This window comes from Jejuia pallidilutea (assembly GCF_002973595.1).
In the GTDB taxonomy this organism is placed as follows: domain Bacteria; phylum Bacteroidota; class Bacteroidia; order Flavobacteriales; family Flavobacteriaceae; genus Jejuia; species Jejuia pallidilutea.
Genome location: NZ_PVEO01000005.1, coordinates 288,357 through 387,031 on the forward strand (window position 1 = coordinate 288,357; position 98,675 = coordinate 387,031).

Genomic DNA, 98,675 nt, shown 5'->3' on the forward strand with positions numbered 1-98,675 from the left:
TAGGAACAGGAAGTTTATCAGTAATAGCATCTTATCTTGAAGCAAATGCATTTTCGGGCGGAAGCATAACTATAGATAATGAAGCATATATTAATTTAAGTGCTATTTCCCCTTTACAAAATAATGTAATCATTAACTTTACATCTGGCATTGGTTGGGTAAGAACCTTAAATAAAAAAGGAAGCGCTATAATTAACGATAATATATCTCAAATTCAAGTTAATGGAGCTGTAGCAGCTTATCAATCCAACCTTCGCTTAGATAATTATTATCTAAACGGCACCGTAATTAGAAGTAACGATATATCAACCAGTCCTTTAACTCTATATGACGATGTGAATTTACAAGGTGTTTCGGCAAATTTAAGTTTAGATATTATTCATAGCGGATCTACAATTCCCAACGGTTTGGATAATAAGGCAGAGTCCTTCATTCTAAAAAAAGGATTCATGGCAACTCTAGCAATTACTGAAGATGGTACTAGTAAAAGTAAAAATTACATTGCTTCGGAAGCAGATTTAATTGTTAATGAACTTCCAGAATATTTACTAAATGATGTTTCTTTTATTAGAGTTGTTCCATGGAATTGGGTCACAAAAAAAGGTATAGGAGGAAATACTTCTGGTTTAAACACCGAATGGTTTTACAGATGGAATAATACTGGGGCTTCATCAATAGATATTGAATATGCGCCTATGTCTTGGGGTTTTGGAGGCGCTAATGACGATGGAGATATTGCATTATACAAATCTAAATACAAAGCAACGCATGTATTGGCGTTTAATGAATCTGATAACTGTAATGATCAATCAGGGCAGTACAATAATTTGTGTGATACAGATGTTGCCGTAAGCACTTATAAAAATTTAATGAAAACAGGCTTACGCCTAGTATCACCTAGTGGTAGGGAAAATGCGCCTTTTGGTTGGCTAAAAGAATTTCACGACAAAGCCAATGCCCAAGATATTAGAATAGATGTTATTGGTGTACATTGGTACGATTGGGCATCAAACCCTGCTAATAGCCCAAATGCAAATCCTAGTGCAGTTTTTAACAGGTTTAAGAATTACCTACAAAGAGTTTACGATTTATATGGATTACCCATTTGGATTACCGAATTTAATGCTAACCCTAATCGGTCTAATGCTACAAATTATGGGTTTATGCAATTGGCACTACCCTATTTAGAAACTTTAGATTATGTTGAGCGCTACGCTTGGTTTGAGCCTTTTTCAAATACGGCAGATTATTACGACCCAACAGGAACCAGTTTAACAAATGTGGGGGCTTTTTATAAAAATCAAGTTTCTACTCCTGCTGTACCAGAATCTACTATCTCAGCCAATAGCAATTTAGATTTTTATTATACCTTAGGTGTTAATAATTTAGACACTAGTAACGCATTACTATACCCAAACCCTACCAACGGTATAATAACTTTAAGAGCAATAGAAGGAATCGCTTCATACAATATTTATAATGTTCAGGGACAAAGAATCAAGTCAAGAAAAAATATAAACGCAACGGAAATAAAAATAAATCTATCTAAAGAGAATAAGGGAATTTATATTTTAAGAATTATTGATAATAATGGTAATCCATCTTCAAAAAAAATAATTTTAGATTAAAATATATAAATGGATGAACTTTAAACAAAAGTGGTTTTTTACAATATTAGTTTTAGGTTTTTTAACAGTAACAGCCTTTTGTAATAAAACTAAAAAAGTTTTAATTATTGGCGATTCTATTTCAATAGGATACACGCCATTTGTAAAAGAATATTTCTTAAACAATGCAATAATTTATCATAACGAAGGAAATGCGCAACATACAGGTACAGGACTATTAAAAATTGAAGATTGGCTAAAAGACAAAGATTGGGATATTATTCAGTTTAATTGGGGTTTGTGGGATTTATGCTATCGTCATCCCGATTCCAAAGAATATGGAAATAGGGATAAAATAAATGGGAAACCTGAATTTACTGTTGAACAATATGCATCAAATCTTAACGCAATAGTATCTATTATAAAGAAAACATCGAACGCAAAATTAATTTTTGTAACAACTACCTACGTACCTAAAAACGAACCTGGGAGACATAAAAATGATGTTAGTAAGTACAACGAAGCCGCAAAACTAATTATGAAAAAACATAACGTAATTGTAAATGATGTTTATGAACAATCTGTTGATATTCACAGTAAACACGGAAAGGGCGATAACGATGTACATTACACCACAAAAGGTTACAAAAAACTTAGCGAACCCATTATAAAATTTCTAGAATCTAATATTTAAATAATGAATATAAAACACCTTGTTATAGTAATAATTACTATTCTGTCAACATCCTGCGCTGAAAGCAAAAAAGATAAAATGAACAAAAAACCAAACATCATCTATATTCTAGCGGATGATTTAGGTTATGGCGATTTAAGCTGTTACGGACAAACAAAATTCACCACACCAAATATAGATGCTTTAGCTGAAGAAGGCATGCTTTTTATGCAACACTATTCTGGATCAACAGTTTGCGCTCCATCACGATCAACCTTATTAACCGGACTGCATACAGGGCACACACCCATTCGAGGCAATAAAGAAGTAAGACCAGAAGGCCAATGGCCATTACCAGATTCAACCTATACAATTGCAGAACTTTTAAAAAACCAAGGCTATGCTACAGGTGCTTTTGGGAAATGGGGCTTGGGATATCCTGGTTCAGAAGGCGACCCATTAAAACAAGGTTTTGATACATTTTACGGGTACAATTGTCAGCGACTAGGACATCATTATTACCCATACTATTTATGGAACAACGACAAAAAAGTAATGCTAGATGGGAATTCGGGTACTAAAACAGAACAGTATGCCCCAGACTTAATTCATCAAGAGGCTCTAAATTTCATAGAAAAAAATAAGGAAAAGTCATTTTTTTTATATTACCCAAGTATTATTCCGCACGCAGAATTAGTAGCTCCTAAAAACTATATGGATAAATATATTGGAAAATATAATCCTGAAAAAGAATTTAAGGGAACTGATGGCGGCAAAGGTTACAAAGACGGCAAGTACGGCTCCCAAAAGAATGCACATGCTGCATTTGCGGCTATGATTAATGTATTAGATGATCAGGTTGGTGAAATTGTTAGGAAAGTTAGGGACTTAGGCTTAGAAGAAAACACCATATTTATTTTCACCTCAGATAACGGTCCGCACCAAGAAGCTGGGGCAGATCCAGATTATTTTAACAGTAACGGTATTTTAAAAGGGTATAAACGCGATTTATTTGAAGGCGGTATACGCGTACCAATGATTGCTAAATGGAAAGGCAAGATTAAAGAAGGGCGTAGCACCAACCATGTATCGGCTTTTTGGGATGTTATGCCAACATTTGCCGATATTTTAAATGTTAATATTACATCTAAAACAGACGGAATTTCCTTTTTGCCAACCTTAGTTGAAACTAACAATCAGCAACATCATGATTACCTATATTGGGAGTTTCATGAAAGAGGTGGACGACAGGCCATAAGAAAGGATAATTGGAAATTGGTAAAATACAACGTAAAAAATACCCCCAAATATTATCTGTTCAATTTAGATACAGATCCTAGTGAAACACAAAATCTCTCAGAAACATATCCTAAAATATTAGAAGATCTTACGGCTATATTGGAAAATTCTAGAAGCGAATCTGAAATTTTTAAATTTTAAGAAACAAGCATAATGCTAATTAAAATAAACGTAAAAGGTTGTCTATTTACTATCGGAATTCTATTTTTTTACGGATGTAAATCTCAGGAAAAAATAAATTTTGACCTAGAGACAACAGATTACAATATTTTATGGATTATTGCCGACGATTTAGGAACAGATTTAAGTTGCTATGGTAACGATTTGGTATACACGCCCCATTTAGACAAGCTGGCTTCTGAATCTGTTCTACACAAAAAACTATTTACGGTTTCAGCAGTTTGTTCTCCTAGTAGATCTAGTTTTATTACAGGCATGTACCCCGTTACTCTCGGCGTTCATCAACACAGAACACGCTTAAAAAAAGAGTTACCTAATAATATCAAACCCATCACGCAATATTTTAAAAATGCTGGATATTTTGTTACTAATGGCCATGTAAATAAAATTGATGCAAAAGGTAAAATGGATTATAATTTTAAGGCAGAATTTAATGACCTATATCAAGGAACGCATTGGAGGCAAAGAGGTAAAGGGCAAAAATTCTTTTCTCAAATACAAGTATTTTATCCTCACAGACCCTTCCATTTAGATTCATTGCATCCTATTAATCCCGATTTAGTAAAATTACCTCCCTATTATCCAGATCATCCATTAGCCAGAAAAGACTGGGCTTTATATTTAGAAACTGTACAATTAGTTGACGTGAATGTAGGCAAGGTATTAAAACAATTAGAAGAAGATGGCCTTTTAGACAAAACCATCATTTTTTTCTTTGGAGACCAAGGGCGCCCTCATGTTCGTGCCAAACAATTTTTGTATGATTCGGGAATCAACACACCATTAATGGTAAGATATCCAAATGGACATAAAGCAGGAAGCGTTTCAAATAAGTTGATAAGCAATATAGATATTCCAGCGGCCACATTAGCTTTAGCAGGAATAGAAAAACCTTTGTATATGCAAGGTCAGGATTTTTTATCGAAAGCCTTTAAAAGAACTTATGTGTTCTCAATGAGAGATCGCCGCGACGAAACAGTAGACAGAATAAGGTCTGTTCGTTCTAAAAAATTTAAGTACATCAAAAATTATTATATCAATAAACCATACACACAATATAACACCTACAAGGAAATGCATTATCCCATGTTACCATTAATGCACGTTATGTTTGAAGAAGGTAAATTAAATGATGTCCAAAAACCGTTTATGGGGTTGTACAGACCAACCGAAGAACTCTATGATTTAGAAAAAGACCCATTTGAAATTAACAACTTAGCAGAAAACATAAATTACAGTACAGAACTAAAAAAATTACGAGCTGAATTAAATAAATGGGTTAAAAAAAATGATTTAGGCACTTATCCAGAAGATAAAAACGAGATTGTAACAGCGCAAGACGAAGCTTCTAAAAGGCTTAAAATAATTTTAAAACAAAGAAAATTATCTGAAAACGCCACGAACAAAGAGCTTGTTGAATATTGGGAAAAGGAATTATTAAATAAATAAGATATAAAATTAAATCAATCCTAAATTCACTATTACAGTACCGATTGATTAACCTAACTGTTAAATAAACAAAATAACACAACTATTCAACATTGGAAAAACGCATAAGAAGCTGAAACATCAAACAAACCAAAATTAAAACCTTGAGAATAATAACGAAACATGTTACAATCTAACCAGTTTAAAAAATTTATTTTATTCAATATCGAAAAAAAATGAAATTATCAACTTTTTAATCGCATAGTAAAAACTGATAATACGAACGTTCCACGAACACTTGAAAAACAATAAAAAATTAACTCATGAAATATTACAACTTACTAATTTTAACAGCCATTACGCTTGTTAGCTCATGCCAGCAACAAACTATTAAAAAACCAATATATACTGCTGAAAAATGGGAAAATCCTGAATGGGAAAATCCAGAGATTTTTCAAATTAACAGAGAACAACCTACTGCTGCTTTTTATAAATATCCTGATGCGGCATCTGCACTAAAAAATGAAAGTTGGGAAAACTCAACATTTTATAAATCATTAAATGGCACTTGGAATTTTTATTATGCCGATAGTGTTTCAGCTAGACCTACAGATTTTTATAAAAATGATTTTGATTTAAGCGGTTGGGACACCATAAGTGTACCTTCAAACTGGGAAATGAAGGGGTTTGGTATTCCTGTTTATACAAATATTAAATACATGTTTCCTGCTAATCCACCATTTATACCTCACAATATAAACAACAACGGTAGTTATAAACGCGAGTTTGAAATTCCACAGGAATGGGCAGATAAAACCCATTATTTACATTTTGCAGGCGTTAGTGGTGCTATGTATGTTTGGGTTAACGGTAATTTTGTAGGCTATAACGAGGGTAGTAAAACTGCTGCAGAATTTAACATTTCTACATATACAAAACCGGGTAAAAATTTGGTTGCAGTACAAGTATTACGATGGTCTGACGCCAGTTACATGGAAGATCAAGATTTTTGGCGCCTTTCTGGAATAGAACGCGATGTATATGTTTATGCTTCGAATAAAGTAACCTTGCGAGATTTTAGAATTATTTCAGATTTAAAAAACAATTATAAAGACGGCGTACTTAATGCAACCCTTAACATAGATAATAACACTGATACTTCTATAGAAAAAACCATAGATATTAAACTTTTAGATGGTGAAAACAAAGTGTATTCAGAAACCAAATCAGTTAATTTAAAAACTGGAGAAAATAGTGTTGTGTTTACTAAAACGATTCCTAATGTAAAGTCTTGGAATGCGGAACAGCCCAACCTATACACTTTACTTATAACAGTGAATGGTGAATCTACAGCCATTAAGGTTGGTTTTAGAAATATTAAAATTGAAGGTAGTCAGTTTTTGGTGAATGGCAAACCCGTTTTACTTAAAGGTGTTAACCTCCATGATCATGATGATAAAACTGGGCATGTTGTTTCTGAAGAACTTACCAAAAAAGATATGGAATTAATGAAACAAAACAACATTAACGCCATTAGATGTAGTCATTATCCTAAAAACCCTCATTTCTATAGACTAGCGGACAGTTATGGTTTTTATGTAATTGATGAAGCCAATATTGAATCGCACGGTATGGGTGCTACTAATCAAGGATTAGATAAAAACAAAGAAAAGCAAGCCAAACACCCTGCATATTTACCATCTTGGAAAGCAGCGCATTTAGACCGTACCATACGCATGTTTGAACGCGATAAAAACCACCCTAGTATTGTAACATGGTCTTTAGGTAATGAGGCAGGAAATGGCGGTAATTTCTATGCAACTTACAAGTGGTTAAAAGAGCACGATAGTACAAGACCCACACAGTACGAAGGCGCAACTGGTTATGAAAATACCGATATCCAAGCACCTATGTATTGGTCTATAGAAAAAATGATTGCATATGTTGAAAAAGGAGGCACACGCCCATTAATACAATGCGAATATGCACATGCCATGGGCAATAGTTTAGGTAACTTTCAGGATTATTGGGATGTAATAGAACAATATCCTACCATGCAAGGTGGCTTTATTTGGGATTGGGTAGACCAAGGTATTTTAACACAAACCGAAACAGGCGAAAATTATTGGGCATATGGCGGCGATCTTGGAGGCGCACATTTACAAAACGATAACAATTTTTGTTTAAATGGTATTGTTAATCCAGATAGAACAGCACAACCTTTATTATTTGAAACTAAAAAAGTATACCAAAATATAAAGATTAAACATATAAACACTTCTGATCCTGGGGCAATTGAAATTAAAAATATGTTTGATTTCACCAATTTAAATACTTTAAATTTTTCTTGGCAATTGTTAGAAAACGGTATTGAAATAGCTTCAGGAAATCTACCCAAACTAAATGTTGAGCCCTACAAGGCCACAAAACAGCGTATAGATTTACCTAAACTTAAAAACAGTTTTAGCGACTACCATCTAAATATTTATGCAAAAGCATCTGCGGCTAGTGCACTAATTCCCAAAGACCATGTTGTTGCTTACGAACAACTAGAACTTCAAACAGGAGATTTTTTGTCTAAATCATCCCCCTCAAATAGTAAAATAGAAACTTTAAAAACCGAAACAGGTTTAACACTAAGCAATAAAAACTTTAAGATAGAATTCAATACAAAAACAGGTTTATTAAAAACTATTAATTACGGTAATGGCAATATTATAAAAAAAGGCATTACAGCTAACTTTTGGAGAGCAACTACAGATAATGATTTTGGTTTTAAAATGCCAAAAAAATTAGGTGCTTGGAAAGATGCTACCAAAACGCAGGATTTAATTGGATTTAACGAAGTTAAAAGAGGCAATAGCGTTATAGTAAATGTTGCTTATAATTTACCTGCAGTAAAAGACGCCAAAGTTAAAATGAATTACACTATTACAGGCGACGGAGCGATAAACGTAAAAACTGAAATTACCAATGTTGATAATAAACTCCCTGTTTTACCAAGGTTTGGTACAAACTTCATCATCAATGAAGAATTTATTACTGTAAAATGGTTGGGGCGTGGTCCTCACGAAAACTATCAAGACAGAAAAACATCTGCACTAGTTGGGCTTTACGAAGCATCTGTTTCAGAGTTATACTTTCCATACATTCGTCCTCAAGAAAACGGTTACAAAACAGAAACAAGGTGGGTTTCATTTTATAATAATGAAGGCAAAGGCTTAAAAATCTCAGCACCTAAACATTTTGGTTTTAGTGCACACCATCAATACAATGACGATTTTGATGCTGGTGATACCAAACAACAACGCCATACAACAGATATTATAAAAAGAGATTTTGTAAACATAAATATCGATATGCAACAAATGGGCGTTGGTGGCGACAACAGCTGGGGCGCTATGCCACATAAAGAATATCGTATTCAACCTAAAAATTTAAGCTTTATGTACACAATTTCGAAAATATCTGGTAATGAAAAGTAAGCAGATTTTAGTCATTTTTGTTTTTGGCTTATTTTTTCTGAGTATTTTTTCTCAGAACGATAGTTCAAAACCAAATGTACTTTTTATTGTCTGCGATGACTTAAATGATTATCTAGGTGTATTTGGGGGACATCCTCAGGCAAAAACTCCAAATATTGATAAACTTGCGGCAATGGGAATACAGTTTGTTAATGCGCAAACAAATGTTCCAGTTTGCTCACCTTCTAGAAACAGTTTTATTACTGGCGTCTATCCTCACGTTTCTAAAGATTATGGTTGGACAGATCTGAAAAAACAACCAGTTTTAAAGAATAATAAAACTATTATGCGGCTTTTTAAAGAAAATGGGTATATAACTTTAGGAACTGGAAAAATATCCCATTGGAATAACGACACAGACTGGGATGAGTGGGGAATGTCTTTAAAAAATAATTATGGGCCTTTTTATTTTGATGGGGAAAAGAAAATAGCATTGCCAACGGTACCTTCTCCTTATAATGAAATAGGTGCCGTGGACGGGTCTTATGGTCGGTTATCAGATGCGGGGATTTCACTGGGGAAAAATGGAGAGAAGGGCTGGGTCTATGGCTGGAGCGATGAACCTATGCGATACTTGAATGATGATGACAGAGATTTGATGCAAGATGAATTGCACGCAAAATGGATTGTCGAAAAAATTGGTGAACTTGAGGAAAAGGAAAAACAAAAACCGTTTTTCATGGGAGTTGGTTTTGTAAGACCACATACACCACTGCATGCACCTGACAAATATTTCGATATGTTTCCAATAGATGATCTAAAATTGGAGTATTGGCAAGCTGAAGATTCAAATGATACCTTCTGGGATAATAATTTTGACACTGAACTTAAAGGACCACGATATAATCGTACACTTTTAGAATCTTATAATGGAGATAGAGAATTAGCTATAAAACACTTTTTACAAGCTTATTTAGCTTGCGTAGCATTTGTTGATGAACAAGTTGGCAAGGTAATCAACGCTTTAAACGAAAGTAAATTTAAGGACAATACAATAGTAATTTTTACAAGTGATCATGGTTGGCAAATGGGTGAAAAGAATTATTTGTTTAAAAACTCACCTTGGGAGGAAAGTGCAAGAATACCTTTAATTATTAAAGCACCTAATTTTAAGCAAGAATTAAGAGTTGAACAACCCGTTGGTCTCATCGACTTATATCCTACTTTAATTGATTTATGTAATTTAAAGGGCGACAACAAAATCAATGATAAAGGTGGTGATTTAGGTGGGTACAGTTTACAACCTTTACTTAAAAAAGATTTCAAAAACTGGGAAGGGCCTAACGGAGCGTTAACCGTTGTTGGCAACTATGGGGTTAAAACATCCACCGAAAGACAAAATTTCTCTTATCGAACTAAAGACTGGCGGTACATAATATATAGTAATGGTCAAGAAGAGTTATATAATCATAACAATGATTCTTACGAATTGAATAACCTTGCAGAGCTAAAACAATACCAATCTGTAAAAAGAAAACTTAAAAGCGAAGTACTTGCGATTTTAAATAAATAAAAATCGATAAAAAGAACCTTTAATTCATTAGTAATATTAGGTTTATTGTCTTACAAATAAGACAATGTACAGACCAATTCTTTCAATCCAGGAAAATTATGGCTAGATACTAATGTACAACATATTAATTCGCACGGTGGCTGATCATTATATTACAATAACTCCTGTGTATTAGTATAGAGAACATAAAACAGCTGGAAATAATGATAATGAAGCTATGGTAGGTGTTTAATGTATCTAAATACCCAAAAGGAAGATATATATTGATAATTAAGGGAAAAACGAAAATGCATATTTGTTGTACCTGCATAAAAAAAGCCTTTACAAGAAATCTTGTAAAGGCTTTGTACTGAAGGCGGGACTTGAACCCGCACGGACTAAATGTCCATTGGATTTTAAGTCCAACGTGTCTACCAATTCCACCACTTCAGCATAGTTAGAGTACACTAGGCACATCAACTAATTGGTATGTTTTAAAGTATCAGAGCGAAAGACGGGATTTGAACCCGCGACCCTCACCTTGGCAAGGTGATGCTCTACCCCTGAGCTACTTTCGCAGTTTTTAAATGAACGTGCAATGTTGCTATTGCGGATGCAAATTTAAAATATTTCTAGGAAATGCAAAGCCTTTTACCGAAATAAATAAAAATAATTTTAAGCCTGCTTTTTCTTTACCAGCATACGCTTAATTTCATTGAGTTTCATAAGCGCTTCTACTGGTGTAAGTGTTTCAATATCAACATATAAATTTTTTAGCTTTAGAAGCTTAAGAGTTAAACATTGTGAGGTAGGACATTATGTTTTTATCTCTTTTTATTTTTTTATCCGCTACAATTATTCCTACATCCTTTAAAACTATGGTTTTGTTTCATCTTCCCATTTGTTTTTTGTATATTTTAGGAAGCTTATCATTAAGTTGATAAATAAATTACTAACAATGGATAAGGCTAAATTTAACATATCAAAAGTTTTAAGTGAAAGCGAGTTTTCTGATATAATTGATAAAAACACCAAAATTTCTATTTTGGGGTTAGATGGCCATTTTATTTATGTTAGTGAGGCGCTCTCTTCTTTCCTTGATTACAAAACATCAGATTTAATAAGGAAGCCTTTTAGTATTTTAAACCCAGATCAGTACAAATCAGAATCATTTAATAAATGGTTAACATCTATTAAAGAGAACGAATATTGGACAGACATTATAGAAATTAAAACAAAGAAAAAGCAACCATTACAATCAAGGTGTACTATATCTCATATTAATAACTCCAACAACGAGATTAAATGCTTTTTTATTCTATTAGAAAACGCAACCAATTATAAAAACATAGACGAATATATTAATAACGACAAAAGCTATAAATGGTTTTTTTGCAAAAGCCCTTTGCCAAAATCTTTAATAGCACTATCAACTTTAACGTATATTGATGTTAACAAATCGTGGCAAAATTATACAGGCTACTCTAAAGAAGAGGCTATTGGAGTTTCGCCAAACGATTTAAAATTACACAATTTACTAGACCAAAAACTTCTTGAAAAGATTCGTATTACCAAAAAAACATCGTTTAAAACAAACGAAACAACTCTTATAAATAAAGAAGGTGATAAAAAATTTGCCATTGTATCATTCGAATTAATCTACATTAACAAAAAAGCGTATTTACTAAAAGTTATAAAAGATATTACGCATTGTATTATGTTCCAAAAAGAGTTGGCTAAAAAAGCTATTCAAAAAAAAGATGCACTACTTAAGTTAACAGAAATAATTGGTGGAAACTTTGATAAAACACTAGAAAAAATTACTTCTATTTCTGCAAAAATGCTTAATGTTGAACGCGTAAGTATTTGGAATTTCAACAAAGATGCCTCAAGCATGGTGTGTCTAAACGCGTACAACCTTTCCACTGGCATCTACTCTAATACGTTGAAATTTAAAGCCGATAATTATCCTAATTATTTTGAGGCCCTAAAAAGAAATAAAATAATAAAAGTTAATAACGTTTTAGAACACGAGGCCACAAAAAAACTTGCAGACACCTATTTTAATCCACTTGGAATAACTTCTACCTTAGATATTTTAATACCGTACAATAACGGAAATTATGGTATTATATGTTTTGAGCATATTGGAACTGCTCGAAAATGGACATTTGAAGAAGAAGAATTTGCTGCTGCTATCGCAAATATTGTTGCTTTGGCCATAGAAAATAGAGAAAGACGTATTGTAGAAACACAATTATTAGAAGTTAACGACAAACTTGTAAATGCCAACAACGAATTACGCGATTTAAAAAAAGACCTAGAGAAACAAAACTCTTATCTAAGAGAAGAAATAGATTTAGTTTTTAATTATGAAGAAATGGTATATGGTAGTGCTGCCTTTAGTAAAATTCTAACAGATGCCGAAAGTGTTGCCGAAACCAATGCCACCGTACTACTTCTTGGAGAATCTGGTACCGGTAAGGAACTTTTGGCTAGAGCTATTCACAATATAAGCAACAGAAAGGACAAACCACTTATAAAAGTTAATTGTGCCGCTATTCCCAGAGAATTAATTGAGAGCGAATTGTTTGGGCATAAAAAAGGATCGTTTACAGGAGCCTTTAGTGATAAAGAAGGTAAATTTAAACTGGCAGATGGGGGCACTTTATTCTTAGACGAAATTGGTGAGCTACCCTTAGATTTACAACCTAAATTATTAAGAGCTATACAAGAATCTGAAATTGAACAAATAGGTGGCACTCAGGTTCAGAAGGTAGATATTAGAATTATTGCTGCTACAAATAGAAATCTTGAACAAGAAGTACAAAACAAAAATTTTAGGGAAGATCTTTATTTTAGAATAAATGTATTCCCCATACTTATACCCCCTTTAAGAGACAGACCAGAAGACATACCCATACTAATAGAACATTTTGTTGACAAATTCTGCAAAAAATATAACAAGTCTATAAAGCTCATCTCTAAAGACACAAAAAATAAATTACAAAATTACAAATGGCCAGGTAACATAAGAGAACTTGAAAATTTAATTGAAAGATCTGTAATATTATCTAACAATGAAACTCTTTTTGTTCCCGGTTTTAAATCTGCATCAAAGGAACTACCAATATCATCTACAGTTCTTACGCTAGAAGAAGCTCAGAGAATACATATAAAACAAGTACTTAAACAATGTAATTGGAAAATAAGCGGTCCTAGAAGTGCATCAGAATTACTAGATGTTAAACCTAGTACACTAAGAGATAAGATAAAAAAACTTCATATAGAAAAATCTTAAAAATCGGTATGCCGCTAAATTCAAATTTTTAAAATATTTAATCACGATATACCGTGGTTAAAAATCTCACTCCTTCCACTAAATATTATTATAAGTAACTGAAAAACAAATTCTTAAAATATATTTTTAAGTTTTTTTGCATTTGGCATATTAGTTGGCATAGCCATTTACAAGTATTAACAAAAAGCTTTAAAAAATGGAAAGCTCGCTAACACATGATTTTGAATCAGTTAAATTTTGGACCAATAATGGTATTTTATTTTGCCAATTTACTGGCAATAATACCAACTGTACCCTTAACGAAAAAAACGCTGCTAAATACATAGATGCCGTAAAAGAAGTAACTCAAGGAAAGCCTATGCCATTTTTAGTAGATATTAGAAATTCTGTTGGGAATTTTTCAATTCCAGCAGCAAAATTAATAGCTAGTAGCCCCATTTTAAAAAAGATTAGAATTAGCGAAGCTTTTATTGTTAATAGTATAAACGGGAAAATTTTAATTTTTTCGTACAAGAGAATATTTGAACCAAAAACACCATCTAGAGTTTTTAATAACATGAAAGATGCCTTACAATTTTGTGAGGATACAAAAAAAGATTTTTTATGCAAGCCCCAATAACCAAAGAAGAACTTTTTAAGATAGAAAAAAGTAAATTATTAACAGCATTAGACCAAAACTTAACCATTTCCATCACCGATAAATTCGGACGTATTACTTATGCAAACGATAGTTTTTGTAAATTAATAGGTGTTAAAGCGCAAAATATTGTTGGAGAAACCAACCATCTACTAAAATCTAGACTCCACAAAGATGAGTTGTATAAAAATTTGTGGCAAACTATTCTTAAAAGTCAGCCATGGAAAGGTGTACTTTACCACAAGCTTTCAGCCAACAAAGTATTATGGCTACATACAACCATAACTCCTTTTAAAGATGAAAACGGAGCGGAAACCAAATACCTAGCCGTATACAATAACATTACAGATTATTGTAATATTAAGTTTTCAGACAATGTTAAAGAAGTTAAACAAAAAGCCCTATTAAAAAAAATATCTGGCTCTATTCTACCCATTAACGATAGAGGAAAGATAATAAATGCAACGGATGAATTTTATGAGGACGAACATCATTTAATTTCAGGGGCTTATATATTCGATTTTATTGATACAGAATACCATGCGGGTATAAAATCTGTTATTAAAAAAGTTTTTGCCAAAGGCAAACCGAGCCAATACCAGTTCAAAACTCATTTTAAAAATGAAAATAAGGCCTTATATATTTTAGAAATTTATCCAGTTTTTAATGCCTCCAATAATGTGGTTTTCGCAAATGTTTCAATTCAAAAACAAGCAGTAGACCTAGAGATTATTAGCGAATTAAAAGGTATTGAAACCAAGTATAGTAGCATTTTTCAGTCTATTAACGTTGGAATTATTGTAGTTACAGACAGTAAGGGCAATATAATTGAATGGAACAAAGGTGCGGAAGCAGCGTTTTGTTATTCTGAATCTGAGGTTTTAGGAAAATCGTTAACCATACTCATGTCTGAAAAGCGAACAAAACACAGCGTTAAAAAGTTATTGCGCGTAAAAGATAAGTTGCACCAAACAAACGAAGGAGAAACCATTGAGATGATTGGGCTGAAGAAAAACGGAGAGGAGTTTCCTGTACAATTTGCAGTAAGCAGCTGGTATTGCGAAAAGGAAAGATACTATTGCGCCATTATGCTGGACATTTCGAAGCGCAAGCATCTAGAAAATAAATTAAAACAAAAAACAAAAGACTTAGAATTGTTTTTGTACCGATCTTCTCACGATTTAAAAGCGCCATTAACTTCTGCCGAAGGCTTGCTAAATCTTATCAAAGAAGAAAAAAATGAAGAACGCATTATGTTTTTAATAGACATGCTTAGCTCTAGTTTAAAAACAGGAAAACTATTACTGGATGGTTTAGCCTTTACCTCTTCTATTTCTAAAAAGAAAAGACAGGTTTCTAAAATAGATTTTAAAACTAAAATAGATAAGATTATAGATACTTTAAGAGGTTTAGAAAACTTTAATGCCATTAATTTCGACATTAAAACACAACAAAACACTCCTTTTTATTCCAATAAAGAGCTGTTGCAGTCTGTGTTTCAAAATCTCATTCAAAATGCCATTAACTACAGTAAGCCAAAATCTGAAAATTTTATCCCTACTATAAAAATACATGTGGCACAACAACCAAATGAAGTTCATATTTCAGTTTCTGATAATGGATTTGGCATAAGCAAACTATATTTAAATAAAATTTTTGAGCTTTATTACAGATCGCCCAATCAAGATGTTCAAGGCACTGGTTTAGGGCTTTACATTGTTAAGAGTATTGTTGAGGATTTAAATGGCAAAATTACCGTGAGCAGTAAATTACACCACGGTACTACTTTTAACGTAATAATCCCAAATACACCAAAACCCTAAGGAATGATTTCTAATATTATGATTATTGACGACAGTAAAATAGATCTGTTTGTGCATCAAAGAATTATTGAAAAATTTAACCCTAAAATTAAGGTTAACAGCTATAGCAACCCCTTATCTGCTTTACATTTTATAGAAGTAGCAAGTACAGATAACAACCTTAAAACTAAATCTTTACCAGATATTATCCTGTTAGATGTTAATATGCCCGAAATGAATGGTTTTGAATTTATAGCACATTTAAAAAAAATGGGAGTTAATTTTACAAAGCAAATAGAGGTTTTTATGCTTTCCTCATCACGTTATTTCAAAGACATTCATAAAGCAAAAAAAAATAGTTGTTGCTCTGGTTACATTTCTAAACCACTAACAATAGAAAAACTAAAAGGAATTGAAAAGCAAGCTCTTTATAAAAACAGTAATGCAGTAACCCAATTTTTTTTAAGTCTGGTTTAAGTCTAAAACCTTAAAATTTAGGATATAACATTTACAGAAACCAGTGCCTTAATATTTCCAGCAATGCAATTTCTAGAACTGTAGAATTGGCTCCTAAAGATTTATATTGAAATTTGGTAACAACGCTTAAAGGGTACAGGAACAACTTGTATTATAGTGTTTTCGCTTAACTTAAATATAAAAATAACTATTAGTTACCAAAACATAATGGATAAACCAACCAATAAAAAAATTGTATTAAATGTATGTTAGTAACATTCATGATAATTCAATTGTTTCGTGTTAATTATTAAAGGGCTTCAACATTGTTGAGGCTCTTTTTTTTATCAAAACCCATAGTTAAAAAAAATAATTTTAAGCCTGCTTTTTCTTTATCAGCATACGCTTAATTTCATTGAGTTTCATGAGCGCTTCTACTGGTGTAAGTGTATCAATATCAGTGTGTAAAATTTCATCTTTAATATTTTCCAAAAGTGGGTCGTCTAAATTAAAGAAGCTCAATTGTAAATCGTTATCTATAGTTTTTACCTTATCGGTGAGTTCTTCGCTAGAATGCGATTTTTCTAATTTTTCTAAAATTTTATTAGCTCTACGCAATACTTGTTGTGGCATGCCGGCCATTTTAGCCACATGGATGCCAAAACTATGTGCGCTTCCACCTTCAACCAGTTTTCTTAAAAACAACACATTATCCTTTAACTCTTTTACCGATACGTTAAAGTTTTTAATACGCTTAAAAGTTTCACTCATTTCATTGAGCTCATGGTAATGTGTTGCAAACAACGTTTTTGGTTTTGCAGGGTGTTCATGCAAATATTCGCTAATGGCCCAAGCAATGGAAATACCATCATAGGTACTGGTACCCCTTCCTATTTCATCAAGCAATACTAAACTTCTATCGGAAATATTATTTAAAATAGAAGCCGTTTCGTTCATTTCTACCATAAACGTAGATTCGCCCATAGATATATTATCGCTCGCGCCTACCCTTGTGAAAATTTTATCTACCAAACCTATTCGTGCAGATTCGGCAGGCACAAAACTACCTATTTGAGCCAACAGTACAATTAAAGCTGTTTGACGCAAAATTGCCGATTTACCAGACATATTTGGGCCGGTAATCATAATAATTTGCTGGGTTTCCCTATCTAAAAACACATCGTTGGCAATATAGGCTTCCCCTAAAGGTAATTGTTTTTCGATAACGGGATGACGCCCATTTTTTATTTCTAAATCAAAAGAATCATCAAGCTTTGGGTAAATATAGTTATTGTCTTTTGCCAGTTGCGCAAAACCGCACAAGCAATCTAATTGCCCAATTAAATACGCGTTTTGTTGTACTGCTTTAATATACTGGTTCATCCAACCTACCAATTCTGAAAACAGTTGCTGTTCAATACTTAAAATACGTTCTTCAGCACCCAATATTTTAGCTTCGTACTCTTTAAGCTCTTCAGTAATATAACGTTCCGCACTTACCAAAGTTTGCTTACGAATCCACGCTTCGGGCACTTTATCTTTATGGGTATTGCGCACTTCAATATAATACCCAAACACATTGTTGGAAGCTATTTTAAGCGATGTAATGCCGGTACGCTCGCTTTCGCGTTCCAACATATTATCTAAATAATCTTTTCCAGATTTTGAAAGGTTTCTAAGCTCATCCAATTCCGAAGAAAACCCTGCAGCAATAGTATTGCCTTTTAATACATTAACTGGTGCATCTTCATTTAAGGTCTGCTTAATTTTTTCGCGAAGCACCTCGCAACTTTGTAAATTATCGCCAATAATTCTCAGTGATTCATTTTTAGAATTTGACGCTAAACTTTTTATGGGCACAATAGCTTCCAAAGAGTTTTTAAGTTGAATAACCTCTCGCGGATTTACCTTGCCTGTAGCGGTTTTAGAAATTAAGCGCTCTAAATCGCCAATATGTTTTATATGATTTTGAATTTTTTGAAGGACTGTACTTTCTTCTGTTAAAAAATGCACTACTTCGTGTCGTTGCTTAATTTTTTCAACGTTTTTTAAAGGTAATGCCAACCAACGTTTGAGCAATCTGCCACCCATGGGCGAAATGGTTTTGTCAATAACATTTAAAAGCGTTACCGCATTGTTGTTTGTAGAATGGTAAAGCTCTAAATTTCTGATGGTAAACTTATCCATCCACACATAATCGTCTTCTGCTATTCTAGAAATAGAAGTAATGTGTTGTAATTTGTGGTGCTGGGTTTCGCCCAAATAATGTAAAATTGAACCTGAAGCTATAATACCTTCATATAAATCTTCAACACCAAAGCCCTTTAAAGTTTTTGTATTAAAGTGCTTAATTAGGGTTTCGTAGGCATAATCGGTTTGATATACCCAATTTTCTAAATAAAACGTATGGAAATCGTTGCCAAAAGTCTCGTTAAAGAGCGTTCGCTTTTGTTTAGAGACCAATACTTCACTAGGGCTAAAATTTTGGAGCAACTTATCAATATATTCTGCATTGCCTTGAGAGGTTAAAAACTCGCCCGTAGAAATATCTAAAAAAGAGATCCCAATATATTTTTTATCGAAATATACCGAACACAAAAAATTGTTGGATTTAGAGACCAAGACCTCATCATTCAAGGCTACTCCTGGAGTTACCAATTCGGTTACGCCACGTTTTACAATGGTTTTGGTTTGTTTGGGATCTTCCAATTGGTCGCAAATAGCAACACGCTCGCCTGCTTTTACCAGCTTTGGCAAATAGGTGTTTAAGGAATGGTGCGGAAATCCAGCCAGTTCGGTTTCACTCTCGCTACCCGCTCCACGTTTGGTTAAAATAATACCCAAAATGCCTGCAGCCTTTACAGCATCACTCCCAAAAGTTTCGTAAAAATCGCCCACACGAAACAGCAATAAAGCATCGGGATACTTTGCCTTAATAGCATTGTACTGTTTCATTAACGGGGTTTCTTTTTTTGCTTTTTTAGCCAAGGGTAATGTGATTTATAAATGTTATTTTTGCTCCCGAAAGCTTTCGGGATAGCATGCAATGTACTATTAATTTCATGTTTTTTGAAGTTGATATTTTAGAAGTTATCTACAATAAACCAAAGATTTCAACAATAACTTGTCATTCAAAACGAGGTGAAGCATCCAAATACCAAAAGATGTTTCCTTTACGCCCAGCATGACATTAGAGCTTAAAAAAGTGAGAAAATTAAAAAATAGTGAATTAAACAGGCTAAATGTTGAGGCGTTTAAAGCTGCCAAAAAAACACCTATTATTATTATTCTTGATAACATTAGAAGTTTAAACAACATAGGCTCGGTATTTAGAACGAGTGATGCCTTTTTAGTCGAAAAAATTTACCTCTGTGGCATAACGGCTACACCACCGCATAAAGACATCCATAAAACCGCTTTGGGAAGTACCGATACCGTAGCTTGGGAATATGTAAAAAACACATTAGACTTAGTTGAGAAATTAAAAACCGAAAACATTAAAATATGTGCCATAGAGCAAGCCGAAAATGCCACCATGCTTAACGACTTTGCACCCAAACCACAAACCACCTACGCCCTAGTTTTTGGCAATGAGGTAAAAGGTGTGTCGCAAAATGTTGTTAACGCTAGTGATGAAGTTATAGAAATTCCACAATTTGGAACAAAACATTCTTTGAATATCTCGGTAAGTTGCGGGGTAGTAGTATGGGATTTATTCAGTAAATTAGAGCCTTAAAGTATATTAAAATATGAAACTTAAATTTATTTTTTCGCTACTTACAATTTCACTATTGCTATTGGGCTGTAAGGATAAGCAATATATTCCTATTGAGTACCTCTCAATGGAATTATCACCAAACAAGCAAGAGCAGCAACTTACTATTTTAAACAATGAAATTAAAGGCGTTACCAGCGAGCATATTGCCATTACTAGCAACATTACTAAAAAGGTAGAGCTTAAAGAAGGTTACAAAACTATTTATTTATTTATAAAAGGATATGGCAACCTAACCTCGGGAGATAGTATTTATAGTATCGTCCCCGAAACCATTATGCTCCCTAATACCGTTGAAGATATTTCGTTTAAACCTGTTGAAAACGATACGCTCCATTATTTAAAAATATCTGTTTTACAAACCGAACTGGATAAAGAAGACATAAAAACGTTTCCTACAGAAAACACCAATAGTATTTACTTTAAAAAATTCACCGATTGCAAACCGTATACTGAACCTATTAAAAGTCCGCAAACAACAAGTAGAACTATTCTACCCAACAAATACATCCCAAGAGTGGCTATGGGCACCGTTAAAACTATTGGTCCAGATGCTGTAGGCGCCCACGAACATGCTATGTTAGAGCAATTGTTTTTAGGACTCGCCAACAACCAAACCATAGTATACGCAGACGATGCACAGGTAAATTTCCCAGAATATTCGCTGCTTCACATTCCAAGAGGTTCAAGTCATTCTGTAAGCGTAAATGCCGATAATGAAATGTATTATGTTTGGATGGATTTTTTCGTAGATAAAGATGGTGAAGAATGGCTAAAAACCCATAACACAGTAGACGAGTAGCACATCTTTTTTTGGCAGGCAAAACAAAACATAAGAAACCTTGGCCTACAAAAGCTGTGATGGATCAAATTTACGAACAACACCTCTGGGGTGGCGTAGCGTTTGATTTTTATTCTGGTTTTGGCTCACATAACCCTGAAATTACAGCCCCGTATTTAGAGGCTGTAACCAGCTTTTTAAAAGCTTTCCAAAAGCCCTTGGCCGTATGCGATTTAGGCTGTGGCGATTTTAATATTGGTAAACACCTTGCAATACATACAGACACCTATGTTGCTATTGATATAGTTGAAAAGCTCATTACAAGAAATAAAAAACTATTTAATATTGAAGGGTTAGAGTTTTGCTGTTTAGATATAGCAAAAGACGAACTTCCGGCTGCCGATTGTGCAATACTAAGGCAAGTGTTACAGCACCTTTCTAATGCGGAAATTAAACAGGTGGTAAAAAAACTAGTAAAATACAAATACCTTATTGTAACAGAACACATACCACTGGGCAATTTTACACCAAATAAAGACATTATTTCCGGACAAGGCATTCGGTTAAAACAAAATAGCGGTGTAAATATTCTAGAAGCGCCTTTTAATTTGAAAATTAAAGAAAAAAAAACACTCAACGCATATGTTTTGCAACATAATAAAGGGCGTATTGTAACTACATTGTACAGATTTTAAACAAGCAATTTAACTTGATTATAAATCTAGCAACATATAAATCCCCTTATTTACTGAATATGAAATATTAAAATAACTTTTCGTTATATTGATAACCCCAGCCTATAATCACTCTCCACAAATCTCCCCCAAAACCCATAAATAATCACTTCTGTTTTCCACAAAATCCCTATCGGAAACATCAATAATTTTTACATTAAAATCTTTTTGGGTTTTTAAAAACTCTAAATAGCCGGTATTTATTTTTTCCAGATAATCATCGGCGATATTTTGCTCATAATCGCGTCCGCGTTTTTTAATATTTTGTTGCAAACGCTCAGTGTTTTGGTATAAGTAAATATACAATTCTGGTTTTGCAATGTCCTTGTACATTAAATAGAAGAGTTTGCGGTAGAGGTTAAACTCATCTTCGTGTAAGGTAATTTTCGAAAAAATAAGCGATTTAAAAATATCGTAATCACTTACAATAAAATCCTTAAACAAATCGAGTTGCGATAAATCGTCTGAAATTTGCTGGTACCTATCTGCCAAAAAACTCATTTCTAATGTAAATGCATACCTGTTGGCATCTTGATAAAATTTTGGTAAAAACGGGTTGTCTGCAAAACGCTCTAAAATAAGTTTTGCATTAAAATCGTGGGATAATTTAGTAGCTAAACTTGTTTTTCCTGCACCAATATTACCTTCTATGGCAATATAGTTGTATTTTGAGAAATCGTAGGTTCTACTTGGATTTTTTAACCAAATATTAATAGGCTCTAAAACCGAATTATCTTTACATTCGCTCAATAAAGTAGCCACATTTTTATGTAATTCTGGGTGTATGCTTTTAGATGCTATGTCGCTTAAAGGCTTTAAAACAAACTTTCGTTTTTGCATTTCTGGGTGCGGTACTTGTAGTGTTTGGGTATTAATAACGGCATTCTCGGCAAAAATAATATCCAAATCTATAGTTCTGGATTCGTAACCTTGATTTTGGGTACGGGTTCGCCCTAAATCCGCTTCAATGTTCAATAAGGTTTTTAAAACGTGTTGTGGTTGCAAACAACTTTCTAAAACCAAGCAACAATTTAAAAAATCGTCTGCCGATGCTTCAGGGTTAAAACCAAATGCAGGAGTTTTATACACTTTAGAAATTAGCTTTACAGCACCTATATGTTGGTAAATTGCATTAACAGCCTGTTGTAAGTTTTTAAACTTATCGCCTTTATTACTGCCTAAAGCTATATGGTAGGTTGTTGGTTTTATCATGAGAGAGCAAATTAATAAAAAGTAAATGGATTGGTTTATATTTATAATGATGATTTTTTTAGAATTGTTCCCGGTGTCCCGCAGTTTCTAAAATCTTAAGGTGGCAAGAACTTAAACTGACACCTAAAAGATTAAATTTATCCTTAAATATTTATTACAAGTACTTTCTCGTATAGCAACAGATAAAATTTGTAGCAAGATGCACGTACCTTACCAAACCCAACCTTTTTGTTCTTATATTTGAAAAAAAGGTTCTCGTTACGCTACTTATACCTCGTAGCATTCGAAATAACAAAAAACTATACATGACTTTAAAAAACAAACTAGCTGCCCAACGTATTTACATACTTTTAGGTGGTTTATTCATTACATCGTTGGTAGTTTCAAACCTAATTTTTCAAAAGTTTTTTTATTGGTACCCGTTTAATGTTGAAGTTTTTGGCAGTAAACTGTTTGAGATTTCCGTTGGTATACTACCCTATCCTATCACTTTTTTAATTACCGATTTAATAAGTGAAATTTATGGTAAAAAACGCGCTAACGATGTGGTGGTGGTTGGTATTTTTGCATCTTTATTTTCTCTTTTAATAATCTATACCGCAGCCAATGTTCCGGCCACATCTTGGTCTTACATTAACGATAATTTGTTTCGCAAAGTTTTTGGCAATTCGGCAATAGCCGTATTTGCAAGTATGCTCACCTACCTATTTGCACAGTTTGTAGACATTCAAATTTACCATTTCTGGAAACGCCTTACTAAGGGCAAACACCTTTGGCTTAGAAATAATTTCTCTACTTGGTTTTCGCAATTTGTAGACACATTTACCATAGTGTTTTTATTATGCGCTTTTGGAATTATAGATTGGGCCAATTTTAAAGGCCTATTGGTTAGCGGCTTTCTCTTTAAGGTTTTTGTGGCTATTTTAGATACGCCTTTACTCTATTTGGGTGTTTACCTTTTTAAAAAACGTTTTAACTTAAAAGTTAACGAAGAAATAGATTTACTATAAGAACCTATTTTAACCTTTAGCATTTTACTGGAAATAGAGTGCGTTTAAATAAACTTTAAACCAAATGTGTTAATCTTTCTGCGACCTAGGGTAAATTTTTACTAAACTTTTTAGTTTATTAATCCACAAATACAAACACTCACGTATATTTATAAAAACACTTTTTTATGCGCAAAGCTTTAAAAATTATAGGAATTACATTACTCATCATTTTAGCACTTCTAGTGGCTATTCCATTTGCTTTTCAAGGGCAAATACAAAATATTGTAAAACGCTATATAAACCAAAACCTTAATGCAAAAGTTGCCTTTAGTAACGTAAGCTTAAGTTTTATTAGAAGCTTCCCGCAAGCCCATGTAAGCGTTAACGACTTGGTAATTACTAATTTTGAACCATTTAAGGACGAAACTTTTGCCACTGCAAAAGATATTTCGTTTACCATGAGTATTAACGAATTATTTAAAACCGCAAGCGAGGAACCCATTGTAGTAAATTCCATTACTGTAGATGAAGCGCTGCTAACCTTAAAAACCGATAAGTTTGGTAATAACAATTACGATATTACCAAAGCAACAGAAGCAGAAACAACTACTGAAGAAAGTACAGGTTTTACATTTGATATTAAAGATTATAATATAAAAAACAGTGCTTTTATGTATGTAGATGAAGGCGCTAATATCACAATAAATGTTACCGAACTAAACCACGAAGGTCACGGTACATTTTCTGCTGAAACTTCGGAATTAGATACTAAAAGTATAGCCAACGTAAGCATTACTTTAGACAGTACAAACTACTTAAATAACAACCCCATAAAACTAGATGCCCTAATTGGTTTAAATTTAGAAACCCAAACATATACATTTAAGGAAAATAAAGGGTTTATTAACGACTTACCTTTAGAATTTGAAGGGTTTGTGCAACTTGTAGAAAACGGACAGTTAATTGATATTACTTTTGAAAATCCAGAATCTGATTTTAAAAATTTTCTTGCCGTAATACCAAAAACTTACTCAAAAAACATTGAAAACGTAGAAACTTCGGGCGATTTTAAGGTAAAAGGCATCATAAAAGGGTTAAGTTCTGAGGAAACCATTCCTAATTTAGACATTAGTATTACATCAAACAACGCAGCTTTTAAATATCCAGATTTACCAAAACGCGTTAGTAACATTGCTATAGATACGCGTATTAAAAATGAAACTGGAAATATAGACGATACATACATAGCTATTAAAGCCCTAAACTTTAAAATTGATGAAGATGTTTTTAAATCATCAGCTACTTTAAAAAACCTTACAAAAAACATGTTGGTAAATGCTAATATTGACGGTGTTTTAAATTTAGCAAACATTACAAAAGTATATCCAGTAGAATTAGAAAACACACTCTCAGGTATTTTAAAAGGCAAGTTAACAACGTCTTTTGATATGAACGCTTTAGAAACCAATGCCTACGAGCGCATAAAAAACAATGGTTTTGTTAGTATTACAGACGTTGTATTCTCTTCGGAAGATATTGTGAACCCAATACACATTTCTACTGCTAACGTGAGTTTTAACCCTGGCACCGTTTCGCTAGAAACCCTTAAAGCCAAAACAGGCGAAAGTGATTTTAGCGCTACCGGAACCATTAATAATCTTCTTGGTTTTTTACTAAGCAACAATACCTTAAAGGGTAATTTTAACGTAAACTCCAACCTTTTTAAGGTAAGCGATTTTATGACCGCAGAGCAAACCGCAACAGAAAACAAAACCACCAACGATACAGAGTCGTTAAAAATCCCTTCCTTTTTAGATTGTACCCTAAATGCCAATGCGCAAACTGTGGCTTACGATAATTTAAACCTAAAGAATGTTACGGGAACACTTTTTATTAAAGACCAAACCGCAATGCTTAAAAATATGACGTCTACTATTTTTAATGGGGTATTAAATGTTTCTGGCAATGTGTCTACCAAAGAAAATACACCCGTGTTTAATTTAAGTTTAAATGCCAATGGTTTTGATATTGCGCAATCGTTTAAAGATTTAGAGTTATTTCAAAATTTAGCACCTATAGCAAAACTGCTTCAAGGGAAATTGAATACTAGTTTGAGTTTTTCTGGGGCTTTAGACAAAGAGTTTTCTCCAATTATGAATTCTATTTCTGGAGATGCCATTGCAGAATTATTAGCAACCAGAATTGGCAGCAACCAAAGTGAGCTAATGAACAAACTCGAAGCATCATTAGATTTTCTTGATTTTGACAAACTAGACTTAAAAGATGTAAAAACGAAACTAGAGTTTGCCGACGGAAAAGTTGCCGTAAAACCATTCAATTTTAAGTATAAGGATATTGAAGTTGAAGTATCTGGCGCCCACGGCTTTGACAAAACACTTAATTACAATGCCGTTTTTAATGTTCCTGCCAAATATTTAGGAAGCGAAGTAAATAGACTTATCGGCAAAATTAACGATGCTGAGGTAAACACGCTTACTATTCCCGTAACTGCTAATATTTCTGGCGTTTTTACAAGCCCTACGGTAAAAACCGATTTAACCAGTGGTGTAAAAAATTTAACAAACCAGCTCTTAGAAATTCAAAAGCAAAAGCTACTTAACCAAGGCAAGGATAAGGTGAAGGATTTAATTGGTGATGTTATTGGCAGCAACAAAACAAAAACCGATTCTATAAAACAACAACAAGATAACACTGTAAAGAATGTGCTTAACGACATTATAAAGTCTAAAAAAACACAAGATTCTACAACAACCGACGGTACCAAATCTACCGAAAAAGTTATAAAAAATGTATTGGGCGGTTTATTAGGCAAGAACAAAAAAGAAAAGGATACTGTTAAGTAAGGCTAGATTTTAATAAAGTAAGGTATTTTACAAAAAGTCCTAAATTTTTGGAAGACCATAGTGTTTTGCAAACATGCCCGCGTTAGCGATTGCAGTGGTTAGCTTTTGCCGTGAGGCTAGAGTTGTGGGAAGGCAAAACTATGAACGTAAAGCGCGACCCGCAGGGGAACGCCCAACTAAAAACACTTTTTTATAAAAATTACTTAAAAACGTTAAAAAATGAGCGTTTTTCGTTAAAATGTGAGCGTTTTTGAATAAAAATGAGTGTTTTTGTTGGATTTCCCGATTTTTCCATTAGGTTGTAGCTATGTATAATCCTAAAATAGAGTTTTAAAACTTATGAGGCAATTAAAGATTACAAAGCAAATTACCAACAGAGCATCTAAATCGCTAGATAAATACCTACAAGATATTAGTAAGATATCGATGATTACCGCTGATGAAGAGGTAGATTTGGCACAACGCATTAAACAAGGCGACCAAAAAGCGTTAGATAAACTGGTTAAGGCTAATTTAAGATTTGTAGTTTCGGTAGCTAAACAATACCAAAATCAAGGATTATCATTATCTGACCTTATTAACGAAGGCAATGCAGGACTGGTGAAAGCGGCAAAACGTTTTGATGAAACTAGAGGCTTTAAGTTTATTTCTTATGCGGTTTGGTGGATTCGTCAATCTATTCTTCAAGCTTTGGCTCAACAATCTCGAATAGTAAGATTGCCTTTAAACAAAATTGGCTCTATTAGTAAAATTAACAAAGCGTATTCGTACTTAGAGCAAACGCACGAGAGGGCTCCAAGCGCGCACGAAATTGCAAATAATTTAGATTTGTCGGTTTCCAATGTTAAGCAATCCATGAAGGTATCGACGAAGTCGGTCTCAATGGACGCACCTTTTAGAGAAGGAGAAACCTCTAATTTATATGATGTTATAAAATCTGAAGAATCACCAAGACCCGATGCCGATTTAATTAAAAACTCTCTTACCCTAGAAGTAAATAGAGCTTTAGAAACCCTATCGGACAAGGAAGAGCAAGTTATTCGCCATTTTTATGGCATTAGCGTAAAGCACCCCAAAAGCCTTCAAGAAATTGGCGATGCTTTTGGCTTAACACGAGAGCGCGTAAGACAAATTAGAGAAAAAGGTATACGCAAATTGCGCCATACCTCTAAAAATAAAGTATTAAAAACGTATTTAGGATAACCAAAAAAACTAAGGCTTTAATAATTAGGTTTTAATAATTAAAAGCCTCAACTTTGCAATCCTTTTTTTAGGAAATCCTTAGAAAAATAACTTAAAATATATATATGTTAAAGATTATTGTAAAAGATGGCGAAAACATAGAACGCGCCTTAAAACGTTACAAACGTAAGCACAGAAATATTAAAGTGATGCAGAACTTGAGAGAGAATCAGTATTTCACAAAACCTTCTGTTAAAAGACGTCGTGAAATACAAAAAGCGGCTTACATCCAGAATTTAAGAGATCAAGAAGATATTTAATCTTCATAATAAAAACATATACAAAATCCCATTTACTTTTTAGTAAACGGGATTTTTTTTGTGCTTTTCCCTAAAACTATTTACGGTAGTTTATTGGTCTATCCTCGTAGTAGTTTTCAAAAGTTTTATCGGTGGTGTATTTATCTTTTAAAACTTTATATACCATAACCAAAACAAACGCTTGCCCTAAACACATGGTATAAAACACCCATGTAAAGGCCATGTTTAAAGATACCATTACTGTTAGCATTACTAATAGAAACGTGGTAAGTGCCACGTAAAACATTACTGGAATTTTCATAACTTTTTATTTACAAGATACTAAACAGCAGCCTCTTATACCGTTATAGTCTTGTTAAAAAAAGTATAAAACTAAAAAACCGAAATAGCCACTACCAATCCTTCGTTAGCTCTAATATTAAAAACGGTGTCGTCTTCAAAAATAAGATACTGCCCTTTTACACCAACAAGAGTACCTTGGTAAGATTGAACTTTTTCTATATTTAAGCTTTTGGGCTTTTTGGGATATTTGTGTACCGGAAACTCTATATTAGTTTCTGTATTGCTTTCAATAAAATAATTCTTGGCTTCTTCTGGAATATAAGATTTTAACCGTTCTCTCCATTCCACAAGATTTTCGTCTTTAATATCGTTTTTTAGCATGGTACGCCAATTGGTTTTGTCGCCCACGTGGTCTTTTAAAGCTACTTCTGTAATACCAGCCAAGTAACGATTAGGCACCTCTACAATTTCTATGGCCTCGTGTGCTCCTTGGTCTATCCAACGTGTTGGTACTTGGCTTTTTCGAGTTACACCAACTTTTACATTGCTAGAATTTGCTAAATACACAATATGCGGTTGCAACTGTACTTTTTTTTCGTATTCTAAATCGCGATCTTCTTTATCTAAATGTGCGGTACTTAGTTCTGGACGCATTATCCAATCTGCAGCTTGCGGAATATCAAAAAAACAACTCTTACAAAAGCCTTGTCTATAAATAGGTTTATCTAAACCGCAACTCAAACACTGATGTTTAACAAACTGTATATCAATACTTTTATCCAGTAGTTGATTCATATTAATAAAATCGTTTTCAAACACTAAATAGTATTGTATCGGATTTGAAAATTCAGTTTCCATTTTCCTTAAAACACCTTGGTAGGTCATAAAAAAAAGTATTATTTTTAAAAAATTAAAGATAGCATAAATATGCCAATTCCCTTAGTTAATTCTATTGCATCCTGGTTTCTAAAGAAACGATTTCATCAAATTGAATTGTTTTTAAAATACCCTAACGAAGTACAAAACGAACTGCTGTTAAACTTAATAGATGTTGCAAAAAACACCGAAATAGGTAGAACTTACGATTTTAATTCCATTAAAAATTACGACACCTTTGCTGAACGTGTACCCATTAAAAATTATGATGGTTGGCAAGATGTTATAGAGCGTTCTCGTAGAGGAGAAAATAATATTTTTTGGCCTACACCTATAAAATGGTTTGCAAAATCTAGTGGCACTACCAGGGCAAAAAGCAAATTTATTCCAGTAAGTGAGGAATCTTTAGAGGATTGCCACTATGCCGCAAGCAAAGATTTGTTATGCATGTATTTAAATAACAATGAAGATTCGCAGCTATTTACTGGAAAAAGTTTAAGGCTAGGTGGCAGCAAAGAACTATACAAAGAAAACGGCACTGTTTTTGGGGATTTATCGGCAATTTTAATTGACAATATGCCGTTTTGGGCAGAATTTAGCAGCACCCCAAGCAACAAGGTATCATTAATGAGCGATTGGGAGCATAAAATGCAAGCTATTGTAAACGAAACCATTAACGAAAACGTTACAAGTTTAGCTGGCGTACCCTCTTGGATGTTGGTACTTTTAAACAATGTGTTAGAAACAACTGGTAAAGAAAGTTTGTTTGACATTTGGCCAAATCTTGAGGTGTATTTTCATGGAGGTGTAAGCTTTGTGCCTTACAAAGACCAGTATAAAAGCATACTGCCTAAATCAAATTTTAGGTATTATGAAATTTATAATGCTTCGGAAGGCTTTTTTGCTATTCAAGATCAAAACAATTCTGATGAATTGCTGCTAATGCTAGATTATGGGATTTTTTACGAATTTATTCCAATGCATATCTATGCAACACCAAAAGAAAAAGCTATTCCTTTGAGTGAGGTAGAACTCAATAAAAACTATGCTGTTATTATTACCACTAATGCTGGTTTATGGCGCTATAAAATTGGAGACACCGTTAGGTTTACATCCTTAAATCCTTATCGAATTAAAATTTCTGGTAGAACCAAACATCATATAAATGTATTTGGGGAAGAGTTAATTATAGAAAATGCCGAGGCTGCCTTAAAAAAAGTTTGTAAACGCACCAAAGCCGAAATTGTAGACTTTACAGCTGCACCAATTTTTATGGATGGTAAAGAAAAAGGTGCACACGAGTGGCTTATAGAGTTTAAAACGCCACCCAAAGATATTAATTACTTTAATGAGCTGTTTGATAATGCTTTAAAGTCTTTAAATTCTGATTACGAGGCTAAACGCTACAATAACATTACCTTAAATAAACCAACTATAAACATAGCTAGACCACAACTATTTCACGATTGGCTAAAACAAAATAATAAATTAGGCGGACAGCACAAAGTACCAAGACTCTCAAACTCTAGAGATTACTTGGATGATTTATTGAAATTGAATAACTAATTATTATATCCCCTTTTTTTTTAATTACTACTAAATAACAGCAGCGACGCTGTGTAAATTTTAGTAATCTTTTCTTTATTACTACTCATCTGCATTATACTACTATTTAACTTCAGTTAAACGTTTTCTGTCTAATTTTTAATTTTAGAAAAAAACATTACCTTAGTTTAGCTAAGTATCTGTATTGCAGGTAGTTAAAAAGCAAAAAACATCGACAAAAAGAAATTACATGCAAAAAACATCGATGAAAAGTATTAATTAAATCTAATCCATTATGAAAAAAACTATTCTTTACTGTTTTTATTTTTTTTCTTCACTAATTTTTTCACAGGCGACAGCAAATTTGGCTTTTGTTAATAGCTTAGACGAGGTAAATGATATTATAAAGGAAAGAAAACCGTCAAATTTTGAATTTAAAAACAATAGCGGTTATAATTTTGAGATTTTAGATGCAGGTATAAATTCAAAATACTCTGAAATATGTTCTGGTGCTTTTAGAAATAAAATCATTATGGTTTCATCAAAGAAATTAGGTGCTTTTGCAAAAATCGACCCCTACACTGGTGAAGGTTACAAAGACTTATATTGTGTGGATGTCAGCAAAAATGGTCAACTAAGAACACCTTTGTTGTTTTCCAGAATACTTAACACCAAATACAACGAAGGTCAATTATCTTTTACACCCGATCAAAAAACTGTTTACTATACAAGAAGCACAAAAGATATCTCCTATGAATACAAACTTTATAAAGCTGTTCTTGAAGAAGATTCTCATGGCAACTGGGTTAACGAAACTTTACTTAGCGTTAACAAAGAAAATGTATCTATAGAAAACCCTTATGTTAACAGTACTGGCGACAAATTATACTTTTCTGCAAACATGCCAAATTCATATGGTGGTTTCGATTTATATGTTTGTGATATAAAATCTGATGGCGAATTATCCGTACCTGTAAATTTAGGCAGTAACATAAATACTTCAGAAGATGAAAAATATCCTTCTCTTTCTAAAGATTCTAAATACCTATATTTTTCTTCTAGGGGTCATCTAAATTTTGGTGGTTACGATGTATTCGAAAGTAAAATTTTAAAGACTGGTTATACTAAACCAAGAAATATGGGGAATACATTGAACACTAAATACGATGAAATTGCTTTTGTATTAATTGTTAAAAACAAAGGCTATGTGTCATCTAATAGGCGATATGGTAGTGGTTACAACCTTTACACAGCAATAAACGATGAAGTAGAACAAAAGATAAAAGGAAGAATTATTGACTCAAACTCTCAAGCTATTTTAGCTGGATCTGTAATAACCTTATTAGATGAAGAAGGAACGGAAATATCTAGAGACACAACTGGAATTGATGCCAATTATAGTTTTAAAGTTAGGCCTTTTGAGAGTTATAAAATTTCAGTATCGAAAGAAGGCTTTAAATCTATAGACTTAGACTTTCTGGCTAATAGAGGTAATGAGACCACCTATCTTAGAAATATTGAATTAATTCCTGATGTATCTAAAGAATATGACGTAGAAAGAGAATTAAGACTACTAGCAGATAATATATTCTTCGACTCAAATAAATCTAACATAAAAAGAGAATTACATCGTGTGCTAAATAAAGTTATATATATCTTAAACGAACACCCCAAAATGCAGTTAGCTATCGATGCTCATACCGATAACGTTGGTAGCGACTCTTTTAACCTAAGCTTATCTGAAGACCGTGCTGCTTCTGTATTGAATTACTTAATTGAAAATGGAATACCAAAAGACAGATTACGCTCTAAAGGTTATGGTGAAACCAAACCTATAATAAACTGTAAAGACAATTGTTCTGAAGAAGATTTACAAACAAACAGACGTGTTGAACTGGTTATCATAAACAAAAGAAAACTTTAAAAGGGAACGTAATACTATAATGTATTCACTAAAATAGACGTATTGAGTTTATCATTTTAGATTAATATGTTTCACTAAAATCCGATGAATAGATAAACTGCAAGTACATTTAAGAGTTTAACGAATAATTTATCCAGATTATCTAAAACAGCAAATAACTACTTGCTGAGAACCTTACATAGGTCTATTTTTGATTCGCTTTAAAAAAGATAATTAACAAGACATTATATATTAATTAGTATCCATTATAAATATCCACGCCCAAAGGCGTGGTTTTTTTTTCTTAAAATCAACTATATTTACTAAAAAATTTAATGTTATGAAATCTAAAATTATTGGTATTTTACTTTTAACATTTTTAGCGTGTAGTTTTAGTGGAAACACGCAAGAAAACCAAAACCAATTTTGGAAAAACGTACGTTACGGCGGCGGTTTAGGGTTAAATTTTGGCAATGGCTTTTTTGGAGCTACCATTGCGCCAAGTGCTATTTATCAATTTAACAATCATATTGCATTAGGTGTTGGTTTAAATGCTACCTTTAATAATCAAAAAGATGTTTACAAAACCACAGTCTTAGGCGGAAGTATTATAGGTTTGTACAATATTATACCAGAAATTCAACTGTCGGGAGAATTCGAGCAACTTAATGTAAGCCGTAGATACGATATTAGACTTAATACAGCAGATGACAACTACTGGTCGCCTGCATTGTTTCTAGGTGCAGGATTCAGAAGTGGAAATATAATTTTTGGTGTAAGGTACAATGTACTACACGACAGCAACAAAAGTATTTACTTAGATCCCTGGGCGCCTTTTGTTAGGTTTTTCTTTTAGCATAAAAAATTACTGTATTATAACGGTAAAAAAGAGTTGCCTTTTTTAACATCTTCAGATAATTCCTTTATAGTTTTCTTTCTTAAATTTTCTAAAATCGTAGTTCTAGAGGTACTTAAAATATTATGTAAGGGGCATGGTTTTTTCTCATTGCACATATCTAAACTTAACATACAACTCGTAAGCCTTTTTTCACCATCTATTACTTTCAAAATATTAATAATAGGTTGTGCTTTGTTTGTTTCGCTTAAATAAAAACCTCCTTTGGGACCACGAGTTGATGAGATAATATTTGCTCTGGATAATTCTTGTAATAATTTTGCTATGTAAGCTTGAGGTACATTAATAGGTTCAGAAATATCCTTAACCATAATTTTACAATCTTCGTTAGAATGTAAGGCCAAAAACAATACGGCTTTTACCGCATACTTAGAGGAATTAGATAGCATAATCAAAAGTAAATAAAAACAAACAAATATAAAAAAGATATTTTTGTCTTAAATATGATTTTTATCATATTATTATCTTCAATGATGCTATAGTTTTGTATAAAATTAAATTCTAATTAATATGAAAACAACGCTAAAAATATTCATGGTAATATGTGTATCGCTACTTGTAGGTTGTGGTGGTAAGGAAGAAAAAAAGAAAGAAAAAATTAAACTACCAACAAAGACTGAAAAAAAAGTAGAGAAAAAGGTTGAAAATGTCCCAGCCTCTAAAACAATAGACCTAACCAATAAAGGTATTGGGCCAATTAACTCTGTAACGTTAGGTACTCAAATAGATAAAAAAATGGTTGCTCATGGTGAAGATGTATTTAAAAAAATGTGTACTGCTTGCCACAGAACCGATAAAAAATTTATTGGTCCAGCCCCTAAAAACATTTTGGACCGTAGAACTCCAGAATGGGTAATGAACATGATTTTAAACCCAGAAGAAATGACCCAAAAAGATCCTTTGGCTAAAGCACTATTGATTGAATTTAATGGATCGCCAATGGCAAATCAAGGTCTATCGGAAGAAGATGCTAGAGCTGTACTAGAATATTTTAGAACTTTAAAATAAGTATCACTACTAAAAAAACCAACAACCAATGAAAACTATTAAACTAATGTTTCTTGTTTTTGCTATAGCAGTATTTGTAAGCTCCTGCAAAAACGAAACCAAGGATGCCTCAACGACCTCTACAGTTACAACAACTGAAAACAAACCAGCAGAAAGAACTGGACAAGCTTTTATTGAAGATGATGAGAGTAAACCAACTGTATTAAATATTGCCATGGGTTCTAAAGACCATACAACTTTAGTAGCCGCAGTACAAGCTGCCCAACTAGAAAATGCTTTAGTTAACGCTGGTCCTTTAATGGTTTTTGCACCTACGAACAATGCCTTTGCAGCATTACCAGATGGCACTGTTGAAGACTTGTTAAAACCAGAAAACAAGGATGCCCTAGCTAATATTTTAAAGTATCATGTTACTCCCGGAAACTACTCTAAAGACTTTTTAAAGAAATTTAAAAAATTAGGGCAAGCAAATAATCAATACGTTAAGGTTGAAGTTATTGATGGCGAACCAATAATTGGTGGTGCAAAAATTCTAGCAAGTATAAAAGCTGGGAATGGTATTGTACATGTTGTAGACAAAGTATTACTACCACCAACTGAATAATAAAACGCTAACTAAATTTATATAAAATGAAAAATTTATTAAAATCAACCCTAGCAATTTTAGGTGCTCTTGTAGCATTTACAAGTTGTAATAATTCGGCCAATTCAGGTGGTAAATCTGGAGCCTTAGCAAGTAATATTGCAGAAAAAGTATATGTAGCTCCTGGAGAGCACGATGAGTTTTATGCCTTTATATCTGGAGGTTACAGTGGCAATTTAACCGTTTACGGTTTGCCCTCTGGAAGAATGTTTAAGGAAATACCTGTATTTTCTCAATTCCCAACCTCTGGTTATGGCTATTCTGAAGAAACTAAACCAATGCTTAATACCTCTCATGGTTTTATTCCTTGGGGAGATTCTCACCATCCAGATATTTCTCAAACCAATGGCGAAATAGATGGTAGATTTATTTTTATTAACGAAAACAATACACCAAGAATTGCAAAAATAGATCTAACAACTTTTGAAACTACAGAGATTATAGAAGTACCAAACAGTGCAGGAAACCACAGTTCGTCTTTTGTAACAGAAAACACAGAATATGTTGTTGCAGGAACACGTTTTTCTGTACCAGTACCACAGCGCGATATGCCAATTAGCGAGTACAAAGGTAATTTTCAAGGCGCGCTCTCTTTTATTAGTGTAGAGCCAGAACATGGCCATATGGATATAAAATTCCAATTATTAATGCCTGGTTTTAACTACGATTTATCACATCCTGGACGCGGAAAATCCCATGGCTGGTTTTTCTTTACAACGTATAATACAGAGGAAGCAAACACACTGTTAGAAGTTAATGCTTCACAAAACGATAAAGATTTTATTGCAGCTATAAACTGGAAAAAAATTGAAGAATATGTAAATAATGGTGGAGGCACCATGATGCCCGCAGAATATGCACACAATGTATATGATGAAGTAACCCATACCGCAACCTCTACTATGAAAAAAGAAGTACGCGTAGTTAACCCATCTGATGTGCCTGGAGCTGTATATTTCTTACCTACACCAAAATCTCCACACGGTTGTGATGTAGATCCTTCTGGTGAATATATTGTTGGTAATGGTAAACTTTCGGCAAACTTAACAGTACACTCATTTACAAAAATGCTAGATGCAATTGAAAATAAAAAGTTTGATGGAGAAGCCTATGGTATTCCAATTTTAAAATTTGAAGATGTTTTAGCTGGTTCTGTAGAACAGCCAGGTTTAGGGCCTTTACACACAGAGTTTGATGGAGAAGGAAACGCTTATACCACATTCTTTATTTCTTCTGAAGTTGTAAAATGGAAATTAGGCACTTGGGAAGTTATTGATAGAAAACCAACATATTACTCGGTTGGCCACTTAACAATTCCTGGAGGTAACTCTAGAAAACCACAAGGCAAATACATGTTTGCCATGAATAAAATTACTAAAGACCGTTATTTACCAACTGGCCCAGAACTTGAACACTCTGCGCAATTATATGATATTTCTGGAGACAAAATGGAACTGCTTTTAGATTTTCCAACACATGGCGAGCCACATTATGCTGCTGCAATGCGCGCCGATATTATTAAAGAACGCTCTAAAAAAATCTACAGTTTAGCAGAAAACAACCATGATTATGCTGCCAAGTCTGATGCTGACACCAAAGTAGTGAGAAAAGGGAACGAGGTGCATATTTACATGACCACAATTAGAAGCCACTTCTCACCAGACAATATTGAAGGTATTAAAGTTGGAGATAAAGTATATTTTCATGTTACCAACTTAGAACAAGATTTTGATGTACCTCATGGATTTGCAGTACTAGGGCAAAACACCTCAGAGCTTTTAATTATGCCAGGGCAAACAAAATCATCTGTTTGGGAACCTACAAAAGTTGGCGTATGGCCATTTTATTGTACAGATTTCTGTTCTGCATTGCACCAAGAAATGCAAGGATACATTAGAGTATCTCCAGCAAATAGCAATGTACCGTTAAAATGGTCTATGGGAGAAAATATTGAATAGCAAGAATTAGGGAAATTTTGTTTTTAGTGTTTATTTCTCTAAATAAGGCGAGAGTTGATTTTTCGCTCTCGCCTTTCTTTTTAAAACCACTAAAACCTGTTTAGGCATAAATATCGTAACATATCAATATCTTATTAAAATGAAAAAGGCTGGTATTATAATGATTATAGGTTCATTACTGTTATTGGGGCTTTTTAAATTCCCGTTATGGAACATCATGCTTGGTGCGCCTCAATATCCGGAACCTTTAGGTATGAATATTTATATTGATGGCATTAAAGGTGTATCAGAGTTCGATTTACAAAATATTGATGGACTAAACCACTACATAGGCATGAAAACCATTCCTAAACCTAACGAAATGTGGGAGTTCTCAGTATTCCCAAAAGTTATTTTAGGTATGGCTTTATTAGGGGCTATTATAGGCTTACTAGGTATTTTTAACAAAATAAGTTACAAATTTTTCTTAGGCTGGTTTATATTAATGTCTGTATTAGGCGTTTTAGGCATGTACGATTTTAATAACTGGCTAATAGATTATGGGAGTAATCTAGATCCGCATGCTATAATAAAAGTAACCAACCCCGATGGCACACCTATGTCCTACAAACCACCTTTATTAGGCTTTCAAAAACTATTAAATTTTGATGTAACATCTTTACCACATACAGGCGGTTACCTAATGTTTGTTGGAATGTCTTTAACTCTTGTTGCCTTTTGGTTTGGCAGAAAAGCGAGCTTAAAGAAAACAACGCAGTAATACTGCCTCTTTAAAACACTAAAAAAATGAAAACACTAAAATACTATTTTATAATCGCTTTACTACTCATACTCGTTAGTTGCGATGCTTCACCAAAGCAAATAAATTACGGAACCGATGGCTGCCATTTTTGTAAAATGACCATTGTAGACAAAGTGCATGCCGCTGAAATTGTTACCAAAAAAGGTAAAGTCTATATGTTTGATGCCACAGAATGTATGATAAATTTTATGGAGGAGTTTGACACCTCTCAAATTAAACTCTATTTGTCTAACAACTATGCAGAACCCGAAGTTTTAGTAGATGCTACAAAAGCTACTTTTTTAATAAGCGAAAACATCCCTAGCCCTATGGGCGCATTTCTATCGGCTTTTAAAAACAGAACTGATGCCGAAAAAATACAGGCAGAAAAAGGCGGTAAACTATACACCTGGAAAGAGTTACTAGCAAAATTTAAAGACTAGTTACATGAAACATCTAACCGTTTTTTTTATCGCCATTTTAATGGCTGGTAACGCTATTGCGCAAACTATAGAGGTGTGTACCTCGTGCCCAATTTCAACATTAAAAAGTGCAATTGAAAAAGCCAAGGATTTCGATACTATTTTAGTAAAAAAGGGCAACTACAAGGAACATGGTATTATAGTGAATAAACCACTAACAATTGTTGGCAAAAACTATCCCGTAATTGATGGCCAATCAAAAGGCGAAATCATCACAATTACTGCCGATAATGTTACGGTTGATGGGCTATTTATTATAAACGTAGGCACAAGCTACACCGAAGATTACGCTGCAATTAGAGTAAAAAACAGTAAAAACTTTACCATTCAAAATTTAGTTTTAGAAAAATTGTTTTTTGGGATTTATATTGAAAAATCAAGAGACGGTAAGGTATTTCACAACAAGATAATTGGTGATGCCGTAGAGGAATATAACTCGGGGAATGGCATACAACTATGGCATAGTAAAAATGTAGAAATTGAGCACAATTTTGTGCAACATGTTAGAGATGGTATTTATTTAGAATTTTCTACTTTCTGCACTATAAAAAACAATGTAAGCTCACTAAATATTCGATACGGCTTACACTTTATGTTTTCTAATGATGACACCTACCAAGATAATACGTTTGAAAACAATGGTGCTGGGGTTGCCGTTATGTTTTCTAAAAGAATTAAAATGTATAACAATATTTTTAAGGAAAATTGGGGAACGGCGTCTTATGGTATGCTTTTAAAAGAAATAAATGATGCCGAAATTATTGGTAATATTTTCGAAGATAATACTATTGGCATTAATATAGAAGGCTCAAACCGTATAACCTACAAGCACAACGATTTTAAAAACAACGGTTGGGCTATTAAGGTTAGAGGTGCGTGCTATACCAACCATTTTTTTGAAAATAATTTTTTATACAATTCTTTTGATATTGCTTACAATAGCAAAGTAAACGATAATGTTTTTAACAGAAACTATTGGAGCAATTACACAGGTTACGATCTTGATAAAAATGGAGTTGGCGATGTGCCTTACAGACCAGTTAAACTGTTTTCTTATATAGTAAACAGAACCCCCGAAACCATTATTTTACTAAGAAGTATGTTTATAGATATTATTGATTTTTCTGAAAAAGTATCTCCTGTTTTTACACCAGACAATCTATTAGACAAAAACCCACTAACAAAGCAAATAACATGGTAACTATTGAAAATTTACATAAAAAATTTGGTAAGCACCAAGTACTTAGTGGTTTAAATTTAACCATAACCGAAGGTGGGATTTTTGCAGTTCTAGGACCAAATGGCTCTGGAAAAACCACTCTAATTAAATCTATTTTAGGCATGGTTATTCCTAATAAAGGTAACATCTCTGTACTTGGTGAAGATGTAAAGAAAAATCCAGATTACAGACATAAAATTGATTACTTACCACAAATTGCCAACTTCCCCAGTAATTTAAAAGTTAAGGAATTAATTAAAATGATTAAGGACTTGCGTAAATATACTAATGAAGACGAACGCTTAATTAAACTTTTTAAACTAGAGCCTTTTTTAGATAAAAAACTTGGTAATCTTTCGGGTGGCACAAAACAAAAAGTAAATCTTGTGTTAACGTTTATGTTTGATAGCCCGTTAATTATTTTAGACGAGCCAACAACTGGTCTAGATCCTATTTCGCTTATAAGGTTAAAGGATTTAATACAAACTGAAAAAGCAAAAGGAAAAACCATTTTAATAACCTCGCATATTATGGGTTTTGTAGAAGAGGTTTCAGATGAAATTGTGTTTTTGTTAGAAGGAAAAATATACTTTAAGGGTACTATTTCTAAATTAAAAACACAAACCAACCAACCAGATTTCGAACATGCAATAGCATCAATACTCACAGATAACCATGCTTAAAATATTAAAATATAGTTTTTTCGATTTAATGCGTAGTCGTTGGAGTTACGTGTATTTTGCATTCTATTTACTACTAGGTATTGTGCTTTTGTTTTTAAACAACGACCTCTCAAAAGCAGTAATTACCTTAATGAATGTTATTATTGTTCTTGTACCCTTAATAGGTACTATTTTTGGTGTTATGTACTACTATAATTCCAAGGAATTTACCGAGCTTTTATTGGCGCAACCCCTAAAACGGTCGTCTATATTTTTGGGCCAATATTTAGGCGTTGCCTTATCACTTTCTATGAGTTTAATTTTAGGTTTAGGCATTCCGTTTGTGTTTTATGGCTTGTTTAAAAGTAATGCCATATGGGATTTTTCTTTACTCTTAATTACCGGAACATTTTTAACCTTAATTTTCACCGCACTAGCTTTTAATATAGCATTATCAAACGAAAATAAAATTAAAGGATTTGGTTATGCCATTCTACTTTGGTTATTACTTGCCATAATTTACGATGGTGCTTTTTTAATGACGCTAATTATGTTTGAAGATTATCCTTTAGACAAATTATCGTTAGTTGGCACCATGCTAAATCCTATAGATTTGTCTAGAACACTTATACTTTTAAAGTTAGATATTTCTGCACTATTAGGATACACAGGGGCTGTTTTTAAAGAGTTTTTTGGTACTAACTTCGGATTAATTATATCCTTTATAATGTTGACTGTTTGGGTAATTTTACCTGTTTTAAGGATTGTATTTAAATCTAAAAAGAAAGATTTTTAAAAAATGAAAAAAAAATGAAAACAAAATCTATACTATTCATACTCATTTGTTTAGTTTTTTCCAATTGCAAAAATGAAACTAAATCCAAAGAAACTTCAGTAGATGATAATTTAGAATTGATACTAAATAACAATGAAAAATGGCTGGTAAACCCAGAGACTCATAAGGGCATTAAAATTATGGATTCCATCATTTCAGTTTTCAAAAAGAAAAAAGACAAGGACTATAAAACTTTAGGTGAAAATCTTTCCAAACAAACCAGCTACATCATTAAAAACTGTTCTATGAAAGGGGAACCTCACGACCAACTACATGTGGTTTTAGTGCCTATGCTGGATGAAATAGGAACATTAAAAGAATCTAATAACAACACAAAATCCAAAAAAGCTTTAACACAACTCGAAACCTTAATTCAGTTATATTTTAGTCATTTTAAATTATAAAATAGTGTTGCGGCTATTTACCCTTAATAATTTTTTCTCATTTTTTTGCTTGTAATTATATTATATAATATCAGGCCAATACCTAAAGGCAAAAATATGCTAGAAATAAAAAGTAACAAGTAATAATTTGGCAAGAGACCTATACCAAAATAAAACCTGACGCCTTGTATTATTAGCAATATCTCGGTTAAAATAAAACCTGTTAAAAAACTTATCACACCAAAATAGAGCGCGCGTGTAAAACGCGCCAACACACTGTTTACAATAAATGCAAACAAAAAACCTGTAATGAGCCCAAGCATTAACAAATGAATAAACCCAACTACCAAATTACGATGTGTGTAAACTACCTGAGAGAACTCTGGTAAGAGTGATAAAAGTTGTAAAATTATTTTTAAAACAAAACATATAACAGCAAACCCATAGAGATAAGCAACAAGTTTTGGTTGCTGTTTTAAAACCTGGGTATAGTTAGGTTTTACAAGTCTTAAAAACAGGTATAGCACAATTAACTGAAGCAATACGCCAATACCATTTAAATAAACTAGCACATTATGAGGTGCAAACCAATGTACTGGTAATGCTAAGGTAAGCAGGGTTGATAGTATTAATAATTTATAAAAATACCTGAATAGCTTTGAATTCTCAACCTTAAACAAATAAAAAAATACAGCAACAACAGCTATTAAAAACCAACCATTAAACTGAAAATGCAAAAAGAATTGTATCGCAATTTGATAAAAAGCTGAAGCCTGTCCTAACATAGAAACTGCAGGCCCTAAACACCAAACTCCAAAAGTAGACAGTACCATAAATATTAGTGCTGTTTTAAGTAGATACTTAGGCACTAAACTTTGTTTATTATGGTATCTCCACACTAAATACACAAAATAATAGCTGCAAAAAATATGTAAGGTTGAAAACGAAATAGAAATAGCGGCATAACCTTGAAATGGAAAACTAAACATCATACCTATTACTGCTATTTGTGTAACCCAAAACAATTTTATGAAAACGGTTTGCCTTTTTGGAATAAAATAGTGTACTATAAGCACATACAACATTAAATATACCCAACCCAACATGGCAACATGCGAATGGGCATGTGTTAAAAAACGGTAATTAAAACCAATGTTCCCTATAAACGAATACCGTAATGCCAAACCCATTACAGCTGAAATAAAAAAATTAATTAAACAAATTACTATAAGTTTTTTGGGCATTGCAATACTTTTACGGTGTTAAATATACCAACCTTTATAAAAGTTTATAACTAAAAATTCCAGAAAAGGAACCCTTTCTGGAATTTTAGTTCATAAAACTAGAGGTGCTATTAACTAAATTGTTGCTCTAGCTTTATAGCCTTAGGGAATAAAATATTGTTTTCTAAATGAATATGTAGATGCAAATCTTTTTCAAACTCCTCTAACATAGCAAATGTTACCCTATAGGTGTTACAGGCATCTGCTGGCGGGTTGTAATTATCTGTAAGTTCAGCAATTTGTCTAAAGCGTTCACCCTCGTTATCATGCTCTTGCATCATCATTTCTATTGGGTTTTCAACAGTTTTAAAATGTGGTGCTTCTACAGTACCTGTGTGTAATGTTGCCGAAACCATTTTCTTCACAAAGGGAAAAAGCACCAACTCTTCTTTCTTCATATGTGCAGCCAACTCGCCTGCCGATGCTGTAAAGAGTTCGTTTATTTTTAATAATTCTGGATGACGCTCGCCATGTACACGACATAATTTATCTAAAAACTGACGCAATACTGGAATTTTTTCCTCTACATAGCGGTGGTGCTTTTTTTCAATATAATCAATTAGTAAATCTAACGGCCACGATTTATAATCTATAGTTTGTTCGCCCTTAATATTTAAAACTTCTTGCAACTCATTTAATAATACGTTGCTATCTATTCCTTTTTTTTCGCAAGCTTCATTAATTGTTCTGTTACCATTGCAGCAAAAATCTATTTTATATTTAGAAAAAACTGCTGCCGTTCTATAATCTTCGGCTACAAACTGCCCTATTTGTTTTTCTGAATCTTTTTGTATTGTTACCATAACTTTTGTTTATTTCGGATATTTTTATCCTATTTATTTTTAAATTTTTTTTGAGTAAAACTCGATTATTAGATTAAGATAATATGCTAAATTTATTTGGTTTATTAAACTTTTAAAAATGATATACCCGACTTAATATTTAATGCCAGTTCTTGTAAACTTGTATTTTCCAGCATAAACTTTAGCTCATCCCTTATACTTTTAAACTTATCGTGAACAGGACACGGGTGCGCTTCATTACATTCATGTAACCCCAAACCACAGCCGTTATAAATAGAATCGCCATCTATAGCATTAACTATATGGTGAAGTTTGATAGCAGCTGTTTTGTCTTTATCAATTTCAAAACCACCGTAAGCACCTTTTACAGAATTTACAATATTATGTTTTACTAAGGCTTGTAAAATTTTGGCTGTAAATGCTTGTGGAGAATCTATTTCCTTTGCAATTTCTTTAGGACTAACTCGCTTACCTTCAAAAGAATTGATAGCAATAAAAATAGACGCTTTTATACCATATTCGCAAGCTTTAGAAAACATATTGTGGTTTTAATATGATACAAATATACAGCTTCATTTTAATTAAGACAAATTTATCTTAATTAAAATTTATTCTTGTACCAAACTTTTTGCCACTCGCGTTTAAGTATTAATAACGATACATCTTCGGCCAATTTAATGGTATCGTTTCCTTGTAGTGCTTTAACTTGCTTTTCGGGGACATCAATGATGTAAAGTAAATTTAAATACTCGGCAAATTTTTCTTGTATAAGTTTGTAAACCGTTTCGTGTAGTACCAATTTTAAACTAGACGGTAGCGTATCTTCATGAAAATCTAAATCGATATTCGCTAAATGAAAATCTTTATTCAATTGAAAAATTAGTTTTTTATATAATTCTAATTGATTAGCTTCCTCAATTAAATCGTTAAACGTAGCTGGGAATTGCATTATACAGTCCTATTCATTAAACCAATACCAAAGTTTTTTAGAAGCATTTTTTTAGTATCAGAAATATTTAAAGACTCTAAAACCAAAAATGCTTTATTTGTATAATCTGCAATAGCAGTTTTTGTAGCTTCGGCAGAACCAGAGGTTGTGAAAATGTGTTTTACTAGGTTTACTTTATTATTTGATGTATTGGTATTACTAAACAGCTCTTGCAATTGCGACTTATCGGTTTCGTTAGAAAACTCTAGTGCTTTAAGGTATAAATACGTCTTTTTGTTTTCAATAATATCGCCGCCAACTTGTTTTCCAAAGGTTTTAGGATCCCCAAAAGCATCTAAATAATCGTCTTGTAATTGAAATGCAATACCTAAATTTTTTCCAAACTCATAAATACTATCCTGGTCTGCTACAGAGGCACCTGCTACAATGGCGCCCATTTTCATAGCAGCACCAACTAAAACAGCAGTTTTATACTCAATCATTTTTAAGTACTCTGGTATGGTAACGTTATTTCTAGTTTCAAAATCTACATCATACTGTTGGCCTTCACAAACTTCTAAGGCTGTTTTGCTAAACAATTTAGCCAAAGCCTGAAATGTGTTAGCCTCGTAATTCTCAAAGAGTTGGTAAGCCATAATTAACATAGCATCGCCAGAGAGAATGCCAGTATTAACATCCCATTTTTCGTGTACGGTTTTTTGCCCCCGTCGCAGAGGCGCATCATCCATAATATCATCGTGTACTAAGGAGAAATTGTGGAACACTTCTATACTTAGTGCCGCATTTAAGGCTTCTTTAAAATTACCATTAAAAACATCGGCAGACATTAAAGTTAAAACAGGCCTAAGACGTTTACCTCCTAAACCCAAAATGTAGGCTACAGGCTCGTACAAACTTACAGGTTCCTTTACTGTAGAATACGCTTGTAAGTAAGTTATAAATTCTTCTTGATATTTTTCTATTGAAAGCATTAGGCAAAAATAATGTAAATCATATTATGTATACGCTTACAAATAAACTATATGTTAAAAAAATTTTAAAACTTTGGAAACTTTTATTGTTTCTAAAGTTTCCTTATGTATATTTGCCCGCAATTATGAAAGAAAAAATATTAACAGGCGCTACAGATTTGTTTTTAAACTATGGGTTTAAAAGTGTTACCATGGATGATATTGCCAATAAATTGGGCATGTCTAAAAAAACAATTTATCAGCATTTTGACAATAAAACAAAGTTAGTACAGGCCTCCACAATGCATTTATTTACATTTATATCAAACGGTATAGATTGTATTTGTAATTTAAACAAAAACCCAATAGAAGAAATTTATGGTATTAAGGAGTTTGTTATGGAACATCTTAAAGATGAAAAATCCTCACCTCAATACCAGCTTCAAAAATACTATCCTAGAATATTTAAAACCTTAAAGGAAAAGCAGTTTTCTGTAATGCAAAATTGTGTTGTCAATAATTTAAACCGTGGTGTAAAAGAAGGGCTTTACAGAGAAGATATTAATGTTGATTTTATTTCGAGAATATATTTTAACACCATGATGATTATTAAAGACAACGATTTATTTCCCAGAGAAAAATTCTCGGTGTTCATGATTATGAATAATTATTTAGAATACCATTTACGTGGCATTTGTACCCCTAAAGGCCTCGATATATTAAACAGTTACATTAAAACCAATCAATCACAAAAATGAAAAACTACCTTATAATACTAATTAGTTTTTTATGGGCTACAGCTATGTTTTCCCAAGATACAAATCTAAATTTATCGTTACAGGAAGCTATAGATTATGCTTTAGAACATAATAGAACCGCTTTAAATGCATCTCGAGATATTGAAGCTGCAAAAAAACAAAAATGGGAAACAACAGCAACTGGCTTACCACAAATTAGTGCTAGTGCAGATTATCAAAATTTCTTAAAACAACAAGTATCTGTAATTCCTGCCGAATTTTTGGGCGGAAACCCAGGAGAATTTACCGAAGTTATTTTTGGCACCCAACAAAATGCCAATGCTACAGCTACCTTAAGTCAGCTAATTTTTGACGGCTCTTATCTTGTTGGCCTGCAATCTGCCAAGGTGTTTTTAGAAATCTCTAAAAATGCTAAAGAAAAGACAGATTTAGAAGTGCGCAAAGCAGTTATAGATGCTTATGGCAATGTACTACTTGCCGAAGAAAGCATTAAAATCTTAGAACGTAACATTAGCGTATTGAAGAAAAATTTGAATGAAACTACAAAAATTTACCAAAATGGTTTAGGTGATGAAGAAAGTGTAGAGCAACTGCAAATTACTTTATCGGGCGTAGAAAGTAGTTTAAACAACACCACACGTTTAAAAGTTTTGGCATACCAAATGCTAAATATAACCTTAGGTGCAGAGATAAATACAAATACTACCTTAACTGATAATTTAGAAACTTTAACTTCTGAAAATATTAAACTAGAACTTTTAAATGCCGAACAAAACATTGAAAACACTATAGATTTTAAAATCGCTGAAAACGATAAGCGTTCTAAAGAATTACTTTTAAAACTAGAAAAAAGTAAAGCATTGCCAACACTTAGCGGGTATTTAAACGGTGGTTATTTAGGCTTTAGTAATGAGTTTTCGTTTTTAGATAGCGACCAAAACTGGTCTGGTTTTTCATCATTTGGCATAAGCCTAAATTTGCCAATCTTTAGTTCTGGTATGCGAAGTGCAGCCACTCAACGCGCTAGAATAAATTTAGAAAAAGCGAAAGACGCACTTACTGAAACCGAGCAACAATTAAAACTCCAAATAGCATCTGCTAAGAGCGATTACCAATTTGCAATTGAAGATTACGAAAACAAAAAGCAAAACTTAAATCTTGCCGAACGTATCGAGAAAAAAAATCAGATTAAATTCTCAGAAGGTATCGCATCGAGTTTTGAGCTAAGACAAGCACAAACCCAACTTTATACGGCACAGCAAGAATTTTTACAGTCTATGCTAGATGTTATCAACAAAAAAGCAACGCTAGAAACCGTTTTAAATACAATTAACAACTAAAAAAATCAATCATAACATGAAATATATAACCTTAACAATCATAAGTGCTATTATATTAACCTCTTGTGGTGGCAACAAAAACAAATCTGTTGAAGATATAATCGCGTCTCAAGATTTAGAACAAATAAGACAAAAGAAAACAGAGTTGGATGCGGCAGCACAAGAACTATCAGCAAAACTTAAACTGTTAGAAAAAGAAATAAAAGCACTAGATCCTCAGGAAAAAATCCCTCTAATTACAACCTTTATAGCTAAAGAAGAAGTTTTTAATCACTTTGTAGAGTTACAAGGTGATGTAGATACGAAGCAAAATTTAGTTATTTACCCAGAATTTTCAGGTGTATTAAGTCAGGTTTATGTTAAAGAAGGACAACGAGTTAACAAGGGGCAAATACTAGCTAAAATTGACGATGGAGGTTTAAGCCAGCAATTGGCACAATTAAAAATTCAAGCAGAGTTAGCAAAAACCACTTTTGAGCGTCAAAAACGCCTATGGGATCAAAAAATTGGAAGTGAAATTCAATACCTACAAGCCAAATCTACTTACGAAGCACAACAACAGGCCGTTAACCAACTGGAACAACAAGTTGGCAAAACCAATGTTCGCGCCCCATTTTCAGGAATTATTGATGATGTAATTACAGAACAAGGTAGCGTTGTAGCACCAGGACAATCACAGCTGTTTAGAATTGTGAACTTAGATGATATGTATATTGAAACCGACGTGCCAGAACGTTACATTACAGACATTACAAAAGGAAAAGACGTGAAAGTAAATTTCCCTGTTTTAGGAAAAGAAATGGATGCAAAAATACGTCAGGCAGGAAATTTTATTAATCCAGCAAATCGAACCTTTAAAGTTGAAGTAGCTATCCCTAATAAGGATATGTCTATAAAACCAAATCTTACAGCAAAACTTAAAATTAACGATTACACAAACAATAAAGCAATTTTAATACCTCAAAGTATCATTTCAGAAAACGCCGAGGGACAACAATATATATACACTACAACAGATAAAACCGATAGTTTAGCAAAAGCTAAACGTGTAATTATTAAAACCGGTAAAACACAAGGCGATGTTATCGAAGTACTTTCAGGAATAGAAAACAACGCTGAAATTATTAAAGAAGGTGCACGTAGTGTAAAAGATGGACAAACAGTAAAAGTGATAAATTACTAAACCAAAAACCATGACAAAAAAGAAAAAGAACGTAGACAAGGAGTTTGGTTTATCATCTTGGGCAATAAATAACAAAACCACCATGTACGTGCTTATTGCCGTATTTTTCTACATAGGTGTTACTGCTTTTTTTAGTATGCCAAGAGAAAATTTTCCAGAGGTAAACGAAACCAAAATTTATGTAAGCTCTGTTTTTCCTGGCAATACTGCCGAAGACATAGAAAAACTAATTACAGACCCATTAGAGGATAAACTAAAATCTATAAGTAATGTTGTTGAAATTACCTCAACATCGCAAGAAGATTACTCTATGGTTATTGTAGAGTTTGATGAAAACATTACTGTAGAACAAGCCAAACAAAAAGTAAAAGACGAAGTAGATACAGAAACCTCTAGTGAAGATTGGCCCACATTTAACGAAGCTAAAGTAGAACCCGATGTGTTCGATTTAAGTCTTTCTGAAGAAATGCCTATTCTTAACATAAATATTTCTGGAGATTATCCCGTTGAAAAACTAAAAGAATATGCCGAATATCTTCAAGATGAAATTGAAGACGTACAGGAAATTAAAAAGGCAGATATTCGTGGCGCACAAGATAAGGAAGTAGAGGTAGCTGTAGATATTTATAAAATGATGGCTGCCCAAGTAACATTTAACGATGTTATTAGCGCCATTAAAAGTGGTAACGTTACCATGTCTGCTGGCAATTTAATAGCTAGTGGCCAACGTCGTACCATTCGTATTTTGGGTGAAATAGATACTCCCAGCGAACTAGAAAATTTTGTGGTAAAGTCTGAAAATGGTCATGCCATTTACCTTAAAGACGTTGCAAGTATCGCTTTTAAAGAAGAAGATAAAACTACTTTTGCTCGCGAGTTTGGAGCACCAGTTGTAATGCTCGATGTTAAAAAGAGAGCTGGAAAAAACATGGTTGCTGCAGCAGAACAAATTCAAACTATTGTTAAAGATGCTATTGAAAATGTTTTTCCTCTAGATTTAAAAGTAACCATCACCAACGATCAATCTCCAAAAACTATTGGGCAAGTAGATGATTTGGTAAACAACATTATTTTTGGAATTATTTTGGTTGTTACCGTTTTAATGTTCTTTTTAGGATTTAAAAACGCCTTATTCGTTGGTTTCGCCATTCCTATGTCTATGTTTATGTCGCTTATGATATTAAATCTATTAGGGCATAGTCTAAATACCATGGTACTTTTTGGTTTAATTATGGGCCTTGGAATGCTTGTAGACAACGGTATTGTGGTTGTAGAGAATGTTTACAGGCTTATGGACGAAGAAGGCATGAGCCGTATTGAAGCTGCAAAAAAAGGTATTGGTGAAATTGCATTCCCTATTATTATTTCTACAGCTACTACGGTTGCTGCTTTTATCCCTTTAGGGTTATGGCCTGGAATTATGGGAGATTTTATGATGATTTTACCCATTACCCTATCCATTGTATTAGGCTCCTCGTTATTTGTCGCTATTTTCTTTAACTCAGTATTGGTTTCTAAATTCATGAAAACAGAAGATAAAGACATGCCTTTAAAGAATGCTATAATGACGTCTTCAATTATTGGAGGAATAGGTATACTTATTTTTATTTTTGGAGGCACCAACAGAGCCCTAGGAAGCGTTATGGTATTTTCTGCAATTATGCTTTGGGTGTATCGATTGTTTTTAAGAAAATGGGCTAACAATTTTCAAACCAAAACACTAGTAAAATTAGAAAATTGGTACGAAATTCGTCTGCGAAATGCGCTTTCAGGAAAAATGCCTTATGTGTTAAGTATTGGTACTTTTCTACTATTAATAATATCGTTTGTGGCGTTTGGCATATCGTTAGCGACACAACGTACCAAAGTAGAATTTTTTCCAGATAATAAGCCAAATCAAATTATAGTTTACATTGAATACCCCGAAGGTACCGATATTGAAAAAACCAATGCCATTACAAAAGAAATTGAAAAGCGCGTATTTGATGTACTTAACCAAGATGAATATGTTGATGATGGCTATAACTTTTTGGTAGAAAGTGCTGTATCTCAAGTAGGTGAAGGTGCAGGAAACGCACAAACCGATATGGGTTCTGCAGCAGAAACTCCCCATAAAGCCAAAATTACAGCCTCTATGCGCGAGTACAAATACAGACGTGGTAAGGATAGTGAATTATTGCGCCAAAAAGTTCAAGAAGCCTTGGTTGGTATTTATCCTGGGGTTTTAATTTCAGTAGAAAAAGATGCTAATGGCCCACCTGCCGGTTCCCCTATAAATATTGAAATTGAAGGAGACGATTATAACGAATTGATAGCTACAGCAGAAAACATGCGAGAATTTATCAATACGAAAAATATCCCTGGTATTGATGAACTTAAAATTGATGTAAATAAAGATAAACCCACAATGCGTGTAACTGTTGATAGGGAAAAAGCTGGTGAATTAGGTGTTAGCGCCTCTCAAGTTGGGCAACAGTTACGTAATTCTATTTTTGGTACCAAAGCTGGTATTTACAAAGAAGATGGTGACGATTTTGATATCTATATTCGTTTTAACGAAGATATAAGATACAATACCAGTGCATTATTCAATCAAAATATAACATTTAGGGACAACACAGGGCAAATAAAAAGTGTACCCGTATCGGCCGTCACAAAATTTGAGAACAACTCTGGATTTAGCGCTATTAAACATAAAGAAACAAAGCGTGTGGTTACTGTGTATTCTGCTTTGGCTCCAGGTTTTGTTGATGCTAGCGCCATAATAGCTCAAATTCAAAACGAAATGAAAGGCTATACAGGTTTGCCAGAAAACATAAAGATAGATTATACAGGGCAAATTGAAGAGCAAAACAAACAACAAGCCTTTTTAAATAATGCCTTCTTAACTGGGTTAGCATTAATATTTTTTATTCTAATATTTCAATTTAACTCGGTGTCTAAACCTGGAATTATTATGATAGCTATCTTTCTAAGTTTTATTGGTGTTTTTGGCGGAATTGTAATTACAGGGAGTTCTTTTGTTATTATGATGACTATGGTAGGTATTATATCGCTAGCAGGAATTGTAGTTAATAATGGTGTGGTGCTTTTAGATTATGCACAACTTATTATTGATAGAAAAAAGAACGAATTAGATCTTGATGAGGAAGCCTACATACAAACCGATGATCTTTATGAAGCTATTGTTAAGGCAGGAAAAGCACGTTTACGCCCTGTATTACTAACAGCCATTACTACTATTTTAGGATTAATTCCTTTGGCTATTGGGCTAAACATTAACTTCTTCACATTATTTTCAGATTTCGATCCGAATATATACATGGGTGGAGATAATGTAGTGTTCTGGGGTCCTTTGGCGTGGACAGTAATATACGGATTGCTAATTGCAACATTCTTAACGCTTATTGTAGTGCCCGTTTTATTCTTTTTAGTAACCAAATTTAAAATGTGGTTATTTAAACATAGAATTGCAGAAGTTAGTTTAGCTAAAGACCACCATATTCCCAATGAAAACAGGCTTTAAAACCATTTACAAATAATTTTGATTATAAAATCCAGAGTTTAAAGTTTAAACTCTGGATTTTTTTTTTAGAAAGTTTACTTCCACTCAAAATCTCCATGTTTAACAGACCAATCGTTTCCAAAAAAACCAGCACATTTTACTTTAGAAACACCATCTTCTAAAACAGCATCTTCAAACAATACTACATCAGGAAATGTGGTGCCGTTTACCAAATAATGGTTAGCGTAAGCTGCTTTCATACCCTTTTCACCCGTGGCAGTAACTACACCCACACTAGCTTTGTTTGAATCTGTCCTTGGCACAATAAAATACATCCCCCAATTACTTCCTGTAATGGTTCTTCCATCAAAATCTATAGCATTATTCATCACCTGAATAGGGCTTTCTTTTAAAAGTTTAGTCCACGCACTGTTATTATCCTTATTACCGTATAACACCACATTTCTGTCTGCATATTTTTTTAATGAAAACTCGGTATCAGGTATCATTTCAATATTTCCATTAGCGCGGTACCAAAATTTTTCAGCATCAAAAAGCGCCCTATTATAATACCATTTATTTTCTGCTTCATTTCCTTTGGTTGCGTAAACCAATACCACGTTGTTTGTAAAAGCATCTTTAAATCCGCCATTTCGGTGTGGCCCTTTTTGTTTTAAATCTGGTTTTGAAGCTAACTGCCATTCACCATTTTCCTTCTTAAAAAACATGGTAGATTTACTATCTATCTTTATAGTTTTTCCATCTAAAACCAAACTATTTATAGTATCCTTCAGTTTAGAAAATTCAACCTTTAACACATCCACATTATTAGTAGTAATAGTATAATCTTTGTCTTTTAAAAACTTAAACGAACTCACTTTAAAGGCGTCCTCTTGCTGATATATTGAAATAAAATGCGACTTTGATGACACCCCTGGAGATCCTGTATAAAATTCTAGTTCATCAATATCTTTATCTTCTGTTATACTTCGGTTTTTAAACATATCAAAAATAGGCTCCCAATCCATACTATGGTCGCCATACCAATGTGTGCCATCAGGATATTCATAATAAGTGAAATCTGGATGAAACTTCCCTAAGCGTTCGCGCATATCTCTAGCTATAGCTGTTGGTACCACATTATCCTTTTCACCATGATAAATATAAATACCATGATGCAAATAATTTCGAATAAGTTCTAAAGTTCTACTTGGTGTACCCGCTCTGGTAATCATATTTTCAACTGCCGATGGCACATGCTTTATTTTCATACGCTCTAAAATTTTCGGCGTAATGCCAAAACGTTTCATTCGTTCTTCAGACATTTGTGAAAATCTGCTTAACGAACGATCTCTATACAACAACAAATCGGGATATCCGGCGCATGGTGCTAAAGCCGCAAATTTATCGGGATATGTAGCACCTAAATACCACGTACCATGACCTCCCATAGAATGACCAGTAAGATAAATGCGATTTTCGGCTGGTTTGTAAACGTGTTTGGCTTCGGCTAACACTTCCAAAGCATCTAAGCGTCCCCAATCTTCCCAAGCAAATCCAAACGGACGACGATTTGTAGGCGCAATAACATGCCCCCAGTCTTTTTGTTTATAGGCATTGGCTTGATTTTCGGCTTTTACCGATGCACCGTGAACAGATAAAAACATGGCTAACGAATCTGTATCTTTAGTAGTTGAAGGCGCTATACTATAATACTGCACACTCCCATCTATAGCACTTATAAAAGTGCGTTTGTGTTTTTTGTATTTCGATTTTACTCTAATATTTGTTGTGGTTTTGGTATCTACAATGTGTTGTCCGTCAGATAGATTAAGTGTCATTTCAATTCTTCCCAATTTAGAAGAATCTGCTACATGGGCTATTTTATAAGCTACCTTTTGCACACTTAAAGGTGGTAAATCTTGAATTTGATGTGTTCTTGATTTACCATCAATTTCAGACGTAATTTCATAACCTTTAACCCAATTTTCGGTGGCATTAACAACTCTTACTGCCGCTAAATAATCTTTTGGCTCTTCAATTAAAACATCTGGTAAGGTTAAATCTCTAGTTGTAATTTGTACATGGGTTTTAGGTTCAATTAATCTTGCTCTTATTCTAGGAAATCGTCCTACTTTTAAAACAAAAATATTAGTGCCTTTTTTAAGTTTTATGGGAACTAAACTCCATCCGTAATCGTAATAATCGCCTTCATGTGGATACCCGTTTATTAACGCTAACGTGTGCCCCGATGCTTCAAAAAGCACCACTTTTTCAGAATTAGATGTATAGGTTAAATACACATAGCTCGACCTTAAATTTCGGTTTCTAAAAGAACTTGTAGAATCTACTTTTATGGGCGTCCACTTTAATTCTTCACCTTTAAAATCAACATCAAACACTTTATTTTTTGATGCTCTATACTCTGGATTCATTAAAAACGTATTGAACACTGGGTCTTCTGGAAATGTTGATGAATTAACGCCACTATTTTGAAGTTTCAATGTTAAACCTGTTTTAAAAACATGCAGTAATTTGCCTTCTTCAATCTCGTTAACTTTTTCTTTTCCGAAATACTCAACAATATTTCCTGTTCTTTGCTGCGCATTTAATGCAAAACAAAGAGAACAAAGACAGAATAAAACACTTAAGATTTTGTTACCGGTAAAATTTATCATGATGAAATTTATTTTCTTTAAAATTACTTTTTTAAATCCTTTTAAAAATATTTTTCGACTAGTAACAAATATGCATCAATGAATAACTTTGTAAACCTTTAAAAAAGCAATATAAAATGGTTAATCTATAGACTAATTCTTTAAATTTGCACATCAAAATTTCACTATGTACAGAAGTCATAATTGCGGCGAATTAAGAGCCTCAAATATTAATGAAGAAGTAACCCTTGCTGGATGGGTGCAAAAATCTAGAGATAAAGGATTTATCGTTTGGGTAGACCTAAGAGACCGCTACGGTATTACGCAGTTGGTTTTTGATGAAGAACGCACCTCTAAACAGCTTATAGAACAAGCACAAAAATTGGGTCGCGAATTTGTAATTCAGGTGAAGGGAACCGTTATAGAACGTGCCTCTAAAAACCCAAATATAGCAACGGGCGACATAGAAATATTGGTTTCAGAATTAAACATACTTAACCAAGCTATTTTACCACCGTTTACTATTGAAGACAAAACCGATGGTGGTGAGGATTTAAGAATGAAATATCGCTATTTAGATATTCGTAGAAATCCTGTAAAAAACAGTTTAATTTTTAGACATAAAGTAACCCAAGAAGTTCGTAATTATTTATCGAACGAAGGATTTATTGAGGTAGAAACACCTTATTTAATTAAGTCTACTCCCGAAGGTGCTCGCGATTTTGTAGTACCAAGTAGAATGAACCAAGGTGAGTTTTACGCCTTACCGCAATCGCCACAAACCTTTAAGCAATTGCTTATGGTTGGCGGAATGGATAAATATTTCCAGATTGTAAAATGTTTTAGAGACGAAGATTTACGTGCCGATAGACAGCCAGAATTCACACAAATAGACTGTGAAATGGCCTTTATTGAGCAAGAAGATATTTTAAATGCTTTTGAAGGATTAACACGCCATTTATTAAAAGAAGTAAAAGGTGTTGAAGTTGAAAAATTCCCAAGATTGCTGTACGATGATGCTATGCGATTATATGGTAACGACAAACCAGATATTCGCTTTGGGATGGAATTTGGAGAATTAAACGACGTTGCGCAACACAAAGATTTCAACGTATTTAACAATGCCGAATTAGTAGTTGGTATTGCGGTTCCAGGTGGAAACGCTTATACCCGTAAAGAAATAGACAAACTTATAGACTGGGTAAAGCGTCCGCAAATAGGCGCTTTAGGTATGGTGTATTGTCGTTGTAATGACGATGGCACGTTTAAATCGTCTGTAGATAAGTTTTACGACCAAGACGATTTAGCAAAATGGGCAGAAGTAACAGGCGCTAAACCAGGCGATTTAATTTGTGTACTTTCTGGAGACACTCACAAAGTGCGCACGCAACTAAGTGCTTTACGTATGGAATTAGCAGAACGTTTAGGTTTACGTAAACCCGATGAGTTTGCACCGCTTTGGGTTATGGATTTTCCATTATTGGAATGGGATGAAGAAACAGAACGTTATCACGCGATGCATCATCCATTTACATCACCAAAACCAGGACAATTAGAATTACTTAAAACTGATCCGGGTGCAGTAAAAGCTAATGCTTACGATTTAGTACTCAATGGCAACGAAATTGGTGGGGGTTCAATAAGAATTCATGATAAAGAAACGCAATCTTTAATGTTTGATTATTTAGGATTTACTGAAGAAGAAGCCAAAGCACAGTTTGGATTCTTAATGGATGCCTTTCAATATGGTGCGCCACCACACGGTGGACTCGCGTTTGGATTAGACAGGTTGGTAGCTATTTTAGGCGGACAAGAAACTATACGAGATTTCATTGCGTTCCCTAAAAACAATTCAGGGCGTGATGTAATGATAGACGCACCTGCCCCAATTGATGATGAACAATTAGAGGAGTTAAGTTTAAAACTTAATTTAAAATTATAATACTTAGAAATCCTGCTCTTAGCGGGATTTTTTATTAATTTTATAATATGCCCACTAAAGGTAAAAGTCTTTTAAGAAAGTTTTTAATCTGGAAATACAAACATATTTCTGAACGCCAATTCATTTATATGCTTAGTATTTTAGTTGGTTTTTTGGCTGGAATGGGTACCGTTGTACTAAAAAACCTTACGCATTACATTAGGCATTTCTTTAACCTTTATATCTTTAAAGACTACCAAAGTACACTTTACTTTATACTTCCTATAATTGGCCTTTTATTGGTTTATATTATAAAACAAACGTGGCTAAAAAAACATATTGGCCATGGTATATCCACTACATTGCATGCTATATCCAAACTTAACGGTATTATACCAAGATATAATATTTATGCAGGATTAATAACAGCACCTTTAACTGTAGGCTTTGGTGGTTCGGTAGGGCTACAGGGACCAGCTGTAAGCGTAGGTGCCGCACTAGGCTCTAATGCAGCCCGTTTATTTCACATGAATACCAAAACACGTTTACTACTTATAGCGTGTGCTGCTGCTGGCGCCATGGCATCTATGTTTAAAGCCCCAATTGCAGCAATTATTTTCGCCATAGAAATTTTTAGTTTAGATATCGCATTTACATCGCTTGTTCCTCTGCTATTAGCTTCGGTTTCAGCTGTGGTTACTTCTTATTTTTTCCTAGGAACTGATGTGTTATTGCGTTTTGAACTCACTGATAAATTTCAAATTAACGACATTGGCTTTTACGCTATTTTAGGTGTTGTTACAGGATTAATGTCTGTGTATTACTCTAAAGTATTTTTTGGTATTACCAACTTTTTTAAACAGTTTGACAGTCGAGCGAAACGCTTAATCATAGGTGGTCTAGCCATTGGTACGATGCTGTATGTTATCCCTCCACTTTATGGTGAAGGTTACGGCGTAATGAACAACCTTTTAAAGGGCGACCATATTGCTGCTATTGGCAATACCCCTTTCAACCTAGATTTAGAAAATATCTGGATAGTTATAGCCTTACTTTTAGGGATAGCCATTTTTAAAGCCATAGCTATGACCACTACTTTTGGAGCTGGAGGTGTTGGCGGCGTATTTATTCCCACCTTAGTTATGGGAAGTGCTTTAGGTAACGCTTTTGCCAAAATAATTAACAATCTAGGGCTAGATTTTCATGTATCTGAATCTAATTTTACACTAATAGGAATGACAGGGTTAATGGCCGGTGTATTACACGCCCCTTTAACCGCTATATTCTTAATTGCAGAAATAACTGGAGGTTACGAGTTGTTCGTACCCCTAATGCTGGTTGCTGCGATTTCTTTTGCTATTACTAAATATTACATTTCACATTCTATTTACACCTTAAAATTAGCACAACGTGGAGAGTTAATTACTCACGATAAGGATAAAAACGTATTGATGATGTTAGAAATAGACAAGGTAGTTGAAACCAATTTCATTATCTTAAAACCAGAAATGAAATTACGTGAAGTACTTGAAAATGCAGTTGCAAAATCTTCGAGAAATCATTTTCCTGTGGTGAATAAAAATGATGAATTCTTAGGTGTTATCAGGTTAGATGATATTAGACATATGATGTTTAATACAGAACTCTACGACAAAGTAGATGTACAAAGCTTAATGCACGCCGATGCAGGTATTATAAATTATGAAGAAGATACTATGAATAGCATCATGGAAAAATTTAAAACTAGTGGCGCATGGAATTTGCCTGTAATTAAACATGGGAAATATTATGGTTATATTTCCAAATCTAAACTATTAACAGCATACAGGCGCCAGTTAATTAACGTAACGCATTAATAAAAATGAAATACCTCATCATTATCCTTACTTTAGTTTCAGCAGGTTTAATAATTTCTGGGTTTGCTTTTAAGTTAGAAAACTCACAAAAACTTATTGGATCTGGGGTTGCAGTTCTATTTTTTTTAGTATTCCCTTTATTCTCTTATTACCGTTGGAAAGATCGTGATGTAAAAGAATATATGTTAACTAAAGAAAACTTAGATAAAATGAGAGAAAGCCAAAAAGAAAAAAAATACTAATTTAAATTGCGCTTCACTATAAAAAAACGTTTTAACAGGGCGCTAGCTTCATCCTCCAAAATTCCACCTTCAATTTTTGTCTTTGGATGTAATTTTGTTTTTAAATTAATACAACCGCGGTCTTTGTCTCTAGCACCAAAAACAATTTTATCAATTTGACTCCAATACAATGCGCCAGCACACATTTGGCAAGGTTCTAATGTTACGAACAACGTACAACCCTTAAGATATTTACCGCCTAAAAAATTAGCAGCCGCTGTTATGGCTTGCATTTCGGCATGAGCAGTTACATCAGTTAAAGTTTCTGTTAAGTTATGTCCACGAGCAATAATTCTATTATCAATTACAATTACAGCACCTACAGGAATCTCTCCCTTTTCAAAAGCTATTTCAGCTTCTTGAAGGGCTTTTTTCATAAAATAAGTGTCATCAAAAGGTTCTATCATAATAGCTAAAATACAATTTCAAATTATTCTCATAGCGTAATATAAATAAAAAAACGCGCACTTCTCAAAGTATAACTAAAGGAGAAGCTACGCGCTTTTAAAAATAATTACCTCGATTTCTTCCTGCTCAACAAGGCCTAAACTAATAACTATTTTTATAGTTAGCCATACCTATTGCGTTTAAAGCAGAATAGTTTTACGTTTTATTCTTTTATAATTTTATGATTTGTACTATTGTACTCTCCTACTATTTTTAAAACATATAATCCTGATTGTAATCCACTAATATCTAAGTCTACATTACGTGACAATGTAGTAGATTTTGTTAATACCATTCTACCATTTATATCTACCAATTGTAATTTAACATCACCTAAATTTCTATTTGATGTTATAGTAATTGTATTGGTAGCAGGGTTAGGATATATCTTATAATCTGATGTATTAAACGTATCTGCACTTAATGTTGTACAATTAGCTAAACTTGGGTCTGAAGCATCGGGCACAGTAAAATCTTCTACTTGATCATTAAACACAGCCAAATCTCCTCTAGATGCGGCTACCCCCAAACCTCTTTTTGCAAACACTTCCCAAATTAAGCATTGGTCTGCGCCTCCCGTAAGTGCTATGTCGGCCGCTAAAAGCCCATCTCTACCATCTATAAAATCTGGGTTACAACCTTGTAATTTCAACCCTTCTATTACCAGGCGCATCACTTTATTATTTCCACCAGTGCCTTTATAAAGGTCTGGATCGAAACCATATTTGTCAACATAAGCCCAAGTTAAATCCCAAAGCATAGTAGCCCAAATTGTTCCATTGTAATGTACTATTTCATTAAGCCTTATATCTTCCCCTGTATCTGCATCTTGACCAACGACTCTATCATCGTTAGTCTCATTGAAAGTGTATTCGTTTACTCCAAAATCTGTACTGTATTTTCTTGTTCTTATACCTTGTCCATCAATTTCTTCACCACTAGCAAAAGTACCAATACCCCTTCCATCTGTTCCTAAATCTGAAGCCTTCATAGTAAGCATTAACGTAAACCAATCTGACCAGCCTTCGCCCATTTGAAAATTGTTATTTAAACAGCCAGAGTTATTAGCTCCACCCGTTAATCGCGTTGAGATACCATGTCCGTACTCATGTATAACAATGCCATTATCAAAACTAGAATCCTTGAAAAATGGACCATTATCAACAATAGTTGCAGTTATTCTTTCTCTTCGCCTTATTGCACTTATAATAGTTTGCCCATCATCATAATTAACAAATATTGAAGGAATTGTAAATTCTGGATCTGTTACACCGTACATATTAACGTATGGCACATAATCTGGATCGCTGGTTGGGTTATTATGGTTAGCAACTATAACAGCTATTGCACCAGCATCCTGAGCATTTTGAATTTTTTCAGTAAACGCACAAGACCCTCTCCGGATTACAGCTATTTTACCTGCTACGTTTGCCGAATTAACTAAAGGACTACACCCTTCTTCTGGAATTACACCACCATCATCCACAATCACTAAAGCCCCTGTAACAGGTGTTGAAGAAGGCCCCGTTATGTTTCCAGTTCCGTCGGCTCCATTACCTCTAGAGGGTTTAACAGACCCATAATTACCGGCTATGGTTCCTCCTGAAATGGTTAAATTATCTGTAGCAATACCTGCAGGAGACCATAAAAACATTTGCATTCTAGGAGCACTACCGTCTGGTGGTGTAGCAAAATTTGCATTGTTTGTGCCAGAGCCATCCTGTGCTTGCGCAACTACACCATCTCCATCATCACCTTCATTACCGTAGTTATTCTCTTGGAAGTTACCACTAGCTTCATCAAATCCGTAATAATACCATATATCGTGCATTACGTTATTATGATAAAATAAATTTATAGTGGCTGCATCTAAATAATTAGCAGCATCTTGGTCTAGGGTAGTTATAGGAAAATTAAAGTTTAAACTTGCTGTACCATCTGGCGAACCACCGTTGGTGAGATTTATCCCATCTATGTCGTCTTGAGCCCAAACATTGTTTCCTCGGGTAATAGTAAATTCAGCGCCAGCAATACCATCGGTATCATGCCATCCAAACGGAGAGGCTTCAGGGTCGGCTGGATTTGTAATTACTTGAAACGATCCGTGGTTAGGGCTCTCTATGGGCAAAGGCAATACGTTATATTGAGAGCCGTCAACAAAAAACATACTTTTTTTAAATACATCAAATGTATGTGTTTGTTTTAATACAGAGGTTATATGTCCATTTTGGTGGGTATGCTCTCCTTCAAAACTACAATTTATCACCCAATCATCTTTATCTAAAACTGCACCATTAATAGCATCAATTCTCACACTCCACCAATGCTTACTATCTTTAGTATAAATACTTAAATCCCAAACTAATTTTAAATTACCGTCTTTATCTTTCAAATACATTAGTTCAACAGGTACATTCTCTTGGGACATACCACCTTTTGAGAAAACCTTTTTTAATGTACTAGAACTAACAACTTCTGGTGAACCCTCAATATTAATTTTAAAATGAGTAGCTGCTTTTTGCATTGCTTCCACTGCTTTTAAGGAAGGCGACAAAACATTAACCTTATCTTTAAGGTTTGGTACAAAATTGTCCTTAAAATAAAATATTTCATTGTTTTTTATGGCTACGTTAGATATAGCATTGTATATCTTAACACCTTTGTAAGATTGATAGAGATATACATGGGTAACTCCAGAAGATTTAGAGTAAGATGTTCTATCTAAGTAAATATCTGCAACATCTGTGCTGGTTAAATGACTTAGCTTTTCATTGTTTTTAATGTAATCTAATATTTGTAAACCTAATTTAGTGTCTGCTAGTTTCTCTTGCGCAAATGCAGAATTAACCAAGCAAAAAACAATTAAAGTAACAAATAACGGTAGTAACTGTTTTTTCATGTTTTAATTTTTCGTCAATATACAAGTAACTATTTTAATTTACAATGGGTTAAATTCAATTTTCGATAAAATTGTAATATTCCATTATAACCTACACCTATTCCGCATAATCATAAATTCTCGTACTTTTGTGCGGTGCAAAATTATATATTACATAAAATTAATTCTCCTGAGGATCTTCGTTTGTTAAAACAAGAAGATCTTAAGGTTTTTGCCAAAGAACTTCGTGAGTTTATTATTAACATTATAGCCACAAAACAAGGGCATCTGGGAGCTAGCTTAGGCGTTGTAGAACTCACTATTGCATTACACTATGTATTTAATACTCCAGAGGATTTATTACTCTGGGATGTAGGTCATCAAGCTTACGGCCATAAAATTTTAACGGGAAGAAAAGATATATTTCACACTAATAGACAATTGGGCGGTATTAGTGGTTTCCCTAAACGAAGCGAAAGTAAGTACGACACTTTTGGTGTTGGGCATTCTTCAACCTCTATATCGGCAGCGTTAGGAATGGCAATTGCATCTCAATTAAAAGGTGAAGACAAACACCATATTGCTGTAATTGGAGATGCATCTATAGCTAGTGGTATGGCTTTTGAAGGCCTTAACCACGCAGGAGTTACCAACGCCAATTTATTGGTGATTTTAAATGATAACGCTATTGGCATAGACCCCAGTGTTGGCGCTTTAAAACAATATTTAACTAACGTTAAAAAAGGCACACAAAAGCGTAATAATATTATTGAAGCCTTAAATTTTGATTATTCTGGCCCTATTGATGGCCACGATTTAAATACCCTTATTTCAGAATTAGAACGATTAAAAACAGTAAAAGGGCCAAAATTATTACATATTATTACTACCAAGGGCAAAGGTCTTAAACAAGCTGAAACCGACCAAGTAAAATACCACGCTCCTGGTAAATTTGATGCCAAAACTGGAAATTTGGCCATTAAACCTAATACCATTCAACCTCCCAAATATCAAGATGTGTTTGGACACACTATCGTTGAACTTGCAAAACATAATAAAAAAATTGTAGGTATAACTCCTGCTATGCCAACCGGAAGCTCCTTAAAATATATGATGGATGAAATTCCAGATCGTGCTTTTGATGTTGGAATCGCCGAACAACATGCAGTAACTTTAGCTGCAGGCATGGCAACACAAGGCTTAATTCCGTTTTGTAATATTTACTCAACATTTTTGCAACGTGCTTACGACCAGATAATACATGATGTTGCGCTACAGAATTTACCTGTTGTGTTTTGCTTAGATCGTTCAGGGCTGGTTGGTGAAGATGGCGCTACACATCATGGTGTTTTTGATATATCATATTTACGTTGCATCCCCAACCTAGTTATTTTTGCTCCACGAAACGAAATAGAGTTGCGTAACATAATGTATACAGCTCAAACAGGCCTAAAACAACCAATAGCGATTCGTTATCCGCGAGGTAGAGGTATAACTTTAAACTGGAAACAACCATTCTCTAACATAGAAATAGGTAAAGGCGAACAACTAAAACAAGGTAAACAATTGGCCATTTTAAGTATTGGTGCTATTGCTAAAAATGTAACTGAAGCTATAAAGGAATTTGATGTATCGCATTACGATATGCGTTTTGCAAAACCTTTAGACAACAATTTACTTCATACTATTTTTAAAACCTACTCTACTATTGTTACCGTTGAAGATAACGCCATTTCGGGTGGTTTTGGAAGTGCCATATTAGAATTTGCAGCAACTCATAATTATAAAAAAACTATTAAACCCTTAGGAATTCCAGATGCTTTTGTGGAACACGGTAGTATTGAGGAACTACAAAACTTAGTTGGATTAGATACTGAAAGTTTAAAGAAAACCTTTAAAGCCCTACTGTAATACACATCAACTCATCCCTATACTTCGATATACTACACTACATTTTTAAAAAAACCTTAAGGCTGTTAAGGTTAAGCAATAAAAAACAGTTTTGTAAGGTGAGTTTAAAACGTAACACCTTCAATTTTCTTAAAATTCTGTATGGCTTTACTATCACTTAGTAGAGATACATAATGACACACCGCCAGTAAGCGTTCGTATAAATTTGGAGCATTAAAATTGATGGTTTCAGGCAATCGTTTAAGGATAAGTTTATCGTAATTTGATGCAGTACCGTTAAAATTATGGTTTACCGCTGCGGTGTATACCGTGAGCAGCTTGTTTATAATTTGATAACCAGCAATTTCTTTATCAACCACTTCTTCTGATTGGTAAATATTTTCAACACTAATTTTAATAATGTCTTTTATTTGGGCCTCAAACTTGCTTTTATCTAGTAAAGCACTACTAAAGGTACCGCTTAAAATAGCATCTTCGTTTTTCATAAAAACATTTACAGCATCTTTAATAAGCGCACCAATAGCCAAAGCACGCAGGTAGCCTATACGGTCTTCCCTAGTGGCTAATGCATAATAATTCTCTGGTTTTATGTTATCGCGAATAACCTTAGAAAGGTATTCTAGAGCAAACTCTTCTGGAATAAGGCCTAGGTTAATACCATCTTCAAAATCGATAATGGTGTAGCATATATCGTCCGCAGCTTCTACTAAATATGCTAACGGGTGACGCGCATAACTAATATGAGTGTCGCTACGTTTTGTAAGTCCAAGTTCGTTAGCTATATCCTTAAAAGCATCTTTTTCAGATTGGAAAACACCGTATTTCTTATCCGCTATGTGTTGTGTTGGTTTTTTTGGCAGCGATTCCTTTGGATATTTGGTAAATGCACCCAGTGTAGCGTAGCTTAAGCGGAGTCCACCCTCACGTCCTGCCCTACTTTGTGTTAGAATTTTAAAACCATTGGCGTTTCCTTCAAAATCGCAAAGGTCTTGGTATTCTTTATCTGTTAATTGATCTTTATATTGTTTACCTAAACCAGACTTGAAAAACTCGCCAATAGATTTTTCACCTGAATGCCCAAACGGAGGATTTCCTATATCGTGAGCTAAAGCGGCAGTGGCCACAATAGCTCCAAAATCGTTAGCTTGGTATCCGTGAACGCTTTGTAAATGTGGGTGTTTGTTTAGCACTTTTTGCCCTACTTGCCGCCCCAAGGAACGCCCCACAACGCTTACTTCTAAACTATGTGTTAAACGCGTATGTACAAAATCGGTTTTTGAAAGTGGAATAACTTGAGTTTTATCTTGTAAACTCCTAAACTCTTGGGAAAAGATAATACGATCGTAATCTACCTCAAAACCTAGCCTAGTTTCATCTTGTTCTTGTCGTAATCGTTTATTAGTATCGCCGTAGCGTTTTAAAGAGAGAAGTTGTTCCCAGTTCATGTGCTTTTTTTAAGAATAGGCAAGATAAATAAATTCAATTATAAATAACACTCAAAATCTGTTAACATTAAGGTAACATTTTAGTCATTTAAGATTAATGCTATGGTAACATCTTAATTACATTAAACCCTTTCTTTTGTACTAATTAAAAGTTAACAATATTTATGAAACAAATTCTATTTACCATGTTCTTTTTGGCCACCGCACTAATTTCGGCGCAAAACGGAACTATTAATGGAAAGATTACCGATGCTGAAGAAGGGAACAGCCCTTTGCTTTTTGCAAAAGTAACCATAAAGGAAACTGGCACTAAAGTAACAACTGATGTAAATGGTACTTTTAAATTTGAAAATATTAATGAGGGAGCCTATACGTTAATTTGCAGCTTTACAGGATACGAAACTAAGGAGATTAAAGTTGAAGTAAACTCTAAAACCCCAAACAACATTACATTAGCTTTAGGTGCAAGTAGTTTATCGCTTGATGATTTAGCTATGGTATATGCATCTTCAGAACAAAAAGACAATACTATAAAAAACAATTAAAACCTTTTTTTATAATTTCATAATAAGCCCTTTTTGCATCTGCAAAAAGGGCTTATTCTTTTTTTTAAATAGGCCTATCTTTTGTAAATGCTATTTCACTCTATGATAGCTTCTTTTTATTCCAATGTTAACTAACCGTAAACTTTTACCAAAAATAATCTGTTTTAGATAATGTTAAGCTAACACTTTTATTACAGTTCTTTAATCGTCAGGTAACACAATATTTACAAAACGGTGGTTTCTTTGCGCCAAGAAATTTAAATAGATCAATGAGAACTCTTATATTATCATTACTACTGCTTACTACGGTTTTATCATATGCCCAAAATACGGGATCGATCGTTGGTAAATTAACTGATAAAGAATATAACAACGAACCTTTAGCCTTTGCTAACGTATTAATAAAAGGCACTACAAAGGGTACAACTTCAGATTTTGATGGTTTATATGAATTTGCAGATTTAGACGCTGGAACATACACTTTAGTTTTTAGTTTTGTGGGTTATGAAACTGTAGAAATCCCCGTAACTGTGGTTGCAGGAAAAGTTACTGAAGTTAATGTGCCCATGAGCGCAAGTGCTGCTTCTCTTGATGAAGTAGTTATTACCACTACAAATAAGAGAGAAAGCGTTACTGCTTTACTATTAGAACAAAAGAAAGCAGTTTCCATTAAACAAAGTATTGGTGCAGAAGAGCTATCAGCAAAAGGTGTAGGTGATGCCGCCGCCGCAGTAGCCCAAATATCTGGTATATCCAAACAGCAGGGAGACAGTAATGTATATGTTCGTGGTTTGGGTGATAGATACCAAAACACAACTCTAAACGGACTTTCTTTGCCTTCAAATGATGTAAACAAGAAGAATATTAATCTTGATTTATTTTCTTCAGATATTATTGAAAATGTATCAGTTAGTAAAGCATATACACCTTCGTTCTACGGCGATTTCTCTGCAGGTAATGTAAATATAGACTCTAAAGAATATACTGGAAATGGTTATTTCGCAGTCAATTTAGGTTCTGGTGTAAACTCAAATGCTGCAGGACAAAACTTTGTAAGAAGTGAAGGTCCTAGTATATTTGGTTTTTATAATAGATACGATAACAACCCATTTGCTGTAGTGCTCTCTCATGGTGTAGATCCGCAAGAATCAGAAGCAACAGCTCCTATAGATCTTAATGGCTCAATTGAAGGCGGATATTCTTTTTCTTTTGATAGCGACACTAGACTAAGCTTTTTTGCTACTGCAAGTTTTACAAGCGGATATGAGTTTTTAGAAGGACCTGCCATTGATTTTACAAACGATGTAAAAGTGCGTTTCAATAATGTTGAAGAGTACTCTTATAGCACAAATACCACTGCTATGGGGAATATTACTTTTAAGCTTGACAACAAGAACAAGTTCAAATTCAACTCATTATTTATAAATAGTGGAAGAGATGCCGTTGGCTATTACGGAACACAAGGTTTAGGTTTTAACAGAGACGGGTTTAGTAATAACGGTGATGGTGGATACTATCAAATGAACGTTCAGTTTAATCAAGATATGATTTTTGTAAATCAATTAACAGGCTCCCATAAATCAAATGACGAAAAAGTGGAAATAGATTGGGGGTTTGGATTTAACAAAGTATTTTCAGATGAACCAGATAGAAAGCGTATTTCTTTAGAAGACTACCAATTTGCTTTAGACAACGACCCCAATACCAACCCAATTTTTTATGATAATATCGCTTTTGATAATCAACGCTTCTTCCAAAGTATTGAAGACGATGAAATCAATAGTTTCCTAAACTTAAAATACAACCTTTCTGAAAATATTAAATTCAATTTTGGATATAATGGCAAAACCAAAGAACGTCGTTTTAACAACTGGAGGTATGGCTATATAATTGCAGATAAACTTGCAAATCCTGTAACTGATGTTAACAACCTTGATGATTTCTTTAACGTATCAAATATAAATATTCCCGAAGGTGAAGGTTTATGGGATTTGTTTATAGCACGTAACCCACAGGAAATTAACTTTGGACTTTTAAACAGACCTCAACTATACGAAAACAATTACACGGGAAACCTAGATATCCATGCAGGTTTTGCAACAGCAGAATTAAATTTTGGAAAGTGGTTGTTCGTTCCTGGTATTAGGCTCGAATCATTCTCTCAATCTATTATTTATGACGTTATAAACCCAGTACCTACAGACCCTGGATTTAGAGATGCTTACGAAAATATTTTGTTACCAAGTATGAACATAAAGTACGCTATTAATGATGATCAAAATATCAGATTTTCTTTTAGCAATACAGTGTCATTCCCAGAATTTAAAGAAGTAGCAAATTTTGTTTATGAAGGTGTAACCCAAAGAATTGGTGGTAACCCAGATTTATTAGGGAAACCAGATGGTACTGGTGTATCATTTTCAGACATATACAACTACGATTTAAAATACGAATGGTTCCCAAGTCCTAGCGAACTAATAGCTGTTGCTGCTTTCGCAAAAGTAATTAACGATCCTGTAAACAGAGTTGTAGCCACAGATGCAACAGGGAATCAACGTTTTTTCAGAACAGGAGAAAAAGCAGAGGTATTTGGAGTAGAGGTTGAATTAAGAAAAAACATATTACTTAATGAAGACGAAGAACCCTTATTATCTTTTGGCGCAAATGCAGCATATACACATACTGAGCAAGATTTAAAATCTGTTTCTTCAACCGATGGTTTCACATTCGGAACCTCCTTTGGAGACAAAACAACAGATGAGCTTCAAGGCGCATCACCAGTAATTGTTAATGCTGATATTAATTACAGTCCAAAATTTGGTAATTACCAACCCCAAGCCACCGCTACATTCTCGTATTTCTCAGATAGGATTTTTGCTCTCGGCAGTGGAGACTTAGGCAACATGGTAGAAAAAGGCGTCCCAACCTTAAACCTTATAATTAAAAACAAGTTTGGTAAAAACTTTGAAGCCAACTTAAGTATAACAAATATTCTAGATCCAGATATTTCATTAATAAGAGAAAATACAAACGTAGAAGATAATAGTACTTTATTAGGCGAATTCGTTAAAGACGGAGATGTGACTCTACGTGAATTTAATCGCGGAATAAATCTAGGATTAACCCTTAAATATAACTTTTAATAACTATTTTTTTAAATTCGAAAAACAATGAAAAGTAAATTTCTATTAATTTTAAGTATAATCACTACAGTTTTTGTTGGATGTGAAAGTGATGATACAGCTGATATCATAATAAATGATAACAGTATTACTACCATCAACAATAATGGTGGTGGAGATTCAGGAAACAGCACTATTACATTAAGTGGTGTTTACACTGAGGATTTAACACTAGAATCAGGAAGCGAGTACCTTATAACTGGCCCTGTTCTTATGGCAAGTGGTACTACTTTAACTATACCTGCGGGAATGACAGTTAGAGCACGTCCTGTTGGTGTAAACGCTTATGTAGCTATACAACAAGGCGCTAGAATAGTAGCTGATGGTAATGCAAGCAACCCTATTGTTTTTACTTCTAATTCAAGTGCTCCAAGTTCAGGAGATTGGGGAGGTATTGTAATTTGTGGAAGCGCTCCTATTAACTCTACTGCTGATGGTTCTACCGATACTTCAACTACTGAAGTTGGTGGTTTGTCTTATGGTGGAAATACTCCTGATGATAATTCTGGTACATTAAAATATGTTAGAATTGAATATGCTGGTGGTGCTATCGATGGAAATTCTGAGTTAAACGGTCTATCTCTATATGCTGTAGGTAATACGACTACAATTGACTATGTACAGATTTATGAAGGATCTGATGACGGTATTGAATTCTTTGGAGGTACAGTAAACGTAAGCCACCTTTCTGTTGTAAACTCCGAAGATGATTCAGTAGATTGGACAGAAGGCTATATAGGTACAATTACAGACGTATATGTAAAACACGGTACTTCTCATGATAAAGCTTTTGAATGTGATGGCTATAATACTGATTTCTCTAACGAAGCAGGTTATTTTTCAGCACCTAACGTAACTAATGTAACTATTGTAGGCGCTAATGATGGTGGAGAAGCAGTGAGACTACGCGCGGGTACACAAGCAATTTTTACAAACGTATTAATGTCTGATTTCGATGAAGCTTTTGATTTAGACGGTGATACAGGAGATAACCCAACAGGGCAAGGTGTGCTTGACGATAAATTATTAGTTAATAATGTTACTTTTAACAATGTTACTGTAAAATTAAAAAATGACACAGGATTCACTTTTACCGAAGCAGATTTTATCTCTGGTGATGGTAACGGTACTGGTACCGATTATGCTACTTGGGGAGCAGGTTGGACTAGACAATAAAAAGTACACATCTCAAAACAAAAAAAGCATTATACCAAATGGTATAATGCTTTTTGTTTTTATTAGTATTAACGTTCTATAGTTATAGCGAAGCTACGTTTTTAGAATAATTAACCTCTTTTGGCACACCATCAATCCAGTGTATCCATTTGCCGACTTTTTTACCATTATCATAATTTGCAGAAACGATTTTTTCACCTTCTTCATTAAAGCTTAACCACTTTCCATGTAGCTTACCATCTGCTGTGTAAGATCCTGTTTGACTTACAACACCATTGTCATGATAATAAATAACATCAATTAAATTGGTTTCTTCATTCAGCTTTAACTCTCTCTTTTGTTCACTCTGAGCAAAAGATACCGCAGTAATTAAAAAGGCGAAAAATAAAATTAATTTCTTCATAATTATGGGGTTTAACATTATATATCAAAGATACGCATTACATAACTTTTAAGCAACACTTACGTAACATTAAATTAACATTAAATATTTAAAACATTGATTTTCAATTAAATAATTTTTAAGATTTAACATTGAAATATAATAATTACTTAATATTAAGGTTACATTAAAATCAACTTTATCAAAGATATTTGTGTAGTCTATAGACAAAACAATTAGTATTTCATATAATCAATTAGTTTTTGTCGACTTACATTATCATGATTTCTAATGAGGCTGCCTTTGGCCAAGGCAGTCTTTTTTAGTCTTAATCTTTTAACTATTTAGAAACATTAAATTAACATTAGAGTTAGTTCTTTGCAATCGACAAAAACTAATCTTTTAATGAAATTCAAACTATGCTTAGTGCTATGTCTTAGCACTATATTATCGCTTTCATCTCAAGAAATAAGCGATACTTCTTTCGGAAAAGGTCTTATTAATTTTACAGCAAAAGACAGTACCTTTAGTATAAAATTTGCCCCGCGTTTTCAAATGCGATATATATCCTCTTGGGATCACGATGGCGACAAGTACGGCGCTGCAGAGCACAACTTTATTATTCGTCGTGCACGTTTAAAATTTGATGGGTTTGCTTATAGCCCTAAATTAAAGTACAAAATAGAATTAGGGCTTTCTAATAGAGATTTATCTGGTGGAAATCAATTTAACAGAAATACACCCCGTTATATTCTTGATGCAGTTCTCATGTGGCATTTTGCCAAAAATTGGGAACTCTGGGCAGGACAAACTAAATTACCAGGTAACGTAGAACGTGTAATATCATCGGGGAACCTTCAACTTATAGACCGTTCTTTACTTAACAGCCGTTTTACACTAGACCGCGATATTGGTATTCAATTGCGACATAAATTTTACCTTGGCGATTCTTTTTTAATTCGTGAAAAAGTTGCCTTATCTCAAGGAGAGGGCAGAAACGTAACCGAAGGAAATGAAGGCGGCTTACAATATACAGCGCGCCTAGAACTATTGCCTTTTGGTGCTTTTAAGTCTAAAGGAGACTACAGCGGCTCTGACTTAAAACGTGAAGAAAAGCCTAAACTGTCGTTAACCTTTACCTACGATTTAAATGAAAATGCTGTTAGGGAACGTGGGGTACTTGGAGATTATATGTTTAAAAGTGATGGTTCGCTTTATGAAACCGATATTACCACACTTTTTGTAGATAGCATGTTTAAATATAATGGTTTCTCTTTTATGGGAGAATACGCCAAAAGAACTGCCGATGCACCTGTTGCAATAGATACAGATGGCGTAACTCCAACGGGAGATATTGTTTTAACCGGTAACGCATTAAACTTACAAGTTGGATATTTATTTAGAAGTAATTTTGAAGTTGCTGGCAGATTCACTAATGTAGATTATGAAACCATAACTAATGCACTTCCTGTAAAACAATATACACTTGGTTTTAATAAATTTGTACATGGACACAAATTGAAAGTACAAAGCGATATAAGCTATACATCTGTAGATGGAAACGACGATAATATAAGGTTTAGACTAGGTTTCGATTTCCACTTTTAAAATATAACATTTACATAACACTTCAATAAAATATAGTCATGATATTTGCAACCATTTTACAACAAAATCCTATGGATAATATTTATTTATACATGATTATCGCCCTAGCCATTTTAGCAATTGCCGATTTGGTAGTAGGTGTGAGCAATGATGCCGTAAACTTTTTAAATTCTGCTATCGGCTCTAAAGCAATATCATTTAGAACAATAATGATTGTTGCCAGTTTAGGTGTAGCAGTAGGCGCAGTTTTCTCTAGTGGCATGATGGAGGTAGCCCGTAAAGGTATTTTTAACCCTGGCGAGTATATGTTCGATGAAATCATGATCATTTTTATGGCCGTTATGATTACGGATATACTACTCTTAGATTTCTTTAACTCTGTTGGCATGCCTACATCTACAACGGTTTCTATTGTTTTTGAATTATTAGGAGCCGCCGTTGCCATAGCTTTAATTAAAATTGGCCACGATGGAGGAAACTTTAGTGATGTAATAGGCTATATAAACACCTCAAAAGCATCTCAAATTATTTTTGGAATATTGCTCTCGGTGGTTGTCGCTTTTTCAATAGGTGCTATAGTACAATGGCTATCCAGGGTACTTCTGTCTTATAATTTTCAAAAGAAACCTTCATGGGTTGGCGCTCTATTTGGAGGGCTTGCAATTACATCTATTACCTATTTTATCTTCATGAAAGGCTTAAAAGGTACATCCTATGCCAAAGAATCATTTGATATTCTTGGAGGGGTTACCATGAAAGACTTTTTAGAAAATCAAGTATTACAAATAGTGTTGGTTAGCATGGTGTTTTGGTCGCTTCTTTCTTATGTATTGATAGCTTTTGCAAAAACTAATATTTATAAACTTATAATAGTAGTTGGAACTTTTGCCTTAGCCCTTGCTTTTGCTGGTAACGATTTGGTTAACTTTATTGGCGTACCCGTTGCGGCTTACAATGCCTTTTTAACATGGTCTGCCTCTGGTATTGCTCCTACAGAATTCCCAATGGATGCTTTGGCATCAAAAGTACCTACAAACAACTGGTTATTGTTTGGCGCAGGTATGGTAATGGTACTTACACTTTGGTTTTCTACAAAAGCTAAAGGTGTGGTTAAAACGTCTTTAGATCTTTCTAGCCAAGGCGAAACCAAAGAACGTTTTCAACCTAATTCCCTATCTAGAGGCTTTGTTAGGTTTGCCATGTTAATGTCTCAAATGACAGCCTATATGCTTCCTAAATCATGGCAAGCAAAAATTGATAAACAATTTGAAACGCCTGTAATTGCATTATCTAAAAACAGACAATTAGAATTACCTGCTTTTGATTTGGTTAGGGCTGCAGTTAACTTAATGGTAGCTGCTGTATTAATTTCTATTGCTACATCTTACAAACTCCCACTCTCTACAACCTATGTTACGTTTATGGTAGCAATGGGTACGTCTTTAGCCGATAGAGCTTGGGGTGCTGAAAGTGCAGTATATAGGGTAGCCGGTGTAATAAATGTAATTGGCGGCTGGTTTTTTACTGCTTTTAGTGCTTTTACCGCTGCAGCGTTGGTAGCTTATCTATTAAATTTAAACTTAACAGTAATGTTCCCAATTCTATTGGTAGTGGCACTTGCCCTATTGATTAGAAGCTCTATTGTTCATAGCAGAAAAACAAAAGAAGTAAGAGCCGAGGACAGTTTAATAAAAGCAGAAAGCAGCTCGGTTCAGGGCGTTATTCATGAAAGTGCTGGCAATATTGCAAATGTGGTTAAACGTGGAAATAAAATTTATACTAACGCCATAAACGGACTTGCCAAACAGGATTTATCATCTCTTAAAAAGAATAAAAAACAAGTAGACAAACTATCTACCGAAGTTGATGAACTGCGCAATAATATTTTCTATTTCATTAAAAACCTAGATGAATCTAGTCTAGGAGCCAGTAATTTTTACATTAATGTTTTAGGTTATTTACAAGACATGACACAGTCTTTAGAGTATATTTCTAAAGTTAGTTACAAACACATCCACAATAATCATAAGAAACTAAAATTCAACCAAATAAAAGAGCTAAAAGAAGTTGACGAACGCTTAGAGAAGTTGTTTAACGGTACTCGTGAAGCATTTTTAGCTAGAGATTTTGAAGAAATAGGAAACATATTGACCAAAAAAGATGAAATATCTTCGCTATTATCTGAAAAAATACAAAAACAAGTTGAACGCACACGCAGCGATGAATCTAGTCCTAAAAACACAACCCTTTATTTTAGTGTATTATTAGAGACTAAAGATTTATTAGTTGCTACAATGAATCTTCTAGAGGAGTATGACAATGCACACGATAGCTCTGTGGAGCCAGCTACTATTCACAATTACGAAGAAGAGTAGGCTACAATAGTTTAACTAATAATAAAAAACTGTTTGAAAAGTATTTTAAATGTCGTTAAGAATGACCCACTTTTCAAACAGTCTTTTTTTTGTTCTAAAATTTGCTTAATGCTTAAAACTCTTTCTTACCAAATTCACTATCTATAAATTTAGATTTGTTACTTCCTTTTTTAAAGGTGTAGGATAAATTGAGAATAATCATATCTACTTCGTAAATATAGTTGGTGGTAGTAAAAAACTCGTTTTGCCTAAACGTGGTAATACGTTGCTCGTTGGTATCTAATAATCCTAAATCTATATTTTGCCATTGTAAAGTAGCTGTTAGCCTATCGTTCATAAAGGATTTTTGAAGCGTAAGATTTGGTGAGTAAAACCGAGAATCTTCGCCTTGTGCTGTATTTCTATCAGATAAATAGTTAAAAGTAAACTGTAACGATGCGTTATCCCAAAAACGCCATGTAGAATTTAAATTAACCGAATAAATTGTAGCATCAGTATCTATGGTTCTATTGTCAAAACTACCATCAATGTTATAATTATAAATATTTGCCCCAATAAAATTACTCCAGCTTTTGGTAGGTTTTATTTCGGCGCCTATCTCTAAACCTACAGCCTTAGCGTTACCAACATTAGAGTAAATTCTATTTAAAATAGTATCGTTATATACAGTATTAACACGATTTACAATATTTTCAACATGTCTAAAATAGCCTGTGGCAAATATGGAGTTTCCGCCTTTTAAATCTTTGGTAACACCCAACTCCACCAAATCAATAAATTCTGGCCTTAAGTTTTTATCGCCTTGTTCTAAAGTTTCAGAATGCTCACGTTCAGCAAACGGATTCATTTTAAATGTAGAGTTACGTTCTACCCGCTTACTGTAAGCTGCTTTTATTTTTGTTTTTTCATCAACTTCAAATTGTAATGAAGCTGAAGGGTATAATTTTACAAAATCGTAAATTAACGTTTCATCAATCGTATTGGTTTTATCTTTCAACCTAAAAGACCTATCCATTACCTCTAATCGAGAACCCGCTGCATATTCCCATTTACCTTTTTTTCCTGATAGCTGTAAGTAACCAGAATGTATGGTACGCTCTAAATCTACCTCACTTGAAAACTCTGGAACCAGCTGAAATTCATCATTAAAATCTGTACGTCTCTCATAAATAAAATCTCCTGTATGAGACAAATCTCGGTATTGGTATCCTGTTTCTAAAACACCAAACTCAAAGGGTTTAAATTTATAATCTAATTGAAAACGTACGCCGTGTAATGGATTATCGTTAGTATTAAATTCATCTTGATACAATATACTTCTGTCGGGCTCTCCTAAATTTTGGTTTACTGTTGGCCCTCCCAAAAGTGTGTATTCATATAATAATGATGCCGATAATTCTGATTCATTTTTAAAACTATGCGTCCAATCTAAACTACCTAATACAAAATCGCCCTTGCGTTCTCTTAAATTGTGATTAAAATATTGAAATGTATACAATCGGTTGTTGCTATCTGCAGGACTTACAGCATGATTATCGAAATACACAATATCTGCCAAACGTGCCTTACTGCGTTTTCCAGCGAAAAAACCAAAGGAATAGGTGTTTACACTACTAGGAGTAAAATCAACGGTAAAACGCCCACTGTAATTGGTTTCATCAAAACTACGCTCTCCTGTTGATGGAAATTGCGTTTTTGTATCGTCTATAATAGTAAATACATCGCCTTCCCGTCGGCCTCCTAAATCGTTTCTTTGGTAATTGGCACCTAGAGAGATATTCCATGTATCAGTACGTACATTGTAGGTTGCATCTATACCATGCCTTTTATGGGATATAGCATTACCATAAGTTTCAATAGATGGCAGCCCACCTTTAATATTAACCTGCCCAAAAGCACCATTTGCAGCTCCCTTATTCGTTAAAATATTAATAATTCCTGCTTTTCCTTCTGGATCATATTTGGATGATGGCGCTGTAATAAGCTCAACTTTTTGAATAGCATTGGCTGGCAACTGCGCTATTAAATTACTTGCATTACCTTGAATAGGCTTGCCATTTAGTAATACCATAAAGCCAGTGCTCCCGCGAACACTAATTTCTCCTTGGCTATCCATAGTTACAGATGGTAAATTTCTTATAACATCTACACCTGTGCCGCCCTGTGCATTTTTAAATTTTGAAGCTTCAAAAACCTGACGGTCTATTTTGTTTACTACCGTATTTCGTTCGGCTTTTACAATAACCTCATTTAATTGTGTACCTAAAACTAATTTTATAGTTGCTAAGTCTATTTGCGCTCCTTTACTATTTACTACAATTGCATCTATTCGTGTTTTTTCGTAACCTAAAAAAGAAGCCTCCAAGTAATATGTGCCTTTTTTAACACCTTCGAATTTAAAAACACCATCTTCGTTTGAAATTACACCTGCTATTAATGTGTTATTGTTTTTATTAAACAATGCAGCCGTAGCGTACTCTAAAGGCACATTTCTATCGTCAACAATCTTTCCTTTAATTTGTGCAATACTTGTATAAGCACTAAACAAAGCAATAAATAATAAATAATAAATGTTAGTTTTAAAATACATGGGTAGCTATACTAATTTTAGCTGCAAATCTACACAATCAAACATTGTATTTTGTATTTAAAAAAAAGAAAAAGAGATTATTTTCATGTTAATTTCAGCCTATTGCTGTTCTTCTTTTTCTAAAAGAGAATCGTATTTGGCATAGAGCAATTCGGCCACATCAATTAACTTTCTAATAATCTCGTTTACATTAGTATAATCGTTAAATAATGATGATGCTTCTTCGGCTGTAATTAAATTTTTCCTAATTAATTTATCGATAGATTTATTACTAAGCCTTACGTTATCGTTGGCGTCGTGCTTTAACTTTTTTAGTTTACTGCCATACTTTTTAGCATCATTTTCTGTTCTAAACAAATAAATTACACGGAGTACTTTTATTATTTTTTTTCGGTAACCATCATATTCCTGTTTTAAATACTCGTTATCAGAATTTAGAACTTTACTTATGTTTCTATTGAGTTCGCTGGAATGTTTAATGATTTCTACCATCTTTCTATTGGCTATTTTAATATCTGTAACCATATTAATTTGCGCCTTATTTAAGCGAAGTGTACTTTGTGCAGTAGAGGCATATTGTATAATTTTTCCGTAAATAGCCTTTACTTTTGAATAGTATAGCTCGTCTACATTTATATGAAAATCGTCAACAGACTTTTCTATTATATTCTTTATTTTCTCATGAGATTTCACATCGCTTCTATGAATATTTAAAGCATGCGTAACTATTTCAAAAATGCTATTTTTATATAAATATTTTGATTCTTTTATTAGTGCAATAATTGCAGTTCCTGGAAACTTTAATACTGCGGTATTAAGGTATTTGGGCTCATGAACATCCTTAGCTTCTTCTGTTTTATTAAAAAATCTCAATAAGAAATGTTCTAGCTTTTTAATAAAGGGCAGCATAATTACAACGCCCAAAACATTAAATATGGTATGAAATAACGCCAATTTTAAAACATAATTTGTTGGTGCTATTTCAAGACTTTCCGATAAATAATTTACCAATTTAGCCAATGGAAATATAAGGGCAACCGCTACCAAACCAGTTATGGTATTAAATATAAAATGTGCCATAGCCAACCTTTTACCCGCGCTATTAGAACCAATAGCCCCAAGAACTGCGGTAATTGTAGTACCTACATTGGCGCCAATGGCCAGTGCAAGGGCATTTTCATATTCAATTTGTCCAGCAGATAAAGCAGTTAAAATTAAAGCCAGTGTAGCACTACTAGATTGTAAAACAGTAGTAATTATTATGCCCAATCCTGTATAAATAAGCACACCTAAATAGCCTTGTACAGCATATTGAGACAAGTCTATATACTGTTTAAAAACTTCAAACCCATCTTTCATGTAATGTATACCTAGAAAGAAAAAGCCCAAACCAGCAAGTACATTTCCTAAGCCTTTTAACGAAGGCTTTTTTTGAAAAGAAAAAACAACACCAAACACCAGCATAGGCATTGCCAGTGCTGATATTTTAATTTTTAGACCAAAGCCAGCAACTAACCACGCCGTGGCCGTTGTACCTATATTAGCGCCAAAAATTAAGCCTATACCCTCAGCAAGGGAAATTAAACCCGCACTAATAAACGATATAGTAATAACCGAAACCAAAGAACTAGACTGCATTAAAGCAGTTATAAGCGCTCCTGTTGTAATGCTTTTGTATAGTTTATTAGTAGCCTTTCTTAGTATATTTTGCAAAGGGCCTTTGGTAAAAACCCTAAACCCCTCTTCTAACATTACCATACCAAAAAGTAAGATAGCAACACCAGCTGAAATGGTCTGGAAATTAGGATTTAAGTAGAGGGAAATTCCCAAAACAATTAAAATTACGAGAAAAAAGAGGTTCCTAATCATGTATTACAATTTTATATATCTTAATGATGGGCGATACAAGATATAATTTTTTGAATAAAAAAAATTAGCTTAAAGTCTAGCAACCGAAAGCATAAAACACCTGTAAATCCTTTCAATTAAAGAAAATATTTGTATTTCAACGTCCATAACCTTACTGTTATCGTAAATAATATAAACCAAAAGTTATTATTATGAAGAAAATTTCAATTTTGCTATTAATTGTCGCAACAACATTTTCATGTGTATCAAAGAAAAAATATATAGCACTACAACAAGAAAACGGAGAGATTAAAAGTGAACTACAAAAAACTAGAGTAGCCAAAGAAGATTTAGAGGCTAAATTCGATAAAATTCAAGAAAGAGTTAATGCTTACAACTCTAAAATAGCTACTTTAAAACAAGAGAACGATACAAAACTTGATGTGGTTGGAAAGGTAGCCGTAATATCTGAAGATACAAAAGCAAAAATGCGCGAAACACTTAAAAATGTTGATGCAGAAAAACTAAGTAACGCCAAAACGCTGAAAGATTCCATGAATTTGGCTGTGGCACATAATTTAGAGAAGACCATTAGCAAAAGTAATATAAATGAAGACGAAGATTTTGCAGTAAACATCAATGAAACTGTAGTGATGATTTCTATAGCCGATAATATGCTATTTAACACAGGAAGTTATAGACTGAGCCCTAAAGCAGATACTATTTTAAGAAAATTAGCCGATGTAATAAATTCTGAACCTAGCTTAGATGTTATGGTTGAAGGCCATACAGATTCTAGAACAATAAACACAGAATTTCTTTCTGATAACTGGGATTTAAGTGTAATGAGAGCAACTTCTGTAGTACGTAAACTTCAAGAAAAATACAATGTGGCTCCAGAAAAGTTGATTGCAGCCGGTAGAAGCAGTTACCAACCCATAGCCGAAAACAATTCAAGAGAGAATAGAGCTAAAAACAGACGTACTAGAATTATTATTCTACCTAATATCGATAAGTTTTTTGCTTTAATGGCCGAAAACAACAATACTGTTGCCGAAAACAACATATTAGATTAATTAATCCATATTAATCAAAATAAAAAGCATCACGCCCTTACGTGATGCTTTTTTAATTAATATATTTTAAATTAAAAGGAATTATCTACCCTTCACAACTCGCACACTCTTTTTTCTGTTTGAATTTTTGAGCAGCATTCATACTATGTTGGTAATACAGGGATTTTAAACCTAATTTCCAAGCTGTAACATAAATTTTATTAATATCCTTCACTGGCATATCCGGGTGTACAATAATGTTAACAGATTGCCCTTGATCTATATGGTTTTGCCTGTTAGCTGCTTGATATACAATGGTTAACTGATCTATTTCAGAATAGGTTTTAAACACATCGCGTTCGTGATCTGTTAGGAACTCTAAATGCTGAACAGAACCATCATGATCGCGAATACTACGCCATACATCAGGGGTATTCATACCTTTTTCTTCTAAGAGATTTAATAAGTACGGATTCTTTATCGTGGTTTTTATTTTCGCAATATCCTTCACATAAATATTAGACCAAATTGGCTCAATACCCTGTGAAACCTGCCCCAAGATAAACGCCGAAGATGTTGTAGGCGCTATGGCGTTTAATGTAGCGTTACGTCTACCGTAGCCTTTTAACACTTCTGGTTCGCCGAATAAATCTGCTAGTTCTTTTGATGCTTTATAAGATTTCTCCTCTATGGTTTTAAATATTTCGCTATTTAAATTAAATGCCTCTGCACTATCAAAAGGTAACATTTTAGACTGCAATAAAGAGTGCCATCCTAGAGCACCAAGACCTAAAGCTCTATTGTCTTTTGCAAAATTATAAGCACGCTCCATGAACATAAATGTTTGCCTGTCGTCTAAATCGCTAGAATCTCTGTACGCTTCTAGTTTTTCAATAAACTCTGTAATTACAGCATCTAAGAAGTACACCATAGTTTCTACGGCATCAGTATCTTTCCATTTATCATAGTGTAATAAATTTACAGATGATAGTACACACACAAACGACCACTCTTCGTTAGAAGGCAGCATAATCTCGGTACATAAGTTACTCGCAACAATTGGATGTTTTTTATCTTTATAAACATCGGCTGCTTGGTTGTTGGCATGATCTTTAAAGAAAATATAAGGGTAGCCTATTTCTCCTCTACGCTGTATCACTTTTGCCCAAATAGATCTTTTATCTACATCTCCAGCAATCATTTCTTCCATCCACTTATCGGTAACACTAACACCGTGTGTTAATTCTTGAATGGAGTTACCTTCAGTACCAATTTCTAAAAATTCGTTAATATCTGGATGCTCTACTGGTAAATATGGGGAAAACCGACCTCTTCTTACAGAACCCTGGCTAACAACATCAACCATCTTTTCAAAAAGTTGCATGATATGTACCGCTCCAGAAGACGATCCGTTGTTTTTTACTGGCGCCCCTCTGTGGCGTAAATTCCCAAAATACCCTGATGTTCCACCACCTAGTTTAGACATCATTCCTACCTCAGATTGTGTGTACAGAATATTGCCCATATCGTCTGCAATGTTAGACCCAAAACAGCTAATAGGTAAACCTCTTTTTTTACCAAAATTAGACCATACAGGTGAGGCTAACGAGAAAAAGCCTTCAGACATGTAATGGTAGAATTTATCGGCATATCCTTCTATTTTTAAGATTTGCTCCGCGCGTTCTGCTATTTCACGTATTCTTTCTTCTGGTGTTGTATCACCAGTTAAGTATCCTGATGCTAAAAATTTACGGCTATTTTCAGTTAACCATTCAAATCCTTTTTCTGAGGTAAATTGGTTAGCATTTTTAATCTGTTCTTTTCTTGCGTTAACAAGTTGGTCGTAATTAGATGCTTTTTGAGTAGTTTCGTTGTTTTGAGGGGTAGTAGTGTTAATTTTCATAGTTAAAATAGGTCGTCACTGGTTATACTTTTTGTTCTTTTACTATAGTTAATGGATCGTTTTACAAAGAAATCGCCGTGTTTTGTGCCAATTATTTCATCATCAAACCATTCAGTTTGTGCTAATAATGCATTATCCACTTCAAAAACTTTATCTATACCAATACTTTCTAACGAGTTGTTAAATCGTTTTTTTATAAATTCATTAATTACATTTTTGGGTAAGAAGTCTAATTCCCCTTCTTCAAAAATCCAATCTACAATATCGCTTTCTGCATTGTAGGCTTCTTTACATATGGTTTGAATTTTTACATTGTAATCGTCTCCAAACCAAGCCGGATTTTCTTTCTTAATAATTTTAATAACATCTATACCAAAATCGCCATGTATTTGCTCTTCTTTTGAAGTTGCTTCTACAACGTTAGATATACCCTTCAGCATATTTTTATGCTTGTTGAATGCCATAATGATTAAGAACTGAGAAAACAAGGACACATGCTCTATGAATAAAGAAAACAATAGAATAGATTCTGCATATTCCTGTACATTCTCACTTTTAGAATTTTTAAGAGCCGTTTCTAAATAGTGAACACGTCTCATAATTACAGGCTTCTTTTTTAGTGCCTTAAATTCTGCGTTAAGTCCTAATATTTCTAATAAATGTGAATATGCGTCATGATGGCGCACTTCACTTTCAGCAAAGGTAGCACCTACCGAACCTATTTCTGGTTTTGGCATTTTATGGTAAATATCGCCCCAAAACGATTTAACAGCCACCTCTATTTGCGAAATGGCCAACATAGTATTTTTAATAGCCGATTTTTCAACAGTATTAAGTTCAGCCTTAAAATCCTGAATATCGCTAGTAAAGTTAAATTCTGTATGAATCCAGTAAGAATGCCTAATAGCGTTTACATACTCATACAAATCTGGATATTCGTAAGGCTTTAAGTTAATACGCTTCTCAAAGATGTTGGTTTGTCTTTTTCTAGCCTGTTCATCTCTGTACAAAATGTAAGCTTTAGCAGCGTTATGAAACGCACTATCCATAAGCTTATCTTCCACAATATCTTGTACCTGCTCTACTGTAGGCACATACCCAGCATCAATAGCCTTTCTAGCCAAAAGAGATTCAAAAACCCTATCTGAAATATCTTTTGCATCTTGTCTTGTACCATGGTTTACCGAAAGCATTGCTTTTTCAATGGCATTTGTAATTTTGTTTAACACGAAAGGCGTTGTTTCGTAGTCTCGTTTTATAATATGTGTTATTTCCATATGATGGTATTGGTTAAATATTGACATACAAATGCTTACAGGATCTTCCTGAAATACATCAAAAAAAATTTTTTTAATGCATTTTTAAAGCTTCATTAAACTCTGTTTTAAAAAACGCTTTTAACAAAACCTTTTTAATTTGATAAATAGAATTTTGATAATTTTCAAAAAAAACTATTTAACAAATTAATTAATAAGCTAAAAATTGTGTTTTACTTTGGTTTGAGTGGAACAAAGATTGTAAAATGATTGATATGTTTTTAAGTGCCTACAAAAAGCTTTTCAACAAGTTTTTAACAAACAATTAATTACTTAAAAATCAACAAGTTTACAGAAAAAAACATTTAAAATACTGATAAACAGATATTTAACAAATATTAAAATTCAAAAAGTTTACAAAAAAATTTAAAGATAAAAAACGCAAGAGTCCACGTTTTTAGTGTATTTAAATGAGTTTTTATATGGTTTTTTTAGGTGTTAAAAGTTTCGGCTACCTTTTCTAATTCGGCATACCAATCTTCACCAAATTTCCTAATTAAGGCTTCTTTTACAAATTTATAAATAGGAACTTGCAATTCTTTACCTAAGGCACAAGCATCGTCACATATTTGCCATTTATGATAGTTTACACCCGAAAACTCTGTGTAATCCCTAACACGAATAGGATATAAATGACAAGAAATTGGTTTTTTCCAAGAGATTTCACCTTGGTTATAGGCCTCTTCAATACCGCAAAGAGCTACTTTATTTTCATCAAAAATAACATAGGCACAGTCTGCCCCGTTTATTAAAGGCGTTTCTAATTCGCCATCTTCAGTAACCACCGATGTGCCTTGTTGGGCTATAGCTTCAACACCTTCTTTTCTTAAAAAGGGTTTTACATTAGGGTAAATCTCTTTTAGAATAGCTACTTCGTTTTTTTCTAAGGGCGCACCGGCATCCCCATCAATACAACACGCACCTTTACAGGCATTTAGGTTGCATAGAAAGTCCTTTTTTATAATATCTTCTGAAACAATAGTTTTCCCTAACTGAAACATAGCTCTGTATAATTGAGCTGCAAAAATAGTTAAACTTTCAATTTAATTGGCACTAGCTTGTGCGTGTTTTAAATATAACATTTAAGCAACATTTTATAAATGGTGAAATTTGTTCATGCTCGTTTAATAATAAATACAGACCTTTGCAAAAATTTAATCGCTAAAAGCTATGCAGCTTAATTTTAAAGAAATATTTACCGCCTTTATGGTGTTGTTTGCAGTAATAGATATTATTGGTAACATTCCCATAGTGATAGATTTACGCAAAAAAGTAGGACATATTCAAAGCGGAAAAGCCTCTATTATTGCGGGCGCTATTATGATATTATTCTTGTTTTTAGGGAAAAGCATATTAAATCTTATTGGTATAGATGTAAACTCCTTTGCTGTAGCAGGTGCCTTTATTCTATTTTTTATTGCTTTAGAAATGATTTTGGGTATTACACTATACAAACAAGAAGAAACTAACCCCATGACCGCTTCTATCTTCCCATTGGCCTTCCCCTTAATGGCGGGCCCTGGTAGCTTAACCACCTTATTGTCTTTACGAGCAGAGTTTAGGGTTGAAAATATTATTATAGCAATAATCTTAAACGTTATTTTTATCTTTATAGTTTTAAAAACATCCTCTAGAATTGAACGCTTTTTAGGAGCAAACGGTATTAATATCATTAGAAAAATATTTGGCGTAATTTTGTTAGCCATAGCTGTAAAATTATTTGCACAAAATATTAAAGCTTTATTTATATAATTATGAAATACGTTGCATATACCATTATTATTCTGGCTTTAGGTTTAGGAATTTTTAATGCCACAAAGTTAAATTTTAACGCGTTGTTTCAAAGCGAAAGTATTATTGGCCTTATTACTATTTTAGCGTCGCTTTGCGCTATTATTTTAATGTTGATTTTATTAACCTCTAAGCGTATTGAGGAAAAAGTAAAACAAAAAAAGTAATGCACGACGTTTTAACTATTGGGGGCGGTGCTGCGGGTATGTCCTGCGCCTTAGTATTGGGTTCTGCCAAAGAAAAACCTTTTGCTAAAGACAAACAAATTGCCATAATTACCCACCAAAAAACATCGCATTTACAAACCGCTTTGTTTAATAATGTTTTAGGTTTAGCTCCAGGTACCACGGGCGCATCTATTTTGCAAAGTGGCAAACAGCAACTTTTAGACCTATACCCGCATGTAGAACAGATTGATAAAGAAAAGGTTTTAGAGGTTTCTAAAATTGAGAATTATTTTGAAGTTAAAACCAATAAAAATAGTTATCAATCTAAAATAGTTGTAATCGCTGTTGGCTACACTAATTTAATGCGTATTAAAGGTTTAGAACATTATATTGAACCGCATCCGAGAGCTGCTATCGAGAAAGATCGTATATGGTTAAAAAACAGTGATCACTTAATTACAGAGCATCTTTATGTAGCCGGTACTCTTGCAGGGTGGCGCAGCCAGTTTGCCATTGCCTCAGGTAGTGGTGCACAGGTTGCTACTGATATTTTAACACTTTGGAACGACGGAAAGCATACTAAGGTGCATGATAAGATAGGTGTATAATTTATACGCTTTAGCTTAAAAAACAAAAAGCTTTTACCTCCATAATAATATGGTTTGTAAAAGCTTCTGTTTTTCTTACTCTTATCGCCGCTAAGCGAAGTTTAGCGGTAGCGGGGATGTTATTATTTCTAACTAGGTATATATTCTTAATACAAATCTTTTAAATTTCAATTTATATTCCAATATTGATATTCTCAGCATCTTTTGGCGGAGGTGGAGGTGGAGGAATTTGAGAAAAATAACTCAACCCAACCTTTAACTCTAAAGTGTCAGCATGTGTTCTATTTAATTTATCAAAAATATTAGTGAGATTTAGAAGAGCCTTTTCTAAATCTGATCCTGTGGCATTTGTATCTAATTCTACCTCTACCCAAGCTTTCTCCGCACTTATTGAATATTGAGGATTTTTACCACAATTCTCATAATGTTTTTTCAATAATTTATATAATTCTGTAATAGGGTATCCATTTTCTTTCCAAATTGAATCTTTACTGATTCCTAGTATATTATATGAAGAACCATGTCCCCAATCATTTCTTAAAGGCATAATTCTTCTCAAAGTATCATCGTGGGTTATTTCAAAATAAGGTGTAGAATCATTAACATGTAACTCATTTACTCTACGATAAATTTTTTTGAAATTTATGTTAGGATTGTATAAATCAATTTCCACCACCCCATTACTTTCAAAATATTTTTCTGAGGGGTAATACTTCACTTTCTGGTTTTCATCAAATGCTTTTCCTTTACAGTATAAAAGGTTTATAGCAATAATAATTAATAATAGTTTCTTCATCATCAAAGGTTTTTAATCACAAGTATTTTTATGATTATCATCACGAACAATTTTTGATAGAATAGAGAGACGTGTTAGCTCATTATCTGTTATATAACCAGCATCCAAACCATATTCATCTAGACCATCGCTCCACACATAATGCTTATAATTATCTAAAGGATACGAATTTTCATCAAATTCTCTTAATCCAGAAGCAATTGGGTCTATGAAACGAAAAGCCATAAGATTATGTTGAGAATCTGCAGCTGTTTGATTAAGAACATCTAAAGGATCGTCGAAGTCCTCATTATTTATAGCTTCGTAAAAAGACCACATTTGCATGTACCAATTAAACAAAGAAGCGGGTAGTGGATTTGGCCCTGAATTATTTGTTAATTTCAACCTATGTAATTCTGCGTGAATAGATTCATGCAAAATAGTACCAGCTAAATCTATTGCCAAAGTTGCATCAGTTGCTACAGCCAAATTAAATCGAATTGTTATAATATTTCCAGATGAATTAAATGGTGTTCTGGCTGGTGCAGGATCACTTCCGTCAGTTTTGGCAGTAAACTTCAATTTAAATTTACTTTTTCCATCTGTAAAAGCTTCTACCGTTCTTTTAAAATATTATTATTCGAGGATATTAAAGTTTTTAGTACGCAATGTGCTTTAGTATCCTTGAATGATTTATCTATAATCAACTCATTTTCAAAATCTACCTCACCATCATTTACCAAAGCTTCAATCGCGCTGTTAATAAACCCACTATTATCACCACAACCTTCTTTATTCAAATAATTTATTATAGCGTTGAAATTTTCTTCGCTTAATCTACTTACCAACCTATTGTTTAGGCTATTTAAACAAACTTCATACCGTTCTACTTTACAGTCCCCATTTAAATCACCTGGGGGAGCTGGGTCGCATGGGGTTTCATCATCAACAATCACAGCTATAGAAGGCGTATCATTATCTCCTGAGCCTGCACCACTCGAACTACCTCCTGTATTTGTGTTTGTTGTACCCGTATTCATATCTGGGTCACCACCGTCGTCATGAGGCACACATAAATACCCATCAACATAATTATAACCAGGAGCTTCACCGCCATAAACAGGACAATCACAACCTTGCCATGGCCAGTGATCATTACAAGTACACTGATAAGGAACTCGAGCAGAATTTGGTTGTATTATTATATCGCCATTACAGTTATAAGGATATTCTAGAGTAGCCTCTCCTGAAGTACTACCACCACCTCCAGCACTACCACCAGTTCCCGCATTGGCATCCTCTCCTTCTACATATGGCGGTATGGTCTCAAAATCATGATACCTTCGGGTTTCAACACTGCCCGCATCTACACTGCCCCCTTTAGCGGTTACACTTTTTGAGGTGTAAATAGTTAAAAACAAGCCTTCTTTACCGTTCTTTTCTTCCACAGTTAAATTAAACAATTTGTTTGACGGCGCATTGGGCATGGTAATGCGCATGGTGTACGATTTATAATCGCCCAAAGTAACTTCCTTTACAACATCGGTATGGATAATGATATCGTTTTTGCTACTGGTGTTTTTAGAGAATTCGGTATCGCCTTCTAAATGCTTGCTTAACTTAAAATGCCCTTTTAGTTTGTTAAAGTTTTGGGGTACACTTTCATAAGTCATAGTTTCTACCCGTGGCAAAACATCTTGTAAAACGTCTTCTTCTTGCTGCTCTGGCTCTGGGGTTATTGTATCTTCACAGTTTACAAAAGTTAATAAGAATAAAGCCAAAAAAGAAAATCTTAAAAGTTTAGAAAGTTTGAGGTTTGAGGTTTGAGGTTTGAGGTTTGAGGTTTGAGGTTTGAGGTTTGAGGTTTGAGGTTTGAGTAATTTAAATACATAAAATTAAATACGTTTTAAATGGATGATTAATTAAAATTACACCATTATTTAGTTTTTGGGAAGACAATGTTGTGGTATAAATCTAAACATAAAAACATAATTTCTCACATAAATTTTACGCTTTTTTATGCATTTTATCTAAAAACTGGGTTTTCTGCTGTGGAAAAACCGTAAAATAGAATGTTTTGTAAAGTTTTAGGCTTCTAAAACATAGATTTTAATCAACAAGTGACGTAAATAAAATCATAAAATTTTAAGTGATTTATCCCAGAAAAAAATTATTTAACTATCACTCCTGTTCACTCAAATCTATAACCTCTTCAATCATAATATCGCGTTGGTTGATAACCTCCTCAAAGGCACCATTACCAAAAAGTTGGTCGGCAAAGGTGGCTTTTAAGTATTGTTTTACTTCTTCGTGGTAGGCTACAAAGGTAATATTAGAACCCGTCCTTACATTTAAATAATCCTGAAACTCGAGTAACAGGTCATCGCTAACAGTAAAATTATCTATAAAAGTTTTACGGGTATAATCATCATAAGCTTTTCGGTCTTTCTCTAAAGTTTCAAATGTAAAATAACCAAAAACACCTCTACGCTTTAAATAGCTTAGTGTTTCGTTATTCATAGATTTATCAACAGGCACAAAAACATCAGGTATAATACCACCACCGCCGTATACTATTTTCCCTTTAGGCGTGGTAAATTTTAAGGAATCGGCTACTTCAATTTTAGCGCCATCAGTGAGCTCTCCGTTCTCAACACGTTTAAAATAATCTTCGTAATAAGCCCTATTTCCCTTATCGTAAGGTCTTTGAATAGAACGTCCTGTTGGTGTAAAATAACGAGATACCGTTAAACGTACTGCACTACCATCTCCCAAATCCATTTCACGTTGCACCAAACCTTTACCATAAGAGCGACGCCCCACAATAATCCCTTTATCATTATCCTGAAGAGCACCTGCAACAATCTCACTGGCCGATGCAGAGTTTTCATCAATTAACACAAACACTTTACCATCTTCAAAATCACCCTTGGCTGTTGCGTAAGTTTCTTCTATATCACCACGCTTATTTTTAGTAAATAATATTAGTGTATCGTCCTCTAAAAATTCGTCAATAATTTGTTCGGTAATATCTAACCTCCCACCAGGGTTGTCCCTTAAATCTAAGGCAATTTGTGTTGCTCCTTGCGCAATTAATTTATTGAGACCTTGCTTAAACTCTCTGTAGGTAGACTCTGCAAATTTATTAATTTTAATATACCCCAATTTTTCAGTCAACATGTATGCGGCATCTACACTTTTAATAGGGATTTTACTGCGTTTTATTTTAAAGGTTAGTAACTCTGGTTCGCCTTTGCGATATACTTTTAATTCTACTTTAGAGTTTAATGGCCCCTTAAGTTTTTTTACAAGTTCTCCATCTTCTAAAGCATCTCCGTATAAGGTATCGTTATCTGCCACAATAATTCTATCGCCACCCTTTATACCTGCTTTAGCACTAGGCCCGTTTTCAATTGGGCGAATAACGGCAATTGTGTCTTTATAAGTATAAAAACTAACGCCAATACCCACAAAGTTACCTCGCATTTCTTCTGCCACACGCTCCATATCGCCTCTTGGAATGTACACCGAATGCGGATCGAGATTTTCTAAAATACCGTTTACCGTAACATCAACAATACTATCGGTATTAATATCATCTACATAATCGTATTCAATGTAGTCGATAAGCCTGTTAAGTTTATCTTTTTTACTATTAGAAGTAAATAAACGGTCTGGAGCATCGGCGAAATTTAACTTTCCGCCAATAAAAATACCAGCAGCTATGGCCACTCCTAATATTAAAGGCAAATATTTTTTTTGAAAATGCATTATGCTTTTAAATCCTCTATTAATTGTAAATGTATGCCGGCGCGTTTTAAAAACTTTAATCCGGCATCATCTTTATAAGCTTTATGATATACTACTTTTACTATACCAGCCTGATGAATTAATTTACTACACTCCTTACAAGGCGAAAGTGTTATATACAACGTTGCACCTTTACAAGATTGAGTAGATGCTGCCACTTTTAAAATTGCATTAGCCTCTGCATGTAGCACATACCACTTGGTATATCCTTCTTCGTCCTCACAAAAATTCTCAAAACCTGTTGGTGTGCCATTATATCCATCAGAAATAATCATTCTATCCTTTACAATAATCGCACCAACTTGTTTCCGTTTACAATACGATAACTTTCCCCACTCTTGTGCTATTCGCAAATAAGCTTTATCGTATTTTAATTGTTTTTCGTCTTGCATTAATTTTTATTTAAGGCGCCTACCTGCCGGCAGGAAAGTTAACCTCGATTATAATTCCGAAAAATTTTATATAGGTTTATACTCGGTTTGGGCTTTTCACCATACCTGTCTACCTCTGATAATCAGGCTGGTCTTTTCGCGTTCCTCGAAAAAAGGATGCCGCTACAATTCCTAACGCAAAACCTTATAACGAAAATAACAGGTTCTTGTTGTAATTACAATGCCAATGGCGTTAAAGTTTATACAAAAGTATTGAATACGTTTAAGCTTAACTTAAAAAGTCGCTATTTAATAACATAGGAATTACCAAACCAATAACAATCGAGGAGATTACCATAATCCAATCGCGTTTAGAGAACCTAAAAATAGTTTGCACTAAATAACCTATAAAAAGTACAATAAATACAATAATAATTTGAGCAATCTCTATACCCAAAGCAAACTCTAACAGTAATATTATTTTATTATCAGATTCTCCCAAAAGCATATGGAATTCTCTGGCAAACCCCAATCCGTGAATCAATCCAAAAAATAACGTAGTTATAAACAGTACACCTATGCGCTCTTTTTGTGCGCCTTTACCAGCAGTAAATACATTGTAAAGCGCAACAATAAGTATGGTTACAGGAATTAAAAACTCCACCAAAGCACCACTAACTGTTACCACATTATAGGCTGCCAAAACTAAGGACAACGTATGGCCCAATGTAAATAATGAGACTAATAGCAACACACGCTTCCAATCTCTAAAGATATAAGGAATGGTAAGCACCATTAAAAATAAAACGTGGTCGTAGGCGTTAATATCTAGCACATGCTTTACGCCATATTCTACATTAAAAAGAAAGTTATCAAACATTTTAATTAGATTTTAGGGTTCACCAAATATACAATTAATCAAAACGTTTAAAAAAGTAAACTATTACTATATATTTGTAGAGTTAGCAATATAAATAATAACACATAGCACAATGAGGTTTTTAATACTATTAAGTTTATGTTTCTGCATAGTTTGTTGCAATAACAAACAACAGCAACAAAACGAAGAGGCTTCTTCTACCAACAGCAACAAAAACAACCGTTTAACAGAAGCCGATATAGCTAAATTTAAATATACTGAGTTTGCACTAGACCCAAAAGCAGAAGTTTTAGCCGAACCTTGGCAACCTTATTCTAGACTTAAAGCTACTATTGAAAATATTAAAAAAGCTGATTTTTCTTTTTTTGATGAAGATGAACAATCGGTTTTTGTATTGATAAAAGAATTACGTAACACCATCCCTGACACGTTAAAAACACAATCGGTACTTTCTAGAATTACCATTGTAGAAAACATGCTTTATAAACTTGATGAAACTTATAAATTGCGTACCACAACCACACCAGAACTCGCTGCATCCACTAAGGAACTTTTAGTGGCGTATTCTAACTTAAATTTTCAACTGAACAAAAAACTGGAGAAGGACAGCCAAAACATAGTGCGCCCAGATTAAAAAATTATCAATAAACTAAAAAAGGGCATCAATATATTGACACCCTTTTTTTTAAATTAAAATTACTGCTTTGGTTGCGCTTCTTGTGCTTGCATCATTTGTTTTTGCCTTAACATCTCATTTTTGGTAAGGTTTACCAAGTTAAAGTTAGGCGATGCTTTTAATGTATCATCTAAAATATCAACCGCTGCATCTATATTGTTCTTTCTATCTTTTTGAAACAATTGCAATGCTTTTAAATACATAAACGCACTTTTTAACTCTACTTGATAAGGCTGTTGTTGCTCATAGTATGCATGTTTCATTTCTGGTGTTGCATTTGCTAAACCATAATTAATATGAGTTAAGGCTTCATCTAGCTTTTGTAATTGCAAATTAAGTTCTGCCAATTCGTAGGCCAAGGCAGGACTCGGGTTTCTTTTAAACATTTCGTTAAAGTGTACCAATGCACGTTCTGGTTGTTTAACAGCCTTTAACGACATTGCTTTTACTTCAAGTGCAATATCAGAATCGTCTACTTTTGGATCTATGCCTATTGTGTTTAATGCTTGCATGTATTGCCCTTCGCTCATGTAGATATAAGCCAAAGTATCTTTTCTAGCTTCTGAAGGCACTAAAATATTTAAATGTGTCATGGCATTTATCATACCTTGTACATCTCCTTGCGCGCGCATTTGCTTATTGTAAGCTTCAAAATGTTTTATTAGCTCTGTGTTGCTTTGTGCCCCTATTTGAAATACCATGGCTAAAGCCGCTAACATCATAATTCGTTTCATCTGTAAAAATTTATTTTAAAAAAAGTGCAATATAACTCGCCAATACCCCTTTGGCAGAACCAATTTGGTCGTTAGGCTTGTTTCATCGTCTGTTTATTTTTATTTAACGCCCAAAACTATAAAAATTTGGCAGTTAATCTCTTAAAAGTTTATTAATTATTAGTTTCTAGTTCACCTTTAGCTTTTTCTCTACTATAACCGCGTCATTCAAGACAAAGGGTTTTGGTATCATGCTAGTATATCGCGCTGGAACATCCAACAATTTATTGTCAAGTAAATCGTAAGACGCCTCGTAAATTAAAAATTCGGTTTTTTGGGTTTTAGGAATTGTAATTTGCAATTCTAGAGGTGTATTATCCTGCACATAGTATGTTAATAACTTGTTTGTATTTCTGCTATTAAATTTAAACCTACCGTCTTCTTCTATTTCTAGTTGGTTTATTTTTAATGTATTAAACACATAAGATGTATTTGCAAACACCTCAATTCTATGTACTTTGCGTTGCGGTGTAATGCAAATTTCTACAACTTTAGAAGTACCAATTACAGTATCTGTAAACACCTCAACTACAGGTTTAGGAATTAAAACTACATCAGCTTTTTTCGTGTATTCAAGCTTAGTTTTGTATTTGCTAGCAAAAGTATTTTCTATTTTACTTTCGGCAAGTGTTTTATCGAAGAAATGAGCCGTCCAATTGTCTAATTTTTTATCGTAAGTTGCCCATGCTGCTGTATTATTATCTGCATTTAATATGTAAAGTAAGCTATTGGGCTTAGGGCGTTCTCTGGTAAAATCTGATGTAAAATGTGCGCTTACCACAAAATACAAGCCCAAAACTAAAAACAAATAACCCCAACGTTTTTTGTGCCTAAAAAATGCGAAAACCGAAATTAACAACCCAAAAACCAACACCACTAAGGCCGTAGATGCCACTAACATTTTTAGCCCTAAACCTACAGGAAACATTTGTACCATAGGCGAAAAAATTAATAACGCCGGAAAACCCATAAGCGTAAGCAATATGGGGTTTGGCTTTTTTTGTCGCAGTAATACAAAAAAGCTAAGAAGCCCAAAATATACAGGGATTACAAAAAAACTAGCACCTTCTAATTTAAAGGCTATAACGCCACATATTACCAACCAAAAAAAGAGTGGTGCTACTATTAAACTTGCCCCATTTTCGGGTTTGTAAACCTTATTATAAACCAAACAGCAAATCGCCACTGCCACACAAACAAAAGCAGCAATATAAGTGTGCCCATTATAGGTGAAACCATGAAGAATTTCACCATACTGAGGATACAGTGCCAACAGTAATTTCCATCCAAAAACACCAATTAATACACTAACAATAAAAGCGCTAAAAAACGCAGCAAACCCTCTAAGTACTGGTTTTAGTTCTATTCTACGTTTTTTAAAACCATAAGCAACCAGTAAAACGTAGACTAAAACCGCCAAAATAAACAAGGGCAATATCCATGAAAATGGATAGGTAACCATTTTAAAGAGTGGTACGTTAAAATACACTAAGTCATCAATACTTTTAAGCGCACTTAAATTGGCTTCACTAAAATAATTAAGCAATGCCATTAGGTAACTACCTTGGTGTTCTAGAGTATTTCTATCTAACCTACTATAAGTATCTAGAGCGGTGTGATAATCAAAATGATCGTCTACAAATGCAAAATTAAAACCATCAATATTTGCGTCTTCTCTAAACCTCGTTAAATCGGTATCATTTGGCAACATTTTATAAATACTGTAAAACAGGGAATTCCCCAGAGGGTAATTAGGATTTGCTTTAGTAAATCCTTTTATTAAGTTTGCGTTTCCCTTATTGGTTTCAACTAGCATAATACTTGGGCCACCACTGCCCCTAGCTTCAAAATTAAGTACCAAGCCAACATTTTTTGCCCATGGGTGCTTGTTTACAAAAATATCAGCACCATGGAGCCCCAATTCTTCTGCATCGGTAATTAAAACCACAATATCATTTTTTGGTGTTTTGTTGGCATTTAAAAAAGCCCTTAGCCCTTCTAAAATGGTAACCACTCCAGAACCCGCATCGCTTGCCCCAAAAGATGAGTGCGGTTCACTATCATAGTGGGTGAGCAATAACAGTGTTTTTCCGTTTTCGCTACCTTTAAGTCGCCCAAGGATATTTATTGGTTTAGAAAACTCGCCATTTTCGTCTATAGCATATCCTTCTTGTGTTTGGGTTTCTAGCCCTAAGTTTTTTAACTCTTTTAAGATATAATCTCTAACTCTACTATGCGCTTCACTACCTAAATAATGTGTTTCTTTTGAAATTTCTTTAAGATGCACAAGCGCTCTTTGAGTTGAAAACTGATTGTCTGGCGCATCAATCGTAGAGATATTGCTTGGAATGATAGCCGAAAAACTCCAATAAATAGCAAGTATTATGAGTAAGACTGCAAGTGCTTTTTTTATCATAACCTTAGTTTAGTAGTTATTAATTATAAAAATACGCAAATTATGGTTGTAATTTTTACCTTAGATAATACTTTTAGGAAAACTGATTTTTTTTAGCTATATTTATTTTTATCTAAAATTTGAATATTATGGGCATTAAGAGTTTTCAAGGGTCGAGAAGACAACAATCTACAGTAACGAATGATACGCCACTTAAGGTGAGCGATTATATGACGCGAGATTTAATAACATTTACACCAGACCAAACTATAGAAACTGTGATGCAAACACTTATTAAGCACAGAATTTCTGGAGGACCTGTGGTAAATGAGAAACATGAATTAATAGGTATTATTTCTGAAGGCGATTGTATAAAACAAATAAGCGAAAGCCGCTACTACAACATGCCTATGCAAGATAAAACCATTGAAAAATTTATGGCCAGCGACGTAGATACTATTGATGGTAACATGAATATTTTTGATGCTGCCAATAAATTTCTAGAAGCTAAACACCGTAGATTTCCTATTGTTGAAAATGGTAAATTGGTAGGACAAATAAGCCAAAAAGATGTCTTAAAAGCTGCTATGGCCCTAAAAGGACAAACCTGGAAGTAAGGTTTACATTCTTTTTCTTTTTATGGTTTTTGCCTCAGGCAAATCGGTAATAATAATGTTTTGCTTACCGCCACTTTCTAAAGTTGCAATTTTAGAATAATTGTAACCAGTAACGGTTGTGTCTAAATTTTTCCATTTCGCAATGCCACCAACTGTTACGGTTTCTCCTATTTCTAAAATACGTTCGGAGTAACGCAATGTTTTATTAAAGCCAAAATAGGTTTCGCTAGAAATACTAAATTTAGATAAAAGCTTCTTAAATTCTGGTGATGGGTTATTTAAAAAGCCAGAAGTTATTGTTTTGTCTTCAACTAAATAAATATCAAAATTAAGGGGAGCGGTAATAGGTTTAACCATTACCATATCCCCTTTTTTTTCTACAAAAAAATCTTGAATATTGTTTTCTTTAACCAGGGTTTTCCAATAGCTATTTTTTCCAGAGCTTTTTTTCTGCTGGATCTTAAACTCATAAGCCACACATTTCCTTTTACTAAATGGCGCCACAAAAGGTTGGTGCACATGCAGCACCTTACCCGTAACCTTTGTGGGCTCATTGGTTCTAAATTGTAAAATATCTTTATCTTTTAATTTTGATAAACGTCGCAATACACTTTGTTTCTTTCCAAAGTAAAAAGATAACACACCAATTATTACTGCTGCAGATACAATTATGGCAATTGCTATTAAGGTAGACATTTTTTAACGGAATTTACAGAATGTTAGTGTGCAAACACCACCATTTGTTACAAGGTTTTAGCTTTCTCGTTTTACCAGTGCATAATAATCGCCTTCTAGCGGCAAGTACCCTTGGTCGTATATAAAGTAATATATTTTACCAGCTTTTGTGGTGTAAATGCTGGTAAAATAATTAAAATCGAAACCAACCTCAATTAACTTTGCTCTAGAAATTGTAGTTTTTTTATTGGGATTTAATTGTTCTAAAATGCGGTAATTTTTACGTAATCTATTATTTGTATTTCGTATTAAATTTTTGCTGTCCTTATTTACTCTATTATTGTATGCGTTTCTGCATCCATCGCTGCAAAATTTCTTATCAATCCTGCCAACAATTTTATCACCACATTCTAAGCATTGTTTTTCCATTCTTTTAAGCTGTTAATTATTTTATTTTTTTACATGTAAGATATAAAAATGCCGATTCCCTATAAATTTCTGATTTAAAGCAAAATACGAATATACAAAAACTATTATATCCGTTTACAAACGATTACAAACATTTACAAACGAATTTAAACGTGTAAAAACCGAATACTATTTGGGTACTGTTTGATATTTGCAGTGTCGGATTTGTACTGGACTTGTTTCAGTAACACATTCTTAAAAAGACATTTGAAATAAAATTAAAAAGATCCTGAAACGAGTTTAGGACATGTATTAACTGTTTAACATTTAAAAATTAAAATTATGAACGCACTTAGAAACAAAGTACAGTTGATTGGTAGATTAGGGCAAGATCCTGAAATTATTAACTTTAAAGACGGTAACAAAATGGCAAAATTTTCGCTTGCCACAGACGATAGCTACAAAGATAAAGATGGCAATAAAGTTGAACGCGCTAACTGGCACAATATAGTTGTTAGAGGTGGCTTGGTAAATGTTGTTGAAAATTATATTACAAAAGGGAAAGAAATAGCCGTAGAAGGCAAATTAACAAATAGAAGTTACGAAACGAAAGAAGGTGAAAAACGCTATGTAACCGAAATTATTTGTAATGAATTGTTGATGTTGAGCAAATAAAATCTTTTTTTGCCCACAAACAAAAAGGTGCTTTGAGGGAAGCGCCTTTTTTTATGTTATTGTCCCGTCCTGAAATAAGTTGACATAAAAATGACTTATTTTATGAAAGACAATCCTATCAAGCCGAAGCGCACCCAGCGGGATTACAACTTAGG

The 98,675-nt window shown here is 33.7% G+C and carries 79 protein-coding genes and 2 tRNA genes (1 of these 81 only partly in view); 49 read left to right on the forward strand and 32 right to left on the reverse strand.

Features of this window, described 5'->3' with window-relative positions:
• The 6 genes from CLV33_RS10330 to CLV33_RS10355 form a co-directional block, all read left to right on the forward strand.
• On the forward strand, positions 1 to 1,628 hold the 3' portion of the coding sequence (locus tag CLV33_RS10330; RefSeq protein ID WP_105473839.1) for a glycosyl hydrolase. Its footprint begins 238 nt before the window's first position; the window shows 1,628 of its 1,866 coding nt (coding positions 239-1,866); its start codon lies off the left edge, out of view; the stop codon is at positions 1,626 to 1,628.
• A gap of 13 nt (positions 1,629 to 1,641) precedes the next feature.
• Positions 1,642 to 2,301: an SGNH/GDSL hydrolase family protein gene (locus CLV33_RS10335; protein ID WP_105473840.1), complete on the forward strand. Its 660-nt coding sequence runs from the start codon at positions 1,642 to 1,644 to the stop codon at positions 2,299 to 2,301.
• A gap of 78 nt (positions 2,302 to 2,379) precedes the next feature.
• Positions 2,380 to 3,720 carry an arylsulfatase gene (locus CLV33_RS10340; RefSeq protein WP_244906420.1) on the forward strand — a complete coding sequence of 447 codons (1,341 nt, stop codon included), beginning with the start codon at positions 2,380 to 2,382 and terminating at the stop codon, positions 3,718 to 3,720.
• 12 nt (positions 3,721 to 3,732) lie between these two features.
• Entirely contained in the window at positions 3,733 to 5,208 is a 1,476-nt protein-coding gene (locus tag CLV33_RS10345) for a sulfatase family protein (protein ID WP_105473842.1), read from the forward strand.
• 302 nt (positions 5,209 to 5,510) lie between these two features.
• Positions 5,511 to 8,672, forward strand: coding sequence for a glycoside hydrolase family 2 TIM barrel-domain containing protein (locus CLV33_RS10350; protein WP_105473843.1), 3,162 nt, complete (start codon positions 5,511 to 5,513; stop codon positions 8,670 to 8,672).
• Positions 8,662 to 10,224, forward strand: a complete 1,563-nt coding sequence (locus CLV33_RS10355; protein ID WP_105473844.1) for a sulfatase — start codon at positions 8,662 to 8,664, stop codon at positions 10,222 to 10,224. Before CLV33_RS10350 ends, CLV33_RS10355 begins: the two co-directional genes overlap by 11 nt.
• A 347-nt stretch (positions 10,225 to 10,571) precedes the next feature.
• On the opposite strand, the gene CLV33_RS10360 is transcribed toward CLV33_RS10355, so the two are convergent.
• Together CLV33_RS10360 and CLV33_RS10365 are read right to left on the reverse strand one after the other, a co-directional pair.
• Positions 10,572 to 10,656: transfer RNA gene (locus CLV33_RS10360), tRNA-Leu, on the reverse strand.
• Between the two features lie 53 nt (positions 10,657 to 10,709).
• Positions 10,710 to 10,781: transfer RNA gene (locus CLV33_RS10365), tRNA-Gly, on the reverse strand.
• A 380-nt stretch (positions 10,782 to 11,161) separates the two neighbouring features.
• Here CLV33_RS10365 and CLV33_RS10370 point away from each other — a divergent pair.
• The 4 genes from CLV33_RS10370 to CLV33_RS10385 all read left to right on the forward strand — a co-directional run bounded on the left by CLV33_RS10370 (position 11,162) and on the right by CLV33_RS10385 (position 16,420).
• Entirely contained in the window at positions 11,162 to 13,504 is a 2,343-nt protein-coding gene (locus CLV33_RS10370; RefSeq protein WP_105473845.1) for a sigma 54-interacting transcriptional regulator, read from the forward strand.
• A gap of 196 nt (positions 13,505 to 13,700) precedes the next feature.
• Positions 13,701 to 14,123, forward strand: coding sequence for a DUF7793 family protein (locus CLV33_RS10375; RefSeq protein ID WP_105473846.1), 423 nt, complete (start codon positions 13,701 to 13,703; stop codon positions 14,121 to 14,123).
• A complete protein-coding gene (locus tag CLV33_RS10380; RefSeq protein WP_105473847.1) occupies positions 14,108 to 15,964 on the forward strand; it encodes a PAS domain S-box protein in 1,857 nt (618 codons plus the stop codon). The genes CLV33_RS10375 and CLV33_RS10380 overlap by 16 nt, the downstream gene beginning before the upstream one ends.
• Positions 15,965 to 15,967: 3 nt before the next feature.
• Positions 15,968 to 16,420, forward strand: a complete 453-nt coding sequence (locus tag CLV33_RS10385) for a response regulator (RefSeq protein ID WP_105473848.1) — start codon at positions 15,968 to 15,970, stop codon at positions 16,418 to 16,420.
• 354 nt (positions 16,421 to 16,774) lie between these two features.
• Here the strand turns inward: CLV33_RS10385 and mutS are convergent, their stop codons facing one another.
• Complete coding sequence (gene mutS, locus CLV33_RS10390) at positions 16,775 to 19,387, reverse strand: DNA mismatch repair protein MutS (RefSeq protein WP_105473849.1); 2,613 nt, start codon at positions 19,385 to 19,387, stop codon at positions 16,775 to 16,777.
• A 217-nt stretch (positions 19,388 to 19,604) separates the two neighbouring features.
• Between mutS and CLV33_RS10395 the strand changes: the two genes are divergently transcribed.
• The 3 genes from CLV33_RS10395 to CLV33_RS10405 are packed head-to-tail and all read left to right on the forward strand — an operon-like array spanning position 19,605 to position 21,650.
• Positions 19,605 to 20,135: an RNA methyltransferase gene (locus tag CLV33_RS10395; RefSeq protein ID WP_105473907.1), complete on the forward strand. Its 531-nt coding sequence runs from the start codon at positions 19,605 to 19,607 to the stop codon at positions 20,133 to 20,135.
• Between the two features lie 13 nt (positions 20,136 to 20,148).
• Positions 20,149 to 20,976 carry a cupin domain-containing protein gene (locus CLV33_RS10400; RefSeq protein WP_105473850.1) on the forward strand — a complete coding sequence of 276 codons (828 nt, stop codon included), beginning with the start codon at positions 20,149 to 20,151 and terminating at the stop codon, positions 20,974 to 20,976.
• 59 nt (positions 20,977 to 21,035) lie between these two features.
• Positions 21,036 to 21,650 (forward strand): class I SAM-dependent methyltransferase, encoded by a 615-nt coding sequence (locus tag CLV33_RS10405; protein ID WP_105473908.1) that lies wholly within the window; start codon positions 21,036 to 21,038, stop codon positions 21,648 to 21,650.
• 108 nt (positions 21,651 to 21,758) lie between these two features.
• Here CLV33_RS10405 and folK read toward each other — a convergent pair whose 3' ends face one another.
• A complete protein-coding gene (gene folK, locus CLV33_RS10410) occupies positions 21,759 to 22,901 on the reverse strand; it encodes a 2-amino-4-hydroxy-6-hydroxymethyldihydropteridine diphosphokinase (protein WP_105473851.1) in 1,143 nt (380 codons plus the stop codon).
• A gap of 305 nt (positions 22,902 to 23,206) precedes the next feature.
• Between folK and CLV33_RS10415 the strand changes: the two genes are divergently transcribed.
• From CLV33_RS10415 to rpsU, 4 genes are all read left to right on the forward strand, one after another.
• The gene (locus CLV33_RS10415) at positions 23,207 to 23,911 is read left to right on the forward strand and encodes a queuosine precursor transporter (protein ID WP_105473852.1); all 705 of its coding nucleotides are present in this window, start codon (positions 23,207 to 23,209) and stop codon (positions 23,909 to 23,911) included.
• Between the two features lie 167 nt (positions 23,912 to 24,078).
• Positions 24,079 to 26,757 carry an AsmA family protein gene (locus CLV33_RS10420; RefSeq protein ID WP_105473853.1) on the forward strand — a complete coding sequence of 893 codons (2,679 nt, stop codon included), beginning with the start codon at positions 24,079 to 24,081 and terminating at the stop codon, positions 26,755 to 26,757.
• 339 nt (positions 26,758 to 27,096) lie between these two features.
• Positions 27,097 to 27,960, forward strand: coding sequence for a sigma-70 family RNA polymerase sigma factor (locus CLV33_RS10425; RefSeq protein WP_045371035.1), 864 nt, complete (start codon positions 27,097 to 27,099; stop codon positions 27,958 to 27,960).
• Positions 27,961 to 28,064: 104 nt separating this feature from the next.
• The gene (gene rpsU / locus CLV33_RS10430; protein WP_042241608.1) at positions 28,065 to 28,259 is read left to right on the forward strand and encodes a 30S ribosomal protein S21; all 195 of its coding nucleotides are present in this window, start codon (positions 28,065 to 28,067) and stop codon (positions 28,257 to 28,259) included.
• Between the two features lie 76 nt (positions 28,260 to 28,335).
• Here the strand turns inward: rpsU and CLV33_RS10435 are convergent, their stop codons facing one another.
• Both CLV33_RS10435 and CLV33_RS10440 read right to left on the reverse strand, forming a co-directional pair.
• Positions 28,336 to 28,560, reverse strand: coding sequence for a hypothetical protein (locus tag CLV33_RS10435; protein WP_105473854.1), 225 nt, complete (start codon positions 28,558 to 28,560; stop codon positions 28,336 to 28,338).
• Between the two features lie 71 nt (positions 28,561 to 28,631).
• A complete protein-coding gene (locus tag CLV33_RS10440; protein ID WP_042248125.1) occupies positions 28,632 to 29,426 on the reverse strand; it encodes a DUF2797 domain-containing protein in 795 nt (264 codons plus the stop codon).
• A 42-nt stretch (positions 29,427 to 29,468) separates the two neighbouring features.
• Between CLV33_RS10440 and CLV33_RS10445 the strand changes: the two genes are divergently transcribed.
• From CLV33_RS10445 to CLV33_RS10455, 3 genes are all read left to right on the forward strand, one after another.
• Positions 29,469 to 30,983, forward strand: coding sequence for a GH3 auxin-responsive promoter family protein (locus CLV33_RS10445; protein ID WP_105473855.1), 1,515 nt, complete (start codon positions 29,469 to 29,471; stop codon positions 30,981 to 30,983).
• 274 nt (positions 30,984 to 31,257) lie between these two features.
• Positions 31,258 to 32,886: an OmpA family protein gene (locus tag CLV33_RS10450; protein WP_105473856.1), complete on the forward strand. Its 1,629-nt coding sequence runs from the start codon at positions 31,258 to 31,260 to the stop codon at positions 32,884 to 32,886.
• Positions 32,887 to 33,205: 319 nt separating this feature from the next.
• Positions 33,206 to 33,721, forward strand: coding sequence for an alpha-ketoglutarate decarboxylase (locus tag CLV33_RS10455; RefSeq protein WP_105473857.1), 516 nt, complete (start codon positions 33,206 to 33,208; stop codon positions 33,719 to 33,721).
• 17 nt (positions 33,722 to 33,738) lie between these two features.
• On the opposite strand, the gene CLV33_RS10460 is transcribed toward CLV33_RS10455, so the two are convergent.
• On the reverse strand, positions 33,739 to 34,170 hold the full coding sequence (locus CLV33_RS10460) for an RrF2 family transcriptional regulator (RefSeq protein ID WP_042241589.1): 432 nt from the start codon (positions 34,168 to 34,170) through the stop codon (positions 33,739 to 33,741).
• A gap of 121 nt (positions 34,171 to 34,291) precedes the next feature.
• Between CLV33_RS10460 and CLV33_RS10465 the strand changes: the two genes are divergently transcribed.
• The 9 genes from CLV33_RS10465 to CLV33_RS10505 all read left to right on the forward strand — a co-directional run bounded on the left by CLV33_RS10465 (position 34,292) and on the right by CLV33_RS10505 (position 41,773).
• On the forward strand, positions 34,292 to 34,789 hold the full coding sequence (locus CLV33_RS10465) for a c-type cytochrome (RefSeq protein ID WP_105473858.1): 498 nt from the start codon (positions 34,292 to 34,294) through the stop codon (positions 34,787 to 34,789).
• Between the two features lie 28 nt (positions 34,790 to 34,817).
• Complete coding sequence (locus tag CLV33_RS10470; RefSeq protein ID WP_105473859.1) at positions 34,818 to 35,393, forward strand: fasciclin domain-containing protein; 576 nt, start codon at positions 34,818 to 34,820, stop codon at positions 35,391 to 35,393.
• Between the two features lie 26 nt (positions 35,394 to 35,419).
• Positions 35,420 to 37,390 carry a Sec-dependent nitrous-oxide reductase gene (gene nosZ / locus CLV33_RS10475; RefSeq protein ID WP_105473860.1) on the forward strand — a complete coding sequence of 657 codons (1,971 nt, stop codon included), beginning with the start codon at positions 35,420 to 35,422 and terminating at the stop codon, positions 37,388 to 37,390.
• Positions 37,391 to 37,529: 139 nt separating this feature from the next.
• Positions 37,530 to 38,150 (forward strand): hypothetical protein, encoded by a 621-nt coding sequence (locus tag CLV33_RS10480; RefSeq protein WP_105473861.1) that lies wholly within the window; start codon positions 37,530 to 37,532, stop codon positions 38,148 to 38,150.
• 26 nt (positions 38,151 to 38,176) lie between these two features.
• Positions 38,177 to 38,614: a nitrous oxide reductase accessory protein NosL gene (locus CLV33_RS10485; protein ID WP_105473862.1), complete on the forward strand. Its 438-nt coding sequence runs from the start codon at positions 38,177 to 38,179 to the stop codon at positions 38,612 to 38,614.
• 4 nt (positions 38,615 to 38,618) lie between these two features.
• Positions 38,619 to 39,854: a nitrous oxide reductase family maturation protein NosD gene (locus tag CLV33_RS10490; RefSeq protein WP_244906421.1), complete on the forward strand. Its 1,236-nt coding sequence runs from the start codon at positions 38,619 to 38,621 to the stop codon at positions 39,852 to 39,854.
• Positions 39,848 to 40,555: an ABC transporter ATP-binding protein gene (locus CLV33_RS10495; RefSeq protein WP_105473863.1), complete on the forward strand. Its 708-nt coding sequence runs from the start codon at positions 39,848 to 39,850 to the stop codon at positions 40,553 to 40,555. The genes CLV33_RS10490 and CLV33_RS10495 overlap by 7 nt, the downstream gene beginning before the upstream one ends.
• Positions 40,548 to 41,330 carry an ABC transporter permease gene (locus CLV33_RS10500; RefSeq protein WP_105473864.1) on the forward strand — a complete coding sequence of 261 codons (783 nt, stop codon included), beginning with the start codon at positions 40,548 to 40,550 and terminating at the stop codon, positions 41,328 to 41,330. Before CLV33_RS10495 ends, CLV33_RS10500 begins: the two co-directional genes overlap by 8 nt.
• Positions 41,331 to 41,344: 14 nt before the next feature.
• Positions 41,345 to 41,773, forward strand: a complete 429-nt coding sequence (locus CLV33_RS10505; protein ID WP_105473865.1) for a hypothetical protein — start codon at positions 41,345 to 41,347, stop codon at positions 41,771 to 41,773.
• 23 nt (positions 41,774 to 41,796) lie between these two features.
• Here the strand turns inward: CLV33_RS10505 and CLV33_RS10510 are convergent, their stop codons facing one another.
• The 5 genes from CLV33_RS10510 to CLV33_RS10530 form a co-directional block, all read right to left on the reverse strand.
• A complete protein-coding gene (locus CLV33_RS10510; RefSeq protein ID WP_105473866.1) occupies positions 41,797 to 42,996 on the reverse strand; it encodes a hypothetical protein in 1,200 nt (399 codons plus the stop codon).
• 110 nt (positions 42,997 to 43,106) lie between these two features.
• Positions 43,107 to 43,838 (reverse strand): iron-sulfur cluster repair di-iron protein, encoded by a 732-nt coding sequence (gene ric / locus CLV33_RS10515; protein WP_105473867.1) that lies wholly within the window; start codon positions 43,836 to 43,838, stop codon positions 43,107 to 43,109.
• 104 nt (positions 43,839 to 43,942) lie between these two features.
• The gene (locus CLV33_RS10520) at positions 43,943 to 44,377 is read right to left on the reverse strand and encodes an RrF2 family transcriptional regulator (RefSeq protein WP_042241585.1); all 435 of its coding nucleotides are present in this window, start codon (positions 44,375 to 44,377) and stop codon (positions 43,943 to 43,945) included.
• A gap of 62 nt (positions 44,378 to 44,439) precedes the next feature.
• Entirely contained in the window at positions 44,440 to 44,787 is a 348-nt protein-coding gene (locus CLV33_RS10525) for a hypothetical protein (RefSeq protein ID WP_105473868.1), read from the reverse strand.
• Positions 44,787 to 45,758 (reverse strand): polyprenyl synthetase family protein, encoded by a 972-nt coding sequence (locus CLV33_RS10530; protein ID WP_105473869.1) that lies wholly within the window; start codon positions 45,756 to 45,758, stop codon positions 44,787 to 44,789. Before CLV33_RS10530 ends, CLV33_RS10525 begins: the two co-directional genes overlap by 1 nt.
• A gap of 125 nt (positions 45,759 to 45,883) precedes the next feature.
• Between CLV33_RS10530 and CLV33_RS10535 the strand changes: the two genes are divergently transcribed.
• From CLV33_RS10535 to CLV33_RS10550, 4 genes are read left to right on the forward strand one after another with little or no spacing between them, the layout of a single operon-like run.
• A complete protein-coding gene (locus tag CLV33_RS10535; RefSeq protein ID WP_042241908.1) occupies positions 45,884 to 46,495 on the forward strand; it encodes a TetR/AcrR family transcriptional regulator in 612 nt (203 codons plus the stop codon).
• A complete protein-coding gene (locus CLV33_RS10540; protein WP_045371029.1) occupies positions 46,492 to 47,835 on the forward strand; it encodes a TolC family protein in 1,344 nt (447 codons plus the stop codon). The genes CLV33_RS10535 and CLV33_RS10540 overlap by 4 nt, the downstream gene beginning before the upstream one ends.
• Before the next feature lie 16 nt (positions 47,836 to 47,851).
• Entirely contained in the window at positions 47,852 to 49,018 is a 1,167-nt protein-coding gene (locus CLV33_RS10545; RefSeq protein ID WP_042248132.1) for an efflux RND transporter periplasmic adaptor subunit, read from the forward strand.
• Between the two features lie 10 nt (positions 49,019 to 49,028).
• Entirely contained in the window at positions 49,029 to 52,544 is a 3,516-nt protein-coding gene (locus tag CLV33_RS10550) for an efflux RND transporter permease subunit (RefSeq protein WP_105473870.1), read from the forward strand.
• 74 nt (positions 52,545 to 52,618) lie between these two features.
• On the opposite strand, the gene CLV33_RS10555 is transcribed toward CLV33_RS10550, so the two are convergent.
• Positions 52,619 to 55,201 (reverse strand): carboxylesterase family protein, encoded by a 2,583-nt coding sequence (locus CLV33_RS10555; protein ID WP_146109732.1) that lies wholly within the window; start codon positions 55,199 to 55,201, stop codon positions 52,619 to 52,621.
• A 166-nt stretch (positions 55,202 to 55,367) separates the two neighbouring features.
• On the opposite strand from CLV33_RS10555, the gene aspS reads away from it, so the two are divergent.
• Genes aspS through CLV33_RS10570 form a run of 3 tightly spaced genes read left to right on the forward strand, consistent with a single transcriptional unit; the run spans position 55,368 to position 59,199 of the window.
• On the forward strand, positions 55,368 to 57,122 hold the full coding sequence (gene aspS / locus CLV33_RS10560) for an aspartate--tRNA ligase (RefSeq protein ID WP_105473871.1): 1,755 nt from the start codon (positions 55,368 to 55,370) through the stop codon (positions 57,120 to 57,122).
• 47 nt (positions 57,123 to 57,169) lie between these two features.
• Positions 57,170 to 58,957 carry a chloride channel protein gene (locus CLV33_RS10565; protein WP_045371023.1) on the forward strand — a complete coding sequence of 596 codons (1,788 nt, stop codon included), beginning with the start codon at positions 57,170 to 57,172 and terminating at the stop codon, positions 58,955 to 58,957.
• A 5-nt stretch (positions 58,958 to 58,962) separates the two neighbouring features.
• Complete coding sequence (locus CLV33_RS10570) at positions 58,963 to 59,199, forward strand: hypothetical protein (protein WP_105473872.1); 237 nt, start codon at positions 58,963 to 58,965, stop codon at positions 59,197 to 59,199.
• Here the strand turns inward: CLV33_RS10570 and CLV33_RS10575 are convergent.
• The gene (locus CLV33_RS10575; RefSeq protein ID WP_042241574.1) at positions 59,196 to 59,645 is read right to left on the reverse strand and encodes a nucleoside deaminase; all 450 of its coding nucleotides are present in this window, start codon (positions 59,643 to 59,645) and stop codon (positions 59,196 to 59,198) included. The two genes, CLV33_RS10570 and CLV33_RS10575, sit on opposite strands and share 4 nt — an antisense overlap.
• A 203-nt stretch (positions 59,646 to 59,848) precedes the next feature.
• The gene (locus CLV33_RS10580; RefSeq protein ID WP_105473873.1) at positions 59,849 to 62,584 is read right to left on the reverse strand and encodes a T9SS-dependent M36 family metallopeptidase; all 2,736 of its coding nucleotides are present in this window, start codon (positions 62,582 to 62,584) and stop codon (positions 59,849 to 59,851) included.
• Between the two features lie 135 nt (positions 62,585 to 62,719).
• Here CLV33_RS10580 and dxs point away from each other — a divergent pair, with 135 nt between their 5' ends.
• Positions 62,720 to 64,474 carry a 1-deoxy-D-xylulose-5-phosphate synthase gene (gene dxs, locus CLV33_RS10585; RefSeq protein WP_105473874.1) on the forward strand — a complete coding sequence of 585 codons (1,755 nt, stop codon included), beginning with the start codon at positions 62,720 to 62,722 and terminating at the stop codon, positions 64,472 to 64,474.
• A 104-nt stretch (positions 64,475 to 64,578) separates the two neighbouring features.
• On the opposite strand, the gene CLV33_RS10590 is transcribed toward dxs, so the two are convergent.
• The gene (locus tag CLV33_RS10590) at positions 64,579 to 65,919 is read right to left on the reverse strand and encodes a deoxyguanosinetriphosphate triphosphohydrolase (protein ID WP_105473875.1); all 1,341 of its coding nucleotides are present in this window, start codon (positions 65,917 to 65,919) and stop codon (positions 64,579 to 64,581) included.
• A 164-nt stretch (positions 65,920 to 66,083) separates the two neighbouring features.
• Here CLV33_RS10590 and CLV33_RS10595 point away from each other — a divergent pair, with 164 nt between their 5' ends.
• From CLV33_RS10595 to CLV33_RS10605, 3 genes are all read left to right on the forward strand, one after another.
• A complete protein-coding gene (locus CLV33_RS10595) occupies positions 66,084 to 66,464 on the forward strand; it encodes a carboxypeptidase-like regulatory domain-containing protein (protein ID WP_105473876.1) in 381 nt (126 codons plus the stop codon).
• Between the two features lie 269 nt (positions 66,465 to 66,733).
• Complete coding sequence (locus CLV33_RS10600; RefSeq protein WP_105473877.1) at positions 66,734 to 69,607, forward strand: TonB-dependent receptor; 2,874 nt, start codon at positions 66,734 to 66,736, stop codon at positions 69,605 to 69,607.
• A gap of 27 nt (positions 69,608 to 69,634) precedes the next feature.
• Complete coding sequence (locus CLV33_RS10605; RefSeq protein WP_105473878.1) at positions 69,635 to 70,822, forward strand: multidrug transporter; 1,188 nt, start codon at positions 69,635 to 69,637, stop codon at positions 70,820 to 70,822.
• Positions 70,823 to 70,904: 82 nt separating this feature from the next.
• On the opposite strand, the gene CLV33_RS10610 is transcribed toward CLV33_RS10605, so the two are convergent.
• Positions 70,905 to 71,225: a toxin-antitoxin system YwqK family antitoxin gene (locus CLV33_RS10610; protein ID WP_105473911.1), complete on the reverse strand. Its 321-nt coding sequence runs from the start codon at positions 71,223 to 71,225 to the stop codon at positions 70,905 to 70,907.
• A 384-nt stretch (positions 71,226 to 71,609) separates the two neighbouring features.
• Between CLV33_RS10610 and CLV33_RS10615 the strand changes: the two genes are divergently transcribed.
• Positions 71,610 to 72,812, forward strand: coding sequence for a porin (locus CLV33_RS10615; protein WP_105473879.1), 1,203 nt, complete (start codon positions 71,610 to 71,612; stop codon positions 72,810 to 72,812).
• Positions 72,813 to 72,883: 71 nt separating this feature from the next.
• Positions 72,884 to 75,187 (forward strand): inorganic phosphate transporter, encoded by a 2,304-nt coding sequence (locus tag CLV33_RS10620; protein ID WP_105473912.1) that lies wholly within the window; start codon positions 72,884 to 72,886, stop codon positions 75,185 to 75,187.
• 112 nt (positions 75,188 to 75,299) lie between these two features.
• On the opposite strand, the gene CLV33_RS10625 is transcribed toward CLV33_RS10620, so the two are convergent.
• On the reverse strand, positions 75,300 to 77,777 hold the full coding sequence (locus tag CLV33_RS10625) for an outer membrane beta-barrel protein (protein ID WP_105473880.1): 2,478 nt from the start codon (positions 77,775 to 77,777) through the stop codon (positions 75,300 to 75,302).
• Between the two features lie 99 nt (positions 77,778 to 77,876).
• Positions 77,877 to 79,646 carry a Na/Pi cotransporter family protein gene (locus tag CLV33_RS10630; protein ID WP_105473881.1) on the reverse strand — a complete coding sequence of 590 codons (1,770 nt, stop codon included), beginning with the start codon at positions 79,644 to 79,646 and terminating at the stop codon, positions 77,877 to 77,879.
• Between the two features lie 191 nt (positions 79,647 to 79,837).
• Between CLV33_RS10630 and CLV33_RS10635 the strand changes: the two genes are divergently transcribed.
• Entirely contained in the window at positions 79,838 to 80,701 is an 864-nt protein-coding gene (locus tag CLV33_RS10635; protein ID WP_105473882.1) for an OmpA/MotB family protein, read from the forward strand.
• 85 nt (positions 80,702 to 80,786) lie between these two features.
• Here the strand turns inward: CLV33_RS10635 and CLV33_RS10640 are convergent, their stop codons facing one another.
• The 3 genes from CLV33_RS10640 to CLV33_RS10650 all read right to left on the reverse strand — a co-directional run bounded on the left by CLV33_RS10640 (position 80,787) and on the right by CLV33_RS10650 (position 84,900).
• Positions 80,787 to 82,583 carry a ribonucleoside-diphosphate reductase subunit alpha gene (locus tag CLV33_RS10640; RefSeq protein WP_105473883.1) on the reverse strand — a complete coding sequence of 599 codons (1,797 nt, stop codon included), beginning with the start codon at positions 82,581 to 82,583 and terminating at the stop codon, positions 80,787 to 80,789.
• Positions 82,584 to 82,585: 2 nt separating this feature from the next.
• Positions 82,586 to 83,860 carry a ribonucleotide-diphosphate reductase subunit beta gene (locus CLV33_RS10645; RefSeq protein ID WP_042241904.1) on the reverse strand — a complete coding sequence of 425 codons (1,275 nt, stop codon included), beginning with the start codon at positions 83,858 to 83,860 and terminating at the stop codon, positions 82,586 to 82,588.
• Positions 83,861 to 84,330: 470 nt separating this feature from the next.
• The gene (locus CLV33_RS10650) at positions 84,331 to 84,900 is read right to left on the reverse strand and encodes a DUF3109 family protein (protein WP_105473884.1); all 570 of its coding nucleotides are present in this window, start codon (positions 84,898 to 84,900) and stop codon (positions 84,331 to 84,333) included.
• Positions 84,901 to 85,069: 169 nt separating this feature from the next.
• Between CLV33_RS10650 and CLV33_RS10655 the strand changes: the two genes are divergently transcribed.
• From CLV33_RS10655 to CLV33_RS10665, 3 genes are read left to right on the forward strand one after another with little or no spacing between them, the layout of a single operon-like run.
• Positions 85,070 to 85,651 (forward strand): MarC family protein, encoded by a 582-nt coding sequence (locus tag CLV33_RS10655; RefSeq protein WP_042241550.1) that lies wholly within the window; start codon positions 85,070 to 85,072, stop codon positions 85,649 to 85,651.
• Positions 85,652 to 85,653: 2 nt separating this feature from the next.
• Positions 85,654 to 85,857 (forward strand): hypothetical protein, encoded by a 204-nt coding sequence (locus CLV33_RS10660; RefSeq protein ID WP_105473885.1) that lies wholly within the window; start codon positions 85,654 to 85,656, stop codon positions 85,855 to 85,857.
• Positions 85,857 to 86,465 carry an FAD-dependent oxidoreductase gene (locus tag CLV33_RS10665; protein WP_105473886.1) on the forward strand — a complete coding sequence of 203 codons (609 nt, stop codon included), beginning with the start codon at positions 85,857 to 85,859 and terminating at the stop codon, positions 86,463 to 86,465. Before CLV33_RS10660 ends, CLV33_RS10665 begins: the two co-directional genes overlap by 1 nt.
• Positions 86,466 to 86,637: 172 nt before the next feature.
• Here CLV33_RS10665 and CLV33_RS10670 read toward each other — a convergent pair whose 3' ends face one another.
• From CLV33_RS10670 to CLV33_RS10695, 6 genes are all read right to left on the reverse strand, one after another.
• Positions 86,638 to 87,264, reverse strand: coding sequence for a hypothetical protein (locus CLV33_RS10670; RefSeq protein WP_146109733.1), 627 nt, complete (start codon positions 87,262 to 87,264; stop codon positions 86,638 to 86,640).
• Positions 87,265 to 87,273: 9 nt separating this feature from the next.
• Positions 87,274 to 87,822 carry a hypothetical protein gene (locus CLV33_RS10675; protein ID WP_105473888.1) on the reverse strand — a complete coding sequence of 183 codons (549 nt, stop codon included), beginning with the start codon at positions 87,820 to 87,822 and terminating at the stop codon, positions 87,274 to 87,276.
• A gap of 32 nt (positions 87,823 to 87,854) precedes the next feature.
• Positions 87,855 to 89,021, reverse strand: a complete 1,167-nt coding sequence (locus tag CLV33_RS10680) for a hypothetical protein (protein WP_105473889.1) — start codon at positions 89,019 to 89,021, stop codon at positions 87,855 to 87,857.
• 400 nt (positions 89,022 to 89,421) lie between these two features.
• Positions 89,422 to 91,011, reverse strand: a complete 1,590-nt coding sequence (locus CLV33_RS10685; protein WP_105473890.1) for a S41 family peptidase — start codon at positions 91,009 to 91,011, stop codon at positions 89,422 to 89,424.
• Positions 91,011 to 91,442, reverse strand: coding sequence for a deoxycytidylate deaminase (locus CLV33_RS10690; protein WP_042241545.1), 432 nt, complete (start codon positions 91,440 to 91,442; stop codon positions 91,011 to 91,013). Before CLV33_RS10690 ends, CLV33_RS10685 begins: the two co-directional genes overlap by 1 nt.
• Positions 91,443 to 91,710: 268 nt before the next feature.
• Entirely contained in the window at positions 91,711 to 92,301 is a 591-nt protein-coding gene (locus tag CLV33_RS10695; protein WP_042241540.1) for a HupE/UreJ family protein, read from the reverse strand.
• A 112-nt stretch (positions 92,302 to 92,413) separates the two neighbouring features.
• On the opposite strand from CLV33_RS10695, the gene CLV33_RS10700 reads away from it, so the two are divergent.
• Positions 92,414 to 92,935, forward strand: coding sequence for a hypothetical protein (locus CLV33_RS10700; protein WP_105473891.1), 522 nt, complete (start codon positions 92,414 to 92,416; stop codon positions 92,933 to 92,935).
• 62 nt (positions 92,936 to 92,997) lie between these two features.
• Here CLV33_RS10700 and CLV33_RS10705 read toward each other — a convergent pair whose 3' ends face one another.
• Together CLV33_RS10705 and CLV33_RS10710 are read right to left on the reverse strand one after the other, a co-directional pair.
• A complete protein-coding gene (locus tag CLV33_RS10705; RefSeq protein ID WP_105473892.1) occupies positions 92,998 to 93,711 on the reverse strand; it encodes a hypothetical protein in 714 nt (237 codons plus the stop codon).
• Positions 93,712 to 93,877: 166 nt separating this feature from the next.
• Entirely contained in the window at positions 93,878 to 96,166 is a 2,289-nt protein-coding gene (locus CLV33_RS10710) for a M28 family peptidase (RefSeq protein ID WP_105473893.1), read from the reverse strand.
• A gap of 128 nt (positions 96,167 to 96,294) precedes the next feature.
• Here CLV33_RS10710 and CLV33_RS10715 point away from each other — a divergent pair, with 128 nt between their 5' ends.
• The gene (locus CLV33_RS10715) at positions 96,295 to 96,762 is read left to right on the forward strand and encodes a CBS domain-containing protein (RefSeq protein WP_042241533.1); all 468 of its coding nucleotides are present in this window, start codon (positions 96,295 to 96,297) and stop codon (positions 96,760 to 96,762) included.
• 3 nt (positions 96,763 to 96,765) lie between these two features.
• Here CLV33_RS10715 and CLV33_RS10720 read toward each other — a convergent pair whose 3' ends face one another.
• Positions 96,766 to 97,458 carry a hypothetical protein gene (locus CLV33_RS10720; protein ID WP_105473894.1) on the reverse strand — a complete coding sequence of 231 codons (693 nt, stop codon included), beginning with the start codon at positions 97,456 to 97,458 and terminating at the stop codon, positions 96,766 to 96,768.
• A 57-nt stretch (positions 97,459 to 97,515) separates the two neighbouring features.
• Positions 97,516 to 97,866, reverse strand: coding sequence for a hypothetical protein (locus CLV33_RS10725; protein WP_042241527.1), 351 nt, complete (start codon positions 97,864 to 97,866; stop codon positions 97,516 to 97,518).
• A 321-nt stretch (positions 97,867 to 98,187) separates the two neighbouring features.
• Here CLV33_RS10725 and CLV33_RS10730 point away from each other — a divergent pair, with 321 nt between their 5' ends.
• Positions 98,188 to 98,520, forward strand: a complete 333-nt coding sequence (locus CLV33_RS10730; RefSeq protein WP_042241525.1) for a single-stranded DNA-binding protein — start codon at positions 98,188 to 98,190, stop codon at positions 98,518 to 98,520.
• The last annotated feature ends 155 nt before the right edge of the window (positions 98,521 to 98,675 follow it).

Coding starts and splice junctions, on each gene's coding strand:
- CLV33_RS10335 (WP_105473840.1), top strand. CDS start 1,642: ATGAACTTTAAACAAAAGTGGTTTTTTACAATATTAGTTTTAGGTTTT.
- CLV33_RS10340 (WP_244906420.1), top strand. CDS start 2,380: ATGAACAAAAAACCAAACATCATCTATATTCTAGCGGATGATTTAGGT.
- CLV33_RS10345 (WP_105473842.1), top strand. CDS start 3,733: ATGCTAATTAAAATAAACGTAAAAGGTTGTCTATTTACTATCGGAATT.
- CLV33_RS10350 (WP_105473843.1), top strand. CDS start 5,511: ATGAAATATTACAACTTACTAATTTTAACAGCCATTACGCTTGTTAGC.
- CLV33_RS10355 (WP_105473844.1), top strand. CDS start 8,662: ATGAAAAGTAAGCAGATTTTAGTCATTTTTGTTTTTGGCTTATTTTTT.
- CLV33_RS10370 (WP_105473845.1), top strand. CDS start 11,162: ATGGATAAGGCTAAATTTAACATATCAAAAGTTTTAAGTGAAAGCGAG.
- CLV33_RS10375 (WP_105473846.1), top strand. CDS start 13,701: ATGGAAAGCTCGCTAACACATGATTTTGAATCAGTTAAATTTTGGACC.
- CLV33_RS10380 (WP_105473847.1), top strand. CDS start 14,108: ATGCAAGCCCCAATAACCAAAGAAGAACTTTTTAAGATAGAAAAAAGT.
- CLV33_RS10385 (WP_105473848.1), top strand. CDS start 15,968: ATGATTTCTAATATTATGATTATTGACGACAGTAAAATAGATCTGTTT.
- CLV33_RS10400 (WP_105473850.1), top strand. CDS start 20,149: ATGAAACTTAAATTTATTTTTTCGCTACTTACAATTTCACTATTGCTA.
- CLV33_RS10405 (WP_105473908.1), top strand. CDS start 21,036: ATGGATCAAATTTACGAACAACACCTCTGGGGTGGCGTAGCGTTTGAT.
- folK (WP_105473851.1), bottom strand. CDS start 22,901: ATGATAAAACCAACAACCTACCATATAGCTTTAGGCAGTAATAAAGGC.
- CLV33_RS10415 (WP_105473852.1), top strand. CDS start 23,207: ATGACTTTAAAAAACAAACTAGCTGCCCAACGTATTTACATACTTTTA.
- CLV33_RS10420 (WP_105473853.1), top strand. CDS start 24,079: ATGCGCAAAGCTTTAAAAATTATAGGAATTACATTACTCATCATTTTA.
- CLV33_RS10425 (WP_045371035.1), top strand. CDS start 27,097: ATGAGGCAATTAAAGATTACAAAGCAAATTACCAACAGAGCATCTAAA.
- rpsU (WP_042241608.1), top strand. CDS start 28,065: ATGTTAAAGATTATTGTAAAAGATGGCGAAAACATAGAACGCGCCTTA.
- CLV33_RS10435 (WP_105473854.1), bottom strand. CDS start 28,560: ATGAAAATTCCAGTAATGTTTTACGTGGCACTTACCACGTTTCTATTA.
- CLV33_RS10440 (WP_042248125.1), bottom strand. CDS start 29,426: ATGACCTACCAAGGTGTTTTAAGGAAAATGGAAACTGAATTTTCAAAT.
- CLV33_RS10445 (WP_105473855.1), top strand. CDS start 29,469: ATGCCAATTCCCTTAGTTAATTCTATTGCATCCTGGTTTCTAAAGAAA.
- CLV33_RS10450 (WP_105473856.1), top strand. CDS start 31,258: ATGAAAAAAACTATTCTTTACTGTTTTTATTTTTTTTCTTCACTAATT.
- CLV33_RS10455 (WP_105473857.1), top strand. CDS start 33,206: ATGAAATCTAAAATTATTGGTATTTTACTTTTAACATTTTTAGCGTGT.
- CLV33_RS10460 (WP_042241589.1), bottom strand. CDS start 34,170: ATGCTATCTAATTCCTCTAAGTATGCGGTAAAAGCCGTATTGTTTTTG.
- CLV33_RS10465 (WP_105473858.1), top strand. CDS start 34,292: ATGAAAACAACGCTAAAAATATTCATGGTAATATGTGTATCGCTACTT.
- CLV33_RS10470 (WP_105473859.1), top strand. CDS start 34,818: ATGAAAACTATTAAACTAATGTTTCTTGTTTTTGCTATAGCAGTATTT.
- nosZ (WP_105473860.1), top strand. CDS start 35,420: ATGAAAAATTTATTAAAATCAACCCTAGCAATTTTAGGTGCTCTTGTA.
- CLV33_RS10480 (WP_105473861.1), top strand. CDS start 37,530: ATGAAAAAGGCTGGTATTATAATGATTATAGGTTCATTACTGTTATTG.
- CLV33_RS10485 (WP_105473862.1), top strand. CDS start 38,177: ATGAAAACACTAAAATACTATTTTATAATCGCTTTACTACTCATACTC.
- CLV33_RS10490 (WP_244906421.1), top strand. CDS start 38,619: ATGAAACATCTAACCGTTTTTTTTATCGCCATTTTAATGGCTGGTAAC.
- CLV33_RS10495 (WP_105473863.1), top strand. CDS start 39,848: ATGGTAACTATTGAAAATTTACATAAAAAATTTGGTAAGCACCAAGTA.
- CLV33_RS10500 (WP_105473864.1), top strand. CDS start 40,548: ATGCTTAAAATATTAAAATATAGTTTTTTCGATTTAATGCGTAGTCGT.
- CLV33_RS10505 (WP_105473865.1), top strand. CDS start 41,345: ATGAAAACAAAATCTATACTATTCATACTCATTTGTTTAGTTTTTTCC.
- CLV33_RS10510 (WP_105473866.1), bottom strand. CDS start 42,996: ATGCCCAAAAAACTTATAGTAATTTGTTTAATTAATTTTTTTATTTCA.
- ric (WP_105473867.1), bottom strand. CDS start 43,838: ATGGTAACAATACAAAAAGATTCAGAAAAACAAATAGGGCAGTTTGTA.
- CLV33_RS10520 (WP_042241585.1), bottom strand. CDS start 44,377: ATGTTTTCTAAAGCTTGCGAATATGGTATAAAAGCGTCTATTTTTATT.
- CLV33_RS10525 (WP_105473868.1), bottom strand. CDS start 44,787: ATGCAATTCCCAGCTACGTTTAACGATTTAATTGAGGAAGCTAATCAA.
- CLV33_RS10530 (WP_105473869.1), bottom strand. CDS start 45,758: ATGCTTTCAATAGAAAAATATCAAGAAGAATTTATAACTTACTTACAA.
- CLV33_RS10535 (WP_042241908.1), top strand. CDS start 45,884: ATGAAAGAAAAAATATTAACAGGCGCTACAGATTTGTTTTTAAACTAT.
- CLV33_RS10540 (WP_045371029.1), top strand. CDS start 46,492: ATGAAAAACTACCTTATAATACTAATTAGTTTTTTATGGGCTACAGCT.
- CLV33_RS10545 (WP_042248132.1), top strand. CDS start 47,852: ATGAAATATATAACCTTAACAATCATAAGTGCTATTATATTAACCTCT.
- CLV33_RS10550 (WP_105473870.1), top strand. CDS start 49,029: ATGACAAAAAAGAAAAAGAACGTAGACAAGGAGTTTGGTTTATCATCT.
- CLV33_RS10555 (WP_146109732.1), bottom strand. CDS start 55,201: ATGATAAATTTTACCGGTAACAAAATCTTAAGTGTTTTATTCTGTCTT.
- aspS (WP_105473871.1), top strand. CDS start 55,368: ATGTACAGAAGTCATAATTGCGGCGAATTAAGAGCCTCAAATATTAAT.
- CLV33_RS10565 (WP_045371023.1), top strand. CDS start 57,170: ATGCCCACTAAAGGTAAAAGTCTTTTAAGAAAGTTTTTAATCTGGAAA.
- CLV33_RS10570 (WP_105473872.1), top strand. CDS start 58,963: ATGAAATACCTCATCATTATCCTTACTTTAGTTTCAGCAGGTTTAATA.
- CLV33_RS10575 (WP_042241574.1), bottom strand. CDS start 59,645: ATGATAGAACCTTTTGATGACACTTATTTTATGAAAAAAGCCCTTCAA.
- CLV33_RS10580 (WP_105473873.1), bottom strand. CDS start 62,584: ATGAAAAAACAGTTACTACCGTTATTTGTTACTTTAATTGTTTTTTGC.
- CLV33_RS10590 (WP_105473875.1), bottom strand. CDS start 65,919: ATGAACTGGGAACAACTTCTCTCTTTAAAACGCTACGGCGATACTAAT.
- CLV33_RS10595 (WP_105473876.1), top strand. CDS start 66,084: ATGAAACAAATTCTATTTACCATGTTCTTTTTGGCCACCGCACTAATT.
- CLV33_RS10600 (WP_105473877.1), top strand. CDS start 66,734: ATGAGAACTCTTATATTATCATTACTACTGCTTACTACGGTTTTATCA.
- CLV33_RS10605 (WP_105473878.1), top strand. CDS start 69,635: ATGAAAAGTAAATTTCTATTAATTTTAAGTATAATCACTACAGTTTTT.
- CLV33_RS10610 (WP_105473911.1), bottom strand. CDS start 71,225: ATGAAGAAATTAATTTTATTTTTCGCCTTTTTAATTACTGCGGTATCT.
- CLV33_RS10615 (WP_105473879.1), top strand. CDS start 71,610: ATGAAATTCAAACTATGCTTAGTGCTATGTCTTAGCACTATATTATCG.
- CLV33_RS10620 (WP_105473912.1), top strand. CDS start 72,884: ATGGATAATATTTATTTATACATGATTATCGCCCTAGCCATTTTAGCA.
- CLV33_RS10625 (WP_105473880.1), bottom strand. CDS start 77,777: ATGTATTTTAAAACTAACATTTATTATTTATTATTTATTGCTTTGTTT.
- CLV33_RS10630 (WP_105473881.1), bottom strand. CDS start 79,646: ATGATTAGGAACCTCTTTTTTCTCGTAATTTTAATTGTTTTGGGAATT.
- CLV33_RS10635 (WP_105473882.1), top strand. CDS start 79,838: ATGAAGAAAATTTCAATTTTGCTATTAATTGTCGCAACAACATTTTCA.
- CLV33_RS10640 (WP_105473883.1), bottom strand. CDS start 82,583: ATGAAAATTAACACTACTACCCCTCAAAACAACGAAACTACTCAAAAA.
- CLV33_RS10645 (WP_042241904.1), bottom strand. CDS start 83,860: ATGGAAATAACACATATTATAAAACGAGACTACGAAACAACGCCTTTC.
- CLV33_RS10650 (WP_105473884.1), bottom strand. CDS start 84,900: ATGTTTCAGTTAGGGAAAACTATTGTTTCAGAAGATATTATAAAAAAG.
- CLV33_RS10655 (WP_042241550.1), top strand. CDS start 85,070: ATGCAGCTTAATTTTAAAGAAATATTTACCGCCTTTATGGTGTTGTTT.
- CLV33_RS10660 (WP_105473885.1), top strand. CDS start 85,654: ATGAAATACGTTGCATATACCATTATTATTCTGGCTTTAGGTTTAGGA.
- CLV33_RS10665 (WP_105473886.1), top strand. CDS start 85,857: ATGCACGACGTTTTAACTATTGGGGGCGGTGCTGCGGGTATGTCCTGC.
- CLV33_RS10670 (WP_146109733.1), bottom strand. CDS start 87,264: ATGATGAAGAAACTATTATTAATTATTATTGCTATAAACCTTTTATAC.
- CLV33_RS10685 (WP_105473890.1), bottom strand. CDS start 91,011: ATGCATTTTCAAAAAAAATATTTGCCTTTAATATTAGGAGTGGCCATA.
- CLV33_RS10690 (WP_042241545.1), bottom strand. CDS start 91,442: ATGCAAGACGAAAAACAATTAAAATACGATAAAGCTTATTTGCGAATA.
- CLV33_RS10695 (WP_042241540.1), bottom strand. CDS start 92,301: ATGTTTGATAACTTTCTTTTTAATGTAGAATATGGCGTAAAGCATGTG.
- CLV33_RS10700 (WP_105473891.1), top strand. CDS start 92,414: ATGAGGTTTTTAATACTATTAAGTTTATGTTTCTGCATAGTTTGTTGC.
- CLV33_RS10705 (WP_105473892.1), bottom strand. CDS start 93,711: ATGAAACGAATTATGATGTTAGCGGCTTTAGCCATGGTATTTCAAATA.
- CLV33_RS10710 (WP_105473893.1), bottom strand. CDS start 96,166: ATGATAAAAAAAGCACTTGCAGTCTTACTCATAATACTTGCTATTTAT.
- CLV33_RS10715 (WP_042241533.1), top strand. CDS start 96,295: ATGGGCATTAAGAGTTTTCAAGGGTCGAGAAGACAACAATCTACAGTA.
- CLV33_RS10720 (WP_105473894.1), bottom strand. CDS start 97,458: ATGTCTACCTTAATAGCAATTGCCATAATTGTATCTGCAGCAGTAATA.
- CLV33_RS10725 (WP_042241527.1), bottom strand. CDS start 97,866: ATGGAAAAACAATGCTTAGAATGTGGTGATAAAATTGTTGGCAGGATT.
- CLV33_RS10730 (WP_042241525.1), top strand. CDS start 98,188: ATGAACGCACTTAGAAACAAAGTACAGTTGATTGGTAGATTAGGGCAA.